110 protein-coding genes and 1 tRNA gene (2 of these 111 only partly in view) are annotated in these 111,787 nt (G+C 70.2%); 41 read left to right on the top strand and 70 right to left on the bottom strand.

Annotated features, from left to right (window positions below):
• Positions 1-1,762, bottom strand: the 5' portion of a protein-coding gene (gene ligA / locus E4P42_RS05330; RefSeq protein WP_371286986.1) for an NAD-dependent DNA ligase LigA. 362 nt of this gene lie to the left of the window's left edge; only the first 1,762 of its 2,124 coding nucleotides appear in the window; its start codon is at positions 1,760-1,762; its stop codon lies beyond the left edge, outside the window.
• Between the two features lie 84 nt (positions 1,763-1,846).
• Between ligA and E4P42_RS05325 the strand changes: the two genes are divergently transcribed.
• Entirely contained in the window at positions 1,847-2,242 is a 396-nt protein-coding gene (locus tag E4P42_RS05325) for an MmcQ/YjbR family DNA-binding protein (RefSeq protein WP_209305698.1), read from the top strand.
• Positions 2,243-2,280: 38 nt separating this feature from the next.
• Complete coding sequence (locus E4P42_RS05320; protein WP_135123774.1) at positions 2,281-3,885, top strand: 4-coumarate--CoA ligase family protein; 1,605 nt, start codon at positions 2,281-2,283, stop codon at positions 3,883-3,885.
• 132 nt (positions 3,886-4,017) lie between these two features.
• Here E4P42_RS05320 and E4P42_RS05315 read toward each other — a convergent pair whose 3' ends face one another.
• Both E4P42_RS05315 and E4P42_RS05310 read right to left on the bottom strand, forming a co-directional pair.
• Complete coding sequence (locus tag E4P42_RS05315) at positions 4,018-4,266, bottom strand: hypothetical protein (protein ID WP_135123772.1); 249 nt, start codon at positions 4,264-4,266, stop codon at positions 4,018-4,020.
• 159 nt (positions 4,267-4,425) lie between these two features.
• Positions 4,426-5,436 (bottom strand): methionine synthase, encoded by a 1,011-nt coding sequence (locus E4P42_RS05310; RefSeq protein WP_135123770.1) that lies wholly within the window; start codon positions 5,434-5,436, stop codon positions 4,426-4,428.
• A gap of 52 nt (positions 5,437-5,488) precedes the next feature.
• Between E4P42_RS05310 and E4P42_RS05305 the strand changes: the two genes are divergently transcribed.
• Positions 5,489-6,121 (top strand): sensor domain-containing protein, encoded by a 633-nt coding sequence (locus E4P42_RS05305; RefSeq protein WP_135123768.1) that lies wholly within the window; start codon positions 5,489-5,491, stop codon positions 6,119-6,121.
• A 12-nt stretch (positions 6,122-6,133) separates the two neighbouring features.
• Here the strand turns inward: E4P42_RS05305 and mnmA are convergent, their stop codons facing one another.
• The 11 genes from mnmA to E4P42_RS05250 all read right to left on the bottom strand — a co-directional run bounded on the left by mnmA (position 6,134) and on the right by E4P42_RS05250 (position 17,656).
• Positions 6,134-7,213 (bottom strand): tRNA 2-thiouridine(34) synthase MnmA, encoded by a 1,080-nt coding sequence (gene mnmA, locus E4P42_RS05300; protein ID WP_135123765.1) that lies wholly within the window; start codon positions 7,211-7,213, stop codon positions 6,134-6,136.
• Positions 7,214-8,410, bottom strand: coding sequence for a cysteine desulfurase family protein (locus tag E4P42_RS05295; protein ID WP_135123763.1), 1,197 nt, complete (start codon positions 8,408-8,410; stop codon positions 7,214-7,216).
• A gap of 47 nt (positions 8,411-8,457) precedes the next feature.
• Positions 8,458-9,294 carry a 1-acyl-sn-glycerol-3-phosphate acyltransferase gene (locus E4P42_RS05290; protein WP_135123761.1) on the bottom strand — a complete coding sequence of 279 codons (837 nt, stop codon included), beginning with the start codon at positions 9,292-9,294 and terminating at the stop codon, positions 8,458-8,460.
• Positions 9,291-10,124, bottom strand: coding sequence for a GNAT family N-acetyltransferase (locus tag E4P42_RS05285; protein ID WP_135123759.1), 834 nt, complete (start codon positions 10,122-10,124; stop codon positions 9,291-9,293). Before E4P42_RS05285 ends, E4P42_RS05290 begins: the two co-directional genes overlap by 4 nt.
• 92 nt (positions 10,125-10,216) lie before the next feature.
• Complete coding sequence (locus E4P42_RS05280; protein ID WP_135123757.1) at positions 10,217-10,876, bottom strand: nitroreductase; 660 nt, start codon at positions 10,874-10,876, stop codon at positions 10,217-10,219.
• Entirely contained in the window at positions 10,873-11,277 is a 405-nt protein-coding gene (locus tag E4P42_RS05275; protein ID WP_135123755.1) for a cupin domain-containing protein, read from the bottom strand. The genes E4P42_RS05280 and E4P42_RS05275 overlap by 4 nt, the downstream gene beginning before the upstream one ends.
• A complete protein-coding gene (locus E4P42_RS05270; RefSeq protein WP_135123753.1) occupies positions 11,274-12,029 on the bottom strand; it encodes an SDR family oxidoreductase in 756 nt (251 codons plus the stop codon). The genes E4P42_RS05275 and E4P42_RS05270 overlap by 4 nt, the downstream gene beginning before the upstream one ends.
• On the bottom strand, positions 12,022-12,972 hold the full coding sequence (locus E4P42_RS05265) for an alpha/beta hydrolase (RefSeq protein ID WP_135123751.1): 951 nt from the start codon (positions 12,970-12,972) through the stop codon (positions 12,022-12,024). Before E4P42_RS05265 ends, E4P42_RS05270 begins: the two co-directional genes overlap by 8 nt.
• A 57-nt stretch (positions 12,973-13,029) precedes the next feature.
• A complete protein-coding gene (locus E4P42_RS05260; protein ID WP_135123749.1) occupies positions 13,030-15,783 on the bottom strand; it encodes a LuxR family transcriptional regulator in 2,754 nt (917 codons plus the stop codon).
• Between the two features lie 82 nt (positions 15,784-15,865).
• Positions 15,866-16,822 carry an electron transfer flavoprotein subunit alpha/FixB family protein gene (locus E4P42_RS05255; protein WP_135123747.1) on the bottom strand — a complete coding sequence of 319 codons (957 nt, stop codon included), beginning with the start codon at positions 16,820-16,822 and terminating at the stop codon, positions 15,866-15,868.
• Between the two features lie 33 nt (positions 16,823-16,855).
• Positions 16,856-17,656: an electron transfer flavoprotein subunit beta/FixA family protein gene (locus tag E4P42_RS05250; protein ID WP_135123745.1), complete on the bottom strand. Its 801-nt coding sequence runs from the start codon at positions 17,654-17,656 to the stop codon at positions 16,856-16,858.
• A gap of 209 nt (positions 17,657-17,865) precedes the next feature.
• Here E4P42_RS05250 and E4P42_RS05245 point away from each other — a divergent pair, with 209 nt between their 5' ends.
• The 4 genes from E4P42_RS05245 (at position 17,866) to E4P42_RS05230 (ending at position 22,277) form a co-directional block, all read left to right on the top strand.
• Positions 17,866-18,645: a bifunctional 2-polyprenyl-6-hydroxyphenol methylase/3-demethylubiquinol 3-O-methyltransferase UbiG gene (locus tag E4P42_RS05245; protein ID WP_135123743.1), complete on the top strand. Its 780-nt coding sequence runs from the start codon at positions 17,866-17,868 to the stop codon at positions 18,643-18,645.
• Positions 18,642-20,219: a glycoside hydrolase family 57 protein gene (locus E4P42_RS05240; RefSeq protein WP_135123741.1), complete on the top strand. Its 1,578-nt coding sequence runs from the start codon at positions 18,642-18,644 to the stop codon at positions 20,217-20,219. Before E4P42_RS05245 ends, E4P42_RS05240 begins: the two co-directional genes overlap by 4 nt.
• Before the next feature lie 4 nt (positions 20,220-20,223).
• Positions 20,224-21,465 carry a glycosyltransferase family 4 protein gene (locus tag E4P42_RS05235; RefSeq protein WP_135123739.1) on the top strand — a complete coding sequence of 414 codons (1,242 nt, stop codon included), beginning with the start codon at positions 20,224-20,226 and terminating at the stop codon, positions 21,463-21,465.
• Positions 21,466-21,686: 221 nt separating this feature from the next.
• Positions 21,687-22,277: a DedA family protein gene (locus E4P42_RS05230; protein ID WP_135123933.1), complete on the top strand. Its 591-nt coding sequence runs from the start codon at positions 21,687-21,689 to the stop codon at positions 22,275-22,277.
• A gap of 12 nt (positions 22,278-22,289) precedes the next feature.
• On the opposite strand, the gene E4P42_RS05225 is transcribed toward E4P42_RS05230, so the two are convergent.
• The 3 genes from E4P42_RS05225 to E4P42_RS05215 are packed head-to-tail and all read right to left on the bottom strand — an operon-like array spanning position 22,290 to position 23,722.
• Positions 22,290-22,613: a DUF202 domain-containing protein gene (locus E4P42_RS05225; RefSeq protein ID WP_135123737.1), complete on the bottom strand. Its 324-nt coding sequence runs from the start codon at positions 22,611-22,613 to the stop codon at positions 22,290-22,292.
• Complete coding sequence (locus tag E4P42_RS05220) at positions 22,610-22,972, bottom strand: YidH family protein (RefSeq protein ID WP_135123735.1); 363 nt, start codon at positions 22,970-22,972, stop codon at positions 22,610-22,612. The genes E4P42_RS05225 and E4P42_RS05220 overlap by 4 nt, the downstream gene beginning before the upstream one ends.
• A gap of 12 nt (positions 22,973-22,984) precedes the next feature.
• Positions 22,985-23,722: an acyltransferase gene (locus E4P42_RS05215; RefSeq protein ID WP_135123733.1), complete on the bottom strand. Its 738-nt coding sequence runs from the start codon at positions 23,720-23,722 to the stop codon at positions 22,985-22,987.
• A 92-nt stretch (positions 23,723-23,814) separates the two neighbouring features.
• Here E4P42_RS05215 and E4P42_RS05210 point away from each other — a divergent pair, with 92 nt between their 5' ends.
• Both E4P42_RS05210 and E4P42_RS05205 read left to right on the top strand, forming a co-directional pair.
• Positions 23,815-25,110, top strand: a complete 1,296-nt coding sequence (locus tag E4P42_RS05210; RefSeq protein WP_135123731.1) for a PQQ-binding-like beta-propeller repeat protein — start codon at positions 23,815-23,817, stop codon at positions 25,108-25,110.
• Between the two features lie 126 nt (positions 25,111-25,236).
• On the top strand, positions 25,237-26,778 hold the full coding sequence (locus E4P42_RS05205) for a sodium:alanine symporter family protein (protein WP_135123729.1): 1,542 nt from the start codon (positions 25,237-25,239) through the stop codon (positions 26,776-26,778).
• On the opposite strand, the gene E4P42_RS05200 is transcribed toward E4P42_RS05205, so the two are convergent.
• The 8 genes from E4P42_RS05200 to E4P42_RS26920 all read right to left on the bottom strand — a co-directional run bounded on the left by E4P42_RS05200 (position 26,775) and on the right by E4P42_RS26920 (position 32,829).
• Positions 26,775-27,473, bottom strand: a complete 699-nt coding sequence (locus E4P42_RS05200) for an esterase (RefSeq protein ID WP_135123727.1) — start codon at positions 27,471-27,473, stop codon at positions 26,775-26,777. The genes E4P42_RS05205 and E4P42_RS05200 overlap by 4 nt on opposite strands.
• 22 nt (positions 27,474-27,495) lie before the next feature.
• Positions 27,496-28,668 (bottom strand): class I SAM-dependent methyltransferase, encoded by a 1,173-nt coding sequence (locus E4P42_RS05195; RefSeq protein ID WP_167759366.1) that lies wholly within the window; start codon positions 28,666-28,668, stop codon positions 27,496-27,498.
• Positions 28,669-28,678: 10 nt separating this feature from the next.
• Positions 28,679-29,659 carry a class I SAM-dependent methyltransferase gene (locus E4P42_RS05190; protein ID WP_135123724.1) on the bottom strand — a complete coding sequence of 327 codons (981 nt, stop codon included), beginning with the start codon at positions 29,657-29,659 and terminating at the stop codon, positions 28,679-28,681.
• 10 nt (positions 29,660-29,669) lie between these two features.
• The gene (locus E4P42_RS05185; protein ID WP_135123722.1) at positions 29,670-30,320 is read right to left on the bottom strand and encodes an enoyl-CoA hydratase; all 651 of its coding nucleotides are present in this window, start codon (positions 30,318-30,320) and stop codon (positions 29,670-29,672) included.
• 4 nt (positions 30,321-30,324) lie between these two features.
• The gene (locus E4P42_RS05180) at positions 30,325-31,158 is read right to left on the bottom strand and encodes an NUDIX domain-containing protein (RefSeq protein WP_135123720.1); all 834 of its coding nucleotides are present in this window, start codon (positions 31,156-31,158) and stop codon (positions 30,325-30,327) included.
• On the bottom strand, positions 31,155-32,018 hold the full coding sequence (locus E4P42_RS05175) for an ABC transporter ATP-binding protein (protein WP_135123718.1): 864 nt from the start codon (positions 32,016-32,018) through the stop codon (positions 31,155-31,157). The genes E4P42_RS05180 and E4P42_RS05175 overlap by 4 nt, the downstream gene beginning before the upstream one ends.
• Positions 31,973-32,590 (bottom strand): YitT family protein, encoded by a 618-nt coding sequence (locus E4P42_RS05170; RefSeq protein WP_371286985.1) that lies wholly within the window; start codon positions 32,588-32,590, stop codon positions 31,973-31,975. Before E4P42_RS05170 ends, E4P42_RS05175 begins: the two co-directional genes overlap by 46 nt.
• Positions 32,591-32,664: 74 nt before the next feature.
• Positions 32,665-32,829, bottom strand: a complete 165-nt coding sequence (locus tag E4P42_RS26920; protein WP_167759365.1) for a hypothetical protein — start codon at positions 32,827-32,829, stop codon at positions 32,665-32,667.
• A 61-nt stretch (positions 32,830-32,890) separates the two neighbouring features.
• On the opposite strand from E4P42_RS26920, the gene E4P42_RS05165 reads away from it, so the two are divergent.
• Positions 32,891-34,339, top strand: a complete 1,449-nt coding sequence (locus E4P42_RS05165) for a PLP-dependent aminotransferase family protein (protein WP_209305697.1) — start codon at positions 32,891-32,893, stop codon at positions 34,337-34,339.
• Between the two features lie 71 nt (positions 34,340-34,410).
• On the opposite strand, the gene serB is transcribed toward E4P42_RS05165, so the two are convergent.
• Positions 34,411-35,646, bottom strand: a complete 1,236-nt coding sequence (gene serB / locus E4P42_RS05160) for a phosphoserine phosphatase SerB (RefSeq protein ID WP_135123714.1) — start codon at positions 35,644-35,646, stop codon at positions 34,411-34,413.
• A gap of 22 nt (positions 35,647-35,668) precedes the next feature.
• A complete protein-coding gene (gene ctaD, locus E4P42_RS05155) occupies positions 35,669-37,399 on the bottom strand; it encodes a cytochrome c oxidase subunit I (RefSeq protein ID WP_135123712.1) in 1,731 nt (576 codons plus the stop codon).
• Positions 37,400-37,602: 203 nt separating this feature from the next.
• Here ctaD and E4P42_RS05150 point away from each other — a divergent pair, with 203 nt between their 5' ends.
• The 3 genes from E4P42_RS05150 to E4P42_RS05140 all read left to right on the top strand — a co-directional run bounded on the left by E4P42_RS05150 (position 37,603) and on the right by E4P42_RS05140 (position 40,128).
• On the top strand, positions 37,603-38,652 hold the full coding sequence (locus E4P42_RS05150; protein WP_245233895.1) for an iron-siderophore ABC transporter substrate-binding protein: 1,050 nt from the start codon (positions 37,603-37,605) through the stop codon (positions 38,650-38,652).
• Positions 38,653-38,663: 11 nt separating this feature from the next.
• Positions 38,664-38,948: a YciI family protein gene (locus tag E4P42_RS05145; RefSeq protein WP_135123707.1), complete on the top strand. Its 285-nt coding sequence runs from the start codon at positions 38,664-38,666 to the stop codon at positions 38,946-38,948.
• A 127-nt stretch (positions 38,949-39,075) separates the two neighbouring features.
• Positions 39,076-40,128 (top strand): NAD(P)-dependent alcohol dehydrogenase, encoded by a 1,053-nt coding sequence (locus tag E4P42_RS05140; RefSeq protein WP_135123705.1) that lies wholly within the window; start codon positions 39,076-39,078, stop codon positions 40,126-40,128.
• A gap of 54 nt (positions 40,129-40,182) precedes the next feature.
• Here the strand turns inward: E4P42_RS05140 and E4P42_RS05135 are convergent, their stop codons facing one another.
• Positions 40,183-41,145, bottom strand: coding sequence for an alpha/beta hydrolase family protein (locus E4P42_RS05135; RefSeq protein ID WP_135123703.1), 963 nt, complete (start codon positions 41,143-41,145; stop codon positions 40,183-40,185).
• 345 nt (positions 41,146-41,490) lie between these two features.
• Between E4P42_RS05135 and E4P42_RS05130 the strand changes: the two genes are divergently transcribed.
• Positions 41,491-43,095: an APC family permease gene (locus tag E4P42_RS05130; RefSeq protein ID WP_135123701.1), complete on the top strand. Its 1,605-nt coding sequence runs from the start codon at positions 41,491-41,493 to the stop codon at positions 43,093-43,095.
• Here the strand turns inward: E4P42_RS05130 and lnt are convergent.
• A complete protein-coding gene (gene lnt, locus E4P42_RS05125; protein WP_135123928.1) occupies positions 43,085-44,536 on the bottom strand; it encodes an apolipoprotein N-acyltransferase in 1,452 nt (483 codons plus the stop codon). The two genes, E4P42_RS05130 and lnt, sit on opposite strands and share 11 nt — an antisense overlap.
• 156 nt (positions 44,537-44,692) lie before the next feature.
• Between lnt and E4P42_RS05120 the strand changes: the two genes are divergently transcribed.
• On the top strand, positions 44,693-45,190 hold the full coding sequence (locus E4P42_RS05120; protein WP_135123698.1) for a hypothetical protein: 498 nt from the start codon (positions 44,693-44,695) through the stop codon (positions 45,188-45,190).
• Here E4P42_RS05120 and nrdF read toward each other — a convergent pair.
• From nrdF to E4P42_RS05100, 4 genes are all read right to left on the bottom strand, one after another.
• Complete coding sequence (gene nrdF, locus E4P42_RS05115; protein ID WP_135123696.1) at positions 45,187-46,149, bottom strand: class 1b ribonucleoside-diphosphate reductase subunit beta; 963 nt, start codon at positions 46,147-46,149, stop codon at positions 45,187-45,189. The genes E4P42_RS05120 and nrdF overlap by 4 nt on opposite strands.
• Before the next feature lie 145 nt (positions 46,150-46,294).
• Complete coding sequence (locus E4P42_RS05110; RefSeq protein ID WP_135123694.1) at positions 46,295-47,848, bottom strand: HD domain-containing phosphohydrolase; 1,554 nt, start codon at positions 47,846-47,848, stop codon at positions 46,295-46,297.
• 33 nt (positions 47,849-47,881) lie between these two features.
• A complete protein-coding gene (locus E4P42_RS05105) occupies positions 47,882-48,634 on the bottom strand; it encodes a hypothetical protein (RefSeq protein WP_135123692.1) in 753 nt (250 codons plus the stop codon).
• A 54-nt stretch (positions 48,635-48,688) separates the two neighbouring features.
• Positions 48,689-49,429 (bottom strand): TetR/AcrR family transcriptional regulator, encoded by a 741-nt coding sequence (locus tag E4P42_RS05100; protein WP_135123690.1) that lies wholly within the window; start codon positions 49,427-49,429, stop codon positions 48,689-48,691.
• Positions 49,430-49,581: 152 nt separating this feature from the next.
• Here E4P42_RS05100 and E4P42_RS05095 point away from each other — a divergent pair, with 152 nt between their 5' ends.
• The gene (locus E4P42_RS05095) at positions 49,582-50,760 is read left to right on the top strand and encodes an NAD(P)/FAD-dependent oxidoreductase (RefSeq protein ID WP_135123688.1); all 1,179 of its coding nucleotides are present in this window, start codon (positions 49,582-49,584) and stop codon (positions 50,758-50,760) included.
• A gap of 150 nt (positions 50,761-50,910) precedes the next feature.
• On the opposite strand, the gene E4P42_RS05090 is transcribed toward E4P42_RS05095, so the two are convergent.
• On the bottom strand, positions 50,911-51,621 hold the full coding sequence (locus E4P42_RS05090; protein ID WP_135123686.1) for a LysR family substrate-binding domain-containing protein: 711 nt from the start codon (positions 51,619-51,621) through the stop codon (positions 50,911-50,913).
• Positions 51,622-51,649: 28 nt separating this feature from the next.
• Here E4P42_RS05090 and E4P42_RS05085 point away from each other — a divergent pair, with 28 nt between their 5' ends.
• Complete coding sequence (locus E4P42_RS05085; RefSeq protein ID WP_135123684.1) at positions 51,650-52,036, top strand: DUF5997 family protein; 387 nt, start codon at positions 51,650-51,652, stop codon at positions 52,034-52,036.
• Between the two features lie 75 nt (positions 52,037-52,111).
• Here E4P42_RS05085 and nrdE read toward each other — a convergent pair whose 3' ends face one another.
• From nrdE to E4P42_RS05065, 4 genes are all read right to left on the bottom strand, one after another.
• Positions 52,112-54,280: a class 1b ribonucleoside-diphosphate reductase subunit alpha gene (gene nrdE, locus E4P42_RS05080; protein ID WP_135123682.1), complete on the bottom strand. Its 2,169-nt coding sequence runs from the start codon at positions 54,278-54,280 to the stop codon at positions 52,112-52,114.
• Complete coding sequence (nrdI, locus tag E4P42_RS05075) at positions 54,247-54,702, bottom strand: class Ib ribonucleoside-diphosphate reductase assembly flavoprotein NrdI (protein ID WP_135123680.1); 456 nt, start codon at positions 54,700-54,702, stop codon at positions 54,247-54,249. Before nrdI ends, nrdE begins: the two co-directional genes overlap by 34 nt.
• A gap of 65 nt (positions 54,703-54,767) precedes the next feature.
• Positions 54,768-55,010: a redoxin NrdH gene (locus tag E4P42_RS05070; protein WP_135123678.1), complete on the bottom strand. Its 243-nt coding sequence runs from the start codon at positions 55,008-55,010 to the stop codon at positions 54,768-54,770.
• A gap of 582 nt (positions 55,011-55,592) precedes the next feature.
• Positions 55,593-56,135, bottom strand: a complete 543-nt coding sequence (locus tag E4P42_RS05065) for an NAD(P)H-dependent oxidoreductase (RefSeq protein ID WP_135123676.1) — start codon at positions 56,133-56,135, stop codon at positions 55,593-55,595.
• Between the two features lie 83 nt (positions 56,136-56,218).
• On the opposite strand from E4P42_RS05065, the gene E4P42_RS05060 reads away from it, so the two are divergent.
• From E4P42_RS05060 to E4P42_RS05050, 3 genes are read left to right on the top strand one after another with little or no spacing between them, the layout of a single operon-like run.
• Positions 56,219-56,824 carry a TetR/AcrR family transcriptional regulator gene (locus tag E4P42_RS05060; protein WP_135123674.1) on the top strand — a complete coding sequence of 202 codons (606 nt, stop codon included), beginning with the start codon at positions 56,219-56,221 and terminating at the stop codon, positions 56,822-56,824.
• The gene (locus E4P42_RS05055) at positions 56,824-57,867 is read left to right on the top strand and encodes a DNA polymerase IV (protein ID WP_371286984.1); all 1,044 of its coding nucleotides are present in this window, start codon (positions 56,824-56,826) and stop codon (positions 57,865-57,867) included. The genes E4P42_RS05060 and E4P42_RS05055 overlap by 1 nt, the downstream gene beginning before the upstream one ends.
• A gap of 9 nt (positions 57,868-57,876) precedes the next feature.
• Positions 57,877-59,049, top strand: coding sequence for an AAA family ATPase (locus tag E4P42_RS05050; RefSeq protein WP_135123672.1), 1,173 nt, complete (start codon positions 57,877-57,879; stop codon positions 59,047-59,049).
• Here the strand turns inward: E4P42_RS05050 and E4P42_RS05045 are convergent.
• Both E4P42_RS05045 and E4P42_RS05040 read right to left on the bottom strand, forming a co-directional pair.
• Complete coding sequence (locus E4P42_RS05045; RefSeq protein ID WP_135123670.1) at positions 59,046-59,894, bottom strand: SDR family oxidoreductase; 849 nt, start codon at positions 59,892-59,894, stop codon at positions 59,046-59,048. The genes E4P42_RS05050 and E4P42_RS05045 overlap by 4 nt on opposite strands.
• 31 nt (positions 59,895-59,925) lie before the next feature.
• On the bottom strand, positions 59,926-60,561 hold the full coding sequence (locus E4P42_RS05040) for a TetR/AcrR family transcriptional regulator (protein WP_135123668.1): 636 nt from the start codon (positions 60,559-60,561) through the stop codon (positions 59,926-59,928).
• 118 nt (positions 60,562-60,679) lie between these two features.
• On the opposite strand from E4P42_RS05040, the gene E4P42_RS05035 reads away from it, so the two are divergent.
• Positions 60,680-62,161, top strand: coding sequence for a cytochrome P450 (locus E4P42_RS05035; RefSeq protein WP_135123666.1), 1,482 nt, complete (start codon positions 60,680-60,682; stop codon positions 62,159-62,161).
• 44 nt (positions 62,162-62,205) lie between these two features.
• On the opposite strand, the gene E4P42_RS05030 is transcribed toward E4P42_RS05035, so the two are convergent.
• Entirely contained in the window at positions 62,206-62,739 is a 534-nt protein-coding gene (locus tag E4P42_RS05030; protein ID WP_245233894.1) for a homocitrate synthase, read from the bottom strand.
• Positions 62,740-62,942: 203 nt separating this feature from the next.
• Between E4P42_RS05030 and E4P42_RS05025 the strand changes: the two genes are divergently transcribed.
• Positions 62,943-63,695 (top strand): sulfite exporter TauE/SafE family protein, encoded by a 753-nt coding sequence (locus E4P42_RS05025; RefSeq protein ID WP_135123664.1) that lies wholly within the window; start codon positions 62,943-62,945, stop codon positions 63,693-63,695.
• A 1-nt stretch (position 63,696) separates the two neighbouring features.
• On the opposite strand, the gene E4P42_RS05020 is transcribed toward E4P42_RS05025, so the two are convergent.
• Both E4P42_RS05020 and E4P42_RS05015 read right to left on the bottom strand, forming a co-directional pair.
• Positions 63,697-64,761, bottom strand: coding sequence for a phosphotransferase family protein (locus E4P42_RS05020; protein WP_135123662.1), 1,065 nt, complete (start codon positions 64,759-64,761; stop codon positions 63,697-63,699).
• 12 nt (positions 64,762-64,773) lie between these two features.
• Positions 64,774-65,595 (bottom strand): class I SAM-dependent methyltransferase, encoded by an 822-nt coding sequence (locus E4P42_RS05015; RefSeq protein WP_135123660.1) that lies wholly within the window; start codon positions 65,593-65,595, stop codon positions 64,774-64,776.
• Positions 65,596-65,719: 124 nt separating this feature from the next.
• Between E4P42_RS05015 and E4P42_RS05010 the strand changes: the two genes are divergently transcribed.
• On the top strand, positions 65,720-66,418 hold the full coding sequence (locus E4P42_RS05010; RefSeq protein ID WP_135123658.1) for a helix-turn-helix domain-containing protein: 699 nt from the start codon (positions 65,720-65,722) through the stop codon (positions 66,416-66,418).
• A 39-nt stretch (positions 66,419-66,457) separates the two neighbouring features.
• Here the strand turns inward: E4P42_RS05010 and E4P42_RS05005 are convergent, their stop codons facing one another.
• Entirely contained in the window at positions 66,458-67,216 is a 759-nt protein-coding gene (locus tag E4P42_RS05005) for an SDR family NAD(P)-dependent oxidoreductase (RefSeq protein ID WP_135123656.1), read from the bottom strand.
• A gap of 99 nt (positions 67,217-67,315) precedes the next feature.
• On the opposite strand from E4P42_RS05005, the gene E4P42_RS05000 reads away from it, so the two are divergent.
• From E4P42_RS05000 to E4P42_RS04980, 5 genes are all read left to right on the top strand, one after another.
• Positions 67,316-68,863: a molybdopterin-dependent oxidoreductase gene (locus tag E4P42_RS05000; RefSeq protein ID WP_135123654.1), complete on the top strand. Its 1,548-nt coding sequence runs from the start codon at positions 67,316-67,318 to the stop codon at positions 68,861-68,863.
• 54 nt (positions 68,864-68,917) lie between these two features.
• Positions 68,918-69,283: a glutamyl-tRNA amidotransferase gene (locus E4P42_RS04995; RefSeq protein ID WP_135123652.1), complete on the top strand. Its 366-nt coding sequence runs from the start codon at positions 68,918-68,920 to the stop codon at positions 69,281-69,283.
• Positions 69,284-69,311: 28 nt separating this feature from the next.
• Positions 69,312-70,844, top strand: coding sequence for an ATP-dependent DNA ligase (locus E4P42_RS04990; RefSeq protein ID WP_135123650.1), 1,533 nt, complete (start codon positions 69,312-69,314; stop codon positions 70,842-70,844).
• Between the two features lie 94 nt (positions 70,845-70,938).
• Positions 70,939-73,230 carry a carbon starvation CstA family protein gene (locus E4P42_RS04985; RefSeq protein WP_135123648.1) on the top strand — a complete coding sequence of 764 codons (2,292 nt, stop codon included), beginning with the start codon at positions 70,939-70,941 and terminating at the stop codon, positions 73,228-73,230.
• A complete protein-coding gene (locus E4P42_RS04980; protein WP_135123646.1) occupies positions 73,176-73,367 on the top strand; it encodes a YbdD/YjiX family protein in 192 nt (63 codons plus the stop codon). The genes E4P42_RS04985 and E4P42_RS04980 overlap by 55 nt, the downstream gene beginning before the upstream one ends.
• 60 nt (positions 73,368-73,427) lie before the next feature.
• Here the strand turns inward: E4P42_RS04980 and E4P42_RS04975 are convergent, their stop codons facing one another.
• From E4P42_RS04975 to fabG, 7 genes are all read right to left on the bottom strand, one after another.
• Positions 73,428-74,465 carry a TIGR03857 family LLM class F420-dependent oxidoreductase gene (locus E4P42_RS04975; protein WP_135123644.1) on the bottom strand — a complete coding sequence of 346 codons (1,038 nt, stop codon included), beginning with the start codon at positions 74,463-74,465 and terminating at the stop codon, positions 73,428-73,430.
• A gap of 48 nt (positions 74,466-74,513) precedes the next feature.
• The gene (locus E4P42_RS04970; protein WP_135123642.1) at positions 74,514-75,467 is read right to left on the bottom strand and encodes an NAD-dependent epimerase/dehydratase family protein; all 954 of its coding nucleotides are present in this window, start codon (positions 75,465-75,467) and stop codon (positions 74,514-74,516) included.
• Between the two features lie 7 nt (positions 75,468-75,474).
• Positions 75,475-76,650 (bottom strand): thiolase family protein, encoded by a 1,176-nt coding sequence (locus E4P42_RS04965; RefSeq protein ID WP_135123640.1) that lies wholly within the window; start codon positions 76,648-76,650, stop codon positions 75,475-75,477.
• Positions 76,651-76,728: 78 nt separating this feature from the next.
• Positions 76,729-77,406 (bottom strand): GntR family transcriptional regulator, encoded by a 678-nt coding sequence (locus tag E4P42_RS04960; RefSeq protein ID WP_135123638.1) that lies wholly within the window; start codon positions 77,404-77,406, stop codon positions 76,729-76,731.
• Between the two features lies 1 nt (position 77,407).
• Positions 77,408-78,598 (bottom strand): acyl-CoA dehydrogenase family protein, encoded by a 1,191-nt coding sequence (locus E4P42_RS04955; protein WP_135123636.1) that lies wholly within the window; start codon positions 78,596-78,598, stop codon positions 77,408-77,410.
• Positions 78,595-79,809, bottom strand: a complete 1,215-nt coding sequence (locus E4P42_RS04950; RefSeq protein WP_135123634.1) for an acetyl-CoA C-acetyltransferase — start codon at positions 79,807-79,809, stop codon at positions 78,595-78,597. Before E4P42_RS04950 ends, E4P42_RS04955 begins: the two co-directional genes overlap by 4 nt.
• Positions 79,809-80,543, bottom strand: a complete 735-nt coding sequence (gene fabG, locus E4P42_RS04945; RefSeq protein ID WP_135123922.1) for a 3-oxoacyl-ACP reductase FabG — start codon at positions 80,541-80,543, stop codon at positions 79,809-79,811. The genes E4P42_RS04950 and fabG overlap by 1 nt, the downstream gene beginning before the upstream one ends.
• Before the next feature lie 111 nt (positions 80,544-80,654).
• On the opposite strand from fabG, the gene E4P42_RS04940 reads away from it, so the two are divergent.
• Positions 80,655-81,836 carry an acyl-CoA dehydrogenase family protein gene (locus E4P42_RS04940; RefSeq protein WP_135123632.1) on the top strand — a complete coding sequence of 394 codons (1,182 nt, stop codon included), beginning with the start codon at positions 80,655-80,657 and terminating at the stop codon, positions 81,834-81,836.
• Positions 81,837-81,849: 13 nt separating this feature from the next.
• Here the strand turns inward: E4P42_RS04940 and E4P42_RS04935 are convergent, their stop codons facing one another.
• Entirely contained in the window at positions 81,850-82,302 is a 453-nt protein-coding gene (locus E4P42_RS04935) for a MaoC family dehydratase (protein WP_135123630.1), read from the bottom strand.
• 1,195 nt (positions 82,303-83,497) lie between these two features.
• Between E4P42_RS04935 and E4P42_RS27360 the strand changes: the two genes are divergently transcribed.
• From E4P42_RS27360 to E4P42_RS04925, 3 genes are read left to right on the top strand one after another with little or no spacing between them, the layout of a single operon-like run.
• Positions 83,498-84,244 (top strand): hypothetical protein, encoded by a 747-nt coding sequence (locus E4P42_RS27360; RefSeq protein WP_245233893.1) that lies wholly within the window; start codon positions 83,498-83,500, stop codon positions 84,242-84,244.
• Positions 84,241-86,379, top strand: coding sequence for an Rv1355c family protein (locus tag E4P42_RS04930; protein ID WP_245233892.1), 2,139 nt, complete (start codon positions 84,241-84,243; stop codon positions 86,377-86,379). Before E4P42_RS27360 ends, E4P42_RS04930 begins: the two co-directional genes overlap by 4 nt.
• A gap of 19 nt (positions 86,380-86,398) precedes the next feature.
• A complete protein-coding gene (locus E4P42_RS04925; protein ID WP_135123626.1) occupies positions 86,399-88,225 on the top strand; it encodes a bifunctional diguanylate cyclase/phosphodiesterase in 1,827 nt (608 codons plus the stop codon).
• On the opposite strand, the gene E4P42_RS04920 is transcribed toward E4P42_RS04925, so the two are convergent.
• Positions 88,172-89,056, bottom strand: coding sequence for an FAD-binding protein (locus E4P42_RS04920; protein WP_135123624.1), 885 nt, complete (start codon positions 89,054-89,056; stop codon positions 88,172-88,174). The genes E4P42_RS04925 and E4P42_RS04920 overlap by 54 nt on opposite strands.
• Before the next feature lie 473 nt (positions 89,057-89,529).
• Between E4P42_RS04920 and E4P42_RS04915 the strand changes: the two genes are divergently transcribed.
• Positions 89,530-90,207: a TetR/AcrR family transcriptional regulator gene (locus E4P42_RS04915; protein WP_135123622.1), complete on the top strand. Its 678-nt coding sequence runs from the start codon at positions 89,530-89,532 to the stop codon at positions 90,205-90,207.
• 40 nt (positions 90,208-90,247) lie between these two features.
• Entirely contained in the window at positions 90,248-90,898 is a 651-nt protein-coding gene (locus tag E4P42_RS04910) for a ScbR family autoregulator-binding transcription factor (RefSeq protein ID WP_135123620.1), read from the top strand.
• Between the two features lie 7 nt (positions 90,899-90,905).
• On the opposite strand, the gene E4P42_RS04905 is transcribed toward E4P42_RS04910, so the two are convergent.
• The gene (locus tag E4P42_RS04905; RefSeq protein WP_209305695.1) at positions 90,906-91,268 is read right to left on the bottom strand and encodes a PAS domain S-box protein; all 363 of its coding nucleotides are present in this window, start codon (positions 91,266-91,268) and stop codon (positions 90,906-90,908) included.
• Between the two features lie 150 nt (positions 91,269-91,418).
• Here E4P42_RS04905 and E4P42_RS04900 point away from each other — a divergent pair, with 150 nt between their 5' ends.
• Together E4P42_RS04900 and E4P42_RS04895 are read left to right on the top strand one after the other, a co-directional pair.
• Positions 91,419-92,651 carry an acyl-CoA dehydrogenase family protein gene (locus E4P42_RS04900; RefSeq protein ID WP_135123616.1) on the top strand — a complete coding sequence of 411 codons (1,233 nt, stop codon included), beginning with the start codon at positions 91,419-91,421 and terminating at the stop codon, positions 92,649-92,651.
• Positions 92,652-93,794: an acyl-CoA dehydrogenase family protein gene (locus E4P42_RS04895; RefSeq protein WP_135123614.1), complete on the top strand. Its 1,143-nt coding sequence runs from the start codon at positions 92,652-92,654 to the stop codon at positions 93,792-93,794.
• 1 nt (position 93,795) lies between these two features.
• Here the strand turns inward: E4P42_RS04895 and E4P42_RS04890 are convergent, their stop codons facing one another.
• Both E4P42_RS04890 and E4P42_RS04885 read right to left on the bottom strand, forming a co-directional pair.
• On the bottom strand, positions 93,796-94,455 hold the full coding sequence (locus E4P42_RS04890) for a nucleoside/nucleotide kinase family protein (RefSeq protein ID WP_245233891.1): 660 nt from the start codon (positions 94,453-94,455) through the stop codon (positions 93,796-93,798).
• Between the two features lie 30 nt (positions 94,456-94,485).
• Positions 94,486-95,520, bottom strand: coding sequence for a hypothetical protein (locus E4P42_RS04885; protein ID WP_135123611.1), 1,035 nt, complete (start codon positions 95,518-95,520; stop codon positions 94,486-94,488).
• A 165-nt stretch (positions 95,521-95,685) separates the two neighbouring features.
• Here E4P42_RS04885 and E4P42_RS04880 point away from each other — a divergent pair, with 165 nt between their 5' ends.
• Entirely contained in the window at positions 95,686-96,414 is a 729-nt protein-coding gene (locus E4P42_RS04880; protein ID WP_135123609.1) for a DUF2510 domain-containing protein, read from the top strand.
• Between the two features lie 125 nt (positions 96,415-96,539).
• On the opposite strand, the gene E4P42_RS04875 is transcribed toward E4P42_RS04880, so the two are convergent.
• The 10 genes from E4P42_RS04875 to E4P42_RS04830 all read right to left on the bottom strand — a co-directional run bounded on the left by E4P42_RS04875 (position 96,540) and on the right by E4P42_RS04830 (position 105,395).
• Entirely contained in the window at positions 96,540-98,921 is a 2,382-nt protein-coding gene (locus E4P42_RS04875; RefSeq protein ID WP_135123599.1) for an excinuclease ABC subunit UvrA, read from the bottom strand.
• 5 nt (positions 98,922-98,926) lie between these two features.
• Positions 98,927-99,337, bottom strand: coding sequence for a VOC family protein (locus E4P42_RS04870; RefSeq protein WP_135123594.1), 411 nt, complete (start codon positions 99,335-99,337; stop codon positions 98,927-98,929).
• 5 nt (positions 99,338-99,342) lie between these two features.
• On the bottom strand, positions 99,343-99,783 hold the full coding sequence (locus tag E4P42_RS04865; protein ID WP_135123592.1) for a helix-turn-helix transcriptional regulator: 441 nt from the start codon (positions 99,781-99,783) through the stop codon (positions 99,343-99,345).
• A 59-nt stretch (positions 99,784-99,842) separates the two neighbouring features.
• Positions 99,843-100,061: a hypothetical protein gene (locus E4P42_RS04860; protein ID WP_135123590.1), complete on the bottom strand. Its 219-nt coding sequence runs from the start codon at positions 100,059-100,061 to the stop codon at positions 99,843-99,845.
• Positions 100,062-100,142: 81 nt separating this feature from the next.
• On the bottom strand, positions 100,143-100,796 hold the full coding sequence (locus E4P42_RS04855) for an RraA family protein (protein WP_135123588.1): 654 nt from the start codon (positions 100,794-100,796) through the stop codon (positions 100,143-100,145).
• A gap of 38 nt (positions 100,797-100,834) precedes the next feature.
• The gene (locus E4P42_RS04850; RefSeq protein WP_135123586.1) at positions 100,835-102,217 is read right to left on the bottom strand and encodes a TRAP transporter large permease; all 1,383 of its coding nucleotides are present in this window, start codon (positions 102,215-102,217) and stop codon (positions 100,835-100,837) included.
• Entirely contained in the window at positions 102,214-102,732 is a 519-nt protein-coding gene (locus E4P42_RS04845; protein WP_135123584.1) for a TRAP transporter small permease subunit, read from the bottom strand. The genes E4P42_RS04850 and E4P42_RS04845 overlap by 4 nt, the downstream gene beginning before the upstream one ends.
• Positions 102,729-103,829, bottom strand: a complete 1,101-nt coding sequence (dctP, locus tag E4P42_RS04840) for a TRAP transporter substrate-binding protein DctP (RefSeq protein WP_135123582.1) — start codon at positions 103,827-103,829, stop codon at positions 102,729-102,731. The genes E4P42_RS04845 and dctP overlap by 4 nt, the downstream gene beginning before the upstream one ends.
• Position 103,830: 1 nt before the next feature.
• The gene (locus E4P42_RS04835) at positions 103,831-104,628 is read right to left on the bottom strand and encodes a carbon-nitrogen hydrolase family protein (RefSeq protein ID WP_135123580.1); all 798 of its coding nucleotides are present in this window, start codon (positions 104,626-104,628) and stop codon (positions 103,831-103,833) included.
• Positions 104,625-105,395: an HpcH/HpaI aldolase/citrate lyase family protein gene (locus tag E4P42_RS04830; protein WP_135123578.1), complete on the bottom strand. Its 771-nt coding sequence runs from the start codon at positions 105,393-105,395 to the stop codon at positions 104,625-104,627. Before E4P42_RS04830 ends, E4P42_RS04835 begins: the two co-directional genes overlap by 4 nt.
• A gap of 122 nt (positions 105,396-105,517) precedes the next feature.
• On the opposite strand from E4P42_RS04830, the gene E4P42_RS04825 reads away from it, so the two are divergent.
• Genes E4P42_RS04825 through E4P42_RS04815 form a run of 3 tightly spaced genes read left to right on the top strand, consistent with a single transcriptional unit; the run spans position 105,518 to position 107,647 of the window.
• Positions 105,518-106,210: a GntR family transcriptional regulator gene (locus E4P42_RS04825; protein ID WP_135123576.1), complete on the top strand. Its 693-nt coding sequence runs from the start codon at positions 105,518-105,520 to the stop codon at positions 106,208-106,210.
• 47 nt (positions 106,211-106,257) lie between these two features.
• Positions 106,258-106,644, top strand: coding sequence for a metalloregulator ArsR/SmtB family transcription factor (locus E4P42_RS04820; protein WP_135123574.1), 387 nt, complete (start codon positions 106,258-106,260; stop codon positions 106,642-106,644).
• A 4-nt stretch (positions 106,645-106,648) separates the two neighbouring features.
• Entirely contained in the window at positions 106,649-107,647 is a 999-nt protein-coding gene (locus E4P42_RS04815) for a cation diffusion facilitator family transporter (protein ID WP_135123572.1), read from the top strand.
• Between the two features lie 43 nt (positions 107,648-107,690).
• Here the strand turns inward: E4P42_RS04815 and E4P42_RS04810 are convergent, their stop codons facing one another.
• A complete protein-coding gene (locus E4P42_RS04810) occupies positions 107,691-108,956 on the bottom strand; it encodes an HNH endonuclease signature motif containing protein (protein ID WP_135123570.1) in 1,266 nt (421 codons plus the stop codon).
• Between the two features lie 146 nt (positions 108,957-109,102).
• Here E4P42_RS04810 and E4P42_RS04805 point away from each other — a divergent pair, with 146 nt between their 5' ends.
• Positions 109,103-109,609, top strand: coding sequence for a hypothetical protein (locus E4P42_RS04805; protein ID WP_245233890.1), 507 nt, complete (start codon positions 109,103-109,105; stop codon positions 109,607-109,609).
• A gap of 131 nt (positions 109,610-109,740) precedes the next feature.
• Here the strand turns inward: E4P42_RS04805 and E4P42_RS04800 are convergent.
• The 3 genes from E4P42_RS04800 to pgm all read right to left on the bottom strand — a co-directional run.
• Positions 109,741-109,813, bottom strand: a tRNA-Ala gene (locus E4P42_RS04800).
• A 56-nt stretch (positions 109,814-109,869) separates the two neighbouring features.
• On the bottom strand, positions 109,870-111,138 hold the full coding sequence (locus E4P42_RS04795) for an MFS transporter (protein WP_135123565.1): 1,269 nt from the start codon (positions 111,136-111,138) through the stop codon (positions 109,870-109,872).
• A 13-nt stretch (positions 111,139-111,151) separates the two neighbouring features.
• A protein-coding gene (gene pgm / locus E4P42_RS04790; protein WP_135123562.1) for a phosphoglucomutase (alpha-D-glucose-1,6-bisphosphate-dependent) crosses the window boundary here: on the bottom strand, positions 111,152-111,787 show its final stretch. It continues 999 nt past the right edge of the window; 636 of the gene's 1,635 nt are visible here — the last part of the coding sequence; its start codon lies off the right edge, out of view; its stop codon occupies positions 111,152-111,154.

Genomic DNA, 111,787 nt, shown 5'->3' with positions numbered 1-111,787 from the left:
AGTCGACGGTGAACCACTCCTTGACCGCGGCGGCGATCGTCGGTCCGACGCCCTCCACGGCGGCCAACTGTTCCTCCGACGCCTCGATGATCGCGTCGAGGCTGCCGAACTCGGTGGCCAGCGCCCGCGCCGCCGTCGGCCCGACGTGGCGGATGGACAACGCCACCAGGACCCGCCACAGCGGCTGCGCCTTGGCCCTGCCGAGGTTGGCCAGCAGCCGCCTGCCGTTGGCCGAGACCGCGCCCTTCTGGGTGGTGAACAGGTCGGTGCGCAGCAGATCGTCCTCGGTGAGCGTGAACAGGTCACCCTCGTCGGTGATCACCTTCGCCTTGAGCAGCGCGATTCCCGCCTCGTAGCCGAGCCCCTCGATGTCGAACGCGCCGCGGCCTGCGACGTGGAACACCCGCTCCCGCAACTGCGCCGGGCAGGTGCGCGAATTGGGGCAGCGGATGTCGGCGTCGCCCTCCTTGGCCGGGGCCAGTTCGGTGCCGCACTCCGGGCAGTGCGTCGGCATCACGAACTCCCGCTCGGAGCCGTCGCGCAGATCGACCACCGGGCCGAGCACCTCGGGGATCACGTCGCCGGCCTTGCGGATCACCACCGTGTCGCCGATCAGCACGCCCTTGCGTTTGACCTCCGAGGCGTTGTGCAGCGTGGCCAGGCCGACCGTCGAACCCGCCACCTTCACCGGCTCCATGTAGGCGAACGGGGTGACGCGGCCGGTGCGTCCGACGTTGACCCGGATGTCGAGCAGCTTGGTCTGGGCCTCCTCGGGCGGGTACTTGTACGCCACCGCCCAGCGCGGCGCCCGCGACGTGGAGCCCAGCCGGCGCTGCAGGGCGACCTCGTCGACCTTGACCACCAGCCCGTCGATCTCGTGTTCGACGTCGTGGCGGTGCTCGCCCCAGTAGGCGATCCGTTCCGTCACCGCGTCGAGGCCCTGCACCCGGGCGGTGTGCGCCGAGACCGGCAGCCCCCACGCCTGCAGCGCGCGGTACGCGTCGTGCAGGCTCGTGAAGGGGAACCCGCCGGGACTGTCGATGCGGCCCAACCCGTGGCAGATCATCCGCAGCCGACGCCGCGCGGTGACCGCCGGGTTCTTCTGCCGCAGCGACCCGGCCGCACTGTTGCGCGGGTTGGCGAACGGCGCCTTGCCCTCGGCGACCAGCCCGGCGTTGAGCTCCTCGAAGTCGGCGACGCGGAAGAACACCTCGCCGCGCACCTCGAGCACGGTGGGCACCGGGAACTCATCGGAGGCGGTGAGCCGCTCGGGGATGTCCTCGATGGTGCGGGCGTTGAGCGTGACGTCCTCCCCGGTGCGCCCGTCGCCGCGGGTGGCGGCGCGTTCCAGCCGGCCGTCGCGGTACACCAGGGCCAGCGCCACGCCGTCGATCTTGAGCTCGCACAGGTAGTGCGCGGCGTCCCCGATCTCCCCCTTGAGGCGGCCCGCCCAGGCGGCGAGTTCCTCGGGGTCGAACACGTTGTCCAGGCTGAGCATCCGCTCGAGGTGCTCGGCGGGGGTGAAGTCGGTGGCGAAGCCGGCGCCGCCGACCAGCTGGGTCGGCGAATCGGGGGTGCGCAGCTCGGGATGGGCGTCCTCGAGGGCCTGCAGCCGGCGCAGCAGCGCGTCGAACTCCGCATCGGTGATGATCGGCGCGTCCCGCACGTAGTAGCGGAACTGATGCTCGCGCACCTCGTCGGCCAGCTCCTGCCACGCGCGGCGGACATCGGGCGCCGTCGCCTCGTCAGCCTGCTGCGTCAGCGCCGCCTCGGCGTCTTTCGAGCTCACCTACGCAGGCTATCGAAGGGCACCGACAGCACGTCGGCATCGGTCTAGCCTGACCGTGTGCCGCATCCGATCATGTTCCGCGACGACGATCCGGGGCTGGCCCGGCTGCGCGAGATCGCGCTCGGCTTCCCCGAGGCATACGAGAAGGTCTCGCACGGCCGGCCCGGATTCTTCGTGTCGAAGATGTTCGCGATGTACGGCGGCAGCACCAAAGCGACCGGCACGATGGTGACCGTGCCGCACTGCGTGGTGGTGAAGGTCGACGAATCCGACCGCGCCGCATTGCAGCAGGACGGGCGCTTCTTCACTCCCGCCTACCTGGGCCCCTCGGGGTGGCTGGGCCTCGACTTCACCGTGGCCGACGTCGACTGGAGCGAGGTGCGGGAACTGCTCGACGCGTCGTACCGGTTGGTGGCGCCGGCCAGGTTCGTCGCGCGTCTCGACGAAGTCTGACCCACGCGGACCGTCGGCCATGGTTCGATTCAGGGACCATGAGTTTCGCCAGCCCGTACCCCGCCGTCCAGATCCCGACGACCAGCGTCTACGACTACCTGTTCGCCGGCCTCACCGAGGCCGACGCCCAGCGGGTGGCCCTCATCGACGCCAAGACCGGTGACCAGACCACCTACGGCGACATGCTCGCCCGCATCGACGCGTTCGCCGGCGCCCTCGCCGACCGCGGGATCGGTGTCGGTGACGTCGTGGGCCTGCTCGCGCCGAACAGCTCCGCATTCGCCATCGCGTTCCACGGCATCCTGCGCGCCGGTGCGACCGCCACCACGATCAACGCGCTGTTCACCGCGAAGGACGTCGCCAAGCAACTGACCGACTCGCAGGCCGCGATGCTGGTGACGGTGACGCCGTTGCTGCCGTCGGCTGCCGAGGCCGCCGCCGTCGGGCTGGCCGATGACCGGCTGGTGGTGCTCGACGGGCCCGGCGCCGCGGCCGACGGCCACCCCAACGCCGCCGACCTGCTCGGGCCCGCGCTGCCCGCGCCGGACGTCAGCTTCGACCCGGCGTCCCACCTCGCGGTGCTGCCCTACAGCTCCGGGACGACCGGAAACCCCAAGGGCGTCATGCTCACCCACCGCAACCTGACGGCCAACGTCGCGCAGATCCGGCCGGTGCAGGGTATGCAACCCGACGACCGGATCCTGGCGGTGCTGCCGTTCTTCCACATCTACGGGATGACGGTGCTGCTCAATGCGGCACTGCACGCGCGGGCGGCGCTGGTCATCATGCCGAGCTTCGACCTGACCGAGTTCCTGGCCAACCTCGCGAACTACCGCTGCACGTATGCGTTCATCGCGCCGCCGGTCGCCGTCGCGCTGGCCAAGCACCCGCTGGTCGACGAGTACGACCTGTCCTCGCTGACGGGCATCATGAGCGGCGCGGCGCCGCTGGACGAGGATCTGGGCCACGCGGTGGCCAAGCGGTTGGGCTGCGCGGTGGTGCAGGGTTACGGCATGAGTGAGCTCAGCCCGGTCAGCCATGTGACGCCGTTCGACGGCGGGCAGGAGCTGGTGGGCACGGTGGCTCCGCTGGCGTCGAGCGGCTGGACGGTGCCGAACTCGCAGAGCCGCCTCACCGACCCGGAGACCGGGGCCGAGATCGACCTGCCCGCAGAGGGTTTGAGCGATACCGGCGAGCTGTGGTTCCGCGGCCCCAACGTGATGGCGGGCTACCTCAACAACGACAAGGCCACGCGCGAGACCATCGACGACGACGGCTGGCTGCACACCGGCGACCTGGCCCGCGTGGACGCCAGCGGCTGCGTGTACATCGTCGACCGGCTCAAGGAGCTGATCAAGTACAAGGGCTACCAGGTGCCGCCCGCCGAGCTCGAGGCGGTGCTGCTGTCCCACGATGCGATCGCCGACGCGGCGGTGGTGGGCGTGGTGGACACCGAATCCGGCGAAGAGATCCCCAAGGCGTTCGTGGTGCGCCAGCCCGACGCCGCCCTGAGCGAGGCCGAGGTGATGGAGTTCGTCGCCGGGCAGGTGGCGCCGTACAAGAAGGTGCGCAAGGTCGAGTTCATCGACGCGATCCCGAAGTCGGCGTCGGGCAAGATCCTGCGAAAAGATCTGCGTCGCTGAGGTTTTGTTTCGACTTTGTCGCCGAGACCGCTGTGAAATCGCGAATCTCGCCGCTTTCGTGATCACAGCGCAGTCTCGGCGCGCAAGACGAAGGGCGCCCCATTCGTGGGGCGCCCTTCGGTATGTCGTGGGTCAGCGGGTGGTGACGTAGACGACGCGGTCGTCGTTGTCGTAGCGCACCGACACGATGCTGGACTCGTCGAGCGGCTTGGTCATGCCCTGCTGGGTGACGCGGACCTCGTAGCCGCGGTCGTCCAGCGAGCTGATGGTGTCGGCGGCGTTGCCGGGCCCGGCGGGGGCGGCCTGCGCGGGGGCGGCCAGGCCCAGGAAGGCTGCGGTGGCGGCGCCGGCGATGATGGTGGCGAATCCGAACTTGTTCATGTCACTGCCTCTTCGTATCCGTTCGGTCGGGAGGAGTTCCTGGCCGGTCTGACCTGCACAACCCGCAGGTCAGCGCGGTTCATCCCGCTGGCAGTGATTGACCGGCGCATGGCAGGAAGTGCTCGCTGAGACTGTGTGCAGCCTCAATGAGGCGGCGTGTCAGATCGCGTCGGGGTCGTCGGCGAACGCGTCGGCCGTCTTCTGCGCGAGTTCGATCGCGGTGCGCGCCCACTCCGGCGTCGCCGTGGCCAAACCGCAGGCGGGGGTCACGCCGATGCGCTCGCGCAGCACCGCCCGCGCGAAGCCGAGCCGGTCGGTCAGCGACACCGCGGCGCCCGCGACCTGCTCCACCGACGGCCGAGCCGCCGGCGGCGCGCCGGGCACCACCCCGAGCAGCACGGTGCGTCGGGAGTCGACGAACTCGCCGATGCCGTCGAGATCCTCGGCGGCCAGGGTCGTGACGTCCACGGCGACCGCGTGAACACTGCTGCGCTGCAGCACCTTCCACGGCACCCCGACCGCACAGCAGTGCAGCGCGACCTCACCGCCGACCCGGTCGACGCACTCGTCGAGCAGCTGCGTGGCGACCGCCTCGTCGACGGGGTGCACGGGCGTGAGGCTGGTGACGCCGGTGAGCCGGCCGGCCAGCGCCGCGGGCAGCAGCGGCTCGTCGAACTGCACGACCACCGGGGTCTCGAGCCGGCGGGACACCTCGGCACGGTGCACCGCCATGCCCTCGGCGAGTGAGGCCGCCAGATCGCGCAGCGCGCCGCGGTCGGTGATCGCGCGGTGTCCCCCGGACAGTTCGAGCTCGGCGGCCAGCGTGACGGGGCCGGGTGCCTGCACCTTGACCGTGCGGCCGGATCCGCGCAGACCGGCCTTCTCCCACGCCTCCTCGAGCGCGTCGACGTCCTCGTCGAGCAGGCTGACGGCTCTGCGTGCGGCGGCGCTGCGTCCGGCGGCGATGCGGTAGCCGCGGGGGACGGTGTCGATGCCGATGTCGACCAGCAGGGCGGCGGCGCGACCGATCATGTCGGCGCCCACGCCGCGCGACGGCAGCTCGACCAGGTGCGGCAGCGCGTGCAGTTCACCGACCACGATCTCGGCGGCCTGGCGCGGCGTCGCTCCCGGCCAAGACCCGATGCCGGTCGCGGCGGCGTAGACATTCACTCGTTTCACCCTATGCGACGCGGCTACTCTCGGCGTCGGGAAGGGGACGGCCATGACCGTGCGGGCGCTGCTGGCCTGTGGCGCGGCGGTGCTCGCGACCGGGTGCGTGTCGGTGGTCCATGGCACGGCGGTGCGGCCGGTGCCCGGTCTCGACGAGGACTCCCGCTCGCCCGTCGACGTCGACATGCTGATGCTCGACACCACGCAGATGCAGGCCATCACCGGCGCGGGTGAGGATCTCACGATCATCCCGACCATGGACGGCAAGATCCCGGTCGACATCGAACCGCTGATGGACAGCGTGCCCGATGAGTGTGGATGGCTGTTCGCCGAGACGCAGACCTTCGGCGACGAGGTCGAGGAGTTTCACAAGACGACCTTCCAGAACCCGCCTGACGGTGGCCTGATCTCGCAGGGCGCGGCCGGATACCGCGACGGGCCGACCGCTCAGCGGGCGTTCGACGCGCTGGTGGCACGGGTCGGCGGCTGCGACGCCACCGGTTACGGGCCGGCCTACGTCGGTGACTGGACCGCGACCCCCGACGCGCTCTCGACGCGGCCGGGCGCCTGCGGCCGCGACTACCGGCTCAAGTCGGCGGTGCTGGTCGAGGTGACGTTCTGCGCGTTCTCGGAATCGGTGCCGGGCATCGTGATGACGAACATCCTGGCCAAGGTGCCGGGCTGAGCCCGCACCTACCTAGCGTCCGTCCGCCCCGCTGATCGTCGCGCTGGCCAGCACCTCGTCCCCCTCGGGGGCGGGCCGGTAGATCACCATGGTCTGTCCCGACGCCACCCCGCGCAGCGGCCCGCGCAGGTCCACCGACAACACGCCGTCGTCGAACGAGGCGACGCCGTCGGCCAGCCCGCCGTGGGCGCGCACCTGCACCTGGCACTCCACCGGACCCGCGAACGGCGCACCGGCGGTGAACACCGGCCGCTCACCGCGCAACCGCCACACGTCGAGATCGTCGACGCCGCCGACGCGGACCGTGCCGGTCCCGGCGTCGATGCCGGTGACATACCGCGGCTGACCGTCCGGCCCCGGTCCGGCGATGCCGAGCCCCTTGCGCTGACCGATCGTGAAACCGTGCACGCCCTGGTGTTCGGCGAGTTTCGTCCCGCCCGCGTCGACCACCGCGCCGGGCCGCACGCCGATCCGCGCGCCCAGGAACGCCCGGGTGTCCCCCGACGGGATGAAGCAGATGTCGTGGCTGTCGGGCTTGTCCGCGACGGCCAGCCCGCGCCGGGCGGCCTCCTCGCGGATCTGCGCCTTAGGCGTGTCGCCGACCGGGAACACCGCATGCCGCAGCTGCTCGGCCGTCAGCACCCCGAGCACGTACGACTGGTCCTTGTCCGCATCGACCGCGCGGCGCAGCCGGCCGTCGGCCAGCCGCGCGTAGTGACCCGTCGCCAGCGCGTCGAAGCCCAGCGCCAGCGCCCGCCCGGCCAGCGCGGAGAACTTGATCTTTTCGTTGCACCGCACACACGGGTTCGGCGTCTCGCCACGCGCGTAGGACGCGACGAAGTCGTCGATCACATCCTCTTTGAACCGGTCGGCGAAATCCCAGACGTAGAACGGGATGTCGAGCACATCGGCGACGCGACGGGCATCGCCGGCGTCCTCCTTGGAGCAGCAGCCCCGTGACCCGGTCCGCAGCGTGCCCGGCGCCGCCGACAGCGCGAGATGCACGCCCACGACGTCGTGTCCGGCGTCGACCATGCGGGCGGCGGCGACCGAGGAGTCGACGCCGCCGCTCATCGCGACCAGGACGCGCATCTACTCCACCGCCCCCGAGGCGGCCAGTGCGGCCTGCCGGGCCCGGTCCACCGCGGCGGGCAACACCTCGAGCACCGCGTCGACGTCGGCGTCGGTGCTGGTGTGCCCCAGTGACAGTCGCAGCGATCCGCGCGCGCTCGCCGGATCGGCGCCCATCGCGATCAGCACGTGCGACGGCTGCGCGACCCCGGCCGTACACGCCGACCCGGTCGAGCACTCGATGCCCCTGGCGTCCAGCAGCATCAGTAGCGAATCGCCCTCACACCCGCGGAACGTGAAGTGCGCGTTGCCCGGAAGCCGCCCGGCCCCGGGCGCCCCGTTGAGGTAGGCGTCGTCGATCGTCGACAGCACCCCGTCGACCAGCCGGTCGCGCAGCGCCGACACCCGGACACTGTGGGCTTCCAGTCCGTCGACGGCGATCCGCGCCGCGGCGGCCATCGCCACCGCACCGGCGACATACGGTGTGCCCGAACGCACGTCGCGCTCCTGCCCGCCGCCGTGCAGCAGCGGCACACACGCCACATCGCGGCGCAGCAGCAGCGCGCCGACCCCGATGGGACCGCCGAACTTGTGCGCGGCCACACTCATCGCCGACAGCCCGCTGGCCGCGAAATCGACCGGGACCGCGCCGACGGCCTGCACCGCGTCGCTGTGCATCGGCACCGCGAACTCGGCGGCCACCGCGGCCAGTTCGGCGATCGGCGAGATGGTGCCGACCTCGTTGTTCGCCCACATCACCGACACCAGCGCGACATCGTCGTGGGAGCGCAGCACCTCGCGCAGCGCGGCGGGCGTCACCGATCCGTCCGGCTCGACCGGCAGCCACGTCACCTCCGCGCCTTCGTGCGCGACCAGCCATTCCACCGCGTCGAGCACGGCGTGGTGCTCGATGGGGGTGGTGACGATCCGGCGCCGCTGCGGTTCGGCGTCGCGCCGCGCCCAGAAGATGCCCTTGACGGCCAGGTTGTCGCTTTCGGTGCCGCCGGCGCAGAAGATCACCTCGGACGGCCGCGCACCGAGCAGCTGGGCCAGCGTCTCGCGCGCCTCCTCCATGCGGCGGCGCGCCACCCGGCCCGCGCCGTGCAGTGACGAGGCGTTGCCCACCGTCGCCAGCACAGCCGTCATCGCCTCGATGGCAGCGGGGTGCATCGGGGTCGTGGCGGCGTGATCCAGGTAGACCGACTTCGGCGAGGTCATGGCCCGTCCAGGATAGCCGTCGGAACAGCGGCCCCCGGATGGCCCGGTCAGGCGACCAGCGCGTGCGCGTCCGCGGGTGCCGGGGCGGCGCCACGCACCGCGGCCTCACAGCGTGCGGCCAGGTCACGACGGTCGTCGCCGGGCAGCTGCAGCGACTCCACGTTGATGTGGCAGACGGTGCGGCGGGCGGTGATCACGCGCTGCACCGAGGCCAGCAGCGAATCGTCGCCGACGAAGGCGGGCACCGTCGACTTCCGCCCGTCGCGGTGCCGGTAGTGCAGCCGCAGCGGCTGCACCGGCCGGCCCGCGTCGATCGCGGCCTGGAACATGGCCGGGCGGAACCGGCCGTAGCCGAGGCCGCACCAGGTGGTGCCCTCGGGGAACGCGACGACGGTGTGGCCGCCGCGCAGCCGGGTGGCCACCGCGTGCACCACCGCCGGCAGCCGGTGCAGGCTGGACCGGTCGATCGGGATGACCTTCATGAGGCGCACGATCGGTCCGAGCGCGGGCCAGTCGACGAGATCGGCCCGCGCGACGAACGACCCGGGCAGGACCGCGCCGATCGCGAAGATGTCCAGCCACGAGACGTGCCCGCTGACCACGAGCACCCCGCGCAGGTTGCGGATCGGCCCGCCCGAGATCGACATCCGCACGCCGAAGCAGCGCAGCATCAACCGGCAGTAGCCGCGCTGCAGGTGGGAGCGGCCGGGCATCGGCAGCGCAAGCAGCCACACGAACGCGAAGAGCAGTAGGGCGCAGGTCACGCGCACGGTGGTGCGCACCCTCACCCCCCACCGTCGGCCGGGCCGGTCGGCGCCGGCGTGCACGCAGCTTTCGTCGCAGGTGGCCCGTTGCAGCCAGGCGTGTTCGGTGGCGATGGTCACGATCCCAGCCCATTCGCCATGTCGCCGGCCGCCGACACCGACCGCAGCCGGCGTAGGTAGCGGACGTCGGCCCGGCGTTTGTCCAGCAGCGCCGGGAAGTCGCCGACGCCGAAGTCCGGGTCGTGCGCGGGCTCACCGCACACCTGGGCGCCGAGGCGCAGGTAGCCGCGCATCAGCGGAGGCACCGCCACCCGGGCCGGCGGTGCGATGTCGTCGAGTCCTCTGCCGTCCACGGTCACGGGCCGGTACGGGCGCACGGTGTAGCACGCCGGGGCGGCGTGGCGCCGGTTGACGAAGTCGCGCACACCGCGGATCTGGCTGCCCGGGGCCTCCCCCGGCGTGCCGTGCACCGGCACCGAGACGCAGCCGGTCACGTAGTCGTAGCCGCAGCGGTCCAGGTAGGCCAGGATGCCCGCCCACATCAGCAGCACCACGCCGCCGTTGCGGTGGTCCTCACGCACCACCGCCCGGCCCATCTCCACCAGCGACGGCCGCAGCGGGTCGAGCGCGCGGACGTCGAACTCGGTGGCCGTGTACAGGCCGCCCGCGGCGATCGCGCCCGGCGGCGGCAGCATCCGGTAGCAGCCGACCAGTTCGCCGGTCCGCTCCTCGCGGACCAGCAGGTGGTCGCAGTACTCGTCGAACCGGTCGGCGTCACGCCCGTCGAGCGCGCCGGCCAGTGCGAATCCCGGCTCGGAGGTGAACACGTCGTGACGGAGCCGCTGCGCGGCCTCGATGAGCCCGGGGTCGGTGGACAACAGCAGGCTGTAGCGGGGGATGTCCGCCGTTGCCGGTTGATCTGCGGCGATGAGTACAGAGGCAGTGCTCATAGCCAGCACGGTCGCTGAACCGTCCGGCGTGACGGCAATCACCACGTGACGTGTTCGTGCACGCTGGGTGACGAGTTGCCCGCCGGAGCGACTCAGGAGCCCACGAACTCGACGTTCTCGGCGACCGGGTTGCGCGGGGTGACCAGGCTGTTGGCCGCGAATCCCGGGTCGGCGTACCCGATCGACATCCCGCACAGCACGGTCAGTTCCTCGGGTATGTCCAACTGCGCGCGCAGCACCTGCGGGTACAGCGCGATCGCGACCTGCACGCAGCTGCCGATCCCGCGTTCGGTGAGGGCGAGCAGGAAGGTCTGCAGGAACATTCCGACGCCCATCGCGTCCACCGCCCCGAAGTCGCGGTGCATGCACACCACCCCGGCGACCGGGGCGCCGAAGAACGCCCAGTTGCGCCGCTGGGCCACCCAGCGTCCGGCGGCGTCGTCCCGCGCGATGCCCATCGCGCCGTAGAGCAGGGCGCCGCTCTCGGCCCGCCGCGCGGCGAATCTGGGTGGCAGACCGGCCGACGCCACCGTCGGGGGCGACGTGTCGACCGCGTCGAGCAGCGCGTCGGCCAGTCGCGCCCGCCGCTCACCGGTGACGAGGTAGACGTGCCAGGGTTGGGTGTTGGAGTTCGACGGCGCCCGCATCGCGATCGACAGGGCCTCGTCGAGCAGTTCCTGCGGCACCGGCTTGTCGGGGAGGAACATCCGCGACGACCGTCGCGCCAGCACCACCTCGTCGAATTCGCTCATGACCGCGGCACCCGGCGGTCCTTGCGCGCCTCGAGCTCCTCCTCGTCGACCGGCACCAGCATCGGCTGGCCCGGCCGGCACAGCATGGTGACCACGAACCGCAGCGCGACATCGTCGCGGTGGTTGGCGTCCGAGTAGTGGATGACGTCACCGCCCGGCTCCCAGAACGCCTCGCCTGCCGAGATCACCCGCGGCGCTTCGCCTTCGAGCTCGAAGAGCATCTCGCCCTCCAGGACGTAGCCGAACGCGGGCCCGCCGGGGTGGCGGTGCGGCGGCGCACCCGGGCTACCCGGAGGCCAGGTGATGACCGCGGTCATCACCTCGGCGTCGGTGGGGATGAACGGCGGCGTGACGCTCTGGATCACCGTCAGAGCGCTCATCAGGTCGGCGGGATCGTTCATCGGGTGGCCAGCCAATCGGTGAAGGTGGCGCCGACGATCGTGGCGCCGTCGCCGGTGACCAGGCTGTGGTCGTCGACCGGGGTGCCGAAGTAGGTGGCCGACGGATCGATCACGACGGCGGTGTCCGCACCCTGGGCGGCGAGCACCGCGCGCGCCATGTCGGCGAACGACATCTTCTCCGGCCCACCGATGTTCACCACACCATCGACGGGGGCCGCGGTCGCCGCACGGGCCATCTCGACCGCCACGGCGGCCGCGGCGATCGGCTGGATCCGCGCGTCGGGGGCGTGCACCTGCCCGTCGACGATCAGCGAGCCGGTGATCATCTCGGCGAATTCGTGGAACTGGGTGGCCCGCACGATCGTGTACGGCAACCCGGACTCGATCACCGTCTTCTCCTGCACCACCTTGGCCCGCATGTAGCCGCTCTCGGGCAGCGCGTCCGCACCGACGATCGACAGCACGACGAGGTGACCGACGCCGGCCTCGCGCGCCGCGGAGACCAGGTTCGCCGATGACCGGCTGAAGAAGTCCAGCACCGGACCGTCCTCGAACGACGGCGAATTCGTCACGTCCACGAGCACCTGGGCGCCGGCCAGCGCCTCCTGCAGTCCGTCGCCGGTCAACACGTCCGCACCCGAGGAGCGCGATACCGCGACGACCTCGTGGCCACCGCCGCGGAGCAGATCGACCACCTGGGTGCCGATCTGGCCGGTGGCACCGACGACCGCGATCTTGCGTGAATCAGTCATGTCCGAACACCTTTCGTAATGTGAGGTTGGCCAGGTCGATCGCCGCACTCGCCGCGGCGGTCTCGCGGACCGGGTTGAGCATCATGAAGTCGTGCAGGATGCCGTTGAATCGCACGCTGGTCGTGCGGACCCCGGCGGCGGTGAGCGCGCGGGCGTAGGCCTCGCCTTCGTCGCGCAGCACGTCGTTCTCGTCGACGATCACCAATGCCGGTGGCAGGCCAGCCAGTTCGTCGGCCGCGGCGCGCAACGGTGAGGCCGTGCTCTCCGCGCGCACCGCCACCTCGGGCAGGTAGCAGTCCCAGAACCACGCCATCGCCCTGGCCGTCAGGAACGGCCCGTCGGCGAATTCGCGGTAGCTGCCGGTGTCCTGGCCGGCGTCGGTGACCGGGTAGTACATCGACTGGTGGAGAAACGACACGTCACTGCGCCGCTTGGCCAGGATCGTCACCGCGGCGGTCATGTTGCCGCCCACCGAGTCGCCGGCCACGGCCAGGCGTGACGCGTCGAGGCCGTGGTCGGCGCCGTGGCGGGTGATCCACCGGGCGGCCGCATAGGCCTGCTCGATGGCCACCGGGTACTGCGCCTCCGGTGAGCGGTCGTACTCGACGAACGCCACCGCGGCGCCGGCTCCGACGGCCAGTTCGCGGACCAGCCGGTCATGGGTGGCGGCGTTGCCGAGCACCCATCCACCGCCGTGGATGTAGAGCACCACGGGCAGCGGCGCCTGCGCGCCGCGTGGGGTGACGATCCGCACCCGGACGTCGCCGTGATCGCAGGGGACCGTCACCCAGGTGTCGGTGACGTCGGGCATCGGCACCGGCTGCGCCTGGACGTCGTCGAGCACCTTGCGGGCGCCGGCCGGCCCGAGCTCGTCGAGGAACGGCGGCGTGGACCTCGAAGTGGCGAAGTCCCGGGCTGCCGGTTCGAGGATGTGGTCGGCCATGTCTCCCACTCTGGCCGTCACGGTCCGTGGCCGAACCCCGGAAAGTCCGTAGTCCGCCTACCGCCACGGGGCGTCGCGCAATTCGCGACGTGACCGGATGCCCAACTTGGCGAAAACCTTGCGCAGATGCCATTCGACGGTGTGCGCGCTGATGAACAGCTGCGCGCCGATCTCGGGATTGGTCAGCCCCGCGCCGGCCAGTTCGGCGATCTGCTGTTCCTGCGGGGTCAGCGCGTCGCCGGAGCGGGTCGGGCGTTTGGCGGCCTTCTCCCCGGTGGCCAGCAGCTCGCGTCGCGCCCGGTCGGCGAACGCCTTGGCCCCGATCACCACGAAATCCTCGTGTGCGGAGCGCAGTTCGGTTCGTGCGTCGCTGCGGCGGTTCTCCCGGCGCAGCCATTCGCCGTAGAGCAGCCGCGCCCGGGCGTGGTCGATGGCGATCGGGGTGCGCCCCAGCCGGTCGACCGCCTCCCGGTAGTACCGCTCGGCCGCCGCGCCCACGGTCACCATCGCCTGCACCCGCGCCAGCACGCCGAGTGCCCAGTCGGCGCCCGCAGGTCGCAGCCGCGCATTGACCTGCTCGAACGCGGCCGCGGCCGCATCCGGTTCGCCCGCCCGGACGGCGGCCTCCACCAATTCGATCAGCGTGCGGGTGTACAGGCTCAAATCCTCGAACTCGCACGCCGTGCGGGCGGCCGCCAGCGCGACCTGATACCGACCCAGCCCGTTGTGCAGGACGGCGGTGGCGTAGCCGGCGAGGCCCAGGATGCGCCCCTCGCCACGGTCGGCGCCGTCACGCAGCGCCGCCTCGATGACCGGCGTGGCCTGCGCCTCCTCGCCGATCCAGCCGGCCATGGTGAGCTGGTGGTAGCGCACCGGGCCGTGACCCGCGGCGACCGAGAGTTCGTCGGCCTTGGCGAGCAGCGAACGGGCCGCAGTCAGTTCACCGGCCAACACGTGGGCTCCCGCGCGGGACACCAGCGCCTTGGGCAGTACGGCCAGGGACCCCGATTCGGTGGCCAGCCGGACCGCGGTGTCGGCCAGCCGGCGTCCGGCCTCGGCGTCCCACAGCTCGTTGGCCAGCACCTCGTGCGCCAGGGGGTAGGCCTGCCACAGCCAGTTCTGCGGCCCCAGGGCGTCCACCGCGGCCCGCATCGCACCACTCGCGGCGGCGCAGCCGTCGAGAATGCGGGTGGCCAACGCGTCGACCACCAGATCGACCGGCCGCGGAACCCCCGTGCGCCGGGACGCCGCCCGGGCGGCTTCGGCGATGCGCCGCAACAGATCCGGGTCGCCCAGGCGGCCGACGTACATCGCCGCGCTGAGCGCGTCGAGGTGCGTCTCGGCGGCCAGTCCTGAGTCCAGGGCGTCGAGCCGGTGCGCGATGTCGGTCAGGCGGGTGACCGACGCGAGCAGCGTGGGCGCATGGTCGCCCGCGCGTCCGCGCGCGAACGTCACCTGCGCCCGCAGGCGTTCCAGGCGCGCTCGGCCGAGGTCGTCGAGCGGGGCCGCGTCGGCGACGGTGAGCATCTGCTCGGCGCCGTCGGGTCCGGCCGACGCGCACAGCGCCTCGGCGGCGGACAACGCGCGCTGACCGCGGGTCCGCGGATCCGGGGTGAGCTCCACGGCACGGGTGAGAAACGCTGCGGCAGCCGCGGATCCGCCGCGCTGGGCGGCCCGGTCCGCGGAGCGTTCCAGGTCTGCGGCGACCGACTCGTCGGGACCGAACGCCGCGTGGGCGCGGTGCCACGCCCGGCGATCGGGGTCCAACGTGGAATCGGTGACGTCGGCCAGCGCGCGGTGCGCGGCACGGCGCATGTCCGGATCGGCTGCCCGGTAGGCGGCCGACCGGACCAACGGGTGGCGGAAGCGAACCCGGCTGTCGATGTCGAGCAGCCCGTCGCGCTGCGCCGCGGTGGCCGCGCCGGGTGTCAGCCCCAGGTGCCCGGCGGCGCGGATCAGCAGCGTCGTATCGCCCAGGGGTTCGGCCGCAGCGAGCGTCAGCACCCGCCGGGCGTCGTCGGGCAGTGCCCGGATCCGGCCGGTGAAGTGGTTCTCGAGCTGCCCGGCCATCGGTGCGGCGTCGGGCCGGTAGTAGCCGCCGGCCAGTTGGGACGCGCTGAGGTCGCGGGGCAGCTCCAGCAGCGCGAGCGGGTTGCCGTGGGTTTCGGCGACGATCCGGTCACGGACCTGCGCGTCGAGCCGTCCGGGTGTCGCGGCGTCGAGCAGGCGGCGGGCGTCGGCATCGGCGAGCCCACGCACCGCCAGCTCGGGCAGTCCGGTCAGTTCGGCGGGGATCTCGCGCGTCGCGAACACCAGCGCGACCGGTTCGGCGAGCAGCCGCCGGGCGACGAAGCTGAGCGTCTGCACGGTCACCCGGTCCGCCCACTGCGCGTCGTCGACCAGGCACAGCAGCGGCCGTGCCGCCGCCGCGGCGGCCATCATTCCCAGCACCGCCAGTCCCACGAGGAACCGGTCGGGCGCCGGACCGGCCTTCAGCCCGAAGGCGATGGACAGCGCGTCGGCCTGCGGTGCGGGGACCGCGGTGAGGTGGCCGAGCAGCGGCGCGCACAGCTGCTGCAGCCCCGCGTAGGCGAGTTCCATGTCGGCTTCCACGCCGGCGGTGCGCAGCACGGTGACGTCTTGTGCGCACTGCTCGAGATGGCCCAGCAGCGCCGTCTTGCCGATGCCGGCCTCGCCGTGCAGCACCAGCACGCGGCTCTCACCGGCGCGCGCGGCCGCGACCACCTGTTCGAGGTGCGCGCATTCGCGGTCGCGGCCGGGTAGTGGAGGGTGCAGGGATGCGGTCGTCATGGCTACCGTGCAGTTTTCCGTACACAAAACCCCGGCGCCACAGGTGCGCCGGGGTTTCGCGTCAGTCGTCAGGCGGGGCGGGTCAGCCCTTGCGCGCCTTGACCTTCTCGGTGAGCTGCGGGGTGACCTTGAACAGGTCACCGACGATGCCGAGGTCGGAGATCTCGAAGATCGGCGCCTCTTCGTCCTTGTTCACCGCAATGATCGTCTTGGACGTCTGCATACCGGCCCGGTGCTGGATCGCGCCGGAGATCCCGAGCGCGATGTACAGCTGCGGCGACACCGTCTTACCGGTCTGGCCGACCTGGAACTGGCCCGGGTAGTAGCCCGAGTCCACCGCGGCACGCGAGGCGCCCACCGCGCCGCCGAGCGCGTCGGCGAGTTCCTCGACGATGCCGAAGTTGTCGGCGCTGCCGACGCCACGGCCGCCGGAGACGACGACGGTGGCCTCGGTGAGCTCCGGCCGGTCACCGGCCACCGCGGGCTCCCGCTTGGTGATCTTGGTGGCGTTCTCGGCCTGGGCGGGCACCTCGACGTTGACGACCTCACCGGCACCGTCGGCGGGCTCGGCCTCGACCGAACCGGCACGCAGTGTGATCACCGGGGTGTCGCCGGTGACCTCGGCCTCGACCGTGTAGGCGCCACCGAAGATCGAGTGGACGGCCTTACCGCCCTCCTTGACGTCGATGACGTCGGTCAGCACGCCGGAGCCGATCCGGGCGGCGAGGCGTCCGGCGATCTCCTTGCCGTCGGCGTTGGCCGACAGCAGCACACCGGCCGGGGAGTTCGACTCGGCCAGCGCGGCCAGCACGTCGACCTGCGGGGTGATCAGGAAGCTCTCCGCGTCGTCGGACTCGGCGACGTAGATCTTCGCCGCGCCCGCCGACTTGAGGCCGTCCACCAGCGGCTCGGCCGTGCCGGGCTTGCCCACCACGACGGCCGACGGCTCACCCAGCGCACGGGCGGCGGTGATCAGTTCGAGCGTGACCTTCTTCAGCGCACCTTCAGCGTGCTCGACGAGCACGAGTACTTCAGCCATGTTCTTCTCTGGTCCTTCGTGTCTCGATGAGTCTTAGATGATTTTCTGGGCCACCAGGTACTCGGCGACCTTGCTGCCGCCCTCACCCTCGTCGGTGACCTTCTCGCCCGCGGTCTTCGGCGGCTTCGGGGTCGAGGACAGCACCTTGGAGCCGGCGTTGGCGACGCCCACCTCATCGGACTCCACGCCGATGTCGGCCAGCGACAGCGTCGTGACCTCTTTCTTCTTGGCGGCCATGATGCCCTTGAAGGACGGGAAGCGCGGCTCGTTGATCTTCTCGTTCACGCTGACCACGGCGGGCAGCGGCGCCTCCAGGGTGAACACGCCGTCGTCGGTCTCGCGCTCACCGGTGACCTTGCCGTTCTCGACGGTGACCTTGCGCATGTGGGTCAGCTGCGGCAGGCCCAGGTACTCGGCGATGATGGCCGGCACCGCGCCGCCCGCACCGTCGGTGGCCTCGTTACCGGCGATGACCAGCTCGGTGCCCTCGATGGTGCCCAGCGCGCGGGCCAGCGCCCAGCCGGTCTGCACCATGTCCGACCCGTGCATGCCCTCGTCGACCAGGTGCACGGCCTTGTCGGCACCCATGGACAGCGCCTTGCGGATGGCCTCGGTGGCGCGCTCCGGGCCGGCGGTCAGCACGGTCACGGTGCCCTCGACGCCGTTGGCGGCTTCCTTCTCCTTGATCAGCAGCGCTTCTTCGACCGCGCGCTCGTTGATCTCATCCAGCACGGCGTCGGCGGCTTCCCGGTCCAGTGTCCAGTCGCCGTCGGACAGCTTGCGCTCCGACCAGGTGTCAGGGACCTGTTTGATCAGGACCACGATGTTCGTCATGAGATGGTTCGTCCTCCTCGATGAGGCCGGCCGTCGGTCGGCCCGTTACCACGTTTGTGGAACCTGGCATCATGTTACCCGTCGGTAACTAATGGCGGTTCGCAGGATCACCATAGCCGGTCAAAGTTTGTCGCCCGGCTTCACCTTCTGGACAGTGAACTGTTCGCGAATCGGCCACCGCGGCGTCGCCTGGGTTAGCCTGCGTTGCGATGAGCGCATTCGTTACCGGGCCCCGGGGGCAGAGCGACGACCACCTCCCCCTGACGGGTGAGCGGACCGTGCCCGGACTTGCGGAGGAGAACTACTGGTTCCGCCGCCACGAGGTGGTCTACGCCCGCCTCGCCGACCGCTGCACCGGCCGCGACGTGCTGGAAGCCGGCTGCGGCGAGGGGTACGGCGCAGACCTGATCGCCGATGTCGCCCATCGGGTGATCGCACTCGACTACGACGAGGCCACCGTCGCCCACGTCCGGGCCCGCTACCCGCGCATCGACGTGCGGCACGCCAATCTGGCGGCCCTGCCCCTGCCGGACGCGTCGGTCGACGTGGTCGTGAACTTCCAGGTCATCGAACATCTGTGGGATCAGCCACAATTCGTCGCCGAGTGCCTGCGGGTGCTGCGGCCCGGCGGGCTGCTGCTGATGTCGACGCCCAACCGCATCACGTTCTCCCCCGGCCTCGACACCCCGGTCAACCCGTTCCACACCCGCGAACTCAACGCCGCCGAGCTCACCGAACTGCTCATCGACGCCGGCTTCCGGCTCGAGGCGATGCTCGGGGTGTTCCACGGCCCCGGCCTGGCCGCGCGCGACGCCCGCCACGGCGGATCGCTCATCGATGCACAGATCGAGCGTGCCCTGGCCGACTCCCCTTGGCCGGCGGACCTGCTCGCCGACGTGGCGGCCGTGACCACCGACGACTTCGAGCTGACCGACACCCGGGACATCGACGACAGCCTCGACCTGGTCGCGATCGCGGTCCGGCCGTGACCGACCGGCCGTCCGGGGGCGACCCCGTCCCGGGTCTGTTCACGCTGGTCCTGCACACGCATCTGCCGTGGCTGGCCCACCATGGCCGCTGGCCGGTCGGTGAGGAATGGCTCTACCAGTCGTGGTCGGCGTCGTACCTACCGCTGATGCGGATGCTGCGCACACTGGCCGCCGAGGGCCGCGGGCACCTGCTGACGCTCGGGATGACGCCGGTGGTCACCGCCCAGCTCGACGATCCGTACTGCCTGGCCGGCATGCATCACTGGCTGGCCAACTGGCGGCTGCGCGCGCTCGAGGCGGCCACCCTGCGCGCCTCCACCGACACCACCCCGGCGTGCGCCCCGGCCGCGCTGCGGGTCTTCGGTCAGCGGGAGGAGGCCGAGGCCGACCGGGCGCTCGACGACTTCGCCACCCTGTGGCGCCACGGCGGCAGCCCGCTGCTGCGCGAGCTCGTCGACGCCGGCACCGTCGAGCTGCTCGGCGGCCCCCTGGCCCACCCGTTCCAGCCGCTGCTGCACCCGCGGCTGCGGGAGTTCGCGCTGCGCGAGGGCCTCGCCGACGCCCGGCAGCGCTACGGCGCCGCCCCGCGCGGCATCTGGGCACCCGAATGCGCGTACGCGCCCGGGCTGGAGACCGACTACGCCGCGGCCGGGGTCGGGCATTTCATGGTCGACGGCCCCTCGTTGCACGGCGACACCGCGCTCGGCCGCCCGGTCGGCGACTCCGACGTGGTGGCGTTCGGACGCGATCTGGCCGTCAGCTACCGGGTGTGGTCACCGAAGTCCGGCTACCCGGGTCACGCCGCCTACCGGGACTTCCACACCTACGACCACCTGACCGGGCTGAAGCCGGCGCGGGTCACCGGACGCAACGTGCCCTCCTCGGACAAGGCGCCCTACGACCCGCAACGCGCCGATGCCGCGGTCGACGCCCACGTCGCCGACTTCGTCGCGATGGTCCGCCGCCGGCTGCGCGACGAGAGCGCGCGCATCGGCCGACCCGCCCACGTGGTGGCCGCCTTCGACACCGAACTGTTCGGCCACTGGTGGTTCGAGGGGCCGACGTGGCTGGCGCGGGTGCTGCGCGCGCTGCCCGAAGCCGGCGTCCGCGTCGGCACGCTCACCGATGCGCTCACCGACGACTTCGTCGGCGCTCCGGTCCAATTGCCGCCCAGCTCTTGGGGTTCGGGCAAGGACTGGCAGGTGTGGGCCGGCGACCAGGTGGCCGACCTCGTCACCCTCAACAGCGAGGTCGTCGACACCGCGCTGAGCACCGTCGACAAGGCGCTCACCCAGCACGCCGCGCTCGGCGCCCCCACCCCGCGCGACGCGATCGCCGACCAGATCCTGCGCGAGACGCTGCTCACCGTCTCCAGCGATTGGCCGTTCATGGTGAGCAAGGACTCCGCGGCCGACTACGCCCGCTACCGCGCGCATCTGCACGCGCACGCCACCCGCGAGATCGCCGACGCGCTGGCCGCGGGCCGGCGCGCGCACGCGCAACGCCTGGCCGACGGCTGGAACCGCGCCGACGGCCTGTTCGGCGCGCTGGACGCCCGACGCCTGCCCCGATGACGCCGTGAAGGTCCTGCTCGTTTCGTGGGAGTACCCGCCGGTGGTGATCGGCGGCCTCGGCAGGCACGTCCACCACCTCGCGACCGCGCTGGCCGCCGCCGGCCACGACGTCGTGGTGCTCAGCCGGCGCCCCGCACGGACCGACCCCAGTACCCACCCGACCACCGACGAGGTCAGCGAGGGCGTGCGGGTGGTGGCCGCCGCGGAGGATCCGCACGAATTCGACTTCGGCGCCGACATGATGGCCTGGACTCTGGCCATGGGGCACGCGATGATCCGGGCCGGGCTGGCCCTGGCCGCCGGGGCCGGCCCGTGGCGACCCGACGTGGTGCACGCACACGACTGGCTGGTTGCGCACCCGGCCGTCGCGCTGGCCGGATTCTTCGACGTGCCACTGGTGTCCACGATCCATGCCACCGAGGCCGGCCGGCACGCCGGCTGGGTGGCCGGCGCGACCAGCCGGCAGGTGCACGCGGTGGAATCCTGGCTGGTGCGCGAATCCGATTCGCTCATCGCGTGTTCGGCGTCGATGAGCGAGGAGATCTCGACGCTGTTCGGCCCCGGCCTCGGCGAGATCCGGGTGATCCGCAACGGGATCGAGGCGCAGCGCTGGCCCTACGCCCGCAGGCACACCCGCTCGGGACCGGCCCGGTTGCTCTACCTGGGCAGGCTCGAATACGAGAAGGGCGTGCACGACGCGATCGCGGCGCTACCGCGGATCCGGCGCACCCATCCCGGCACCACGCTGACCGTGGCCGGCGACGGCACCCAGCTGCAGTGGCTCATCGAGCAGACGCGAAAACACAAGGTGCGCAGGGCCGTCACGTTCGTCGGACGGTTGGACCACGACGAACTGGTGGCCATGCTGCACACCGCGGACGCCGCCGTGCTGCCCAGCCACTACGAGCCGTTCGGCATCGTCGCCCTGGAGGCGGCGGCCACCGGCACACCGCTGGTCACCTCGACCGCAGGCGGCCTGGGCGAAGCGGTGATCGACGGTGAGACCGGGGTGTCGTTCCCGCCTCGCGACGTGCCCGCGCTCGCCGCCGCGGTACGCACCGTGCTCGACGACCCGCCCGCCGCCCAGCGCCGCGCACAGGCGGCGCGGGACCGGCTCACCGCGGATTTCGACTGGCGCACCGTGGCCGCCGAGACGGCCGAGGTGTACGCCGCCGCGAAACGCGGTGAGCGGCAATCGCACCGGCGGGTGCCGATCGTCGATCAGCCCCTGCCCGGACGCTCGTAGGCAACGGGCGCGATATTTGCTGAATCGGCGATTCCCGGCCGGTTGCTAGCATGGGTCCAGTGTCGGGCGCTCGCTGTCGAGGCGTGCTTCCGAGCTGGCGGTGACAGTCGTGACGAACGCGTCCGCATATCCCAGCCCCGAAAGTCCGCCCCCAGGAAGGTTGCTCGTTGCCAACAGACACCGCTGAACTCGGTGGCATCGCCGGCTGGGCCGTGACCCTGATGGAGCGGATCGGGGGCCCGGGTGCGGGCCTGGCGATCTTCCTCGAGAACCTCTTCCCGCCCGTGCCCAGTGAAGTGGTCCTGCCACTGGCGGGTTTCGCCGCGCGACTCGGCCGGCTGTCGCTGACCGAGGCCATCATCTGGACCACCGTCGGCTCGGTGCTGGGCGCGTGGTGCCTCTACGCCCTCGGCGCCTGGCTCGGACACGACCGCATGCGCGCGCTCGCCACGCGGATCCCGCTCATCGACGTCGAGGACATCGACAAGACGACCGCGTGGTTCGCCCGCCACGGCACCAAAGCGGTGTTCTTCGGCAGGATGGTCCCGCTGTTCCGCAGTTTCATCTCGATACCCGCAGGCACCGAGCGGATGAACTTCTTGCTCTTCACGATGCTCACGCTGTCGGGCAGTGCGATCTGGAACGCCGTGTTCATCGGCGCCGGATACCTGCTGGGCGCCAACTGGCACGCTGTCGAGCCGTACAGCGCCGCCCTGCAGTACGTGGTGCTCGTCGCCGTCGCGGGGTTCCTGGTGTGGTTCGTGTCCAAACGCGTCCGCCGGCGGCGGGCCGCCGCCGACAGCGCGTCCTGACCCCCGACGGCGTCAGAACGGCAGTGCGGCCACCGACACCGCGATCAGCACCAGCACCGCGCCCGCCAGCACGTACACCTCGCGGCGCGGCGTGATCCGGCGCGGCAGCGGGCGGGTCAGCAGGGTGCGCTGACGGCGCATCCCCATGACGTAGATCAGCGCCGCGATCACGACCGCGAACATCCCCGCGACCAGCCCGAGGCCCGCGCTGTGGTGCTTGAGGTCGCGCAACATCAGCAGCGCTCCGTTGGCGAGCACCGCGAACGACGTCCTGGTCCACGCCAGCGCGGTCCGCTCGGCCTGAAGACCGCGGTCGGCCGGCGCGGCACCGGTCATCCGCCCACCGCGCGGATCCCCAGGAACACCACGATCAGCGCCCCGATGACGACCAGTCCGATGCCGAGATAGGCCGGGGAGGGATGACGCGGGAACGGTGCGCCCGCCCGCATCGCCCGATCCACCTGGACCCAGCGGCGCAGCCCGACCCCCGCGGTCACCGTGGCCAGGACCGCGAGCAGGATCCCGAGCGTCCGCCGCGCACCGGGCACTCCCAGCTCCGGGACGAACTGCACGACCGCGACCGCCCCCGCCAGCAGGCCCAGCGCGGTGCGCTGCCAGGCCAGGAAGGTCCGCTCGTTGGCCAGCGTGAAGCGGTAGTCCGGTTCGGACCGGTGCGCGGACTCGTCGTCAGCCATCGTCGCGGGTCGCTAGCGCGCGGCCTTCTTACGCTCGATGTCGGCCAGCGCGGCGGCGAGCTCCGCGCGCTGCGCGGCCGACGTCTCCCACGCGAGCTTGCGGTTCTTCACCACCTTTGCCGGCGCGCCGACGGCGATCGAGAAGTCCGGGATGTCGCCCTTGACCACCGCGTGGGCCGCCAGCACGCAGCCCCGGCCGACCGTGGTGCCACGCAGCACGGTCACCTTCGTCGCGACCCAGGTGTCCGGGCCGATCCGCACCGGGCTCTTGACGATGCCCTGGTCCTTGATCGGCATCTCGATGTTGTCCATCTTGTGGTCGAAATCGCAGATGTAGCACCAGTCGGCCATCAGCACCGAATCGCCGAGTTCGATGTCGAGGTAGGTGTTGATGACGTTGTCGCGGCCCAGCACCACCTTGTCACCGATGCGCAACGACCCCTCGTGGGCGCGGATCGTGTTCTTGTCGCCGATGTGCACCCAGCGGCCGATCTCCAGCTGCGCCAGCTCGGGTGTGGCCTGGATCTCGACGTCTCTGCCGAGGAACACCATGCCCCGAGTGATCACGTGCGGGTTGGCCAGCTTGAACTTCAGCAGACGCCAGTACCGCACCAGGTACCAGGGGGTGAAAGCGCGGTTGGCCAGCACCCATTTCAGCGAAGCGGACGTCAGGAAGCGGGCCTGGCGCGGATCACGCAACCGCGAACCCCGCCACCGCTTGTGCAGCGGCGCACCCCACATCGTCGTCATGGCCGCAAAGCCTACGCGAGCGGCGACCGGCGGCCGGGTTACCCTCACGTGGGCCGCCAGGCTCGAAGGACGCGAACCCGAGGAGAGACACCGTGTTCCGGCGATTCATGGCGCTGGCGGTATCAGCGCTGGTGGGTGGTGTGCTGACCGGATGCTCGGACGACAACTCCTGGGTCGAGTCCCGCGCGGCGGCGGGCTGGCCCGCGCAGTACGGCGACGCCGCCAACAGCAGCTACACCCCCGCCGACGGCGCCGACGCGCTACGGCTGGAGTGGAGCCGGTCGGTCAAGGGGGACCTGGCCGCGGCGGTGGCGCTCGACGGCGACGGTTTCCTCGCCGCCAACGGCCAGACGCCGGCCGGCTGCTCGCTGATGGTGTGGGAGGCCGACAACAACGCCCGGCAACGCTGGTGCACCAGGGTGATCCAGCGCGGCGGTAACGCCAGCCCCCTGTTCGACGGCTTCGGCAACCTCTACGTCGGCCAGCCCGGCACGATGCTGGCCTTCCCCACCACGCAGTGGGCGCGCTGGCGCAAACCGGTCATCGGTGCGCCGACCACCCCCCGATTCCTCACCTCCGGCCAGTTGCTCGTCGTCACCCACCTCGGACAGGTGCTGGTGTTCGACGCCCACCGCGGCACCGTCGAGGCGACGCCGCTGGACCTCGTGGCCGGGATCGACCCGACCGACTCCGCCCGCGGCCTCGCCGACTGCCGGTCCGCCCGGCCGCAGTGCCCGGTCGCCGCCGCTCCGGCGTTCTCCGCCGCGGGCAACATCGTGGTGCTGACGCTCTGGGAACCCGGCGCCCCCGCGCCGGTGGTCGTCGGGTTGCGCTACCGCCCGGGTCAGTCGCCGCTGCTGGCGCAGGAGTGGAGCAGCGATGCGGTCGGCCGCGGTCCGCTGGCCAGCCCGGTGCTCTCCGCGGACGGGGCGACGGTGTACGTCAACGGCCGTGACCAGAAGCTGTGGGCACTCGACACCGCCGACGGCAGCGCGAAGTGGTCTCTTCACCTCGGCTACCTGGCGCAGACGCCGCCCTCGGTGTCCCCCGACGGGCTGATCGTCGCAGGTGGCGGCCCGGGGTCGGCGCTGACCGCGGTGCGCGACGCCGGCGACCGGGGCGAGGTGGTGTGGACCCGCGACGACGTCGGCCCGTTGACCACCGCGAGCCGCGCCGGCGACGTCGGCTACACCGTCACCGCCGCCGGCGAGGATGGTCAGGCGCTGCTGGCGTTCGATACCGGCGACGGCCGCACGGTGAACAGCTACCCGCTGCCCGAGGCGACGGGCTGGCCGGTCGGGGTGTCGATCGGCGCCGACGGCAGGGTGGTCGCGGCAACCAGCGACGGGCAGGTCTACGGCTTCGCACCGGAAGAATTGCGGCCGTGAGCATCTGCTCATCACATTTCTAACGCCGAGGTGACGCCGACTTAACAAAAAACCGCCGGTTCCGTGACATCATGCCGGAGGCGCCCGCCGCCCGGCGGGCCGGAATCGACGTACCGGGAGAGCGAGTTGTCGGAATTCCTGAGCGCGGTGAACGGCTACATCTGGAGCAACGCGCTGGTCTATCTGTGCCTGGCCGCGGGCCTGTACTTCTCCATCCGGTCACGCTTCGTCCAGGTTCGGCAGATCCCGGAGATGATCCGGGTGATGATTCACGGCGAGAAGTCGCCCGACGGCGTGTCCTCGTTCCAGGCCCTGATGATGTCGCTGGCCGGGCGCGTCGGCACCGGCAACATCGCCGGCGTCGCCACCGCGATCGCATTCGGCGGCCCGGGCGCGCTGTTCTGGATGTGGGCCATGGCGTTCCTGGGGGCGTCGACGTCGTTCGTCGAGTGCACACTCGGCCAGATCTACAAAGTGCGTGACAGCCTCACCGGCGAGTACCGCGGCGGACCCGCCTACTACCTGAGCCGGGCGATGTCACATACCGCGGCGGCACCCCTGTTCAAGATCTACGGCCTGATCTTCGCCGCCGTCACCATCCTGGCGTGCGGCCTGCTGCTGCCCAGCGTGCAGTCCAACTCAATGGCGGTCGCGATGAACAACGCCTGGGGCTGGTCGGAATGGGCCGTGGCCGTCGGCATCGTCATCGTGCTGGCGTTCGTGATCATCGGCGGCGTCAAGCGGATCGCCACGTTCGCCTCGATCGTCGTGCCGTTCATGGCGGTTGCCTACATCCTGTTCGCGCTCATCATCGTCGCGGCCAACGCCTCAGCGGTGCCGGAGATGATTCGGCTGATCTTCTCCAGCGCCTTCGGCATCGATGCGGCGTTCGGCGCCATCATCGGCGCGGCGATCATGTGGGGCGTCAAGCGCGGCATCTACTCGAACGAGGCCGGCCAGGGCACCGGCCCGCACGCAGCCGCCGCGGCCGAGGTCTCCCACCCCGCCAAACAGGGTCTGGTGCAGGCGTTCGCGGTGTACGTCGACACGCTGTTCGTCTGCTCGGCCACCGGCTTCCTGATCCTGTCCACCGGTGCCTACCGCGTCTACGAGGGGGAGAGCGCCGACGGCGCCGTGCTGGCCGACGGCGGTCTGCTGCCGGCGGACGTCGCCGTGGGCCCGACATACGCGCAGGTGGGTTTCGACACCCTGTGGAGCGGCGCGGGCGCCAGCTTCGTGGCCATCTCGCTGTTCTTCTTCTGCCTCACGACGATCATCGCCTACTACTACATGGCCGAGACCAACCTGCGCTTCCTGCTCGGGAAGGCCTCCCCCATGCGCCTGCCGTTCATCCGCGGCACGGTCGGCGGCACGGCCACCATGGCACTGCAGGCGCTGATCCTGGTGTCGGTGACCATCGGCGCCGTGTCCACGGCCACCGAGGCATGGACCCTCGGTGACATCGGCGTCGGACTGATGGCCTGGCTCAACGTGATCGGCATCCTGATCCTGCAGCAGCCCGCGTACAAGGCGTTACGGGATTACGAGCGGCAGAAGAAAGCCGGCCTCGATCCGGTCTTCGATCCGGTCACCCTCGGGATCCCGAACGCCACCTTCTGGGAGACCTACGAGCCGAAGTCCGGCCGGCGGGAACCGTCGAAGGTCTAGACCGCGAGGACCGGGGCCAGCACGGCGCGGGGAACCGACGCCTGCATGGCCCCGGCCGCCTCGGGCAGCAGTTCGCCCTGCCCGAAGAAGAAGATCACCGCGTCGTCGGTGATCGCGAAATTCTGGTAGTGCTTCGGGTCCATCCCGATATCGGGCAGCACCGGCTGGTCGATGCCCGTGCGGGCCTGCAGTTCACGCTGCACGGCGGGGAACACCAGGTCCAGCGGGCGTGAATCGGGTCGGAACAGGGTCTCGAACGTGATGGGCGCCTGCTTGCCGAGGTCGTAGGCGAACGCCTTGTACCAGGTCTGCGGGTGGGCTCCGCCGACGTTCTGGTAGATCTCCAGCACCAGGCTCTGGGTGCCCTGCGGGGCCAGCCCGGAGTGGTAGGCGGTGCCCTTGGCATCGAGCACGTAGGGCAGCCCCCGGGATCCGGGCATCTGCGAGACGTTGACGAAGCCGTCGCGGGTCTGCGTCAGGTACGCCGACACCGCCTGCTCGTCGGGGTATCCGGCCGGGAACGTGAAGTCCAGCGTGTAGTCGGCGGTCGCGTCGTGCACCTGGCAGGACTGTTCGGCGTTCAGGGCGCCGCCGAGGTCGGCACATGCGGTCTGGGCCGACGCCACGGCGGTACCGGCGAAGCCGGTCAGCACGGTGGCGGCCAGCAGCGCCGCGATCGAAGAGGCTCGTTTCATCACCGCAAGGGTACGTGGCCGGTCAACGTGACGGCCGACATATGAAGGCCGTTGCCCTACTTGCCGACCCGGTGCCCAGCCGGGTGATCACCACCGACAGTGCCGCGCCGCCGCGCGGTTTGAGCCGGTGCCGCAGCGCATCGGGGTCGACGTCGACACCGCGCACCAGGATTTCGACCGCCCCCGCGTCGTGGGCCGTCAGCGCCTGACGCAGCCGCCGTTCATGGAAGGCGACCTCCTCGAGCACCTCGAAGCCGCGCACACCGGGCGGTATCCGCTCCCCCGACAGATAGGCGATGGCGGGGTCGAGCTGCCACAGCCCGTGCCGCGCGGCGTAGTGGCGGACCAGCCCGGCCCGCACCACCGCACCGTCGGGATCGACGAGGAAACGCCCAGCGGGTGCGATCGGACAATCGTCGGGGTCGGCGTCGGTGACCTCTTCGCCGCGGTCGAGGAGGCTGGCCCGCCGCGTCACCCCGGCGGTGGTCAGCCCGGGCGACCACAGACACGCCTCGCGCACGCTGCCCGCCAGCGAGGTCACCTCCACCTCCCCGCGCAAGCCCAGCCGGCGCACGGCGTCGAAATCGATTCCGGGCGCACACTTCACGACCAGATCGCGGCCGGCATAGGTGTCGAACACCGCGTCCAGCGGCGGGGTGTAGTCCCTCGGGTCGAAGGTGCGCCGCCCGGCGCGTCGGCGCGCGGGATCGACGAGCACGACGGTGTCGCGAGTCACCGGGTACAGCGCGTCGGCGCGCAGCAGCGGCACACCGTCGCCGCCGGAATCGAGGTTGTGCCGCGCCATCGCCAGGCGCACCGGATCGAGGTCGCTGCCCACCACCTGGGCAGCCCGAATCCGAAGCGCGGCAAGCTCGGTGCCGATCGAGCAGGTGGCGTCGTGCACGCGCCGTCCGGTCAGCCGGTGCGCCCGGTGCGCGGCCACCGGCGCCGCCGTCGCCTGCTGCAACGCCTCGTCGGTGAACAGCCAGTCCCTCGCATCGGGCAGCTTGTCGGCGGCCTTGCGCCGCAGTCGCACCGTCTCCACGAGAACGGCGGCACGGTCCCCGAAAGACGTTCGCAGCGCGGCGATGTCACGGATCAGCGAGTCCGCGGTCAGCGGTCGACCGGCGGCGTCGCGAAGGGCTCGCTCGCCGTCGTCGCTGCGCAGATAGGCGACCGCGTCGAGATCGAACACCGCGCGGGAATCAGGCCGGTTTCACTCCGGTCACCATCACGTTGTAGAACCAGCCTTTCGGCACCACCCGCCGCCACACGTTGGCGTCGACCCAGCTCAGCGTGGTCCAGCTGTTGAACGCGAATTTCGCCCAGCCCCAGCCCAATCGGCCCGGCGGCACGGCAGCCTCGAAGGTCCGCACCGGCCAGCCCAGCATCGCCGCGGTGAATTCCTCACTGGCGGTGGCCACCTCGACCGCCCCGGCCGAGCGGGCCATACGCTCCAGATCGGCGGGGTCGAAGGTGTGCAGGTCCACCACGGCCTCCAGCGCCGCGGCGCGGGATGACTCGTCGAGCTCGGTCTGCGGCCGGCGCCAGTCCGACAGCACGGGCAGCTTGGTGACGTTGGTGGCGATGCGCCACGTCAGCGTCGACAGCTCACGGGCGTACCGGTTGCCGACCGTGGTCGGCTCCCCGGCGAACACGAACCGGCCGCCGGGTTTGAGCACCCGGATGACCTCGCGCAGGGATAGTTCGACGTCGGGGATGTGGTGGAGCACCGCATGGCCGACCACCAGGTCGAATGTGTCGTCCTCGTACGGGATGCCTTCGGCGTCGGCGACGCGACCGTCGACGTCGAGCCCCAGCGACTGACCGTTGCGGGTGGCCACCTTGACCATGCCCGGGGACAGGTCGGTGACCGATCCGCGCCGCGCCACCCCCGCCTGGATCAGGTTGAGCAGGAAGAACCCGGTGCCGCAGCCCAGTTCCAGGGCCCGGTCGTAGGGCAGTTCGCGCTGTACCTCCTCGGGCACCGCCGCGTCGAACCGGCCGCGTGCGTAGTCGACGCAGCGCTGGTCGTAGGAGATCGACCACTTCTCGTCGTAGGTCTCGGCTTCCCAGTCGTGGTAGAGCACCTGGGCCAGCTTCGAGTCCTTCATCGCGGCCTCGACCTGCTCGGCCGTCGCATGCGGGTTCGATGCGGGCAGCTCGGTGGAGTCGATACTCGTCATGACCGGCAGCCTAACCGGCGAAGGAGGCCTTGGCGGCGGCCAGCACCTGCGGCGGGTGGTCCCCGAGCCGGTCCAGCCAGGCCAGCGCGGCGTCGTACACGCCGTCGGGGGTGGCCAGCGTATCGACCAGCCCGAGGGCGAGCGCCTCCTGCGCGCCGACGAAACGGCCGGAGAACACCAGGTCTTTGGCCCGGCTCAGCCCGGCCGCGCGGGCCAGCCGCGCGGTGGCGTCCGCGCGGGGCGCCAGGCCGGCGAGCACCTCTGTCGACCCGACCTTGACGTTGTCGCCGGCCACCCGCCAGTCGGCGGCCAGCGCGAGGGTCAGCCCGCTGCCCAGTGCGTAGCCGGTCACCGCCGCCACCGTGGGCTTGGGAATCGCGGCGACGGCGGCGACCGCGGCGCGGGCCACCTCGTCGGCGGCCGCGCGTTCCGCGGGCGACAGCGCGCGCAGCGCCGGCACGTCGTCGCCGGCGCAGAAGATCTCGTGCCCGCCGAACAGCACGACCGCGTCGACGTCTTCGCGGCCGGACACCTCCGCGGCGGCCGAGGCCAGTTCGCGGTAGATCTGCCGGGTCAGCGCGTTGGTCGGCGGTCGCGACAGCAGCAGTGTCGCGACACCGGGCTGCTCCGGGTGGGTGTGGACGCCGACGAACTCCCGCACGCGGTCAGGCTCCCGGCGCCCGGTGGTTGCGGGCGGCGTTGTAGCGGTCGCTATCGAAGAACTCGATCTCCCAGTTGCCGTCCCGCACGGCCAGCGTGGGCTGCACGGCCTGGATGCGCCGCTCGACGGCGAGGACCTCCTCGACGGTGCGCCCGGCCAGCGCGTCGAGCTGGGTCCAGGTCGGCGGCAGCAGGAAGGACCGGCCCGCCGCGAAGTCCTCGAGCGCCTCCTCGGGGGTGATCCAGCCCGCCCGGTCGGTCTCGGTGTTCTCGCCGTCGGCGCGCTGACCGTCGGGCAGCGCCCCCACGAAGAAGTAGGTGTCGTAGCGGCGGGTGCGCTCCTCCTCCGGCGTCACCCAGTTCGCCCATGGCCGCAGCAGATCCGCTCGCAGCACCAGCTTCTCGGCGCGCAGGAAGTCGGCGAACGACAGGGACCGGTCGGTCAGCGCGCGGCGCGCGTCGCGGTACACCGACGCGTCGTCGACCAGCACATCGGGATCGTCGGCCGCGCCCGCAAACAGCACGCCGCACTCCTCGAACGTCTCCCGCGCGGCCGCGCAGACCAGTGCCTCGGCCGAGGCGGCGTCCACCCCGAGCCGGTCGGCCCACCACTGCGGCCCCGGCCCGGCCCAGGCGATGTCGGCGTTGCGGTCGCGCTCGTCGACCCCACCGCCGGGGAACACCATCACCCCCGCCACGAAATCCATCCCGGCGTGGCGGCGCATCAGGAATACCTCGTTGCCGCCCGGGTTGCCGCGGGCGGGGCGGATCAGCATCACCGTCGCCGCCGGGCGCGGCACCAACGGCTCGGGTGTGGACGTCGGTGCCGATTCGGTCATGACCGCCTCCTGTGGGCCGCGCGGGAACGGGTGCGCCGGGCGAAGAAGCGCCCGTCGATCACCTCGAGGGCGATCGACTGCCCGAACGCCTTGGACAGGTTCTCGGCCGTGAGCACGTCGGTCAGCAGACCGGCCGCGACGACCTTGCCCTCCGACAGGATCAGCCCGTGCGAGAAGCCCGGCGGGATCTCCTCGACGTGGTGTGTGACCAGCACCATCGCCGGCGCGTCCGGGTCGGCGGCCAGGTCGGCGAGCCGGGCCACCAGCTCCTCGCGTCCACCGAGATCCAGACCCGCGGCGGGTTCGTCGAGCAGCAGCAGTTCCGGGTCGGTCATCAGCGAGCGTGCGATCAGCACGCGCTTGCGCTCACCCTCGGACAGCGTGTCGTAGGTGCGGTCGGCCAGGTGTTCGGCGCCGACGCTCTCGAGCATGTCGACCGCCTGCTCGTAGTCGACGTCGTCGTAACGCTCGCGCCATCGGCCCAGCACCGCGTAGCCCGCGGACACCACCAGGTCGCGCACCACCTCGCCGTCGGGAACCCGTTGCGACAGAGCCGAACTCGACAGGCCGACCCGCGAGCGCAGTTCGGCCATGTCGGTGCGCCCGAGTCGCTCCCCCAGCACGTAGGCCGTGCCCGACGACGGATGCTCCATGGCGGCGGCGATCCGCAGCAGGGAGGTCTTGCCCGCGCCGTTGGGGCCGATCACCACCCACCGCTCGTCGAGTTCGACCGCCCAGGTGATGGGGCCGACCAGCGTCTGTCCGCCGCGCCGCAGGGTGACCTTGGCGAAGTCGATCAGCAGGTCCTCGTCGGTCAGGTCGGCTGCGTCTTCTTCCGGCACTCGACCATCGTGCCGCATTCGACGGGTGTCGCGCCCCGCGGGTCGACCTCCGCCCAGCCGCTGACCGCCAGCACCCGGACCGGGGTGAGCCGCAGGATCAGCTGCACCAGTGGACCGATCGCGAGCGCGTAGACGACGGTGCCGACACCGACGGCGCCGCCCAGGACCCATCCGGCGGCCAGCACCGCGGCCTCGATCGACGTGCGGACCAGACGCACGGACAACCCGCTGCGCCGCACGATGCCCGTCATCAGACCGTCGCGGGGGCCGGGGCCCAGTCCGGCGCCCACGTAGAGGACCGTCGCCAGTGCGTTGAGCACCACCGCACCGACCAGCCAGCCCACCCGCACCGGCAGTGCGGTGGGCGCGGGCAGCACCGCCAGCGCGGCGTCGACCGTCACCGCGATCACCACGACGTTGGCCACGGTCCCGACGCCGGGCCGGTTGCGTAACGGGATCCAGGCCAGCAGCACCGCGCCACCGACGACGGCCGAGGCCGTCCCGATCGTCATCCCGGTGTGGCGCGCCAGGCCCTGGTGCAGCACATCCCACGGGTCCAGGCCCAGCCCCGCGCGGACCATCAGCGCCATCGACACGCCGTAGGCGGCGAGGCCGACGAGCAGCACCGCACCCCGCACGGCCGCGGGCAGAAGCCGGGCCGGCACTACGCGTGGTCGGGGAAGCGCATGCGGATGGCGTCCAATTCGGCATGCATCCGCCGGGCGTCGGCGTCCCACTCGTCGAGGTCGCCGTGGTGGCCGGCGATGGCGGTCACGTCGTACAGATCGGCCAACGCCTGTGCCAGTCGAGATATCCAGTTCGAAGCCATAGTGCCATCGTGCGCAGAAGTGGCTTGCCATCCAATAGCCAGTTGGCGAATACTGGCTGCAATGACGCTCGACATTCCGCCCCGCGCCCTCGATCTGGCCCGCTTGATCCGGGAACTGGGTAACTGGCGCACGGCCAGTGCCACCGGCCCCGTCTACCAGGGCCTGGCCGACGGCGTCCGGATGCTCATCATCGACGGACGGCTCCCGGTCGGAGCCCGGATGCCCAGCGAGCGAGCGCTGGCCGACGGGCTGCGGGTGTCGCGCACCACCGTCACCGCCGCCTTCGCGCAGCTGCGCGACGACGGCTACCTGGTCGCCCGCCGCGGTGCCCGCAGCATCACCGCGCTGCCGTCCGCGCCCGCCGCGCCGGCCCCGGTGCCCGCTGCCCGCGGCGCGGTCAACCTCGCCAACGCCGCGCTGGCCGCACCGGCGCCCGCCGTCCTGGACGCCTTCGCCTCGGCCACCCAGCGGGTCACCCCGTACCTGCACGACATCGGCATCGAACTCACCGGGGTGCCGCCGCTGCGCGAGGCCATCGCCGCCCGGTACTGCGCGCGCGGGCTACCCACCGAACCCGACGAGATCATGGTGACCACCGGCGCGTTGCATGCGATCGGGCTCATCCTGGCCACCTACACCCAGCCGGGTGACCGGGTGCTGGTCGAACAGCCGACATACCACGGCGCGATCGCCGCCGTCACGACCGCCGGCGCCCGCCCGGTCCCCGTGGCGCTGACCGAGGACGGGTGGGATCTCGGGGCGGTGCACGCCGCGGTGCGCCAGCTGGCGCCCAGCCTGGCCTACTTCGTGCCCGACAGCCACAACCCGACCGGGCTGTCCATGCCGCAGCCGCAGCGCGAGGAGCTCGCCGCGCTCATCGCCGACACCCGCACCCGCACGATCATCGACGACACCATGACCGAGGTGTGGCTCGACGAGCCGGCCCCGCCGCCGGTCGCCGCCGCGCTCACCCGTCGCCGCGACCTGGTGCTGACCACCGGGTCGATGTCGAAGTCGTTCTGGGGTGGCCTGCGCATCGGCTGGATCCGGGCCGAACGCAGCACGCTGGCGACCATCGCGGCGCTGCGGCCGTCGATCGACATGGGCACTGCGATCCTCGAGCAGCTTGCGGCCGCCGAACTGCTGGGCGCCGCCGACGAGCTGCTGCCGGAGCGCCGCGAGATCCTGCGCAGCCGGCGCGCGTTGATGCTGGCGCTGCTCGACGAGCACCTGCCGGACTGGCAGCCGTGCCCGGGCCGCGGCGGGCTGGCGCTGTGGGTGCGGTTGCCCGCGCCGATGAGCTCGGCGCTGTCGGCCGCGGCGTCGCGGATGGGGCTCGACGTGCCACCCGGCCCGCGCTTCGGCGTCGACGGGTCACTCGAGCGCTTCCTCCGGGTGCCCTACACGCTGCCGCCCGACCAGATGCGTGAGGCCGTCGAGCTGCTGGCGCGCGCATGGCGCAGCATCACCGGCGCCGCCGGGCCGGAACCCAGCGCCCTGGTGGTCTAATTTCTTCGCGAGCAGACGCAGAAGCGCACGAAAGTCCGCTCAGAGGGCCACTTTGCGTCTGCTCGGCAGGCTCAGTCGGGGATGTCGACGCGCCGCACCACACCGTCCACGGCGTCGGCGGCCTCGATCTCCCCGCGGGTGATCCCGAGGATGAACAGCACGGTGTCGAGGTAGGGGTGGCTCAGCGAGGCGTCCGCCACCTCGCGCAGCGCCGGTTTGGCGTTGAACGCGACGCCAAGGCCGGCCGCGGCGAGCATGTCGATGTCGTTGGCGCCGTCGCCGACGGCCACCGTCTGCTCCATCGGCACGCCGGCCTGCTGGGCGAAGTTGCGCAGCGCCTTGGCCTTCCCGGGCCGGTCGATCACCTCACCGATCACCCGGCCGGTCAGCGTGCCGTCGACGACCTCGAGTTCGTTGGCCGCGACGAAGTCCATCATCAGCTCGTGCGCCAGCGGTTCGATCACCTGCCGGAAGCCGCCGGAGACGATGCCGCAGTGGAAGCCCAGCCGGCGCAGGGTGCGCAAGGTGGTGCGGGCGCCTGCGGTGAGCTCGATCTGTTCGGCGACGTCGTCGAGCACCGAGGCCGGCAGACCGGCCAGCGTGGCGACGCGACGGTGCAGCGATTCGGCGAAGTCGAGTTCGCCGCGCATCGCGGCCTCGGTGACCTCGGCGACCGCCGCCTCCGCGCCCGCGCGGGCCGCCAGCATCTCGATCACCTCGCCCTGAATCAGCGTCGAATCGACGTCGAAAACGATGAGCCGTTTCGCGCGGCGCTCCAGGCTGTAGTCCTCGAGCGCGATGTCGACGCGCTCCTCGACCCCGACGCGCGCCAACGCGCTCTGCAGTTTCTCGACCGCGGCGCCGGCCGGAACCGACACACGCAGTTCCAGACCGGTCACGGGGTAGTCCGACACCCCGCGGATGGTGTCGATGTTCACCCCGAGCGCGGCCAGTTCGCGGGCGACCGCGCTGAACGCCTCGGCGCTGATCGGCCGGCCCAGCACGACGATCGTGTGGGTGGACGGTTGGCGCATCACCGGCGTGCCTGCGCTGCGCTCGATCGTCACCTCCAGGCCGACGCCGTGGATCGCGTCGGTGACGTCCACGCACAGCGCTTCGCTCTCGGCGTCGCCCTCCGGCGACACCACGAGCACACCGAGCGTGAGCCGGCCCCGGATCACGACCTGTTCGACGTTGAGCAGTTCGACGTCGTGGCGGGACAGCACCTCGAACAGCGCCGACGTCACGCCCGGCTGATCGACCCCGGTGACGGTGAACAGCACCGACACCCTTCCTGCTGCGTTCATCGCGTGATGGCGCAGCAGTCCATCAACTGGACGCGTCGATCGGCTTGGGCTCGTCCGGATGGTGGTCGCGGCCGACGTGCGCCTCGGCCCGCATCCGCTCCACCATGTGCGGGTAGTGCAGCTCGAACGCTGGGCGCTCCGACCGGATGCGCGGCAGCTCGGTGAAGTTGTGCCGCGGCGGCGGGCAGGAGGTCGCCCACTCCAGCGAGTTGCCGTAACCCCACGGGTCGTCGACCGTGACGGGTTCGCCGTAGCGCCAGCTCTTGAACACGTTCCACACGAACGGCAGCATCGAGGCGCCGAGGATGAACGCGCCGATGGTCGACACGATGTTCAGCGTGGTGAACCCGTCGGTGGGCAGGTAGTCCGCGTAGCGGCGCGGCATGCCCTCGTCACCGACCCAGTGCTGCACCAGGAACGTGGTGTGGAAGCCGATGAACGTCAGCCAGAAGTGCAGCTTGCCCAGCCGCTCGTCGAGCAGACGGCCCGTCATCTTGGGGAACCAGAAGTAGATGCCGGCGTAGGTCGCGAACACGATCGTCCCGAACAGCACGTAGTGGAAGTGCGCGATGACGAAGTAGCTGTCGGTGACGTGGAAGTCCAGCGGCGGGCTGGCCAGCAGCACGCCGGACAGGCCACCGAGCAGGAAGGTCAGCAGGAAGCCGACCGAGAACAGCATCGGTGACTCGAATGTGAGCTGGCCTTTCCACATCGTGCCGATCCAGTTGAAGAACTTGATCCCGGTCGGCACCGCGATGAGGAACGTCATGAACGAGAAGAACGGCAGCAGCACCGCGCCGGTGGCGTACATGTGGTGCGCCCAGACGGCGACCGACAGCGCCGCGATGGCCAGCGTCGCGTAGATCAGCGTGGTGTACCCGAAGATCGGTTTGCGGGAGAACACCGGGAAGATCTCGCTGACGATGCCGAAGAACGGCAGCGCGATGATGTACACCTCGGGGTGACCGAAGAACCAGAACAGGTGCTGCCACAGCAGGACGCCCCCGTTGGCGGGGTCGTAGATGTGGGCGCCGAGGTGGCGGTCGGCGGCCAGGCCGAACAGCGCGGCGGTCAGCAGCGGGAACGCCAGCAGCACCAGGATCGACGTCACCAGGATGTTCCAGGTGAAGATCGGCATCCGGAACATCGTCATGCCCGGGGCGCGCATGCAGACCACGGTGGTGATCATGTTGACGCCACCGAGGATGGTGCCCAGACCGCCGACGGCCAGACCCATGATCCACAGGTCACCACCCGCGCCGGGCGAGTGGATGGCGTCGGTCAGCGGCGAGTAGGCGGTCCAGCCGAAGTCGGCGGCGCCACCGGGGGTGATGAACCCGGCGATCGCGATCAGCGCACCGAACAGGAACAGCCAGAACGAGAAGGCGTTCAGGCGCGGGAACGCCACGTCGGGCGCGCCGATCTGCAGCGGCAACACCAGGTTGGCGAACCCGAAGACGATCGGGGTGGCGTAGAACAGCAGCATCACCGTGCCGTGCATGGTGAACAGCTGGTTGTACTGCTCGTTGCTCAGGAACTGCAGCCCGGGGACCGCGAGCTCGGTGCGCATGAACAGCGCCATCAACCCGCCGATGAGGAAGAACGCGAAGCAGGCGACGCAGTACATGATGCCGATCAGCTTGTGATCGGTGGTGGTGATCAGCTTGTAGATCAGGTTGCCCTTGGGGCCGAGCCGCTCCGGGAACGGACGCCGTGCCTCGAGTTCACCGATTGGGGGCGCTTCGGCTACCAACAGGTCCTCCAAACGTTCGAACGGGACATGCCCGCGCTTGTTCGACTTGAATCCTATCCCTCGGCGGGCGCGGGGTCAGCCTGGGTCCTACATAACGTCGTAATTGGTCATCATCCGCCGCGCACAACGGCTCCGGCGAGGTCCGCGAGCAGGATGTTACCGTCGGCGCCGTGCCGATCAGCCGACCCCGGACGCAGTCGTGTGTGGCGTTGCTGACAGCGCTCGTGGCGGCGGTGACGGCCGGCTGTGGTCAGCTCGGCGACGCGCCGGCGGCCCCCGGCCCGATGACGTCGGTGATCACCAGCACCACGAGCATCGCCGGCGCCGGCGTCCTGGGCAATGACCGCAGACCCGACGAGTCCTGCGCCCCGGAACCGGCCGCCGTCGACCCCGGACCGGCCGAGCGCGAGGTGCGCCACGCCGCCGGGCAGACCCAGGTGCGGGCCGATCCGCAGCGCATCGTGGTGCTCTCCGGCGACCAGCTCGACGCGATGTGCGCGCTGGGCCTGCAGTCGCGGGTGGTGGCAGCCGCGGTGCCCGACGGCGATCCGGGCGTCCAGCCGTCCTATCTGGGCGCGGTCATCCACGATGTCCCGCCGGCCGGGACGCGCACCGCACCCGATCTGGACGCGATCCGGGCCGCCGCCCCCGACCTCATCCTCGGTTCGCAGGCGCTGACCCCCGACCTGTTCGCCGAGCTCGGCACCATCGCGCCGACGGTGTTCACCGGCCCGCCGGGACCCGACTGGCAGGCCAACCTGCGGGTCGCGGGGGCGGCCACCGGCCGGTTCGGCGCCGCCGAGCGGCTGCTCGGCGGGTTCGCCGACGCGGCACGCCGCACCGGCGCCGACAACGACGCCGCCCACTACCAGGCCTCGGTGGTGCAGCTCACCGACGACGCACTGCGCGTCTACGGGGTCGACAGCTTCGCCGGCAGCGTGCTGGCCCAGGTCGGCCTCGACCGCCCGGCCACCCAGCGCTTCACCGAGGAACCGTTCGTCGAGGTCGCCACGGGCGACTCGGCCGACTACGGGATCGCCGAAGGCGACATCGTCTACGTCTCGTTCGCCTCCGACGCCGCCCGCGAGCGGGCACCCGAGGTGCTCGACAGTGACGCCTGGCGGAAGCTCTCCGCGGCCCAGGACGGCCGCGTGTTCACCGTCAACGACGAGGTGTGGCAGACCGGGGAGGGCATCGTGGCCGCCCGCGGCATCCTGGCCGACGTGCGCTGGGCCAACGCGCCGATCAACTAGTCTTTCGCCCCGTGTTCCACATCCTCACGTTGACCTATCTCGAACCGCTCGAGGTCATCGACCGAACCCGCCCCGCTCATCTGGACTGGCTCACCGCCGAGGTGGCCGCCGGGCGCGTGGTGCTGGCCGGCCGCCAGGAGTCCCAGACCGGCGGCGTGCTGGTCACCGGCGACATCAGCGTCGAGGAGGCGCAGGACGTCATCGACCGGGATCCCTACCAGCAGGCTGGGCTGGTGCGCTATGACCGGCTGTCGTTCACCGCGGGCTTCCGCGCCCCCGGACTGTCAGATCGCTGACATATTCACGTATCGGGATTAGTCACCGCCACCGGGCGGTTACAGCTGTCCGGGCGCCTCATCGACGTGCGCCCGTTTTCCGCTCCATTCTCGCGAGCGAGCTGTACCAGACGATGAAGAGGACGAGATGACGACGACTGTTTCCGCGTATGCCGCCACGTCGGCGACCGAACCGCTGACCAAGACCACGATCACCCGCCGCGACGTCGGACCGCACGATGTGGCGTTCGACATCCATTTCGCCGGGATCTGCCATTCCGACATCCACACCGTCAAGGCGGAGTGGGGTCAGCCCAACTACCCGGTGGTGCCCGGCCACGAGATCGCCGGCATCGTCACCGAGGTCGGCGCCGAGGTGACCAAGTACAAGGTCGGCGACCGCGTGGGGGTCGGCTGTTTCGTCGACTCCTGCCGGGAGTGTGACAACTGCCGCGCCGGCCTGCAGCAGTACTGCAGCACGACCGGCATGGTGGGCACCTACAACGCCGTCGGCCGCGACGGCGAACCCACCCAGGGCGGCTACAGCGGCGCGATCGTCGTCGACGAGGAGTACGTGCTGCGCATCCCCGACAGCATCCCGCTGGACGCGGCCGCTCCCCTGCTGTGCGCGGGCATCACCACCTACTCCCCGCTGCGCCACTGGAACGCCGGCCCCGGCAAGAAGGTCGCGGTCATCGGCCTGGGTGGCCTGGGCCATCTCGCGGTGAAGATCGCCGTCGCGATGGGCGCCGAGGTGACCGTGCTGAGTCAGTCGCTGAAGAAGATGGAGGACGGGCTGCGTCTCGGCGCGAAGGATTACCGCGCCACCAGCGACCGCGCCACCTTCAAGCAGCTGCGCGGGTCCTTCGACCTGATCCTCAATACCGTGTCGGCCAACCTGAACCTCGCCGACTACCTCGGCCTGCTCAAGGTGGACGGCACGCTGGTCGAACTCGGGATGCCCGAGGAGGCGATGAGCGTTCCGGCGGGGGCGCTGGTGTTCGGCCGCCGCAGCATCGCGGGGTCGCTGATCGGCGGCATTCCCGAGACCCAGGAGATGCTCGACTTCTGCGCCGAGCACGACGTGCTCCCCGAGATCGAGGTCGTCGCACCGGATTACGTCAACGAGGCCTACGAGCGCGTCCTCGCCAGCGACGTGCGCTACCGCTTCGTCATCGACACCGCCTCGCTGCGGAGCTGATCGACGCGAAAACGGCCGGAGTGCGAATCGCACTCCGGCCGTTCAGCTTTCGGATCAGACGCCCAGCGTGCGCTGGATGTCGCCCTTCATCGCATTGAGCTGCGAACCCCAGTAGCCCCAGCCGTGGGTGCCGCTGGACGGGAAGTTGAACGTGGCGTTGCTGCCACCGGCGGACTGGTAGGCGTCCCGGAAGGCCCGGTTGCTGTCCTGGGTGATGTTCTCGAGCAGCTGGCCGGGGATGTCCCCGCCGCCACCGAGGTCGCCCGGGCGGCCGTTGCCGGTGTACACCCAGATGCGGGTGCCATTGCTGACCAGCCGACCCGCCTGCAGCGTCGGGTCGTTGCGCTGCCAGGCCGGGCCACCGCCCGGTCCCCACATCGCGGTGGCGTCGAAGCCGCCGGAGTCGCGCATCGCGAACCCGACCAGCGTCGGCCAGATGCCCTGCGACAGGTTGAGGAAGCCCGACAGCGAGCCGGCGTAGCTGAACTGACCCGGGTGGTACGCGGCCAGGATCAGCGCCGAGCTGCCCGACATCGACAGGCCGACGACGGCGTTACCGCTGGGCGAGATGCCCTTGTTGGCGGCCAGGTACGCCGGCAGCTCCGAGGTCAGGAACGTCTCCCACTGGTAGTTGTAGGTGCGGCCGCCGTTGCCGACGGCGGGCGACTGCCAGTTGGTGTAGAAGCTCGACGTGCCGCCGACGGGCATGACGACCGACAGACCCGACTCGAAGTAGTTCTCGAACGCGGCCGTCTCGATGTCCCACCCGCTGTTGTCCTCGCGGGCGCGCAGCCCATCGAGCAGGTAGACGGCCCTGGAGCCGCCGCCCTGGAACTTCACCGGGACGGTGGTGCCCATCGCGGCCGAGGGCACCATCAGTGTCTCGACCGGCAGGCCCGGGCGCGAGTACGCCCCGGCCGTCGCGGAGCCGCCGGCGACGGCGATCAGGCCCGGCAGCAGGAGCGCCGCCAGGGCGCCGGCGGTGAGCCGACGCCGCAGCATGTGCGTGAATCTCATATTCGTTTGCCATCCTCTTCAGCTCGCCGCACGGGCGCGCGTGTCGCAGAGATATGTAGTGAACCGGCGTGACGGCGCCGGCCTCGGATGCCGCTGCTTGGCATCCGCGCATTCGCAGGCAGGGCACCGCCGAGGCGGCGCCACTGATCGATATGTCGCCGCAGAGATGCCCGGCGTTACGCCGGCGAAACACCCGGTTCGGCCAGCGTTCCCCAAGAAGGCGTTGCACCTGTGTTAACAGTGTGTTCCCCCGGTTGTCGGGGTGCGCGAGGGGTGCGACGCTTCGTGCGGACTGCCACGGTGCAGACCGCCTCTCACCCCTCGATCCGAACCAGGAGGCCGCGGTTGAGCACTGAATCCGCAGCTGTCGACACCACCGCGCCGGCACCGGCGACCCTGAAGAAGGGCGCGATCGGCATGGTCGCGGTGATCTTCATGGCCGTCGCCAACGCCGCGCCCATCACCGCGATGACCGGCAACACCCCCATCGCGGTCGGCTTCGGCAACGGACTCGGCGCGCCCGCCGGGTTCCTGTTCGCCACGATCATCCTCACGCTGTTCGCGCTGGGCTACGTGGCGATGGCCAAGCACATCACCACCACGGGCGCGTTCTACGGCTTCATCTCCCACGGCCTGGGCCAGGTGTGGGGCATGGCCAGCGGCATGCTGGCGACCTTCGCCTACGTCGTGTTCGAGGGCTCGCTGATCGGTGGGTGTGCCTACTTCGCCAACGATGCGGTCAACACGATCCTCGGGGTGGACATCCCGTGGCTGGTGTTCGCGGTGGGTGCGGTGCTGGTGATCGGCGTGCTCTCGCACTTCCACATCAGCCTGGCGGCCGCGATCCTGGGCGTCACGCTGGTCGCCGAGGTGCTGATCCTGTTCGCGCTGGCCTTCTCGGTGATCTTCTCCGGCGGCGGGCCCGACGGCTTCATGCTCAACCAGACCGTGCTGCTCAACAATGCGTTCGAGAGCCTGCCCGCCGAGGCCTTCGGCACCGCGGCGGCCGCGGGGTCGATGGCGATCGGCCTGTTCTTCGCCTTCTGGTCGTGGGTGGGCTTCGAGACCACCGCGGTATACGGCGAGGAGTCGAAGAACCCGAAGAAGATCATCCCGCGGGCGACACTGATCGCGGTGATCGGACTGGGCCTGTTCTACACGTTCATCTCGGCGATGGTGCTGGCCGGCAACGGCGCCAAGGCGTCGGTCGAGGCATCGATCAGCGCGTCCCCGCTGGACCTGTACTTCGGGTTGGTGCAGGCCAACCTCGGCACCTTCCTGCTCGACGTGTACAAGATCCTGCTGGTCATCGGGTCGTTTGCGTGCGCGCTGGCGTTCCACAACGCCGCGTCGCGATACCTGTTCGCGCTCGGTCGCGAGATCCCGTCCGACGGTGTCCGCAAGACGGTCGGCGCGGCGCACGCCAAGCACGGTTCGCCGTACGTGGCCTCGGCGATCCAGAGCACGATCACGCTGGTGGTGGTGCTGCTGTTCGCGTTCTTCACCGCCGTGCAGGTGCCCGACGCCGACGGCGTGCCCGTCGACACCCCGTCGCTGGTGCCCTACACCAACATCTACGGGCTGCTGGCGCTGATCGGCACCGCGGCGATCATGCTGGTGCAGGCCATCTGCTCGGCGGCGGTGATCTCGTACTTCTGGGTGCGAAAAACCCACCGCGGCAACGTGATCACCACGCTGGTGTGCCCGTCGATCGGCGGGCTGGCGATGCTGTACGTGGTCTGGCTGCTGTGGGACAACCGGGCGTTCGCCGCGGGGTATGCATCCAACTCGCTGGTCTTCAAGGCGGGGCCGTACATGATCCTGGCGGTGTTCCTGATCGGCCTGGGCTACGCGCTGTGGCTGCGCTTCGCCCGGCCCACGGTCTACGCCGAGATCGGCCGCACGGTGATCGAGGACGCCCACGAGCGCACCGAGGAGGTCACCCCCTAGCGCGAGCAGACGCACAAGTGCCCGGAAACCGCGGTTTCCGGGCACTTGTGCGTCTGCTCGCGGCCAGCACCAGGGCGCCGGCGAGGGTCGCCGACGCCGGCCACAGCACCCAATTGCCGTACCGCGCGAACACGGTGTCGCTCGCGCCGAGCGGGACGTCCACCACGACCACGCCGCGTTCGGTCGCGGGATACCAGGCGAGCCGGCGGCCCCGTGCGTCGAACGCGGAGCTGACGCCCGACAGACCGGTGTGCACCGCCGCATGACCGACCTCGGCCGCGTGCACGGCGGCCTGGCTCGCCAACTGCGGTTGCGCCCAACTCCCCTGGTACGACGACGTGGAACTCTGATACGCCAGCAGCTGCGCGCCGTCGCGCACCAGCCGGCGCGGCAGGTCGGAGAACGTCGTCTCGAAACTGATCAGCGGCCCGATGGCGAGTCCCCCCTGGCCTTCGGTGTGCAGCACCACCTGCCCGGTGCCGCGCCGTCGGTCCTCGTCCGCCGCCTGGGTATGGCGGGTCGCCCAGCCGAGCAGCGGCCGCAGCGGCACGTACTCCCCGAACGGCACCAGCCGCGTCTTGACGTACTCGCCGCGCAATCCGTCCGGTCCGATGAGGACCGACGATTTGGAGATTCGGCCGCTGCGGTCCCGGGCGTCGACGTTGACGAGCAGGTCCGCGCCGACCCGGCGGGACAGGTCCGTCAACCTCCTCATCGCCGCCGGATCCGCGGACAGATCGACCCCGAGACTGCTCTCCCCCCAGACCACCAGCTCGACCGGCCGCCCGACCAGGCCCGCGGTGAGCGCTTCGCCTGCCGCCTGACGGGCCGTCGACTCCTCGACGTTGCCCGGTTGCACCAGCGCCACCCGCACCGTCTCGCCCGCCGCCGGCGCAGGCCCCGACCAGAACCAGGCCGGACCGAGCGCGGCGCAACTCACCGCCACCGCCACGGCCGTGGCGCGCGCCGGTACGCGCCGATCCAGCACCGCGCAGGCGATCGCGGTGTTGGCGGCCACGACCAGGAAACTCGTGAGCCACACGCCGCCCAGTGATGCGGAGGCCAAGGTGGCGGGCTGATTCCACTGCGACGCGCCGAGCAGTGCCCCTGGCCCGCCCAGACCCGGCACGGAGCGCACCGCTTCGGCCAGCACCCAGGCGCTCGGCACCACCGCGGTGGCCGCGAGGACTCCGCGGGTCGTCAGCGGTGCCCGCAGACACCGGTGCACCGCGACGCCCCACGGCGCCCACAGTGCGCCGAGTCCGACGGCCAGGACGAGAAGCAGCGGACCGGAACTCGGCAGCAGCCAGTACTGGGTGGCCAGGACGTACCCGGCCATGCCGGCACATCCCCGCAGCGCGGCCGCGCGGGCGCTCGGCGCGGCACGCACCACCAGCATCAGCGGAACCAGGCCGATCCACGCGAGCCACCACCACGACATCGCGGGGGACGCCAGCGCCGGCACGGCACCGAGGATCAGCGCCGCCGCGAGGCCCCACCATCCACGCGGCCCGGCGGTCACCGGCCGTGTTCCGTCACGTGGGCTTGCCCGCACGACGCCCAGTGTGCACCGGTGCCGCGTTACGGTGGAGCGCCCATGCAGGTCTCCACACTCGCGAGTGTCGGCTCCTCGGATTGCGAGCGCATCGCCGACGCCGCCCTGGCCCAGCCCGTCCTGGCGCTGACCAGCCTGGCCTACGTCATGGCCAGCGCGGTCGTACTGGTCTGGTCGGTGCGGTGGCGTGAGCCGTTCGCGGCGCTCGCCGGTGGGGCGCTGGCGGCGGTCGGGTTCGGCAGCGTCGCGTTTCACGGGCCGCAGCCATGGTGGGCGGGGCCCGCGCACGACTGGCCGATCATCGCCGTCGCCGTGGTGTACGCCGGGATGCTCGTCAGGAGCCGGCGATCACGGTCACCCTGGCTGGCGGCCGCCGGAGTCTTCGCGCTCGCGCTGGCCGCCTACGCCGTCGGCCGGACGGGATCGCCGCTGTGCCGGCCGGACAGCCTCTGGCAGTACCACGGCGCCTGGCACGTGCTGTCGGCGCTCGCCGCCGCGTTGGCCGCGCGTGCCCTGGCGCCGCAGCGCTCCGGGCTCTAGAAGTCCCAGTCCTCGTCTTCGGTGACCACGGCCTTACCGATCACATAGCTCGACCCCGACCCGGAGAAGAAGTCGTGGTTCTCGTCGGCGTTGGGGCTCAGCGCGGACAGGATCGCCGGGTTGACGTCGGTCTCGTCACGCGGGAACAGCGCCTCGTAGCCGAGGTTCATCAGCGCCTTGTTGGCGTTGTAGCGCAGGAACTTCTTGACGTCCTCGGTGAGCCCGACGCTGTCGTAGAGGTCCTGGGTGTACTCGACCTCGTTGTCGTAGAGCTCGAACAGCAGCTCGTAGGTGTAGTCCTTCAGTTCCTGCTGCGTGGCCGGATCCTGCATGGCCAGACCACGCTGGAACTTGTAGCCGATGTAGTAGCCGTGCACGGCCTCGTCGCGGATGATCAGCCGGATCATGTCGGCGGTGTTGGTGAGCTTGGCGCGGCTGGACCAGTACATCGGCAGGTAGAAGCCCGAGTAGAACAGGAAGCTCTCCAGCAGCGTGGAGGCGACCTTGCGCTTGAGCGGCTCGTCGCCCTTGTAGTACTGCATGACGATCTCGGCCTTGCGCTGCAGGTTCGGGTTCTCCTCCGACCAGCGGAACGCGTCGTCGATCTCGTTGGTCGAGCACAGGGTGGAGAAGATGTTGGAGTAGCTGCGCGCGTGCACCGACTCCATGAACGCGATGTTGGTGTAGACGGCCTCTTCGTGCGGGGTGAGCGCATCGGGGATCAGGCTGACCGCGCCGACCGTGCCCTGGATGGTGTCCAGCAGCGTCAGGCCGGTGAACACCCGCATCGTGAGTTCCTTCTCGTGGGCGGTGAGCGTGTTCCACGAGGGGATGTCGTTGGACACCGGCACCTTCTCCGGCAGCCAGAAGTTGCCGGTCAGTCGCTCCCAGACCTCGGCGTCCTTGTCGTCCTGCAGGCGGTTCCAGTTGATCGCCGAGACGCGGTCAATCAGCTTCATGCCTTCGCTCACCAGAACCCCACTTCACCAGGCTTTATCGGACGTCGCTGCGGATGCTCGGCAGCTACCGCCGACACTACTCGTAGTGGCCGACACCTCCGGGCAACCCAACATATTGGGTTGGCGGCGTGTCGCGCCAGCCTTGTCAACGGCCGCTTCCCAGCCCGTGTTCCACCGCATACATGCTCGCCCCGATCCGGTTCGACGCGCCGATCTTGGCGTAGATCCGCTCGACGTGGTTGCGTGCGGTCTTCTCCGAGATCACCAGGGCCGACGCGATCTGGCGGTTCGACGCGCCGCGGGCCAGCAGGCCGAGCACCTCCACCTCGCGCGGCGTCAGCCCGCCCGGCCGCAGCCCCGCCCTCGCGGACGGATGTCCCGCCGTCTGCAGCACGGCTTCGGCGGCGGCCGCGTCGACCCGGCCGGCACGCACGCGTTCGGTGAGCCGGCGCGCCGCGGCGTCCGGTGACATCTGCTCGCGGTAGGGCCTCGGCTCGCAGCCGGACCGGTAGGCGACCGCCGCGGCCAGGATCCGGTCGGGCACGGTCAGCGATCCGGCGCTCAGCCCGCGCGGGTACCCCGACCCGTCCAGCGCCTCGTGGTGGTTGCCGGCCAGTTCGGCGGTCGGCCGGAGACCGGGGACGCGGTCGAGGATTCGCACCGTGAGATAGGGGTGCAGGCGCATGCGCTCGTACTCGGCCGCGCCGAGCGGGCCGGGGCGCGACCAGATCTGGTTGGAGATCCCGATGCGGCCCAGATCGTGCAGATGCCCGGCGCGCCGCAGCAGCGCGACGGTGTCGGCGCCGAGCCCCGCGGCGGCACCGGCGCGGGCGGCCAGATCGGCGACCGCCCGCGAATGCCCGAAGGTGAAGGGGCATTTGAGGTCGACGAAGTCGCCGAGCGCCACCAGCAGGGCGTCGAGTTCGTCGGTGGCGAGCCGCCGGTGCGGGTCGGGCGCCTCGCGGAGCGCCGCCTCCCACACGTCGCCGGCGCCCGGCCCGGCGAGGATGGCCTCGGCGTCGGCGACGAACACGTCGGCCACGTGCGGATCGAACTGGCCGCCGCGGCGGCTGCGTGCCATCGCCACCGCGCCGCCGACCCCGTAGGTGCGGTGGTGCACCTCGACCAGGTCGGCGAGCTGCGCGACGCGGATGGCGATCGGCAGCTCCTCGCCGGCTGCGCCCGCCGGCAGCCCGCCACCGTCGAACCGCTCGAAGGTGTACGCCAGCGCGGCCCGCACGTCGGGACCGAGCCCGATGCGCTCGGCGAGCGTCGCGGCCGAGATGCAGTGGGAGTGCACCAGGCGCGCGATGTGTCCGCGTGCGTTGGCGAACAGGGTCGCCGCCACGGACAGCCGGTGCAGCAGCGGTTCACCGCGGCCGACGTTGCCGAGCAGGAACCGTAGATACGGCAGGCCGGACCAGTCGACCAGGTAGGAGTTCTGCCGGACGGCGATGTCGTCGCCGAACCAGCGCGCGTACTCGTGCGAATCGGCGTGGCAGCCGATCCACATGACCAGGCCCGTGTAGTAGACGCAGTCACGCTGCTCGCGGCTCAGGCCCAGGCGGTCGGCGATCCGGGTGCCGATCAGCGCCGAGCGCAGCATGTGTTCGGCGGGTTGGCCGAGGCCGAGGTCGATCGCCACCGACAGCGCGGCCAGTACCTCGGCTCGGCTGGGACTGCGCCCGCCCGGCGTCATCGGTCGATTGTCCCCTGGCGCGGCGTCTCGCGATCAGAGATACGCCGTACGGGTGACGGCCGTGTGACGGTCGGCGTCGAAGGTCTCGAAATGGCCGGTGCCCGCGACGCAGACGCCACGTTGGGGCAGCCGGAAGTCGCCCAGCCGGGCCTGCCGGGGCAGCGGTCCGGTGGGGCCCAGGTCGCTGCCGCGCAGCGTCGCCGACGACGCCTCGACCGCCCAGACCCGGCGCGGCGCCACCATGTAGGTCTGGCCGTTGGCGGCCTTGCCGCTCAACCGGATCGGCCCGGTGCGCAGTGCGGTCCCCGCGACGCGGCTGATCGCGTTGAGCGCGGTGCGATTCGTCCACGCCGGCTCGGGCAGCCGGCGGCCGATGGCGCTCATCGCCCGGGTGGCTGCGGTGGGCGCGATGTCGACGGTCCACTCGAGCAGGCCGGGAACGACGATGCGCAACGACCACGGACCCGTCCAGGTCACGTCGATGTCGCAGCGGACGGCGTCGTTGTCCGTCGCTGAACTGAAGTAGCGGGCACAGCTCTGCGGGCCGGGCGTGGTCGCATAGAAGGTCCAGCCACCTGCGGGGTCGCGGTGCCACACGGACAGATAGCCGGGCGCGAACGTGGTGGCCGGGAACTGCCGATAAGCCAGGTAGTGGCCGCTGCGGAACGGCAGGCCCATGATGCCGAAGCCCACGAACCGTTCGTCGTCACCGTCCGGAAGGACGGGATGATCGGTGACGGCGGCGACGATGTCGCGGGGTGATGAGGTGGTGCTGGTGATGGTCATGCACCGATCGTGCGGTCCATCGCGGGTCTGGCGCATGAGGCGACTGCCTCATCTTCAGGCGACGTGCTCCTGTTTGCGCACGCCCTCGTGCAGCGGCAGATCGGGGTCGATCCTGATGCCGAGCAGCTCACAGGTGCCGTTGATGGAACCGATCATGATCGTGGTGAGGTGTGCGACGAAAGCCTCGGACGGCATCCGGCGCGGGCTGTCCTGCTCGGTGCCCAGCCACCAGTCGGTGGCCGACGCGATCGACCCGAACGCGGCGTAGGCGGCGAGCTCGAGGGCGGCGGCGTCGAGCTCGATCTCACCGAGTTCGTTGTCGAACAACTCCGCCATGCCGAGCGTGATCTCGCGGCTCTCGTTGAGCGCGCGCATCGCCGACTCGCTCTGTTCGGCGAAGCGGCCCTGGATCAGGAACCGGATGACGTTGGGATGCTCGTCAACCAGCCGCACGTACTGTTCGACGGCCCGGCGGATCACCGCGCGGCCGGAGTCGACGGACAGGTCGATCGACGGGAAGATCGCGGTGCCCAGCATGTCGCGCAGCCGCTGGCCGATGGCCTGGAACAGGTCGGACTTGTCGGTGAAGTGCCGGTAGATCTTGGGCTTGGCGGTGCCGGCCTCCTCGGCGATCTCCCGGAGGCTGACCTCGGGGCCCTGCCGGTCGATGGCCCGGAACGCGGCGTCGACGATTTCGGCACGCACCTTCTTACGGTGCTCGCGCCAGCGTTCGCTGCGCGCGTCCACTTTGCCGCCCGGTTCGTCACCGGTGCGGGACCTCGGCCCTCGTCGCACCCGCCCACTGTACTCGCTCGGGGTGTGCTGACCTGCTCAGAACCGCCGTGAGCACGCCTTTCACCGGCACTGGCAGGAGCTTTGCCCGCAGCGCCGGTCGGCGACGACTTGGGTACTATCGCCACGACAGCCCGACAGACGAGACGAGATTCATGACTCAGCGATACGACCTGGTCATCGCCGGCGGGGGCCCTTCGGGCTCGGCCGCGGCGTGGCAGGCCGCACAGACCGGCGCGAAGGTGGTGGTGCTGGACAAGGCCGAGTTCCCGCGAGCCAAGCCGTGCGGCGACGGCCTCACCGCCCGAGCCGTGAGCTACCTGCAGAAGATGGGCCTGGCCGACGAGGTGGCCACGTACCACCGGGTCAACCGGGTGACGGTGTTCAGCCCCAGCGAATGGGAACTGTCGTTCCCCAAGCGCCCGGGCATGCCCGATCACGGGCACACCGTGAGCCGCGAGCACCTCGACACCGTGCTGCTCAAGCACGCCGAGTCGGCCGGCGCCGAGGTGCGCCAGGGTGCCGAGGTCACCGGCCCGATCGTGGAGAACGGCCGCGTGGTCGGCGTGACGCTCAAGAACGGTGAGAAGGTCTTCGGCGACGCGGTGATCGCCGCCGACGGCGCCTACTCCCCCATCAAGCGGGCGCTCAAGATCGATTCGCAGTACAACGGCTACCAGGCGATCGCGATCCGTTCGGAGATGCACGCCAACCGGCCGGACTCCGACAGCCTCGACATCTATCTCAAGCTGGCCTTCCAGGGCGATCAGCTGCCCGGCTACGGCTGGGTGTTCCCGATGGGCAACGGCCTGTTCAACATCGGCCTCGGCTACGTCAACAGCTACAAGAACTGGCAGTCGATCAACGCCACGCAGTTCCTCGGCGAGTTCCTGCGCACCCTGCCGCGGGACTGGGAGCTGCCGCCGATCGAAGAGCTCAAGAAGAACAAGAGCGTGCGGGCGTGGCGACTGCCGATGGGCTTCACCGCCTGGCCGCCGTGGCGTCCGGGTGTGCTGTTCACCGGCGACTCGCTGGGTGCGGGTAAGCCGGCGTCGGGCGCCGGGATCTCCAAGGCGCTCGAATCGGGGCTGGCCGCGGGCGAGTGCGCGATCGCCGCGCTCACCAACGGCGGACCCGACGACTTCACCAACTACGCGCAGAAGATGGAAGCGGCTTGGGGCCGGGAGTACAAGCGGGGCCGGTACTTCCACAAGCTCGCCGGTATCCCCGCGGTGGCGAACAACGGCATCAAGTTGATCGACAACGCGTTCTTCCGCGACCGGATGCTCAAGGCGCTGTACAAGAAGGAACAGGGCCCGCAGCACAAATACTGAGATTTCCGCCCCGCCGAATCATCGGCGCACCGCCGGGTGTGGACCTTCGGGCTCACACCCGGCGTTTGCTTTCCCCGGCGGTCGAGTGGCCAGTCATCGCGCGCTTCGCGGCGGTTCACGCGCGATACGTGGCCACTCGGCGTTGCTGAGTCAGCGCCGGCCGCGCGTGGACCGCCCCGGCTTGCGGGCGACCTTCCCCGCCGCAGCGCGGGCGGCCTGCTTGGCGAGGGTCTTCTCCCGTGCGGTCCGCTTGGGCGCCGGCTCGGCCTGCCCCCGCGACGACCCGGGTCTGCGGCCCCGCACGATGCCGATGAACTCCTCGATCAGCGCCGGCTGCGGTCCTTCCGGGACGGCGAGCGCCACTGGGCAGGCGGGTGCGTCGGTGATCGGCCGGTAGGTGAGGTCCTTGCGGTGGTGCAGCCGTGCCAGCGATTGCGGAACGATGAGGGTTCCCATACCGGCCGCGACGAGTTCAATTGCCGCGCCGGTCGTTTCGGGGCGGTGATCGACCGGGGCGCCCGGCGCCTGCGGCCAGGCGATGACGTCGTCGAGCGGCACCAGCACCGGTTCGTCAGCGAGGTCGGCTGCGGTGATCTCGTCGAGTGCGGTGAGGAGGTGATCGGCAGGCATCACCGCCACCGTCGTCTCCTCGTAGAGCGGGATGACGGCCAGCCCCGACGTGTCGGACGGCAGCCGCAGCAGTGCCGCATCGACGGTGCCGGCCCGCACCGCGGCGGCGGCGTCCACGGCGGCGACGGGGCACAACTCGAGGGGGACGTCGGGGTGGCGCTGCGCCCAGTTCCTGGCCCACTTCGCGGGCGTCCCGCCGGGGACGTAGCCGAGGGTGAGCGAGGGGTCCACGGCCTCAGGCTACCGATAGGCTGGGGCCATGAGCAGGCCGAACGCGCAGCAGATGAAGCCCGCTACGGCGGCGAAGAAGCTCGACGTGTACCTGCCCGCGACGCCGGCGGAGTTCCAGGAGAACGCGATCACCCGCGACGAACTCGCCGCCCTGCAGGCCGACCCGCCGCAATGGCTCACCGATCTGCGCAGGAACGGGCCGCATCCGAAGAACCTGGTGGCCGCCAAGCTCGGCGTGTCGATCGCCGGTCTCGCGCGCGGCGGCGTCACCGAGGCGCTCACCACCGAGCAGATCGATGCGCTGCTCGCCGACAAACCCGACTGGCTGGTCGCCGAACGCGAGAGCTACCAGAACGTGCTGCGCGAGGAGCGCCGCCTCAAGGCGCTGCGGGCTGACCAGGCTCGCGAGGGCTGAGGCCCGAACGCCGAGACTACGGAAGTTGACGGAGATTCCTCGTATTCCGTCATCTTCCGTAGTCTCGGCGCGGCCTCACAGCATGCAGCTGACGCAGCCCTCGACTTCGGTGCCCTCCAAAGCCATCTGGCGCAGCCGGATGTAGTACAGCGTCTTGATGCCCTTGCGCCAGGCGTAGATCTGCGCCTTGTTCACATCACGCGTGGTGGCGGTGTCCTTGAAGAAGAGCGTCAGGCTCAGCCCCTGGTCCACGTGCTGGGTGGCCGCGGCGTAGGTGTCGATGATCTTCTCGTACCCGATCTCGTACGCGTCCTGGTAGTACTCCAGGTTGTCGTTGGTCATGTACGGCGCCGGGTAGTAGACGCGGCCGATCTTGCCTTCCTTGCGGATCTCGATCTTCGACGCGACCGGGTGGATCGAACTGGTCGAGTGGTTGATGTAGGAGATCGACCCCGTCGGCGGCACGGCCTGCAGGTTCTGGTTGTAGATGCCGTGCTGCTGCACCGACTCCTTGAGCCGCCGCCAGTCGTCCTGGGTCGGGATGCGGATGCCGGCATCGGCGAACAGCTGGCGCACCTTGTCGGTCTTGGGCTCCCACACCTGCTCGGTGTACTTGTCGAAGAACTCCCCCGACGCGTACTTCGAGCGCTCGAAGCCCTTGAACGACGTACCGCGTTCGATCGCAATGCGATTCGACGCACGCAGCGCGTGGTAGAGCACGGTGTAGAAGTAGATGTTCGTGAAGTCGATGCCCTCTTCGGAGCCGTAGAAGATCCGCTCGCGCGCCAGGTACCCGTGCAGGTTCATCTGCCCGAGGCCGATGGCGTGGGAGTCGTTGTTGCCCTGCTCGATCGACGGCACCGACGTGATCGACGTCTGGTCACTGACCGCGGTCAGGCCGCGGATCGCCACCTCGATGGTCTGGGCGAAGTCGGGCGAGTCCATCGCCTTGGCGATGTTGAGCGACCCGAGGTTGCACGAGATGTCCTTGCCGACCTTGGAGTACGACAGGTCCTCGTTGAACTCCGACGGCGTGGAGACCTGCAGGATCTCCGAGCACAGGTTCGAGTGCGTGATCTTGCCCTCGATCGGATTCGACCGGTTCACCGTGTCCTCGAACATGATGTACGGGTAGCCCGACTCGAACTGCAGCTCGGCCAGTGTCTGGAAGAACTCGCGCGCCTTGATCTTCGTCTTGCGGATCCGCGCGTCGTCGACCATCTCGTAGTACTTCTCGGTCACCGAGATGTCGGCGAACGGCAGCCCGTACACGCGCTCGACGTCGTACGGCGAGAACAGGTACATGTCCTCGTTCTTCTTCGCCAGCTCGAACGTGATGTCGGGGATCACCACACCCAGCGAGAGGGTCTTGATGCGGATCTTCTCGTCGGCGTTCTCGCGCTTGGTGTCGAGGAACCGGTAGATGTCGGGATGGTGGGCGTGCAGGTACACCGCGCCGGCGCCCTGCCGCGCCCCCAGCTGATTGGCGTAGGAGAACGAGTCCTCGAGCAGCTTCATGATCGGGATGACACCCGAGCTCTGGTTCTCGATGTTCTTGATCGGTGCCCCGTGCTCGCGAATGTTGCTCAGCAGCAACGCGACCCCGCCGCCGCGCTTGGACAGCTGCAGTGCGGAGTTGATGGAGCGCCCGATGGACTCCATGTTGTCCTCGATGCGGAGCAGGAAGCAGCTCACCGGCTCGCCGCGCTGCTTCTTGCCCGAGTTGAGAAACGTCGGGGTGGCCGGCTGGAAGCGGCCGTCGATGATCTCGTCGACGAGCTTCTCGGCCAGTACGGTGTCGCCGGCGGCCAGCGTGAGCGCCACCATCACGACGCGGTCCTCGAAGCGCTCGAGGTAGCGCTTCCCGTCGAACGTCTTGAGCGTGTAGGAGGTGTAGTACTTGAACGCGCCGAGGAACGTCGGGAAGCGGAACTTCTTGGCGTAGGCGCGATCGAGCAGCGTCTTGACGAAGTTGCGGGAGTACTGGTCGAGCACCTCGCGCTCGTAGTACTCCTTCTGGATCAGGTAGTCGAGCTTCTCGTCCTGATTGTGGAAGAAGACCGTGTTCTGGTTGACGTGCTGCAGGAAGTACTCCCGCGCCGCCTGAGCGTCCTTCTCGAACTGGATCCTGCCCTCGGCGTCGTACAGGTTCAGCATCGCGTTGAGGGCGTGGTAATCCGTTTCGCCCGGAAGCGCGTGTGCGCCGGTGGTTACAGGCTCTGCAGCTGTGACGGTGGGTGCCACGTCGGTTGGTCCTTCCAGAAGTCCGCGAGTCCCGCCCGAACCGCCTGGACATCCTCCTGGGTGCCCATCAGCTCGAAGCGGTAGAGATAGGGGACGCCGCACTTGCGGGACACCACGTTGCCCGCGTAGCCGTACTCGGCGCCGAAGTTGGTGTTGCCCGCGGCGATGACGCCGCGGATCAACGACCGGTTGTGCTCGTTGTTCAAGAATGCGATGACCTGCTTGGGGACGTAGCCCCCGTCATTGACGTCCGGCGTGGCGCGCCCACCGCCGTAGGTGGGCAGCACCAGCACGTAGGGCTCGTCGACCTCGATCCGGCCGTGCAGCGGTATCCGGGTGACCTGGTCCGCGGGGAACCCCAGCTTCTCGACGAAGCGGTGCGTGTTCTCCGAGACACTGGAGAAGTACACGAGGGCACCCATCACTTATCCCTTCCAGGTCCTGTCCGCCGGAACCGGCCGCACACCCTGTGCCGGACGGATACCCGTCAGGCGGTGGCCGCCACCGCGCCCGACAGGGCCTTGATCCGGTCCGGGCGGAAGCCCGACCAGTGGTCGCTGCCGGCCACCACGACCGGCGCCTGCAGGTAACCGAGCGCCATCACGTAGTCGCGAGCCTCGCTGTCGAGGGAGATGTCGACGACCTCGTACTCGACGCCTTGCTTGTCGAGGGCCTTGTAGGTGGCGTTGCACTGGACGCAGGCGGGCTTGGTGTAGACGGTGACGGTCATCGGCGGCACGGCTCCTATCGCGGACGGCGGTGGTGACTGGTGACGGGCTGGCAACTGACTCGGGTACTTCATGTCGCTATCTGTTTCAGCGACGCGCAGGCCTCCGAAATTCCCGGCGGCCCGGGTGCGTCCGCGGTGGTCAGACCCCCGGACGACGCCCGTTCTGCGTCCCGATCGGCCTCCGGAACTCTGGTGGCTCTTCGGTGAGCAAGACACTACACCTAGTGGCCGACAAGACCTACGGATACAAGATGTTCTGAATGACATTTTTGGAATTCCCAGGTCGTAAGCACTTCGCCGGTGTGTGGACCGGCGTGTCGCCACACCCGCCGGTGGGTGTGTCGCTATATATGGGTCAGGTCTACCACCGGGCACCGACACGTCGCCCGGGGTCGCCGGCGCCCAGCGGCGCTCAGCAAACTCCCTCGAGGCGCTGGGCCGGCCCCGCATTCTCCCGACCGGCCCGGACTTCACGCGGCTCAGCGCATCGAACGCCGCGGTCGGTCACGGCACCATGGGCGTCAGACGCCGACGGCGGCACACCCCCGGTCGGGGTGTGCCGCCGTTGCGGCGCATTCTGGGTCAGCCCACCTCGGCGACCAGCTTGCCCACGATGTCGCGCACCTCGCCGGCGACCTCGGCTTTCTCCCGCGGGTGCTTACCGTCCAGCGACGCGCTGGGCAGCGAGAGCTTGAGGTCCTCGACCACCCGCGGCCCGGCGATGCCGAACGACTTGCGCGTCTCGTCATGGGCCCACGCCCCGCCGTAGCGGCCGAGCGCCGCACCGATCACCGCGAGCGGCTTGTCCTTGAGCGCGCTGTCGCCGTACGGCCGGGACAGCCAGTCGATCGCGTTCTTGAGCACCGCAGGGATGCTGCCGTTGTACTCCGGCGTGATCACCAGCGCCGCGTCCGCCTCGGCCGCCACCCGCCGCAGCTCGGCCACCGAGTCGGGCAGCGGATCGACGTCGAGGTCCTCGTTGTAGAACGGCAGCTCGCCCAGCCCGTCGAACGGCCGCAGCGTCACGCCGTCCGGAGCCGATTCCACCGCAAGCTCGGCGAGCTGGCGGTTCACCGACGCCGCCCGCAGGCTGCCCACCAACACCAGCACGTTCAGATCCGACACGTCATGTCCTTCCCTCGATGTCCACGTCCCCCGATTAAACCGGACTGCGGTCCGAATAATTCCGGCTGGGTTAGTGTGGTGTGGTGAGCGCCACCGACCGGTCCCTCGGCCTGCCGGTGGTCGACAGCGCGCCGCAAGAGCGCGGGGACGCCGCCCGCAACCGGATCCTGTTGATCGACGCGGCCCGCCGATTGATCGCCGAACGCGGCGCCGATGCCGTGAGCACCGACGATATCGCCGCGGCCGCCGGCGTCGGGAAAGGCACACTCTTCCGCCGCTTCGGCAGCCGCGCCGGACTGATGGTGGTGCTGCTCGACGAGAACGAGAAGCAACACCAACAGGCGTTCATGTTCGGGCCGCCGCCGCTGGGACCGGGGGCACCACCGCTCGACCGGTTACTCGCCTACGGGCGGGAGCGCCTCGAGTTCGTCCACCGCCACCACGCGCTGCTCTCCGACGCCGCGCGCGACCGGCAGACCCGGTTCAACGCGCCGATGGTCCTGCATCACGTGCACGTGCGCATGCTGCTGGCCTCGGCCGGCACCTCGGGCGACCTCGACGCCCAGGCCACCGCGCTGACCGCCCTGCTCGACGCCGACTACGTCGAGCATCGACTGGCCGAGGGCGCCACCCTCGACCAACTCGGTGACGCCTGGGAGGCCGTGGCGCGCAAGCTGTGCGGCACCTGATGCGCTGGATCCTGCACGTCGACCTCGACCAGTTCCTGGCCTCGGTGGAACTGCGCCGCCACCCCGAACTCGATGGGCTGCCGGTGATCGTCGGCGGCAGCGGCGACCCGACCGAGGCGCGCAAGGTGGTCACCTGCGCGTCGTATCCGGCCCGGGAGTTCGGCGTGCACGCCGGGATGCCCCTGCGCACCGCCGCCCGCAAGTGCCCGGACGCGGTGTTCCTGCCGTCGGATCCCGCCGCCTACGACGAGGCCTCCGAGGAGGTGATGACGCTGTTGCGCGACCTCGGACATCCGGTCGAGGTGTGGGGCTGGGACGAGGCCTACGTCGGCGCGCAGGTCGAGGACCCCGTGGCACTCGCCGAGGGCATCCGCGCCGTCGTCGCCGCCGGGACCGGTCTGTCGTGTTCGGTGGGCATCAGCGACAACAAACAGCGCGCGAAGGTGGCGACCGGGTTCGGCAAGCCGGGCGGGGTCTTCGTGCTCACCGAGGACAACTGGATGGCGGTGATGGGTGACCGCCCCGTCGACGCCCTGTGGGGTATCGGGCCCAAGACGCAGAAGAAGCTTGCGACGATGGGCATCACCACGGTCGCCGATCTGGCCGCCACCGACGCCACCGTGCTGACCCAGGCGTTCGGCCCGACCACCGGATTGTGGATCCTGTTGCTGGCCAAGGGCGGCGGCGACGACACCGTCAGCGCCGAACCGTGGGTGGCGCGCTCCCGCAGCCACGTGACCACGTTCCCGCACGACCTCACCGACCGTACCGAGATCGAGGCGGCCGTCGCGGATCTGGCCCGGCAGACCCTGGCCGAGGTCGTGGAGCAGGGCCGCGTGGTGACGCGCGTGGCGGTCACGGTGCGCACCAGCACCTTCTACACGCGCACCAAGATCCGTAAGCTGGCCGCGCCCACCACCGATGCGACGACGGTGACCGCCACCGCGCTCGACGTGCTCGGCCAGTTCCCCCTCGACCGCCCGGTCCGGCTGCTGGGCGTGCGCCTGGAGCTGGCCATGCCGGCTGTCACCGGCCACCGATAACCTCGCCCCATGCTGCAGACCGTCGCGATCCGCGGTTACCGCTCGCTGCGGGACGTCGTGCTGCCGCTGCGCCGGCTCACCGTGGTGACTGGCGCGAACGGCAGCGGCAAATCGTCGCTGTACCGGGCGCTGCGCCTGCTCGCCGACTGCGGCCGCGGTGAGGTGATCGGTTCGCTCGCCCGCGAAGGCGGGTTGCAGTCGGCGCTGTGGGCCGGTCCCGAGCAGACCGCGGGCGCCCGGCGCACCGGACGCGCCGAGGGCACTGTCCGCACCCGTCCGGTGTCGCTCGAACTCGGGTTCAGCGCAGACGATTTCGGCTACCTCGTCGACCTCGGCCTGCCCCAGCACGCCGGCCCCGGCTCGCTGTTCGCCCGAGACCCGCAGATCAAGCGCGAGGCCGTGTTCGCCGGTCCGGTGCTGCGTCCCGGGTCCACGCTGGTGCGGCGCGGCAATGAACACGTCGAGGCCAGTTCGGAGTTCGGACGCGGCTTCGACGATCTGACCCGCGCGCTGCCGTCGCACCGCAGCGTGCTGGCCGAGTTCCCCGGCGCGCTGCCCGAACTCGCCGCCGTACGGAATCGGTTGCGCGCCTGGCGGTTCTACGACGGTTTCCGGGTCGACACCGCCGCACCGGCCCGTCGGCCCCAGGTCGGCACTCGCACTCCCGTCCTCTCCGACGACGGCAGCGATCTGGCGGCGGCCACCCAGACCATCATCGAGGCCGGCTTCGACGATCTGGCCCGCGCGGTGGCCGACGCGTTCGACGGCGCCACCGTGCAGATCGCGGTGCACGACGGGCTCTTCGACCTCCAACTGCGTCAGCCCGGCATGCTGCGTCCCCTGCGTTGTGCCGAATTGTCGGACGGCACACTGCGTTTCCTGCTGTGGGCGGCCGCGCTGCTCAGCCCAGACCCGCCGTCGCTGATGGTGCTCAACGAACCGGAGACATCGCTGCACCCGGACCTGGTCCGCCCGCTGGCCTCGCTCGTCGCGACCGCCGCCGCCCAGACGCAGGTGGTGGTGGTGACGCACTCGGCCGCGATGGTGGAGTTGCTCGGCGCGGTCCCGCTCGACGAGGACGGCGATGCCGTCCAGCTGACCCTGTACAAGGACGTCGGCGAAACCCGCCTCGAGGGGCAGGGTCTGCTGAGCACCCCGCCGTGGGACTGGGGCCGCCGCTAGCGCCGCAGCGCCCGGCTGAACAGTACGTTGACCTGCCGCATCGCCACGCTGTAGGGCCACCACATGGTGCGCTTGAACAGGTACAGCGCCCGGATGTCGGGTGAGGTGTAGATGAGGTAGCGGTTGCGCCGCACGCCGGTGAGGATCCGCTCGGCCACGTGTTCGGGTGAGACGGCGTGACCGGCGAAGCGGTTGGTCCACTTCTGCACGTTCGGCGCCTCACGGTCGACACCGGCGATCTGCACGGTCTGCACCAGCGGGGTCTTCACCGCGCCGGGCACCACGACCGAGACCCCGATGCGGTGCCGGGCCAGGTCGAAGCGCAACACCTCCGACAGCCCGCGCAGCCCGTACTTGCTGGCGCTGTACGCGGCGTGCCAGGGCAGCGCCACCAAGCCGGCGGCCGAGGAGACGTTGACCAGGTGCCCGCCCCGGCGCGCCGCGACCATCGGCGGTACGAACGTCTCGATGACGTGGATGGGCCCCATCAGGTTGATGTCGACCATCGAGCGCCAGTGCTCGTGGGTGAGGGTGGACACGGTGCCCCACGCCGAGACACCGGCGATGTTCATGACGACGTCCATGGCGTCGTGGCTGCGGTGCACCTCGTCGGCGAACGCGACGACCGCGTCGTGGTCGGAGATGTCGAACGCCCGGTACGCGCCGACGGTGCCGCCCAGCGCGCGGACGTCGTCGACGGTGGTCTGCAGGCCGTCGGCGTCGCGGTCGGTGAGGAACAGTACGGCGCCCTCGCGGGCCAGACGCAGCGCGGTGGCGCGTCCGATACCGCTGGCGGCGCCGGTGAGAAGGCACCGCTTACCGGCGAACCCGCTGCGCTGCGTCATGGCGGTGACCCTACCGTTCGGCGGCGGACGGTCAGCCCTCGCGCAGGTCGGACCCACCCCACAGGCCGTACAGCCACAGCCGTTCGACCACCTCGACCGCGCGGGCCGGATCGTCGCGGCGCCCGACGAACGCGCTGTCCTGGGTCAGCGTCATCGAAGTCGTCGCGGTCAGCATCCGCACCAGCGCGGGCAGGTCGTCGGTGATCGGCCGGGCGCCGTCGTCCTGGCGGATCAGGCCGACGATCTTGTCGATGACCATGTCCTCGAAGTCGTTCATGATCTCGCGGATCTGCGCGTCGGTGCTCTGCGCGACCTTGCACGCCCGCATGATCGGATCGTTGCTCGCGAAGACCGCCGCGGCGTAACCGACCATCCGCCGCGCGAACTCCGACGGCGACTCGTCGGCCTCCCGGGGAGCGTAGTCGTGGCTCAGCTTGGCCAGTTCGGCCATCGCGTCGGCGACGATCACCGCCAGGACCGCGTACTTGGAGTCGAAGTAGAAGTAGAAGCCGGACCGGGCGACGCCGGCGTGTTCGCTGATCGTGCTCACCGACAGTTCGGAGAACGGCCGTTCCTCGAGCAGTGCCCGGACCGCGGCGACGATCGCGTCACGTTGCCGGTCGCCGCGACTGCGGCGGATCTCGGGCGATACGGAATCTGCGGTCATCGCTTCCCACCTTCGCACCGCGGCACGCCAGGAACAAACTTGACATGCGTCAAGTACGCCGGTCAGGATGAACGGAGGTGATGTCCACCACAGCGTTGTGATGATCAGGAGCGTTCAGATGGCGACCATCAGCACCCCGGACTATCTACTCGACCAGGCCAAGCGGCGCCTCACACCGTCGTTCAACAACTTCCCCGGCATGGGTCTGATCGAGCGCAAGCTGCGCAACACCGACTTCCCGCAGAAGCCGATGGCGACCCCGCCCCCGGGCACCGACCTCAAGGCGGTGATGGGCGACTCCGGCCTGCCCGTCATCGGCCACATGATCGAGATGTTCCGCGGCGGACCGGACTACCTGCTGCACGTCTACCGCAAGTTCGGCCCGCTCTACTACGCCGACTCCCCCGCCCTGGCGGCGGTGGCCGCGCTGGGCCCCGACGCGGCGCAGGCCGTGTACTCCAATCGCAACAAGGACTTCTCCCAGCAGGGCTGGGTTCCGGTGATCGGCCCGTTCTTCCACCGCGGTCTGATGCTGCTCGACTTCGAGGAGCACATGTTCCACCGCCGGATCATGCAGGAGGCGTTCGTGCGCACCCGCCTGGTCGGCTACACCGAACAGGTCGACAAGGTGGTCTCGCAGGTCATCGCGAACGACTGGGCGGTCAACGATTCGCGGTTCCTCATGTACCCGGCGATGAAGGAGCTGACCCTCGACATCGCCTCGATGGTGTTCATGGGCCACGAACCCGGCTCCGACAAGGAGCTGGTGACCAAGGTCAATAACGCGTTCACCACCACCACCCGCGCCGGCAACGCGATCATCCGCACGCCCGTGCCGCCGTTCACCTGGTGGCGCGGCATGCAGGCCCGCAAGCTGCTCGAGAACTACTTCGAGGAGCGGGTCAGGGAGCGTCGCGGCAAGGACGGTTCCGACCTGCTCACGGTGCTGTGTCACACCGAGGACGAGGACGGCAACAGGTTCTCCGACGAAGACATCGTCAACCACATGATCTTCCTGATGATGGCCGCGCACGACACCTCGACATCGACCGCGACCACGATGATCTACCAGCTGGCCAAGCATCCGGAGTGGCAGGAACGCTGCCGCGACGAATCCGACCGCCTCGGTGACGGACCGGTGGACATCGAGTCGCTGGAGAAGCTGGAGTCGCTCGATCTGGTGATGAACGAGTCGATCCGCCTGGTCACCCCCGTGCAGTGGGCGATGCGCCAGACCGTGCGCGATACCGAGCTGCTCGGCTACTACCTGCCCAAGGGCACCAACGTGATCGCCTACCCCGGCATGAACCACCGGCTCGAGGAGCTCTACCCGGAGCCGATGAAGTTCGACCCGCTGCGCTTCACCGAGCCGCGCAACGAGCACAAGAAGCACCGGTATGCGTTCAGCCCGTTCGGCGGCGGCGCGCACAAGTGCATCGGGATGACGTTCGGTCAGCTCGAGGTCAAGACGATCCTGCACCGGCTGCTGCGCAAGTACCGGCTGGAACTGCCGCACGCGGGTTACACCACCGAGTGGGATTACGGCGGCATGCCGGTGCCCAAGGACGGTATGCGCATCGTGCTGCGGCCGCTGCACTGACGCGGACCGCCGGGTTCGGCGAAGGGGCGCTGCGCCGCACCGACTCAGGCCGCGGCGAGCAGCCGGTTGGCGCATGTGATGACGGCGCGCAGCGCGGACTGCGTGGAATCCTTCGCCCAGCCCATCGCCCATTCGGCGTGGGCGCCGTCGGACCCGCGCAGGAACGTCGCGGTGTGCGCACCGGCCGAGACCTGGTGGAATGCGACCAACTCCACCGCGATGCCCTGGTCGTGGAGCATGGCGGTCAGGGCCGCGATGGGGCCGCTCGCCGCGGCGGTCGACGTGCTGATCCGGTCCCCCACCGCCAGCGTGGCCTGGTAATTGCGGGCCTGTGGCCCCAGGCGGCCGGCCGGCCGTTCGGCGTCGGTGCAGGACCACTGGCCCAGCCGCAGCGGACCGGTCGCGGTGGCGTACTCGGCGAGGAACGCACCCCAGGTCATGTCGTCGGCCTCCGTGCGCAGACCGCGGGGCAGCGGGGCCGGCAGGACGGACGCGATCGTCGAATGCGCAGATCCGTGCTGCGGCGCGGTCTCGATCTCGGTGGACGCCCACGCGGGTGATGCCGATGCGGTGATCATGTGCCGGTCTTCTCGTTCTCAGGAGGGTGACCGACGGTGTAGCAACGACCCACAGCGAGGGGTCGGTCGAGATCAGACCCCGCTGCGGGTTGCTACTACGAGTCGCCTTGGCACGTGGGTGAGCCTAGCCGTGCTGCACATGCGAGTGCAATCACATTCCGCGGTGGATTTCGGCGCCCCGCGGGCCGACTACTGTCCTCGCAATGGGTTGGCACGACATCGGCCTGCTGCTCGCCGCCGGGATCCTGGGCGGACTGACCGGCAGCATCGCCGGGTTGGCGTCGGTGGCGACCTATCCCGCGCTGCTGGCCGTCGGCCTGCCGCCGGTCGCGGCCAACGTGACGAACACCGTGGCGCTGGTGTTCAACGGCGTCGGCGCGGTGCTCGGGTCGCGGCCCGAATTGCGCGGGCAGGGCGCGTGGATCCGGCGGATCGCGCCGGCGGCGGCGCTCGGTGGCGCCGCGGGGGCGGTCCTGCTGCTGTCCACGCCGGCCGAGGGCTTCGAGAAGGCGGTGCCGTTCCTGCTCGGCGGTTCGGCGCTGTTCATCCTGCTGCCCCGCCGCTCCGCCCCGGCGCACCCGGAGGCCCGTCCGCACGCCGGCCCGGGAGAACTGGCCGCGATTCTGCTGATCTGCGTCTACGGCGGGTACTTCGGCGCTGCGGCCGGCGTGGTGCTGCTCGCGCTGATGCTGGCCAAGGGCAGCGACACGCTGGCCCACGCCAACGCGGGCAAGAACGTGGTCTCCGGGGTGGCGAACGCCGTCGCCGCACTGATCTTCGCAGTGTTCGCCCCGGTCAACTGGCTGGCCGTGCTGCCGCTGGGCCTGGGCTGCCTGCTGGGCTCGCGGTTGGGGCCGGTGCTGGTCCGCCGCCTGCCTGCGACACCGCTGCGGCGGTTGATCGGCGCGGCCGGGCTGGCCCTGGCGGTCCAGCTCGGCATCGACGCCTACCGCTGACTCACCGGAACGGATCGTCACCCTTGGCGACGCGGACGCCCAGCCCGATCAGGTTGGCGGCCGAATCATGCAGGCGCTCACCGGCTTCGCGCGTCGCCCGGCCGGCCAGATAGCGCGACCAGGTGCCCTCGATGACGATGGCGAGCTTGAAGCAGGCCACCGCGAGGTACCAGTCGAGGCGGTCGGTGCGCCGTCCGCCCGCGTCCCGGTAGGCGTCGAGCAACTCGCCTCGATCGGCCAGTCCACCCAGTGCGGACAGTTCCGCACCGGCGTTGATCGGGTTCGGGTCGTCCGGCCAGCAGATCAGCATCCACGCGAGGTCCAGCAGCGGGTCGCCGACGGTGCTCATCTCCCAGTCGATGAACGCCGCCAACTCGGGCGTGTCCCGGCGCAGCAGCACATTGTTGAGATGCGCGTCGCCGTGCATGATTCCCGGTTCGGTGTCGTCGGGCCGGTGGCTGTCCAACCAGTCGGCGAGCAGCCCCGCACCGGGTAGCGAGTCGGGGGCGTAGCGGTCGTGCCGGTAGCTGTCGAGAAGCCGGAGGAACTGCGGCACCTGCCGGGCCAGGAACGATCCGGGCCGTTTGATCGCGGCGAGTTCACTGCCCTCCCACGCCACGTTGCCCAGATGCGCCAGGCTCGCCGCGTAGGACAACCCGACCCGGTGGCGCATCGTGGCGTCGTCCCGGTACGCCGCGGTGACCTCGGTGCCGGGGTTGAACCCGTCGACCTCCTCCATCAGATAGAACACCACGCCCAGAACGTCGAGATCCTCGCAGCCGGCGATGAATCCGGGATGCGGCACCGGCGTTCCGGCGAGCGTGCGCAGCACCGCGATCTCCCGCTGCATCGTCTTGTCGCTCGTCGGCCGGGGATGTACCGGCGGGCGGCGCAGCACCATCGGCCGCCCGTCGAGACGAAGACGCACGACGACGTTCTGCGTACCGCCGGTCAACGGTGCGACGTCGGTGACCGTCGCGCCCAGCCCTTCCCGGTCGGCCCACCGCGTCAGCGCCGCCACATCGTCATCGGACAGGGTCGGCAGTTGCTGCTCGTCGTCGGGCATGCCGACATGGTGTCAGGCTTTGCGGCCCGTCAGCAGCAGATACTCCCATTCCATGCCCGCATCGCCCATCAGCTCGTCACCGAGCGCAGCGATCTCGCGATCGAGGTTCGCGGCCCGCTCAGCGTCGTCCCCGATGTTGCGATACGCGGCGATGGTGGGGCCGTAGACCGCCTTGAAGTAGTCGCGGAACTCTGCGCCGTCGGCGAAGTGGGTCACCGCCAGCATGCGCCGTTCGGCGGTGATGTCGGTGACGCGGTCACCGAACAGCTCGCGGACATGGCTTTCGCTCCCCCACAGCGGCGGCGGCTGCGCACCCGGCGGGGGCGGCGGCATGTAGGGCTTCATCGTGGCGAACAGCCTGCCGATGTGGCCTTCGGGCGTCCAATTGATCAGCGCGATGCGCCCGCCGGGCCGGCACACCCGCACCAGTTCCGCGGCCGAGCGGTCGTGGAACGGCGCGAACATCACCCCGATGCACGACATGACGACATCGAAGTCGTTGTCGCCGAACGGAAGAGCGTGTGCATCCCCCACCTGCCAGTCGAGGTCGAGGCCGGCCTGCGCGGCGAGCGCCCGTCCTGCCTCGAGCAACTCGGGGGTGAGGTCGCTGGCGACCACCGAGGCGCCGGCCCGGGCGGCCGGGATCGCGGCGTTGCCGGTCCCCGCCGCGACGTCGAGGACCCGGTCGCCGGGTCCGATGCCGGCCGCCTCCACCAGGACGGGCCCCAACGGGGCGACCAGGTCGGCCGCCAGTTTCGGATAATCGCCGGACGCCCACATGGCCCGGTGTTTGACCGCCACCTGCTGTTCGACGGTGATGGTGTCTTCGGTCATGACGTGCCTCCCTCGGTCGGTGCAGTCATCGTCGCGCCGTGCCGCACCCGAATCCAGTACTCGATCTGTACTGGTCGGCCCGGTTGGGGGACGATGAGACGGCGGGCGCTGAGGAGGTGGGCCGATGTCGGGTTACGGTCAGTTCTGTCCGGTGGCCAAGGCCATGGAGGTGCTCGACGAGCGGTGGACCCTGCTCGTGGTCCGCGAACTCCTGCTCGGTGGTTCACATTTCAACGAACTGCGGCGCGGGGTCCCGAAGATGTCCCCGGCGCTGCTGTCCAAACGGCTCAAGACCCTGGCCCGGGCCGGGATCGTCGACCGGGTCGAGATCGGCGGTCGCACAACCTATGTGCTGACCCCGCGCGGCCAGGAGCTGGCCCCGGTGGTCGACGCGCTGGGCACCTGGGGCGTGCGCTGGATCGCCGAACTCGGTGACGCCGATCTGGATCCGCACCTGTTGATGTGGGACATCCGCCGGTCGGTCCCCCTCGAGGCGTGGCCGCCCGGGCGGACGACGGTGGCGTTCCGGCTGTCGGGTGTCGACTTGCGGACGTCTCGGTGGTGGCTGGTGGTCACCGACGGGCAGGCCGACGTCTGCGACGTCGACCCGGGTCACGACGTGACGGCCACCGTCGAGGCGGGGCTGCGCACGCTGACCGAGCTGTGGCGCGGCGACTTCACCTGGGAGCAGGCGCTTCTCGATGGCCGGGTGACCGTGTCGGGTCCGGCCGCGGTGCGCCGCGCGGTGCCCGGGTGGATCGGCCGGGGAGCGCTGGCGGCGGTGCCGCGGGCGCCACTGGCCGAGGCCCCTTCGGCGCGGTGACCGACGCTGGGCCTCGGCTACCGCGCCGAAGTCACGCGACTACTTGGGGGCGAAGCGCTGACCGGCGTCGAGGCGGATGCACTGGCCGTTGAGCATCGCGTTGTCGACGATCGCGAGCGCCAGCTTGGCGTACTCGTCGGGGCGGCCCAGCCGCTTGGGGAATGCGGCGTCCTTGGTGAGCTGGGCGGCGAATTCGTCCGGGATGCCCTCGGTGAGCCCGGTGGCGAACAGGCTCGGCGCGATGGCCAGCACCCGGATGCCCAGGCTGCCCAGGTCGCGCGCCATGGTCAGGCACATCCCGGCGATCGCGGCCTTCGACGCGGTGTAGGCGACCTGGCCGATCTGCCCCTCGAACGCGGCGATCGACGAGGTGTTGATGATGACGCCCCGCTCATCGTCTTCGGGCTCGTTGCGGCTCATGTGCGCCGCGGCCAGCCGGCTGATGTTGAAGGTGCCGACCGTGTTGAGGTCCTGCACCTGGCGGAAGACGTCGAGATCGTGGGGGCCGTTCTTGGTCATGGTGCGCATCGCCGAGCCGCCGCCGGCCGTGGTCACCGCGATGTGCAGGCCGCCGAGCGCCTCGACGGCCGCGTTGAGCACGTCTTCCGTGCCGGCGAAGTCCATGACGTCGACCTCGTGGAAGGTGCCGCCGATCTGTTCGGCGACCTCTCTGCCCTTGGACTGCGGTCGGTCCAGCACCGCGACGGCGGCGCCGCGCTTGGCCAGCGCCTCGGCGGTCGCGCGCCCGAAGCCGGACGCCCCACCCACGATGACGGCCTTCTTGCCCTCGATCTCCATCTAGCTCCCTTTCCACATTGCGGTCGGACTGTAAAGGAACCTAGCCGACGTCACGGTCCTGTAAGGCTTTCGGGTGTCCCAGGCGCTACCTTGGCCGTCATGGCCGCACCCGAGCGCTCGACCCGCGCCTGGTGCGGGATCGCCGCCGCCGCGGTGGCACTGGGCGTCACCGAACTCGTCGCGGTGCCGTTCGGCCCGCGCGCCGACGCCAGGACCGCGGTCGGGTCCGCGGTCATCGACGTCACCCCCGGCGCGGTCAAGGAATGGGCCATCGACACGTTCGGGATGGCCGACAAGCTGGTGCTGTCGATCCTGGTGCTGATCGTGATCGCGGTGATCGCCGCGGTCGGCGGCGCCCTGGAGTCGCGGCGGGTTCCGGTGGGCAGCACGCTGATCGTCGCGGGCGGCGTCCTCGGATGCGCGGCCGTGCTGTCGCGTGCCGGGGCAGAGGTCGCGGACATCGTGCCGACGGTGATCGGCACGGTGTGCGGGGTGGCGGTGCTGCGGTTGCTGGTCTGCGGGCGGTTCGAGAACGCACCGGACCCGGCGCCCGGCAGCGGCGTGGACCGCGGCCGCCGGCTGTCGCTGATCACCCTCGGCTTCGTTGCGCTGGGCGCCGCCGCGGGGGCGGCCGGAGCCGCGCTGTCGCGGCGCGCCGCCTCGGTCGCCGGTGACCGCGCCGCGTACGCGCTGCCGCGCGTCGACGTTCCCGCCCCGGCGGTTCCGCCGGCCGTGCAGCCGCCGGGGGTGGCGCTGCCGTCGTTCATCACCCCCAACGCCGACTTCTACCGGATCGACACCGCGCTCAGCGTGCCGCAGCTCGGCCGTGAGCAGTGGCGGCTGCGGATCCACGGTCTGGTGGACCGCGAGCTCACCCTGAGCTTCGCCGATCTGGACCGGTTCGAGACCGTCGAGAAGGTGGTGACGCTGACCTGCGTGTCGAACCCGGTGGGCGGTGACCTGATCTCGAACGCGACCTGGGTCGGCTACCGGGTGCGAGACCTGCTGGCCGAGGTCGGCATTCGCCCGGAGGCCGACATGGTGCTGTCCACGTCGCACGACGGCTTCACCGCGGGCACCCCGGTCGAGGCGCTCACCGATGCGCGCGACGCGCTGCTCGCGGTCGGGATGAACGGCGAACCGCTGCCCACCGAGCACGGCTACCCGGCCCGGTTGGTGGTGCCCGGCCTCTACGGGTACGTCTCCGCGACGAAATGGGTGGTGGATCTGGAGCTCACCCGGTTCGACCGGGCCCAGGCGTACTGGACGAAACTCGGCTGGGGCGAACGCGGTCCGATCAAAACGCAGTCCCGCATCGACGTGCCGCGCGGTGGCGCCGACGTCGCGGCCGGCCCGGTCACGTTCGGCGGCGTCGCGTGGGCCCAGGACCGCGGCGTACGCGCCGTCGAGATTCGCGTCGATTCGCCCGGCGGACAGGGTGACTGGCAACCCGCGCGGCTGGGCGCCGGCTACGCCGACGACACCTGGCGGCTGTGGAGCCTCGACTGGGAGGCCACCGAGACCGGCCCGCACACGATCACCGTGCGCGCCACGGACAACACCGGCGCCGTGCAGACCGCCGACCGGGCGAACCCGGTGCCCGACGGCGCGACCGGCTGGCACAGCGTCACCTTCACCGTCACCTGAGCCGAGGAAAAGCCGGTGGCCGCCGACTCGGTGCCCCCGCTACGGTGACCCACCATGATCACTGCAGCCGACCGGTGGCGCGATGCGCTGCGCGCCGAACTGCTCACCGCCCGTAAGCGGCGGGACGCCGTGCGCGTCTCGGCACTGCGGTGCGCCCTGGCCGCGGTCGACAACGCCGAGACGCCCGATGTCGCCGCCGTGCACATTCCGACGGACGGTCCCGTCGCGGGCAGCGTCGCCGGCCTGGGCGCCACCGAGGCCGCCCGCCGGGTGCTCGGCGAGGAGGAGATCCGCGCGCTCCTGCGGGCCGAGGTCGAGGAGCGCCACACCGCGGCCGCCCAGGCCGAGGCCGGCGGCTTCCCCGACCGTGCCGACGCCCTGCGCGCCGAAGCGGCGGTGCTGACCGGCCTGCTCGGGTGATGTCACACCCCCGTGCCATGCTCGGGGAGTGCTGCTTGTCGACGTGGCGTCGGTGTCGGCCGAGGTCGGCGCCACCTCCGCCCGGCTCGCCAAGACCGCGCTGATCGCCGGTCTGCTGAGGCGGGCGGGTGCGGATGAGGGCGGCCGAATCGCCGCGGTGGTCGTGTCGTGGTTGTCCGGCGAACTGCCGCAGCGCCAGATCGGGGTCGGCTGGGCTGCACTGCGTTCGCTTCCGCCGCCCGCGGAGGACGCCTCGCTCACCGTGGCCGACGTCGACGCGCGGTTCACCGAGATCGGCGCCGTCGCGGGCAAGGGCTCGCAGGCCCGGCGGGCCGCGCTGCTGGCCGACCTGTTCGCCACCGCCACCCCGGCCGAGCAGACGTTCCTGCGCCGGCTGCTGACCGGGGAGTTGCGCCAGGGTGCGCTGATCGGGGTGATGGCCGACGCCGTCGCCAAGGCCACCGGGCTCCCGGCCGCCGGGGTGCGCCGCGCCGCCATGCTCGCCGGTGACCTGCCCGCGGTCGCCGCCGCCGCGCTGACCGGCGGCGATGCCGCACTGGCCGAGTTCACGCTGCAGGCGGGCCGGCCGGTCGGTCCGATGCTCGCCCAGACCGCGACCGGGGTGGCCGATGCGCTGCAGCGGTTGGGCGGCAGCGCGGTGTTCGAGGCCAAGCTCGACGGCGCCCGCGTGCAGATTCACCGCCGCGGCGGTGAGGTGTCGGTGTACACCCGCTCGCTCGACGACGTCACCGCACGGCTGCCCGAAGTGGTCGAGGCGGCCCTGGCGTTGCCGGTCACCGACCTGATCGCCGACGCCGAGGCGATCGCGCTGCGCCCCGACGGCCGTCCGCACCGGTTCCAGGTCACCGCGTCGCGGTTCGGCCGCGCCGCGGCCCGCGCCGAACATCCGCTGTCGGTGTTCGTGTTCGATCTGCTGCATGTCGACGGCGACGACCTCCTCGACCTCCCCACCGTCGACCGGGTGCGGGTGCTCGACGAGCTGGTGCCGGCCGCGCACCGGGTCGACCGGCTGATCACCGACGACGCCGAGGCCGCGCAGCGGTTCCTCGACGCCACGCTGGCCGCCGGCCATGAAGGGGTGATGGCCAAGGCGCCCGGCGCGCCGTACGAGGCCGGCCGCCGCGGCGCCGGCTGGCTGAAGGTCAAACCGGTGCACACCCTCGACCTGGTGGTGCTGGCGGTCGAATGGGGCAGCGGCCGGCGCAGCGGCATGCTGTCCAACATCCACCTCGGCGCCCGCGACCCGGCGGGCGGCGGTTTCGTCATGCTGGGCAAGACGTTCAAGGGCATGACCGACGCGATGCTGCAGTGGCAGACCGAGCGCTTCCTCGGCCTGGCCGAAGGACCCACCGATCAGTACGTGGTCCGGGTGCGGCCCGAGCAGGTGGTGGAGATCGCGTTCGACGGGGTGCAGACCTCGACCCGCTACCCGGGCGGGATGGCGCTGCGGTTCGCGCGGGTGCTGCGCTACCGCGACGACAAGTCCGCGGCCGAGGCCGATACCGTCGACACGGTCAGGGCGTTCCACGAGCGCGGTTGACGCGCACGAAAGCACCGGATTCGGCCCAACGCCGTTTTGGTCGGTGCAAGGATCGACTCACGTCCGACACTGTCGTCGCACCGAGGGAGGGACCGTGGCCACGCCCACCGCCGCATCCGAACGCTTCGAGGAGACCGACGGCGACGTCACCTATATCCGCACCGACCGGGACCTGCCGCCGGTCGCGATCATCGACCGGTCCCCGATCAGCACCAGGCACAAGATCGTGTTCGCGCTCATCGCCGTCGTGGGCGCCGTCGCCTGGGCGGTGATCGCGTTCTTCCGCGGTGAGACCGTCAACGCGGTGTGGTTCGTGATCGCCGCGATCTGCACCTATGTCGTCGCATTCCGCTTCTACGCCCGGCTGATCGAGATGAAGATCGTCAAACCGCGCGACGACAACGCCACGCCTGCCGAGCTGTTCGAGAACGCCACGGACTACGTGCCGACCGACCGGCGCGTGCTGTTCGGGCATCACTTCGCCGCGATCGCCGGCGCAGGCCCGCTGGTCGGCCCGGTGCTGGCGATGCAGATGGGCTTCCTGCCCGGGACCATCTGGATCATCGTCGGCGCGGTGTTCGCGGGGTGTGTCCAGGACTTCCTGGTGTTGTCGATCTCGACGCGCAGGCGCGGCCGGTCACTGGGGCAGATGGCCCGCGACGAACTCGGCGCGGTCGGTGGCGTCGCCGCGATCGTCGGCGTCCTGGTCATCATGGTGATCCTGCTGGCGGTGCTGGCGCTCGTGGTGGTGCAGGCGCTGGCCCAGAGCCCGTGGGGCGTCTTCTCGATCGCGATGACCATCCCGATCGCGATCTTCATGGGCATCTATCTGCGGTTCCTGCGGCCGGGTCGGGTCTCGGAAGTATCGGTCATCGGTGTGGTGCTGCTGCTGCTCGCGGTCATCTCCGGCAGTTGGGTGGCTGAGACCTCCTGGGGCGCTTCGTGGTTCGACCTGTCCCCGGTCGCGCTGAGCTGGTGCATCATCATCTACGGCTTCGCCGCGTCCGTGCTGCCGGTGTGGTTCCTGCTGGCCCCGCGCGATTACCTGTCGACGTTCATGAAGGTCGGCACGATCGCGCTGCTGGCCGTCGGCATCCTCATCGCCCGCCCCGTGATGGAGGCGCCGGCGATCTCGTCGTTCGCCGGGAGCGGGACCGGTCCGGTGTTCGCCGGGTCGCTGTTCCCGTTCCTGTTCATCACGATCGCCTGCGGCGCGCTGTCGGGCTTCCACTCGCTGATCTCGTCGGGCACCACGCCCAAACTGCTCGAAAAGGAAGGGCAGATGCGGCTGATCGGATACGGCGGCATGCTGACCGAGTCCTTCGTCGCGATCATGGCGCTGATCACCGCCGCGATCATCAACCAGCACCTGTACTTCACGCTCAACGCGCCGACCGCCCAGACCGGCGGCACCGCCGAGACCGCCGCGGAGTACGTCAACGGCCTCGGGTTGTCCGGGGCGCCGATCACCCCCGAGGAGATCAATCAGGCCGCCGAGAGCGTCGAGGAGTCCTCGATCGTGTCGCGCACCGGTGGCGCGCCGACGTTGGCGTTCGGCATGTCCGAGGTACTGAGCGACGTCTTCGGCGGCGCTGCGCTCAAGGCGTTCTGGTACCACTTCGCGATCATGTTCGAGGCACTGTTCATTCTCACCACCGTCGACGCCGGCACCCGCGTCGCCCGCTTCATGCTGTCGGACGGCCTGTCGAATCTCGGTGGCCCGCTGCGCAAGCTCAAGGACCCGAGCTGGCGGATCGGCGCCTGGATCTGCAGCGTGATCGTGGTCGCGGCGTGGGGCAGCATCCTACTGATGGGCGTGACCGACCCGCTGGGCGGGATCAACACGCTCTTCCCGCTGTTCGGCATCGCCAACCAGTTGCTGGCCGCGATCGCGCTGACGGTGGTGACGGTCGTGGTCATCAAGAAGGGCCACGTGAAGTGGGCGTGGATCCCCGGCATTCCGCTGGTGTGGGATCTGATCGTGACGCTCACGGCGTCGTGGCAGAAGATCTTCTCCGGTGATCCGAAAGTCGGGTACTGGACGCAGCACTTCCAGTACAAGAACGCGCTGGCCCAAGGCCAGGAGTCGTTCGGGGCGGCGAAGAACGTCGACCAGATGAACGATGTCATCCGCAACACGTTCATCCAGGGCACCCTGTCGGTGGTGTTCGCCCTGCTGGTGGTGATCGTCTGCGCCGCCGGTCTGGTGATGGCGATCCGTGCGGTGCGCGGTACCGCGCCGCCGTCCACGGAGGAGCCCGAGGTGCCGTCGCGGATCTTCGGCCCGTCCGGTCTGGTCACCACGGCGCATGAACGGGAGGTGCAGAAGCAATGGGACGCGCTACCGACCTCGTCGGCCAGATCCGTTGGTACGTCGGCTCACTGATGGGCGACAACCACTATCAGCGCTACCTCGAGCACCGGCGGCGCACCCATCCCGGCGAACCGGTGCTCAGCGAGCGCGAGTACTGGCGGATGCGGCACGCGGCCGCCGACGCCAACCCGGGCGCGCGCTGCTGCTGACCGCGCGATTTCGATGTGCTCGGTCGCGCTTCCCGCGACCGAGCACACCGAATCGCTGAGTCATCCGCGGTAGGCCCGCACGATCGGCTCCAGCTCGTCCGGAGTCGCGCCGTGCATGATCAGCGCGTCGGCGCCGTAGTCGAATTCGCGGCGGATCCGCGCGACGCACTGTTCGGGTGAACCGGTGGCCGCCGGCTGCAGCCACTCGTCGGGGATCAGCGTCGCGATGTGCTCGATCTGGTCGGGGGTGGCCTTGTGGTCGATGCCGCCGGCGATCGACGTCACGACCGGATCCTCCCGGAACCGTTGCAGCACCGCCGGATCCCAGTTGTTCGTCGACACGAGCAGATCGCCGTAGCCCTGCAGATAGGTTGCCAGCCGCGCCACCGTCTTCTTCAGCCGCAGCGCCTCGGGCAGGTGGTCGCCCACAGTGGCGAAACACGACCACACCCGCACCGTGGCGGGGTCCCGGCCGGCCTGTTCGGCCGCGGCCTTCACGGTGCGCACCGCCCGCTGCAGGGTCTCGGGAGTGAAGTAGGTGTGCAGGATGACGTCGTCGAATGCCCGCCCGCCCAGGGCCAGGGTCTGCGGCCCGAACGCGACGAGCGCCAGGCGGATGTCCTCACGGAAATCGGGATCCAGGAACAGCACCGGGTACGTGCCGAGCGGACCGTCGTGGTCGAAGATGACCTCACCGCGCCACAGCCGACGCATCACGTGCGCGAAGTCCTCCATCTGCGCGGTCGTGACGGCCGGTACGCCGAACGCGCTGTAGAGCGCGGCGATGCCGCGGCCGATGCCGAGGGTGAACCGGCCGCCCGAGAGCCGGTGCATGGTGGTTGCCCACGATCCGGTGATCAGCGGGTGGCGCGTGTTGTGATTCGTTGCCGCCGTGGCGATCTGCATCCGGCCGGTGACGGCGCACGCCGCGCCGACCAGCGACGACGCCTCCTTGACATTCCACCGTTCGCTGATGAACGCGGTCCCGAAACCGAGGTCCTCACCCCGGCGCGCCTCGTCCATCAGCGTGGCCGGGCCGTCTCCGCCGGCGCCCGCCAGCAGGTAGTAGCCGAGTTCGTCGAGCACGCCCTCGCTCACACCCACACCCTCTCGTCGTCACCGCAGGCCCCGTTCCGACCTCCATGCTCACAGGTCGATCACCTTTTCACCACGGGCGCGGCGTTCGACGTAGCACCGTGCCGCCCGGCGGATCGCCTCGGGCGCCGGTCCGGGGTGCCACCCGAGGTCACGGACGGCCTTGCCGTGGTCGGCGGGCGACGTCATGGCCAGCAGCCGGGCGGCGGCCGTATTCAACGGGAAGTCGGTGCCCAGCAGCCGGTTCGCGGTCCCGGTCAGCGCGGCGACCACGTACACCAGCGCCATCGGCACCCCGAACCTCGGCGGCCGGGCACCGACGGCTTGCGCGGCGACGGTGAACATCTCGCGGTGGGTCATGTACCGCTCGGAGACGATGTAGCGCTCCCCTACCCGGCCCCGCTCGGCGGCCAGCACCAGCGCCTCGGCGGCGTCGTCGATTCCCACCACCTCGGCGCCGACACCCCGCAGATAGACCGGTGCCCGCCCGAACGCCGCGGGCAGGCCGTGGTCGCGGGCATAGCGCAGCACCAGATCCTCGGCCCGGCTGCAGGAGTCGATGTAGGGCCCACCGGCCCCGGGCCAGTCGACCGGCGTGTCCTCGGTGACCGTCTGACCGTCCGCGCCGACGGCGATGGTGCCGATCGTGCTCAGGAACACGAACCGCTGCAGGTCCGCGGTGACGGCGATGTCGAGCACCCCGCGCAGCCCCTCGACGTTGGTGCGGAACAGCGGCCCCGGATCCGCCAGATGCGCGCGGGTGTCGACGACGCAGTAGAACACTACGTCGCGGTCGGCCATCGCGGCCACCACGGCCGCGGTGTCGAAGATGTCGCCGTAGCATCGCTGGACGTCGAGCCCGTCGATTCCTCTGGTGGAACTGGTGTGGCGCACCAAGACCCGCACCTCGTCGCCGCGGTCGACGAGCCGCCGGGTGACGGCGGCGCCCACGTTGCCGCTGGCGCCCAGCACCAGCGCCCGCCGCCGGGCGGGGGTGTCGCCCATGGTTGGGTTAGACCTCGATGACGACCGCGCCGCCCTGACCGCCGCCGGCGCACATCGCGGCGACGCCGATGCCCCCGCCGCGCCGCCGCAGATCGTGGATCAGCGTGGTGACCATCCGGGCGCCGGACGCGGCGATGGGATGGCCCAGGCTGCAGCCGCTTCCGGAGACGTTCACCGCGTCCTCGTCGAGCCCGTGGGCGCGGCATGCGGCGATCGGCACCGACGCGAAGGCCTCGTTGATCTCCCACAGCGCGACGTCCGACGCGCTGAGCCCCGCCCGGTCCAGGACCTTGCCGATCACCGTGACCGCGCCCAGGCCGGTGTCGCGCGGCGCGACGCCGGCCGCCGCCCAGGCGCGGACCGTGGCCAGCGCTGTCAATCCCTCGGATGCGGCGTAGTCGCGGTCGACGAGCACGGTCGCCGCGGCGGCGTCGTTGGTGCCGCTGCTGTTGCCCGCGGTGATCGAGAAGCCCTCGATCTCGGGATGCAGCACTTTGAGCCCGGCCAGCTTCTCGACCGTGGTGTCGCGCCGCGGGTGTTCGTCGACGGTGAACTCGGTGACGGTGCCGTCGGGCAGTTCCACCTTGAGCGGGACGATCTCCTCGACGAACCGGCCGGCGTCGATCGCGGCGACCGCGCGCTGATGCGACCGCGCCGCCCAGGCGTCCATCTCCTCGCGCGTGATGCCGGCGGCCTGTGCGGTGTTCCATCCGACGGTGATGGACATGTCCCGGGTGGGGGCGTCCGGCGTCTCGACGTGCGTGGGCGGCATCCACCGCTCCTCGAACTTCAGCTCCGGGCCGGGGATACGCCAGTTCACCAGCGGGGTCATCGACAGGGACTGCACACCGCCGGCGACCAGCACCCGCTCCATCCCCGAGCCGATCTGTGCCGCGGCGTTGCCGATGGCGGTGAGGCTGCCGGCGCAGTGCCGGTTCACCGACTGGCCGGGCACGTGCTGCAGGCCGGTGGCGTCGGCCGCGTAGCGGGCCAGATCGCCGCCGCCGTAATGGGATTCGGCGAAGACGATGTCGTCGATGTGCTGGGGGTCGACGCCGGAGCGGCGGATGACCTCGGGCAGCACCGTGGTGATGAGGGTCTCCGGCGGGGTGTTGACCAGCGCGCCCTTGAAGGACCGGCCGATGGCGGTGCGCGCGGCGCCGACGATGACGGGTGTGGACATGTGTACCGACTCCGGGGGTCAGGCCGCGTCCGCGGCGCCTTGCATGTTTACAGGCACCGTAGCATTTGTAAGGTCTGGTCAGTCTTGCGGATCGACGACACCGCGGGCGACCAGATGGGCGATCAGCGGCTCGGCGCCCGCCGCGAGGTGCTCGGACATCGCCGCGCGGGCCGCGTCACCGTCCCGCTCCCCCAGCGCCGCCAGCAGCCTGCGGTGGTGCCGCGTCGAGCGGTCCGGCCAGCCCTCGATGGTCGGGAACACCGACTCGGGCGCATAGCGGGTGATCTGCGACATCAGCTGGGCGAGCTTCGGCGAATCGGCGGCGACGTTGATCGCCCGGTGGAATTCGTGGTTGAGCCGGACCGCGTCCTCGCCGTCGCCACGGGCGTAGGCGTCTTCCAGCGCCTCCTGCAGCGCGGTGAGTTCGCGCAACTGGGCGTCGGTGACGTTTCCGGCGGCGCGCGCGGCGAGCTCACCGCCGACGTAGGCCTGCACGTTCGACACGTCGGCGAGGTCGCGCCGGGTCACCGGCAGCACCATGAACCCGCGCCGGGGCTGCTGCGCCAGCAGCCCCTCGGCGCGCAGTTCGAACAGCGCTTCCCGCACCGGTGTGACGCTGATGCCGAGTTCCGATGCCAGCTGTTCGAGCCGGATGTAGCGGCCGGCCGGGTAGGCGCCGTCGAAGATCCGGCGGCGCACGAAACGTGCGACGTCCTCGGCCAGCTGGGGTCGCGCGGCGAAACCCGGTGCGGACATGTCAGATCCGGTACTCGTCGAGCAGCCGCTTGCTGATGATGTTCTTCTGTATCTCGCTGGTGCCCTCGCCGATGAGCAGGAACGGCGCGTCGCGCATCAGCCGTTCGATCTCGTACTCCTTGGAGTAGCCGTACCCGCCGTGGATGCGGAAACTCTGCTGGGTCACCTCGGCGCAGATCTCGCTGGTGAGGTACTTCGCCATGCCCGCGGCCACGTCGTTGCGCTCCCCGGAGTCCTTCAGCCGAGCGGCGTTGACCATCATCAGGTGCGCGGCCTCGACCTTGGTCGCCATCTCCGCGAGCTGGAACGCGATCGCCTGGTGTTCGGCGATCGGCCTGCCGAACGTCTGCCGCTGCTGGGCGTAGCGCACGGCGAGCTCGAACGCGCGCAACGCCACCCCGCAGGCACGCGCGGAGACGTTGACCCGGCCCACCTCGACGCCGTCCATCATCTGGAAGAAGCCCTGCCCGGGCCGCTCACCGAGGACGTCGGCCGCATCGGCCCGGTAGCCGTCGAAGATCAGCTCGGTGGTGTCGATGCCCTTGTACCCGAGTTTGTCGAGCTTGCCGGGAATCGTCAGCCCGGGCGTGACCTCGCCGAACCCCTCGGGCTTCTCGATCAGGAACGCGGTGAGGTTGCGGTGCGGCTTGTCGGCGCCTTCGTCGGTGCGTACCAGTGCGGCCACCAGCGTGGAGCTGGCGCCGTTGGTCAGCCACATCTTCTGACCGTCGATCACGTAGCCGTCGCCGTCGCGGCGCGCCCTGGTCCGGATCGCCGCGACGTCGGAGCCGAGTTCGGGCTCGGACATCGAGAAGGCGCCGCGGGTTTCGCCGGTGGCCATCCGCGGCAGGAAGCGCTGCTTCTGGGCGTCGGTGCCGTGCTGGCGGATCATGTAGGCGACGATGAAGTGGGTGTTGATCACCCCGGACACGCTCATCCAGCCGCGGGCCAACTCCTCGACGCACAACGCGTAGGTCAGCAGCGACTCACCCAACCCGCCGTACTCCGGCGGGATCATCAACCCGAACAGGCCCATGTCGCGCATCGCGTCGACGATCGCCTGCGGGTAGGCGTCGGCGTGCTCGAGTTCCTGGGCGTTCGGGATGATCTCCCGGTCGACGAATTGCCGTACGGTCGCCAGGATCTCGGTCTGGAACTCGGTCAGCCCCAGCGTCTGCGCCAGTTTGGTCACGCGGCCACCCGCTCGAACACCGCGGCCAGCCCCTGCCCGCCGCCGATGCACATCGTCTCCAGCCCGTAGCGGGCGTGCCTGCGGGTGAGCTCCCGGGCCAGGGTGGCGAGCATCCGCCCGCCGGTGGCGCCCACCGGGTGCCCGAGCGAGATGCCCGACCCGTGGACGTTGGTCCGCTCCCGGTCGGCCGCGGTGAAACCCCACTCGCGCATCACGGCCAGCGCCTGGGCCGCGAACGCCTCGTTCAGCTCGATCAGGTCGATGTCGGCCCACCGCAACCCGGCCCGCGCGAGCGCGACCTCGGTGGCCGGGACCGGACCGATCCCCATCACCCCAGGCGCGACGCCCGCGACTCCCCACGACACCAGCCGCACCAGCGGCGTCAGTCCCAGCGCGGCGGCGTTCTCGGGAGTGGTGACCAGGCACATCGACGCGGCGTCGTTCTGCCCGCTGGCATTGCCCGCCGTTACGGTCGCGTCGGGATCCTGTTCCGACAGAACCGGTTTCAGCCGGCTCAGGGAATCCATCGAGGTGTCGGCGCGGGGGTGTTCATCGGTGTCGACGACCTCCTCCCCGCGGCGGGTACGCACCGTCACGGGGACGATCTCCTCGGCGAGGATGCCGTCCTTCTGCGCGTTCACCGCGCGCTGATGGGACGTCACGGCGAGCTCGTCCTGTTCGGCGCGCGAGATAGCGTACCGGCGGCGCAGGTTCTCGGCGGTCTCGAGCATGCCGCCCGGCACCGGATGGTCGCGACCGCCGGCGGTGGTGCGCCCGCGGGCCAGCGCGTCGTGGACGGTCACCCCGTGCCGCCCAGCGCCCCACCGCATATCGGTCGAGTAGAACACCACGTTGCTCATGCTCTCGGCGCCGCCGGCGACCACGACGTCACTGGCGCCCGAGCCCACCTGCAGGCAGGCCTGGATCACCGCCTGCAGCCCGGAGCCACACCGGCGGTCGATCTGCATCCCCGGCACGGTGACGGGCAGGCCCGCATCCAGGGCAATGACCCGTCCGATAGCGGGCGCCTCACTACTCGGGTAGCAGTGCCCCAGGATGACGTCGTCGACCGCGTCGGGCGCCAGTTCCGTCCGGTCCAGCAGCCCGCGCAGCGCGGCCACGCCGAGGTCGACCGCGGTCAGCGTGCGGAACATGCCGCCGTACCGCCCGATCGGCGTGCGCACCGGTTCGCAGATGACGGCATCGCGCATCAGAGGTGCCTACCGCCGGTGACCTCGAGCACCGTGCCGGTCATGTACGACGACAGATCGCTGGCCAGAAACAGCGCCACCTTGGCGACCTCCTCGGGCTCGCCGGCGCGACCCATCGGCACCTCGGCCAGCTTCTGGTCCCAGATGTGTTGCGGCATGGCTTCGGTCATCGCCGACCGGATGAGACCGGGCTGGATGGCGTTGACCCGCACGCCCAGGTGGGCGAGCTCCTTGGCCGCGGCCTTGGTCATCCCGACGATGCCCGCCTTGGCCGCGGAGTAGTTGGTCTGCCCGACCAGCCCGACCTTGCCGGAGATCGACGACATGTTCACGATCGCGCCGCGCTTGTTCTCCCGCATGACCGCCGCGGCCGACTTCAGCCCGTTCCAGGTGCCCTTCAGGTGCACGGCGATCACCTGGTCGAACTGCTCCTCGGTCATCTTGCGCAGCGTGGCGTCGCGGGTGATCCCGGCGTTGTTGACCATGACGTCGAGTCCGCCGAAGCGCTCGACCGCCGCGGCCACCAGGGCCTCGACCTCATCGGCCCGGGTGACGTCGCAGCGGACGGCGGCAGCGACGTCCGCACCGCCGAGTCGGGTGGCCGCGGCCTCGGTGGCGGCCTGGTCGAGGTCGCCGAGCACCACGCGGGCCCCCTCGGCGACGAAGCGCTGCGCGATCGCGTACCCGAGTCCCTGGGCGCCACCCGTGACGACCGCGGTCTGGCCGGTCAGCATCGACACCTGATCACCTGCCTGCTCGTCCGGGGCCCACACCGGGCCCGTTCGGCGCCGATCTTATTTCATATACGATATTTGTGGCCAGCCGATCCGACAGGAGGTCACCCGATGAGCGAGGTCAGTGACGAGGACTTCGGTGAGATCCTCGCCCAGACAAGGCATTTCATCCGCACCGCGGTGTTACCGCGGGAGTCGGAGATCGCCGACGGCGACCGGGTGCCCGACGACCTGCGCGAGCAGGCCAAGAAGATGGGGTTGTTCGGCTACGCGATCCCGCAGGAATGGGGCGGCCTGGGCCTCGACCTGCGCCAGGACGTGGAGCTGGCGATGGAGTTCGGCTATACGTCGCTGGCGCTGCGATCGATGTTCGGCACCAACAACGGCATCGCCGGTCAGGTCCTCGTCGGCTTCGGCACCGACGAGCAGAAGCAGCGGTGGCTGGCCGGGATCGCCTCGGGCGAGGTCGTCGCCTCGTTCGCGCTCACCGAACCCGGCGCGGGTTCCAATCCCGCCGGGCTGCGCACGCGGGCGGTGCGTGACGGCGTCGGCGAGGGTGCGGACTGGGTGATCAGCGGCAGCAAGCAGTACATCACCAACGCCCCGACGGCCGACCTGTTCGTGACGTTCGCGCGCACCCGGCCGGCCGACGCCGACGGCCCGGGCATCGCGGTGTTCCTCATCCCGGCCGATGCCGCCGGGGTCCGCGTTGGCGCCAAGGACGCGAAGATGGGCCAGGAGGGCGCGTGGACCGCGGACGTCTCCTTCGACGACGTTCGGGTGGGCGCTCACGCGCTGATCGGCGGCGCCGAGGACATCGGGTACCGCGCGGCGCTGACGTCGCTGGCGCGGGGCCGGGTGCACATCGCCGCACTCGCGGTCGGCGCTGCGCAGCGCGCGCTGGACGAGTCGGTGTCCTACGCGGCCACCGCCACCCAGGGTGGCCAACCGATCGGCGAGTTCCAACTGGTTCAAGCGATGCTGGCCGATCAGCAGACCGAGGTGATGGCCGGCCGCGCGCTGGTGCGCGACGCGGCGCGGCAATGGGTCAGCGGGGAGGACCGGCGGATCGCCCCGTCGGCGGCCAAGGTGTTCTGCACCGAGATGGCCGGCCGCGTGGCCGATCTGGCCGTGCAGGTGCACGGCGGCGCCGGATACATGCGCGACGTCCCGGTGGAACGGATCTACCGTGACGTGCGCCTGCTGCGCCTCTACGAGGGCACCAGCGAGATCCAGCGGCTCATCATCGGCGGCGGGCTGGTCAAGGCGGCGCGCAAACGCCAGGGCTCCTGACCGGCCGACCCACTCAACCGATGAAGCGCACGATCGCTTCGGCCACCGCCGCCGGCTTCTCGGCTCCCTCGATCTCCACGGTGATCGTCGTGGTGGCCTGAACGGCGCCGTCGAGGCGGTCCACCTTGGTGATCTCCCCGCGTGCGCGCACCCGCGCGCCGACCTTGACCGGGTTGATGAACCGAACCTTGTTGTAGCCGTAGTTGATCGCCATCGCGATGTTGTCGACCCGGTACAGGTCGTGGCTGAAGCGCGGCAGCAGGGACAGCGTCAGCAGACCGTGCGCGATCGCACCGCCGAACGGTCCGTCCGCCGCCCGCTCCGGATCGACGTGGATCCACTGGTGGTCATCGGTGGCGTCGGCGAACAGGTTCACCCGCTCCTGCGTGATCTCGAGCCATTCGGTCGGGCCGAGGGCACTGCCCTCCGCCGCCGCGAACTCATCCAGTCCACTGAAGGTCTGCACGGACGTCTCCTCTCCTTCCGCGGGTGGCGCCTCCCCCGCTGGGGAGCAATCTACGGTTCGCGGCCCCTCCCAGGCTGCGCGGGGCGGCCCCCGGGAGGGTCGCGACCGAGCGCAGCGGCCGACGGCTGAATTTGCTGAATTCGCACCACTTGGTTTAATCCACCGCTTCGCGGAGTGTATTTACCGCGACCACGACGGCCCCCTCTCCGCCATCCGGTCGCGCGCACTCACACCCGATTCTCGCCTAAAGGCTTTCCCACCGCATTCGGAACGGCAGCCGCTGTGAGCAATTCCGCCATCGGCGGCCGGGTCGGGCGTCGAATGCCACGGAAATGGTCGCGAGCAATCCTGCGATTCTGCATTACGCAACGACGCAGCGATTACTGACGGGACCGAAAATGACCGGTACCGGACAGCGCGTGAGATTCCCGGCGCATGGCGATTCGTCGATCCCCTGTCCGCCACAGCCGCACCGGCGCACGGAAGTCGGCGTGCCGCTCACCGCACACCCGTTTCACGACGACCCTCTGCGCGCATAGGCCGTCCCGCCGTTCCGCGCAACCGGCCGCCGGACTCCCTCCCCAGCTTCCAGCACAACGCCGTTTCGTGTGGCGAGCGGGCCTTGCTGGCAAAGCGCCGCGGCGCCGCGCGCGCCGGCAACGCCCGGCTCGGCCGGGGCACGCCGACGCGCCGCCCGCCCCAGACCGCCCGAGCCCTGTGGCCACCTCGCGCCCCGGCATCCGGTGACGCGTCGGCACCTCGGGCGCCCACGCCCGGCCGCATACTCCCGGCCCGTGGCGGACGGCGTCCCGGGCGGTCGGTGCCCCCCTTCGCGGAGCCCCGCACCACGCCCCGACACCGCGCTCATTCGGCAAACACGAGGGAAACCCGGCGCGAGGGCCGGCCGAGCCTTAAATCGGCCCGTCTGGATTTGACGAGTTCGCCAGATGGGTACTTTGCACAAACAACCAGCGGGGACCAACTCCGAGGCGATTGCCAACTTTGGCGACAGCTGCATAAACGCGCCTCTGCGGGGTATCCGGATCGCGCAACACTGGACAAGATTTTCTCGCTAGCTGGAATGCAACCCACTGTGAGCGGGATACTCAAGATCGCGGAATCGCAACACCGCGTGACGCGCACCCCGCTCAGCCGCGCCCTCCCCCGTGTGCGGCTGCCCGAAGGACGGACACTCATGACTGCTGCCCAGCTAGACACCTCGAGCCACGGCCTGCCGGTATTCGACCAGACCACCACCTGGTGGGATCCGGGAAGCGACTGCTCCATCGTGCTGGCGTCTCCCGCGTCCGAGCCCGAACTGTGGGCCGACTATGTTCGCGGAGCGCAGCTCAGCTATCAGAAGCACGGCGTGGAGCGCGCACTCGACATCACCGCGCGCCGCACCGACTCCACCGCGCTGTTCTGCGTCGGCCTCAACGATGCGGGCGCAGTCGTCGGCGGAGTGCGCGCCAAGGGGCCGTACACCGCTGTCGACGAGTGCCATGCGGTCGAGGAGTGGAACGGGCAGACCGGGTTGGACGCGGTCCGCAAAATGGTGGGCGACCGCCTCCCGTTCGGTGTGGTGGAAATCAAATCCGCATGGGTCACCGACCATCCCGAACAGAGCCGCGCACTCACCGACGTGTTGGCGCGATTCCCGCTCCATTCATTAGCTCTACTCGATTCTCAATTCGCGGTCGCCACCGCCGCGGCATATGTGCTGAACCGGTGGCTATCCTCGGGCGGCGTGCTGGCCGCCAAGATTCCCGCGACGCCTTATCCGGACGCGCGGTATCAGACCAAGATGATGTGGTGGGACCGGCGGACGTTCGCCAACCATGCCGACCCCAAGCAGCTTTCGACGATCTTCGCGGAGGCCCGCGTCATCGCCGCCCGGCAGGACGGGATGAGCGAACTCGCGTCCGCCGGTGCGACTCCGTGACGGCCCCCGACGGCACCGACCCGACCGCCCACCGGGCCATCGTCCTCGCCGAGGACGACGACCGCGACCGGGCGGAGCTGGCGCGGTTACGGGCCGACCCGCGGATCGACTTCGTCGACACCGCGCACCGGTTGCGTGCCGCACTATCAGGACTGTGCCCGCCCGCCGAGGCCGACGTGGTCGACGAAGAACCGCGGTGGGTGTACTTCCCGTGGCGCCGGACCGCGATCTCGGTGCTGGGACCGCGCGGGCACCGCCGGCTGCGGCTGGACCGTAACCGCAACCTGATCACGGCCCGGGAACAGGACCAACTCGGCCGGCTGCGGGTCGGGGTGATCGGGCTCAGCGTCGGGCACGCGGTCGCGCACACCCTGGCGGCGCAGGGGGTGTGCGGTGAACTGCGGCTGGCCGACTACGACGAACTCGAGTTGACCAATCTGAACCGGGTGCCGGCGAGCCTGCTCGACATCGGCGTCAACAAGGCCGTCGTGGCGGCCCGGCGGATCGCCGAGTTGGACCCGTACCTGCCGGTGCACGTGGTGCCCGACGGGGTGACCGCGGACGGCGTCGACGCCTTCCTCGACGGTCTGGACGTCGTCGTGGAGGAATGCGACTCGCTCGACGCGAAGGTGCTGGTGCGCGAACGTGCCCGCGCCCTTGGGCTTCCGGTGCTGATGGCCACGAGCGACCGCGGCCTGCTCGACGTCGAACGCTTCGACCTCGACCCCGCCCGTCCCCTGCTGCACGGCCTCCTCGGCGACATCGACGCCGCGACGCTGGCCGGTCTGAGCAGCCGGGACAAGGTCCCGTATGTGCTGCGGATCCTTGACGCCGGCGCACTGTCGCCACGGATGGCGGCCTCCCTGGTGGAGGTGGGCACCAGCCTGACGACGTGGCCGCAGCTCGCAGGTGAGGTCGCGCTCGGGGCGACCGCGGTGACCGAAGCGGTGCGCAGGATCGGCCTGGGCGAAGCGTTGCCGTCGGGGCGGGTGCGCATCGACACCGCCGCCGCACTGGACCGCGTGGATGATCCGCTGGCTTGGCCCGAACCGACCGACGACGGCGAGGCGCCGCCCACGGAGGCCGACGCCGGCGACGTCGTCGAACTCGTTGCGGCGGCGGCCGAGCGCGCGCCGTCCGGCGGCAACGCGCAACCCTGGCGCATCGACGTGCGCGACGGCGTCGTGCACGTGCGGCTGGCTCCGGAGGCGACCACCACGATGGACGTCGGCTTCCGCGGCAGCGCGGTGGCGTTGGGCGCGGCCGTCTACAACGCCCGTGTGGCCGCTGCGGCGCGACACCGCGCCGCCGAGGTGGTCATCGAGCGCGCCGACGAGGGCACACCGTTGCACGCGGCCATCCGGTTGGGACACGGCGGCGATCCGGCGCTGGCCCGGCACTATGGCGCGATGCTGCGCCGGGAGACCAACCGGCGGCACGGTTCGTCGACACCTCTGGGCGCGGACGCGGTGCAGGCGTTGCACGAGGCGGCTCGCACCGAGGGCGCCCGGCTGGCCCTGCTCACCGAGTCGTCTGACGTCGCCCGGGCCGCGGAGATCCTGGCGGCGGCCGACCGGATCCGCTATCTCACCCCACGGTTGCACGCCGAGATGTTCTCGGAACTGCGGTGGCCGGGCGATCCGGCGCCGGATTCCGGGATCGACGTGCGCAGCCTCGAACTGAGCCGGACCGATCTGGTGAAGCTCGACATCCTGCGCCGCCCGGAGGTGATGGCCAACCTGGCGCGCTGGGACGCCGGCACGGCGCTCGGCGAGGACACCTACGACCGCGTCACGGCCAGCGCCGCACTCGGCGTGGTGGTGATCGACGGCCAGACGCTGGCCGACTACGCCCGCGGCGGTTCGGCGATGGAGGCGGTGTGGATCGCAGCCGAGGAACACGGCGTGGCGGTGCAACCGGTCTCGCCGCCGTTTCTCTACGCCCATGACGACCGTGACCGGGTGGAGTTGTCGGGTTCGTACGCCTTGGAGCTCGAGCGGCTGCAATACACTTTCCGGACATTGACCGGCACCGCGTCACACGAGGGCCAGGCTCTGGTGTTGCGCTTCTCGATCGCACCGCGGCCATCGCTGCGGAGCAGGCGTCGGGTGCGCACCAACCCGGCGGCGGGCTGACGGAGGAACCGGAGGACGGGTGGCACCCAATCTCGAGCTCGTCGTCACGAACGTGGCGACGCAGCTGATGGCGGTCACCGCGGCCACCTCGGCCGAGGTGAGCCGGCGCGTACTCGCCGATCTGGCCACCTACTTCGGTGTGGACCTGGCATTCCTGCGCCATCACGATCAACGGCTGCGCTCTTCCGAGGTGGTCGCCGAGTGGCCCCCGCGGCCGCAGCACTCCCCGGAGGACCCGTTCCGGGTCGTGTACTTCGCCGACGCCGAGCCGCTGTTCGCGCAGACCGAGCACCTGGCCGAACCGCTGATCCTGCGCCCGCAGGCGCCGCAAGTGCCCGCGGGGCAGGCCGGCCCCACCACGCTCGCGGAGGTGCCGCTGCGTTCCGGAGACACCACCACCGGCATCCTCGGCCTCGTCGCCTACCGGCACCGCGAGTGGCCGCAGGCCGAAGTCAACGCCCTGCAGGCGATCGCATCGCTGTTCGCGCAGGTATTCGCCCGCATCGGCGCCGAGGAGCGGCTGCGCTTCCTGGCCGACCACGACGACCTCACCGGTCTGCACAACCGCCGCGCGCTGCTGTCGCACCTCGGCAACCGGCTGGCCGCGGGACGGCCGGGCCCGGTCGCGGTGCTGTTCTTCGACCTCGACCGGATCAAGGCGATCAACGACTACCTGGGCCACACCGCCGGGGACTGGTTCATCCGCATCCAGGCCGAACGGCTCGCGCAGGCACACGACGGCGAGATGTTCATCGCCCGGCTCGGTGGCGACGAGTTCGTCGTCGTGCCCTCGGCCCCGATGGCCGTGTCCGCCGCCGAGGCGCTGGCCTACCGGCTGCAGTCGATGCTGCACGAGCGCGTCTCGATCGACGGCGAGATGCTCACCCGCACGGTCAGCGTCGGCGTGGCGGTCGGCAGCCCGGGGATCGATGACACGTCGGATCTGCTCAGCCGGGCCGACCAGGCGGTGATGAGCGCCAAGAACGGCGGCGGCAACCACATCGCGGTGTTCTCCCACCGGATGTCGCTGGAAAGCCAGCTGCGCAACGACATCGAACTGCACCTGCAGAACGTCGTGGACAGCGGCGCCCTGCTGCTGCATTACCTGCCCGAAGTCGACATGCGCACGGGGGCGATCCTGGCGACCGAGGCGCTCGTGCGCTGGCAGCACCCGACGCGCGGCCTGCTGGCTCCCGACTCGTTCATCGGGGTGGCCGAATCCATCAATCTGGCAGGCGAATTGGGTCGCTGGGTGATGCGCACCGCGTGCGCGCAGTTCGCACGGTGGCGGGCGGCGGGGCTGGCCCGCGATGTCGTGATGCGAATCAACGTCTCGCCGGTGCAGCTGGTGACCGAGGGCTTCGTCGAGTCGGTCGAGGCGGTGATGCGCGACTTCGCGCTCGAGCGCGGCTCCATCTGTCTGGAGATCACCGAGAGTGTCGTCGTCCAGGACATCGAGACCACCCGGGTGACGCTCGCCGGGCTGAAGAACGCCGGTGTGAAAGTGGCGATCGACGACTTCGGCACCGGCTACAGCGTCCTGTCGCTGCTCAAGTCGCTGCCGGTGGACACATTGAAGATCGACCGGAGCTTCGTGCGAGACCTCGGGTGCAACCCCGGCGACCTCGCGATCATCCGCGCAATCGTCGCGCTGGCCGAGGCATTCGGCCTGGAGTTGGTGGCCGAAGGGGTGGAGACGGAGGTCGGCGCGATGACGCTGCTGCGCCACGGGTGTCACCGAGCCCAGGGCTTCCTGCTGTCGCGGCCCATTGCAGGTGAGGAGATGGAGCGGCTACTGGTTGCGCGGCGGGTGCCCGTTCACTTCTCGATAACGCCGGGTCTCTGACCGGCCCCGCCGCGCATCACGCAGCTGATGTGTCAGCACCCGCGTGGTGCCGGCGCAGGTGGCGCTGCGGGACGGCCCCGGCGGCGTGTTCGACAGCACCTCGACCCGGGCGAAGCGGCTGGCCGTCTGACGCACGAGCGCGACCTCGACCTCGTCGCCCGCGCGGAAGTCGCCACAGCCGTCGGTGATCGGCATGACGCCGGGGGCCAGCGTGACGCCGTGCCGGGCGCGGACCAGGCAGGGACCGGTCGAGGTGGCGAGCACCGCGCCGGCCACGACGCCGTCCTCGAATACGAGGCGTTGCAGTCGGGCGTCTGCGCGGACATCGATCCCCCGGCCGTGCGCCTCGTCGAACAGCCAGCCGACCAGGGGGTTCGTCCCGCCGGCCGGCGGGACCGCCATGGTGCCGATGAGTTTCGCCTCGACAGGTTCGTCATCGGCGGTGCGCATGGTCGTCGTCGCCCACCCGGCCACCCTGGTGTGCATCAGCCCGTAGGGCGACGTGAGGCACTGCACCACCCAGTTTCTCAGCCGGCCGCCGCGGAACGGCGGCACGGTACGGCTGCGCTGCTCGTCCGCCGACAGGTCACGTACCACTCGCACCGGCAGCTCGGCTTCCGGCAGGGGGTCGATGGACGCGAGCCCCTCACACAGTGAGGCGAAGTAGGCGTGGGTGTCGGTGTCGACCACCTCGTCGGCGAGCCAGCCGCCGTGGTGCGCGGGTGAGGAAGCCACCAGCACCTCGGCGTCGGCGTCGGCGGAGATCACCGCACTGGCCAGCGCCCCGATGACCCCGCCCACACTCAGGACGTCGACTTCCAGATCCCACATTGCGTTAAGTACCTCGCGATTGCTCAACGGCGACACGCCCGGCCGCCCGACGGAAAAGCGGGACGCTGCGGCGGCGTGACCGACAGCGCGGGGGAACTTCGTGGTGAAAGGTGACCGCGTGCTGCGAACCGACGAGGTGGGTGCCCTGGACCGAGACGATGTCGCGATCGCGAGGGGCTGCCGCGTGGATCCGGGTCGCCACGGCCTGTTCAGGGATTCGAGGGGGTTTGCCAGTACAGGCCGTGGCAACCGAATGAAGGTACCATCGGTCCGGGCGCGGGGAAAGCGCCGGCCGCCGTACCCACCGGGTGGGGACTTCCGCGCAGACGCCGGACGAGGCGCCGACGGTGGTAAGACCGGAAGTCATCACGCGCCGTACTTTACATACCTTTCGGATGTTACGCATCCCGATAGATGACCTAAGGTATTGACGATCGTGAAGTAATCGCGATCCACACCCCCGGGAGCGCGCAGTGGCCGAACAGGTCGATCGGAAAGCGGACGCCACACGGCGTCAGATCATCGAATCCGCCGCGGTGCAGTTCGCCGTGAAGCCGTACAGCCTGGTCAACCTCGATGACATCCTCGCCGACGCTGCGGTCACGAAGGGGGCGATGTACCACCACTTCCGGTCGAAGTACGCGTTGGCTTCCGAGATCGTCGACCAGTGGGTGGACCGCAGCGGCCGGGCGATCGCGGAGGTGGTCGCCCGTCGACACTCCGGGCTGGAGACGCTGGTCGACATCACATTCCTGGTGGCACTCGACGACATCGGCAATGCGACCGCGCGGGCCGGATTGAACCTCCTGGAATCGGTGGGCCGGACCGACGGCCTGCACAGCCGGGCGGTGGAGACCTGGGTGGCAGCGCTGTCGGTGATCACCCGCCAGGCCGTCGACGAAGGCGACCTCACCGGCGACGTGACGCCGGAGCAGACCGCCCGCACCCTGGTCGCCATCTACCTCGGCACCCGCCAGACCAGCTCGGTCGACGAGTGCACGAGCTACCTCGAGGGGTTACGCCAGGCCTGGACGCTGGTGCTGCCCGGCCTGGTCGACGCGGACCGGGTCGCGTATCTGTCCCGGTTCGTCAGCCGCCGCGCCGCCTTGGCCATCAAGAAAGCCAGCCCCCTACGCGCCGATACGCTGTGAGCATGCGCTGAAGAAAGCGGCGTGTTCTGGAGGTGGTCACGTGATTCGCCAGGCTCGCTCCGAGGCGACCCGACGCCGGATCATCGATGCCGCCGTCGACCTGTTCAGTGAAAAGGGTTATCCCGCCACCAGTTTGGGCGACATCATCGATCGCGCCGAGATGACCAAGGGCGCGCTCTACTACCACTTCGACTCCAAGGAGGCCCTCGCCGCGGTGATCATCGCCGAAGGCGGGGCCCGCCTGCGGGGCACCTTCGACACCATCGGCGATACGTCCTCCCCCGCGCTCGAGAGTGTCATCCACGGCACGTTCATGGTCGTGGACCAGATCGCCGCCGACCGGTTGGCCCGGGTGGGGATCTCCCTTCTGCGGGTGTTCGCCGGCTACAGCGAGGCGGCGCAGCGTACCTACCATGGCTGGCTCACCGCGATGGCCGACGATCTCGCCCGGGGTCAGTCCGAGGGCGACGTCCGCGACGACGTCGACATCGTCGCGGTCTCGGAGACTCTCGTCGGCGCCTTCATCGGCAGCGGCCTGCTCTCGGACGCCACCAGTGGCGGCACGGATCTGCGCGACCGGGTGGCCCGGCTGTTCCGGCTGGTGCTGCCCGCGATCGTGACCGACGAGTCGAAGGAGTACTTCGCGGAGTTCTTGGCCCGCGAGACCCGCCCGCGGCCACCGCAGGCCTGACGGCAGATCAGACCTCTTCGGACCAGAGCCGCTCGGTGAGGTCGAGGAACGTCGCCACCGCGACGGGGTCGTCGTCGCGCAGCAGCGCCGACTTGCTCATTCGCGCCCGCACGATGGAGCCGTCGCGGTGGGCGAGTTCGACGACGAGGTCGGCGTGTGCGTGCACCACTGACAGCGCCGACTCATCGGCGGGCACGGTGTGGAAGAGCTGGCGAAAGCGCATGGTCGCGACGTCTGCCTGGCGGTGTCCGACCATGTCGGCGAACGCCTCGTTGGCGAACAGGATCGCGCCGTCGTCGGCGATCGCCAGCACCGGAACCGGAAAACGCTCCAGCAGCACCAGGGCCGGCATCTGCCGCAGAAGTGTCATCGGCGATCGATCGCCCTGGCCCTCGCGTCGCCGCTCCACGGGTTCATTATCGCGGCCGGGAACGGTCCGTTACAGACAACGGCCCCCGCGGCATCACTTGACTAACTAGGTTTACTCTGTGTGCACACAGACCGTAGACGGGAGTGACCCATGGATCTGACGTGGTCGGATCGCGATCTCGCGTTCCGCGACGAGGTGCGCGGCTTCCTCGCCGAGAAGCTGACGCCCGACATCCAGCGCGCCGGGCGCCTGATGACCAGCGTGTACGCCGATCACGAGGCGAGCATGGCCTGGCAGGCGATCCTGCACGAGCGCGGCTGGGCGGCGCCCGCATGGCCGGTGGAGTACGGCGGGTGCGACTGGAGCCTCACCCAGCACTACATCTTCAGCCGCGAGTCCACGCTGGCGGGTGCACCGTCGTTGTCCCCCATGGGCATCCGGATGGTGGCGCACGCGATCATCAAGTTCGGCACACCGGAGCAGAAGGACTTCTTCCTGCCGCGCATCCTCACCGGCGAGGTGTTCTTCTGCCAGGGCTACTCCGAGCCGGAAGCCGGCTCCGACCTGGCGGCCCTGACCATGGCGGCGGTCGACGACGGCGACGACCTCGTCTGCACGGGCAGCAAGATCTGGACCACCCATGCCACCGAGGCGAATTGGATGTTCGCACTGGTGCGCACCTCCCGCACCGGAAAGAAGCAGCAGGGCATCACGTTCCTGCTGATCGACATGGCGAGTGCGGGCATCGAGATCCGGCCCCTGGTCATGACGTCCGGCGAGGAGGTGCAGAACCAGGTCTTCTTCGACGAGGTGCGGGTGCCGAAGGCCAACGTCATCGGCGAGATCGACGACGGCTGGACGGTGGCGAAGTACCTGCTGGAGTTCGAACGAGGGGGCGGCGCCGCGGCACCTGCCCTGCAGGTGCTCGCCGAGGAGATCGCCACCGTCGCCACCGAACAGCCGGGCCCCGACGGCGGCCGCCTGATCGACGACGCCGCGTTCGCACACCGGCTGGCCGATGCGCGGATCCGCACGGATGTGCTGGAGATCCTCGAGTACCGCGTGCTGGCCGCGGTGGCGGCGGGCAGAAATCCCGGGTCGGCGTCGTCGATGCTCAAGGTGCTCGGCACCGAACTCAGCCAGACCCTGACCGAGCTCGCCATGGCCGCCGCGGGCCCGCGCGGCCGGGTGTACCAACCACACGCCACCTGTCCGGGCGGCCCGGTCGCCGAATTCGAGCCTCCGGCCGACGGTTACGTCAGCGGACAACCATGGCAGGCGGTGGCTCCCCTGCGTTACTTCAACGATCGCGCCGGATCGATCTACGCCGGCAGCAACGAGATCCAGCGCAACATTCTGGCCAAAGCGGCATTGGGGCTGTAGATGGACTTTTCACTCACCAAGGAACAGGAACTCCTGCGCGACGGGCTGACGAGGTTCCTGTCGACCCGATACGACCTGGAGAAGAGCCGCTCGGCGGCCAAGACGGGTGCGGGTTGGCAGCCCGACATCTGGCGGGGCTTCGCCGACGAGCTCGGCATCCTCGGCGCGACGCTGCCCGAAGAGGCCGGCGGTATGGGCGGCGGTCCGGTGGAGGCCATGGTGATCGCCGAGACGCTCGGTCACGCACTGGTCGTGGAGCCGTTCGTCGACACCGTGGTGGTGGCGGGCGGGCTGCTGCACCGGGCCGGCGGCGCCGCGGCCGCGACGGTGCTGGAGAAGATCACCGAGGGGACCGCGCTCGCCGCGCTCGCCGCCACCGAGACCGACGCCGGGGACAGCTGGCGCCACGTATCCACCACCGCCGAACGCGACGGCGACGGCTGGGTGCTACGCGGGGAGAAGATCGTGGTCGCTTCCGCGCCGCTGGCCGGCTACCTCGTGGTGAGCGCGCGCACATCCGGCGACCGGGCCGACGCCGAGGGCATCTCGCTCTTCCTCGTCGACGCCGGTTCGGAGGCAACGGAACTGGTGATACACCCGTACCGCACCGTCGACGACCGCCGCGCCGCCGACATCACCTTCGACGGGCTCCGGGTGCCCGGGGACGCCCTGCTCGGCGCCGAGGGGCAGGCGTGGCCGTCGCTCGCTCGCGCCCGCGACGAGGGTGCGGCCGCGGTGTGCGCCGAGGCGGTCGGCGCCATGCGCCGGGTCCTCACCGACACCGTCGAGTACTGCAAGCAACGTCACCAGTTCGGCACTCCGATCGGCAGCTTCCAGGCGCTGCAGCACCGCATGGTCGACATGCACATGGAGCTCGAACAGTCGGTCGCCGCAACGTATCTGGCTGTGCTGCACCTCGACGACGGCGACGACGAGCGGGCCCGGGCGGTGTCCGCGGCCAAGGCCACGATCGGCCGCGCCGCGCGCTTCATCGGCCAGAACGCGGTTCAACTGCACGGCGGCATGGGCATGACCGAAGAGCTGGCGATCGGCCACTACTTCAAACGGCTCACCGCGCTGCAGTACGAGTTCGGGGCGACCGACCACCACGTCGCCCGCTACGCGCGCCTCACCCGGCCCTGAGTCAGCCCGGCGACGCGATCATCAGCACGCGGTCGCAGCGGTCGCGGGTCGCGGCGATCCGCTCGGCGTTCGCCTCGTCGACCGCTCCGACCCAGTGACGCGCCTGCGCTTCGTCCCGCCCTCCGGCGGTGTGCCGCGCCACCAGGCGCGCGTGGCGGACCGACCGGTCGGAGTCGAGGTAGTACAGCCGGTCCAGCAGGGGACGCACGTCGTCCCACAGCGCCAGGTAATTGCCCTCGGTGATCACCACGTCGGCCACCGCGGGCACCACCCGGCCGGCGGCCACCGGCTCCTCGATGCTGCGGTCGAAATCCGGCACGTACACGTCCCGCCGGCGGTGGGCGGGCGCCAGCCGGGACAGCGTCGCGACGTACCCGTCAACGTCGAAGGTGTCGGGCGCACCCTTGCGGTCGCGGCGGCCGAGGCGTTCCAACTGGACTGTCGCCAGGTGAAATCCGTCCATCGGCACGTAGCTCGCGGCGACGTCCCCCAGGGCGTCCACCAGATGCTCGGCGAAGGTCGACTTACCCGTGCCCGGCGGTCCGGTCAACCCGACGAGCACGCGACCCGACCGGCCCGCGCGCAACCGCCGCGTCTCCGCGGCCACCGCGGCGAGCGCGTCCTCGAAGGTCAGCGGTAGCGCATCGCCGGTGGGGCCCACACCCCGCGACTATAGGCCGCACCCGCTGGGTCAGCGCCGGCCCTCGTAGCCGCCGCCGTACGGATACTGTTGCCCGCCGGACGGTCCCGGCTGCTGTCCGCCGTACGGATCGGAGTATCCGGGGCTGGTCCCCGGCGGGGAGTACGGCGCGGTGGGCGGGCCGGACTGCGGATAGCCACCGCCCTGGGGGTAGCCGCCCTGCTGGCCACCGCCCTGCGTATAGCCACCCTGCTGACCGCCCTGGCCGTAGCCACCCTGCTGACCACCGCCCTGGCCGTAACCGCCCTGGGGGTAGCCGCCCTGCTGGGTACCGCCCTGGCCGTAGCCGCTCGAGGTGGCGGCGGCCGGGATCGCGGTGGTGGCGTCGGCGGTGCGGGCACGTTCGCTGTCGCGGTCGGCGAGCTTGGCCCGGATGGTGCGGCCCTCGTCCTCGGCCCTGGTGAGGTAGTCCTCCCAGCGCTGCTGCATCGGCTTGATCAGGCCGCCGCCGACACCCACCACCAGGATGCCGCCGATGGTGCCGAGAATGGCGACCAGTACCGGCAGCGTCACGGTCAGGGCGATGCCGACCTGGTTGAGCGCGGCGATGATGCCGAGGCCGAGGATGAAGACACTGGCGATGTTGGCCAGCAACCTGCCGTAGGACAGCCCGCTCAGCGCGTTCGACACGATGTCGCGCACCGCGGCCGCGATCGCGGCCGCCACGACGACGATGATCACCGCGACGAACAGTCTGGGCAGGAAGCCGATCACCCCGGAGAGCAACGCGCTGATCGGGTTGGGACCGAACACCCCGAACGCCATCTGCAGGACGAACAGCAGCAGCGCGTAGTAGACGATCTTGCTGACGATCGTCGAGGCGTCATAGTTGCTTCTGGCCAGCGCCTTGCGCACACCGCCCCGCTCCACGGCGCGGTCGAACCCGACCCTCTCCAGGATTTTGTCGACGGCCTTGGCGATCAATTTCGCGACGATCCAGCCGATGATCAGGATGACGAGGAACGCGACGAACTTCGGGGCGAAGTTGGCCACCGATCTCCACATGTCTCTGAGGGCGTCTTCCATGGTGTCCACTCCCGTTGGGTCGGGGCTCCCCGCAGCCGGTACTCGTTGTGGTGTTTGCGCGGTACCCAGCCACCCACCCAATAAACAACATCGTCAATTGCCGAAGCCCCCGCCGACCTGCCCGGTCCTCCCGGATCGTTGCGTTCGCCACTACGCTCGGTGCCCATGGGCGCACCATCGCCGTCTCCCGGGTGGTATCCCGACCCGACCGGCGCACCGGGACGCCGCTTCTTCGACGGCCAGACGTGGACCGACCACCGCAGCGCGCAACCCGAGCCGTCGCCCCCGCCGCCTGCAGCGCACGAATCGCACGGGTATGGGAAACCGCTCGCCATCGCGGCCGCCGTCGCTCTCTTGGGCGTGGTGCTGGTCGCATTGGTCGTCGGCAGGGGCGGCGACGACGGACCGGACCGGCTCGCGGCGCCGACGCGCGAGTCGGTGGCCTCCACGCCGACGGTGCTCCAGGAGGGCTGGGGCGCCCGGCCACCGACACGGGCCGCGATCGAGGCGATGCGGGAGTGGGCGGTGGCGTCGTCAGGCACCCTCGACACGGTCACCGAGGTGACCTTCCAGGTGCGTCCCCGGGTGGAGGAGGCGATGGCCGCCGCCGACGTCGCCGACATCACGTTCTACTGCCGCCAGATGGTCGCGCCCATCACCGTCGAGATGTCGGCGATCGTGAACACGCCCGATCCCGATCTGACCCGCGCGCTGCAATCGGTCGTCGCCAGCGCCCGAGACGTGGAGCAGCAGTGTGCGGCGCTACCGGACCCGCCGGATGAGGCATCCCTGGAAGCGCTGCACGCGGCGTTCGGCAGCGTCGCGTCGAGCCTCGAAGAGATGTCCGGCATCGTCGATCGCGACGCCGCCATCCTCGAGCGCGCCGGCCGGTAGGCGCCGCACCTCCAGCGAGCCGTTGCCAGGATCGCAGGATCCGACAGAATTCGCGTCTATGAGGTTCTGCGTCAGCTTCGGCGCGTAAGCCTCGAACGTTGCTGGGAGCCTGGAGCCGACTGTATTCAGTCGTCGAGGTAAACGGCGAGGTGGCGGGCCGTCAGCGTGGATCCCCGTGCCACCAGGTCGGCGGGCGTGCCCTCGAAGACGACGCGGCCACCGTCGTGGCCTGCGCCGGGGCCCAGATCGATGATCCAGTCGGCGTGTGCCATCACCGCTTGATGGTGTTCGATGACGACAACCGACTTCCCGGCATCCACCAGCCGGTCGAGCATTGCGAGCAGCTGCGCCACGTCGGCCAGGTGCAGACCTGAGGTCGGCTCGTCCAGGACGTAGATGTCCTTTCTGTCGGCACCGGTCTCGCTGAGCCGCGTCGCCAGCTTGAGCCGCTGACGCTCACCGCCCGACAGCGTGGTGAGCGGCTGACCGAGGGTCAGGTACCCCAGGCCGACGTCGGCCAGGCGGTCGAGGATCTTGTGCGCCGCCGGGGTGCGGGCGTCGCCGTCACCGAAGAACGTCAGCGCCTCTGACACCGGCATCGCGAGAACGTCGGCAATGTGCCTGCCGCCGAGCGTGTATTCGAGAACCGACGCCTGGAATCGACGGCCCTCGCACTCCTCGCACGGAGATTCGACGGTCGCCATCACGCCCAGCTCGGTGTAGATGACGCCGGCGCCCTTGCAGGCCGGGCAGGCGCCCTCGGAGTTCGCACTGAACAGGGCCGGTTTGACCCCGTTGGCCTTGGCGAACGCCTTGCGGATCGGGTCGAGCAGCCCGGTGTAGGTGGCCGGATTACTGCGCCGGGACCCGCGGATGGGTGCCTGGTCGATCGCCGCCACCTCGTCGCGCCCGGCCACCGAGCCGTCGATCAGCGAACTCTTACCCGACCCGGCGACACCGGTCAGCACCACGAGCACACCGAGCGGGATGTCGACGTCGACGTCGCGCAGGTTGTTGGTGGCGGCGCCACGGATCGGGAGTGTGCCGGTGGGTGTGCGAACAGTCCGCTTGAGCGCGGCGCGGTCGTCGAGGTGACGTCCGGTGAGCGTGCCGCTGGACCGCAGCGCGTCCACGCTGCCCTCGAACACCACCTCGCCGCCCGCGCTGCCGGCGCCGGGCCCGAGGTCGACGACGTGGTCGGCGATCGCGATGGTCTCGGGTTTGTGCTCGACCACGAGCACGGTGTTGCCCTTGTCGCGCAGCCGCAGCAGCAGGCCGTTCATCCGTTCGATGTCGTGCGGGTGCAGCCCGATGGTGGGTTCGTCGAAGACGTAGGTGACATCGGTCAGCGAGGATCCGAGGTGGCGGATCATCTTCGTCCGCTGCGCTTCTCCGCCGGACAGCGTCCCGGCGGGCCGGTCCAGCGAGAGGTAGCCGAGCCCGATCGCGACGAACGAGTCGAGCAGGTGCCCCAGCCCTGACAGCAGCGGGCCGACGCCGGGCTCGTCGAGCCCGCGGATCCAGTCCGCGAGGTCGCTGATCTGCATTGCGCAGACGTCGGCGATGCTCGCGCCCTTGATCTTCGACGACCGGGCCAGCGCGGTGAGCCGGGTGCCGTCGCACTCGGGGCAGACGGTGAAGGTCACTGCCCGCTCGACGAACGCGCGGAGGTGGGGCTGCATGGCGTCGACGTCCTTGGACAGGTACGACTTCTGGATCGTCGGGATCAGCCCGGCGTAGGTGAGGTTGACCCCGTCGACCTTGATCTTCGTCGGCTCCTTGTGGAGCAGGTCGTCGAGCTCCCTGTCGGTGTACTCGCGGATCGGCTTGTCGGGGTCGAAATAGCCGCAGCCGCGGTAGATCCGGCCGTACCAGCCGTCCATGCTGTAGCCGGGGATGGTGAGCGCGTTCTCGTTCAACGACTTCGACGCGTCGTAGAGCGCGGTCAGGTCGATGTCGGACACCGAGCCGCGGCCCTCGCAGCGCGGGCACATGCCGCCGGTGATGCAGAAGTCCCGGCGCTCCTTGACGGTCTTGCCGCCCTTCTCGAAGGTGACCGCCCCGGCGCCGCTGATCGAGGCGACGTTGAACGAGAACGCCTGAGGCGACCCGATGTGCGGGGTCCCGATGCGGCTGAACAGGATTCGCAACATCGCGTTGGCGTCGGTGGCCGTACCCACCGTGGAGCGCGGGTTGGCACCCATGCGTTCCTGGTCGACGATGATCGCGGTGGTCAAGCCCTCGAGCAGGTCCACGTCCGGCCGCGACATGCTCGGCATGAAACCCTGCACGAACGCGCTGTAGGTCTCGTTGATCAGCCGCTGCGATTCGGCGGCGATGGTGCCGAACACCAGCGAGCTCTTGCCCGACCCGGAGACGCCGGTGAACACCGTCAGCCGGCGTTTGGGCAGTTCGACGCTGACGCCTGTGAGGTTGTTCTCGCGGGCGCCGACCACCCGGATCACGTCATGGCTGTCGGCTACGTGGGAGGTGGCGGTCGTCGTCATCGTCGTCAGCGTCGCTCCTGGATACGGATCATGGTGCCGGCGGGATCACGCACGGCGCAGTCGCGCACACCGTACGGCTGATCGGTGGGTTCCTGGACGATCTCGGCGTCGCGGGCCTGCAGCCGCTCGAAGGTGGCGTCGAGGTCCCTGGTGGCCAGGACCACCATGGCGTAGGTGCCCTTGGCCATCATCTCGGCGATGGTGCGGCGCTCGTCGTCGGTGGTGCCGGGGTCGACCGCGGGAGGATGCAGAACGATGGCGGTATCGGGCTGGTTGGGCGGCCCCACGGTGATCCACCGCATCGTGCCGCCGCCCACGTCGAGGCGGACCTCGAAGCCGAGGACGTCGCGGTAGAAGGCCAGCGACTGCTCCGGGTCGTCGTGCGGCAGGAACGTGTTGTGAATGGTGATGTCCATGGCGCTCACCGTAAGTGGTGCGTGAGTGCCGCCGCTTCTCGATTCCTGACCGGTCTGGTGACCACCTTGGTGACGCACGACGGCGGCTCGCCGTCGGCGCCGAACGGCCTGCGCCGGTAGGCGCTGGGTGACATGCCGACCAGTTCGGTGAAGCGGGTGCTGAACGTGCCCAGAGACGAACAGCCCACGGTGAAGCAGACTTCGGTGACGGTGAGGTCGCCCCGGCGCAGCAACGCCATGGCCCGTTCGATGCGTCGCGTCATCAGGTAGCTGTACGGCGATTCGCCGTAGGCGAGTTTGAACTGGCGGCTCAGGTGACCGGCCGACATCCCGACCGCGCGGGCCAGCGCCTCGACGTTCAGCGGCTGGGCGTGGTCGCGGTCGATGCGGTCGCGCACCCGGCGCAGCCGCCTCAGGTCGTCGAGTCGCCGCTCATCGGGAGCCACCCGCGCAGCCTACGTCGGGTGCTCGTGGAAGTGCGCGAACCTCTCGTGTCCGCGGCGTGCTACCGCGGCGGCCAGTGCTCGATGATGCGTCCCTCGCAGCGCAATTGCACGGCGGTGTGGGGACGGTTCTCGGTCGCCCGCAGCCGGTCGGCGTAGATCTGGCGGGCGTCGGCCTCGTCGGCGCCGTCGATGGTGGTGGCCTGCAGTTCCTCGTCCGACGGTTTCGTGATGCCCGGATCGGTCGGCTCGATCACCACGACGTCCCACTTCGTTGTCATGTGGTCCAGTGTCCGTGACACGGTGGGCCGGCCTGTCATCGGGCCGGCCCACCGCTTGTCGTTCGGAGTTTCGGTCGCCGATCAGCGCTTCGGTGCGTGGGCGATGGCGCCGGAGAACTCCGCGATCGATCCGCCCGCCGCGATCTTCTCGCGCGCCGGCGCCTCGGCCTCTTCCTTCCCGCGGAGCAGGGCGCCGAGGCCGACGGCCTCCTCGGGCGTGAGGAATGCGACGCCGTCGGAGTCGCCGAACACCACATCGCCGGGCCGCACGACGGCGCCGCCGATGGTGACCGGCACGTTGATCGCCCCCTCGATGCCGCCGATCCGGGTGGTCAGCGGGCTGTAACCGCGGGAGAACACCGGGAAGTCGTAGGCCTGGGTCTCGTCGTGGTCGTTGATGGCGCCGTCGATCACCGCACCGGCAGCGCCGCGCGCCTTGGCGGAGAACGACACCAGGCCCCCGAAGCAGGACCGGCTGTGGTCACCGGACTGATCGACCACCAGCACGTCGCCTGGACGAAGGTGGTCGACCGCCAGGTGCACCGCGGTCGAATCCAGGTGCGGGATGCGGACGGTCACCGCCGTGCCGAGCACCCGGATCGGGCGCCGGTTGGGCACCAGCCCGAGCGCGAACCCGTGGTCCCGCAGATGGCCGAGGGTCGACACGCACACGTCCTGCAGCTCCGCCAGGAGCGCCGGGTCGACCTGGGTGGGCATGTCGTTCATCTGGAACATTCGCTCAAAGCCTCTCTGTCAAAGGGAGATTCGGTCGGTCACTGCGTGCCCGACATGGAGGGGAGGAAGGTGACGATCGCGGGGAAGGCGATGAGCAGCGCCACCACCACGAGGTCGGCCACGATGAACGGGACGATGCCGCGGAACACCCGGTCCAATCCGGCCTCCCGCACCGCACCCGAGTAGACGAACGCGTTCATCCCGACGGGTGGGGTGATCAGTGCCATCTCGGCGACCTTCACGATCAGCACACCCAGCCAGATTCCGTCGAAGCCGTAGCTGGACAGGATCGGGTGCAGCAGCGGCGCGGCGATCAGGATCATCGAGATGCCGTCGAGGAACATGCCCATCGGCAGCAGGATGGCCAGGCACAGCACCAGCACCAGGTACGGCGGCAGATCGGCTCCGGTCACCGCGCTCACCAGCGATGTGCTCGCCCCGCTGAGCGCCAGCACGTAGGTGAACACCCCGGCGCCGGCCATCAGCAGGAAGGTCATCGCGGTCAGACCGATCGTCTCCCGGAGCGATTCGCCGATCTCGCGGAGCCAGGCCGGCGGCCGGGTGCGGACCATCAGGATGACCAGTGCGGCAAGCGCACCGAACGACGCCGCCTCGGTCGGGGTCGCCACCCCGAGGTAGATCGTGCCGATGGACACGGCGAAGATCACCGCCAGGTAGAGGAAGCCGGTGATGTCCAGGCGGGTCGGTGCCTCGGGTTCCCCGTCGACGGTCGCGACGCCGCCCGAGCCGCCCACCTCTCGATCGGTGCCCGACGCCCCGGCACCGACGAGCGCGGGTTCGCGTCGCCGCTGGCGGGCGACCAGCGCCACGATGGTGACCGCGTACACCGCGATGGTGAGCAGCCCCGGCCCGATCCCGGCGATCAGGAGCTGGCCGATGCTCTCCTCGGTGACCACGCCGTAGAGGACCAGGACGATCGAGGGTGGGATGAGCACGCCGAGCGTGCCACCGGCGCAGACCACACCGGCGGCGAGCCGGATGTTGTAGCCGGCGCGCAGGATCGCGTCGGTCGAGACCCGCGCCATCGTGGCCACCGTCGCCACGCTCGACCCGGTGACCGCGGCGAACAGCCCCGACCCGGCCAGCGATGCCAGGGCGGCGCCGCCGGGAAGCCGCCGCAACGCCGCCGAGGCCAGGTCGAAGCCGGCCTGGGCGAGGCCCGCCCGGACCGCGAAGATCCCCATCGCGATGAACAGCGGGATGATCGTCAACGAGTAGTCGGCGGCGGTGGAGAAGGGCTGATTGGCCACGGTGCTGGTCGCCGCGCCGGTTCCGCGCAGCAGCAGGACGCCGGCGAACGCCGAGATCATCAACGCGAACGCCACGTGGAGCCGGATCGCCAGCAGGGCGAAGAACAGCACGAGGACGACGATCAGGACGATGCCGGTGGTGGCGGTCATCGGTGGGCTCCGTTCTGCTCGGCGCGCAGAGCAGCCACGGTCAGCAGCTCCTTCCAGATGGCCACCACGAAGAAGGCGACGAAGGACACCAGCAGCACCAGCTTCGCCGGCCACGTGGGCAGTCGGAGAATGGTGTTGGTGGTCTCGCCGCGGGTGGCCGCGCTGGCGAGGACTTCGGTCAGGCCCCACACCAGCAGCACACCGAGACCGAGCAGCAGAAGCGCGCGGATGGCGGAGAACACCGCCCGGGTCCGCACACCGAACCGGCTCTCGAACAGCTCGACCGCCACATGCCGGCCCTCGACCTCCGCGGACGCGAGGCCGAGGAAGGCGATCGCCACCAGCAGCATGGTGGCGATGTCGACGGTGCCCAGGATCGACCGGTCGCGGGCGGTGCGGCTGACCACGTCGGCGACGGTCAACAGGATGACCCCAAGCAGCAGGACCCCCGCCACGATGCTCAGCACCCGTAGGGTGAGCGTCACCGGCCGGGGGAACGTGATGTTCTCGGTCACAGCTCCTCCCCCTTCAAGCAGTCGTAGAACGGATCGGCGTAACTCGAGCCGGCGGTTTCCTCGCGGATGATCCGGCGGTAGTCCGCCAGCACGCTCGCGGCGTCGTATCCGCGCTCGGCGTACCGGTCGACCCACTGTTCGGCGATTCCGGCCCGCTCCTTCCACGCCTCGACGTCCCCGGCCGGCATCGTCGACATCTGCGTGCCGCTCGCGCGCAGGTCGCTGCATGCCTGCGCGCCCAGCCTGTCCATCTCCTCCAGGCCGTTGGAGATGGCGTTGCCGGACGCCGCCGCGATCGCGTCCTGGAACTCCTGCGGCATCGACTCCAACAGCTCGGCGTTGATCACCACGATCGAGGACGAGTAGGCGCCGATGCCGGGGTCGACCAGGTACGGCGTGGTCGTCGACAGCCCGAAGGTGGGCAGGTTCGCGATGGCCAGCGCGGTGTACCCGGCGATGACACCCCGCTCCATCGATTCGTAGATGTCGGTGGCCGTCATCGCGACGGGGTTCGCATCCACCGCCACCAGTGCTTCGGAGGTGAGGCCGCCGGACCGGATGCTGCGGCCGGCGAGGTCACGCGGCGTGGCGGCGGGCTGCTCGAGCCCCACCAGGTTGATCCCGAGCGGCAAGGGGAACAGCAGGTGCACGCCCTGACGCTCGAAGTCGTCGCGGTAGGTCGTGTTCTCCTCGTAGAGCCGTTCAATGGCCGTCATCTGCACTTCGGGATTGTTGGTCTCGAAGGGCAGTTCGATGACGGTGAACATCGACAGGTCCGATGCGGCGTAGATCGAGCCGACCTGCGCGAGGTCCGCCCGGCCGTCCAGCGTCGCCTGCACGGACTCGCCGGCGTCGACGAGGCTCTGAGAGTAGTGGAACTGCACCCGCACTCCCCCTTCGGTGCGATCCTCGACCTCCTCCGCCCACCGCTGCATGGTGCGCGACTGGTCCGAGGTGGGCGACGAGTAGGTCGTGTAGTGCAGCACGTACTCGCCGTCGCGCACGGCGCAGGACGACAGGGCGATGGCGCTCACCGCGACCGCGGCGACCGCGGCGGCGCGGCGCAGCCGCCTCCGCAGCTGGGCACCCGACCTCATGTCATGCCTCCGGCTGGACGCGGTAGCGCCGGAGTGTGAGGGCCGGATTGACCGTGCGCACGCTGTCGAGCCGGCTGCGCTCCAGGCGGGCCACCCCGATCCCGGCGGCTTCACCCAGGGCGGCCAGCGGGATGCCCATCGGGTCGAGGATCACGCTGTTGCCCGACCCGGCGGGGGCGATCTGGTCGGCGGCGAGCACGAACACGGTGTTCTCGATGGCCCGCGCCCGCAGCAGGGTGTTCCAGTGGTACTCCTTGAGCGGTCCGGGAACCCATTCGGCGGGCAGCGCGATCACGTCGGCACCCGCGTCGACCAAGGCGCGCGAGGTCTCCGGGAAGCGCAGGTCGTAACACGTCTGCATGCCGACGGTGAAACCGTTGACCTTCAGCAGCTGCGGCGTCGACGGGTCGGCGGCGATGACGCGGTCGGATTCCTTGTATCCGAACGCGTCGTAGAGGTGGACCTTGCGGTACACCGCGGCGACCTTGCCGTCCTGGATTCCGACCAGGCAGTTGTGGATCTTGCCGTTCTCGGCGGTCTCGTTCACGCCGGCGATGACGGTCAGGTTCAGCTCGGCGGCGGCCTGCGCGAGGCGGGTCACCGAGGGCCCGTCCAGCGACTCGGCGGTCTCGACGAAGCGGTCGTCCATCGTGGGGACGGTGAACACCGCGTACTCGGGGAGCACCACCAGCTCGGCTCCGCGCTCGGCCGCCTGCCCCAGCAGGTCGATCATCGCCTCGACGTTCGCCGCCTTGTCTTCGGACGGGGCGAACTGCGCAATGGCGGCGGTCAAACTCATCGGGTGCTCCTCACGTCGTCCTGGATCTTCTGAAGGCTCTGCCGGATGGCGGTGAACCCGGTCAGCATGGCCCCGTACTGCATGGCGGCCACAATCGTGTGTGCCCCCTCCTCCACGGCCAGCTGCTGCTCGGCGGCACTCCAGGCCGGAAGCAGCCACGGCTTCCCGGCGGCGTTGGCCGCGCGTGCGAGGTGGCGCAGGTCGGTGAGGTCGGCGTCGGTGACGCTGTAGGCGCCGCGGTCCCGGCGCAACGACAGGTCCGACGGTCCCACGAAGATCCCGTCGACCATCGGCAGGTCGAGGATCTTCTTGATGTCGTCGAACGCGGACGCATCCTCGATCATCGGGTAGCAGTGCGTCTGGCGGTCCTGAATCGCGACCCAGTCGTCGGTGAACCCCTTGTAGCCGGTGGTCCGTCCGCCGGCGAAGGACCGGTCGCCCAGCGGCGGAAACTTGGCGAACCCGCAGATCTCCGCGGCGTGTTCGGCGGAGGTGATGTGCGGGATCGCCACCGCGTCGGCGCCGAAGTCGAGCGCCTGCTGGATCGGGCCGCGCTCGGGGCCGAGCACCTTGGCGATCACGCGCATGCCCTTGGCGCGGATGAACGGGATGATCCAGTCGAGTTCACGCAGGTCGAACAGGCCGTGCTCGATGTCGAGGACCACGGTGTCGTAGCCGGCGAGGAAGCCCATCTCCACGGCCGCCGCAGAAGGTTCGGTGAGCCAGATGGACACCGGCGGGTGCTGGTTCTCGGGCGGGGATGTCATCGGTGATTCCTCTTCTCGGGTGACTGGACTCTCAATGAGTCGAGTGGACGACCTGGGACACAATATGTCGACAGCTTGTATACACGCGGAGTACAAGCCGTGTAAATGGTTGAATACTAAGCATGTCCCGCGAGGGCCGCACGGTGGCGGCCGAGATCAAGACGTCCGCCGGCCAACGTGCCTACACGTGGATCCGCGACGCAATCCTCAAGGGCGAGTTCGCGGAGGGCGAGTTCATCGACGAGGTCGCGCTGGCCGCGCGGGTGGGCACGTCACGCACCCCGGTCCGCGAGGCGCTGCAGCGGCTGCAGGTGGAGCGCTACGTCGACCTGGTGCCGCGCCGCGGCGCGCAGGTCCGCGTGGTGACCGCGGTGGAGATGCGGGAGATCTACCAGGCGCGGTTCGTGCTCGAATCCGACGCGCTGCGGACGATCTGCCAGCGTCAGGCCGGCGTGCCGGAGAGTGCCCGCGCACTCGTCGCCGACATGGAGGACGCGGGCCGCGCCCACGACTGGAACCGGTTCTCGCAATTGGACCAGCTGTTCCACTCCGAGCTCGTCCGCCATCAGCGCAATGCGGTCATCGCCGAGCTCTACGACTCCCTGCAGCCCCGTCAGGTCCGGCTGGGCACGCGCACGCTCACCGAGGCGCCGTCACGCCTGGCCATCATCGAGCACGAGCACCGGGACCTGATCGAGGCGATCGACCGGCACGATGTCGAGGCCAGCGTCGAGGTGCTGCGGCGGCATCTGCGAGAGATCCCCGAGCTGGTGGACGCGTTCTCCGGCCGCCGCGGGGCCGCAGGAAGCCCGTAGTCGCGCGGTCCTCGTTTCCGGGTCGCCTGCTGGCCTATTATCTGCGTATGAATGCAGATAAGCATCGACCCATCGCCGAGGACCAGGTCCGGCTGGTGGTGGAGGTGCTGCGCATGCTGGCCGACCCCACCCGCATCCAGCTGTTGTGGGCGTTGACCGACGATGAGATGTCGGTCAACGAGCTCGCCGAGGCCATCGGCAAACCCGCGCCGTCGGTCTCGCAGCACCTGGCGAAACTGCGGATGGCGCGGCTGGTCCGCACGCGCCGGGCGGGAACTACCATCTTCTACAGCCTGGAGAACGAGCACGTCCGCCAGCTGGTCACCGACGCGGTGTACAACGCCGAGCACGCCGGCCCCGGCGTACCGCCGCACCACCGCGGAGACGCTGCGCTGCGGCCACTTCCGAGCCATCGATCCGCGCGAAAGGCCTAGCGGGATGACGCATTCCTCGCACCACGCGCACCCACATCGCCGGGGATTCCGGGGCGCGGTCGCCGAGGTGTTCGCGCCGCACTCGCACGACACCGCCGACAGCGTGGACGGTGCGCTGGAGTCGTCGGCGGCCGGCATCCGCGCCGTGAAAATCAGCCTGCTGGTGCTGGGCGCCACCGCGGTGGCGCAGGCGGCGATCGTCGCCGCGTCGGGGTCGGTCGCGCTGGCCGCGGACACCATTCACAATTTCTCCGATGCGTTGACCGCGGTGCCGTTGTGGATCGCGTTCGCAGTGGGCGGCCGGGCCGCGACGCGCCGCTACACCTACGGATTCGGCCGGGTCGAGGACCTCGCCGGGCTGTTCGTGGTCGCGATGATCACGCTGTCGGCGGTCGTTGCCGGGTACGAGGCCGTGCGACGGCTCGTCGACCCGCAGCCCATCGAGCATCTCGGCTGGGTGGCGCTCGCGGGGCTGGTCGGCTTCGTCGGCAACGAGTGGGTTGCGCTGTACCGCATCAAGATCGGCCGACGGATCGGCTCAGCCGCGCTGGTCGCGGACGGTCTGCACGCGCGCACAGACGGGTTCACGTCGCTCGCCGTACTGCTCAGTGCGGGCGGGGTCGCGCTGGGCTTCCCGCTGGCCGATCCGATCGTCGGTCTGGTGATCACGGTGGCGATCCTGGCGGTGTTGCGCACCGCCGCACGCGATGTGTTCCGCCGCCTGCTCGACGGTGTCGATCCGCAGCTGGTCGCCACCGCCGAACGCACGCTCGCCGACCAACCGGGCGTGCGGTCGGTGCGCAGCGTGCGGATGCGCTGGATCGGTCACCGTCTGCACGCCGACGCCGAACTCGACGTCGACCCCGGCCTCACGCTGAGCGAGGCGCACCGCGTCGCGCACCGCGCCGAACACGAGCTGAGCCATGCGGTTCCAAAGCTGGAGACCGCGCTGATCCACGCCTATCCGGCGGGCGACCACGCGCATTCAGCCGGGCATTCCTAGCCGCTGCCGTCCGCCGACGGGAAGGGCCCGCCAGGTCGTCGACCTAGTTGGTCGATGGTGGTGGGTGTGGTTCGAAGGGGCGGTACCACCACCAACCCATGCGTTCCCCGGTGGGGCCGGCATACGGCGGGACCGCCGGGGCTGGTGTGGTGGGTGGACGGGCCAGCGACCCCGCGCGTAGTGGTCGGCCGTCGTCGTCGGTGACGGTCAGGCGGCCGGCGGTGCCGCTGATGGTGATGACGCCGCGGTGATGCAGCCGGTGGTGGTACGGGCACACCAGCACCAAATTGTCGACGTCGGTGGGGCCGCCGTCCTGCCAATGCCGAATGTGATGGGCATGCAAACCCCGCGTCGCACCACACCCGGGGACCACGCAGCAGCGGTCCCGATGCTCCAACGCGCGGCGCAGCCGACGGTTGATGCCGCGCGTGGACCGTCCGGCGCCGAGGGGTTGGCCGTCGCGTTCGAACCACGCCTGGAATGTGGCGTCACACAACAGGAAGGCGCGGTCCTCATCGGACAGCATCGGCCCCAGGTGCACTCCCGCGGCTGGCTTGTCCACATCGAGGTGCACGAGCACGGTGGTGCGCTGCCCATGCGGGCGCCGAGCGACGTCGGTGTCCCAGCCGGCCTCGATGAGGCTCATGAACGCGTCCACCGTGGTCGGGAACGAGGGTGCCTGCTCGGGCGGCCGGCCGCGCGCATCCACGCCGTGCGCGTCGTACTCGGCGTCGTGGTCGCGCTTCCAGTCAGCGATCAACCCGTCCCGATGCGACTGCAACGCGGCGTCGAATTTGGCCGCCTCCAGTGTGGTGAGCCGGATCCGCCACGTCGTGTAATCCCCGTCCTCATGCTTGGCGATCCAGGACTCGGGTTCGGGTTTCGGCTTCGGTTGCGGGCGGGGTTCGAGTTTGACCATGGTGCGCAGCTGGGTGACCGTCGCGTGCTGCGCCAACTCCACATAGTGCTCATCGGATCCCTCGGCGGCGCCTTTGGCAATCACGCCGACCTGATCCAGCGACAGCCGACCCTCCCGCAGCGCCTCAGCGCAGCGCGGGAACTGCTCGAGCCGATGCGCCACCGCCACCATGGTCTCGGCGTTACTCGGCGAGGTGCCCGTCTTCCACGCCACCAGTGACGCGATGGATCGGCACCCGGTGGCACCCCACAACCCGGCACCGTCGATCTCGGCCACGATCTCCGCCAGCCGGCCATCGATCGCATTGCGCTGACCGCACAGTTCCGACATCTCCTCGAACAACAGCCCAAGGCGTTCCTGCGGAAGCAAAACCGTTGCGGTCGAGGACATGAACCCATCAAAACAGAGGGGTACGACATCGAGTCCGTGTCATCGATCGCGGCGACCAACTGCCTCGATGAACGCTCACGGTCTCGCTTAGTGGACACCGCTTCGGGTATGACACGAGCATGCTCCGACACTCGCTGTACGAAGGATTGATCGCCGGGACGGCGGGCGTAGTCGTGATGACGGTGGGCGAGAAATTGGAACAACGATTGACCGGCCGACCTGACTCCTACGTACCCGCTCGGGTTTTCGAGCGACTCACGGGAAGGGCCGAGTCACCGCGCGAACAGCCCCGCTCGTTCAACTGGCTGATGCACTTCGGGCAGGGTGCGCTGCTGGGCGTGCTGCGATCGGTGATGGCCGAGGTCGGTCTCCGCGGACCGCTGTCCTCGGCGAAATTCACTGTTGTGCGGTTGACCAATGATCAGATCCTCGAAAACGCCACCGGAGTGGGGGCACCACCGCAGACCTGGCCGCGCGGCGAGCTGGTCCTCGACGTCTTTCACAAAGCGGTGTACGGCTTCACCACGGGCGCCGTCGCCGATGCCCTCGCCGCGCGACGCGGCCCTGGCCCCGGACAGCGCCACGCCGAGCAGCGAACCGGCCGGCGTAGCGATGTCGGCCCGTTGGCGCGCGAACGCTCGATGAGCCGCTGAGATCGGTCGCCAGGTAATCATCCTTATCCCTGACCGCCGGCTCGGCCTCACCACCTGACCTACAGCTCCGTGGCGGACCCAGAACGACAAGAAACCCCATTCCAACGTGGTCGGAATGGGGTTCTCAGAAGTGGAGCTAAGGGGATTCGAACCCCTGACCCCCACACTGCCAGTGTGGTGCGCTACCAACTGCGCCATAGCCCCGTGATGTCGTGCTCATCGAAGTTACACCACGACCGGTGGCCGCTCAAAATCGCTGCTCACGGCACTTCACCGCCGGCTTCGGGCCCGAGCGGACGCGCCGGCGTGTGCCCGGTGGACGGCCGCGGCCGGGTCTCCGGCGCGAACACCCAGAACACCGCCGCGATCGCGAGGATCAGCCCGCTGATCAGAAACGCCCACCCGAACGAGGTGTACTGCGCGATCAGGCCGACCAGCAGCGATCCACCGATCGAGCCGAAATCGGCCATCATCTGGAACGTCGCGACCGCGGTGCCGCCGCGCGACTTGTTGCCCACCACGTCGGCGACCGCGGCCTGCTGCGGTGAGACGAAGATCCCGGTGGCCGCACCCGCGACGTAGGCCGCGGCGAAGAACACCGGCAGCGATGTGGTGAACCCCACCAACGCGGTCGACACCGCCGCCAGCGCCAGCCCGAAGATCAGCAGCTTGCGCCGCCCCAGCCGGTCCGACAGATAGCCGCTCGGGATGACCACCGAGATGTTGCCCACCGCGAACGCGGTCAGTGCCAGCCCGGCCGCCGCGGGCCCCCGGCCCAGCACCTCGACGATGAACAGCGGCACCAGAGCGATGCGCAACCCGAACGACGCCCACCCGGTCGCGAAGTTCGAGAACAGCGCCGCCTGGTACGCCCGGTGCCGGAACACCGTGCGGAACGGCACGGGCGTCCCGGTGTCCTCATCGGATTGCGCCACCACCGCGGAGTTGCGCAGGCTGACGAACACCACGGTGGCGGCCACCAGCAGCGCGGCGCCGTAGATCACGAACGGCGCCGCCAGACCGAAGCCCGCCGTGAGGCTGCCCAGGATGGGTCCGCCCACCGAACCGACCATGAATCCCGACGAGAACAGCCCGGCCGCGCGCCCGCGGGCGTCCGGCGGCGAGATCCGGATCATCAACCCCAGCGACGACACCGTGAACATCGCCGACCCGACCCCACCCAGCGAGCGGAACAGCAACAGCTGCCAGTACGTGTCCGCGAACGCGCACGCCGCGGTGGACAGCGCCACGATGATCAGGCCACTGATGTAGACCCGCCGCTCCCCCAGCCGCTGCACCAGCAGGCCCGCGCCGGGCGCGCCGATCAGGCGCATCACCGCGAACGCGGTGACGACGAACGTCGCTGCCGCGATGCTGACGCCGAAGTGCCGCGCGTACTGCGGCAGCACCGGGGCCACCACCCCGTATCCCAGCGCCACCACGACGTTGGCGACGACGAGCACCCAGACTTCGCGGGGCAGGCGTTGCTTCGGCGGCGCCGAACAGTCCCCCTCGGAGACCGAACTCAACAGATGACCGAACTCAAGAGATGACCTTGTTCACCACTTCGCGCGCCGCCTCCTGCACCTCCGTGAGGTGTTCGGCACCTCGGAAGGACTCCGCGTAGATCTTGTAGACGTCTTCGGTTCCCGAGGGTCGCGCGGCGAACCAGGCGTTCTCGGTCGTCACCTTCAACCCGCCCAGCGGGGCGTTATTCCCCGGGGCGGCGGTCAGCTTGGCGGTGATGGGCTCACCGGCCAGTTCGGTGGCGGTCACCTGATCGGGCGACAGCTTGCCCAGCCGGGCCTTCTGCTCGCGGTCGGCGGGCGCGTCGATCCGCGCGTACGTCGGCGCCCCGTACTTCTCGGCCAGCTCGGCGTAGCGCTGCGACGGCGTCTGTCCGGTCACCGCCACGATCTCCGAGGCCAGCAGCGCGAGGATGATGCCGTCCTTGTCGGTGGTCCACACCGACCCGTCGGTGCGCAGGAACGACGCCCCCGCGCTCTCCTCGCCACCGAAACCGATGCTGCCGCTGATCAATCCGTCGACGAACCACTTGAAACCGACCGGCACCTCGATCAGCGTGCGGCCCAGCCCGGCCACCACCCGGTCGATGATCGACGAGCTCACCGCGGTCTTGCCGACGGCGGTGCTGCCCGGCCAGTCCGGCCGGTGGGT

Origin of the sequence: Mycobacterium sp. PS03-16, assembly GCF_004570325.1 — a bacterium.
GTDB lineage: Bacteria > Actinomycetota > Actinomycetes > Mycobacteriales > Mycobacteriaceae > Mycobacterium.
The sequence above is the reverse complement of the archived record's forward strand: the minus strand, read 5'-3'. Positions and strand labels throughout refer to the sequence as shown.

Excerpts from the sequence above, each read along its gene's own strand:
- E4P42_RS05135 (WP_135123703.1), bottom strand. The coding sequence starts at position 41,145 with ATGAGATTCACGCACATGCTGCGGCGTCGGCTCACCGCCGGCGCCCTG.
- E4P42_RS05165 (WP_209305697.1), top strand. The coding sequence starts at position 32,891 with ATGACGCTCGACATTCCGCCCCGCGCCCTCGATCTGGCCCGCTTGATC.
- E4P42_RS05085 (WP_135123684.1), top strand. The coding sequence starts at position 51,650 with ATGAGCAGGCCGAACGCGCAGCAGATGAAGCCCGCTACGGCGGCGAAG.
- dctP (WP_135123582.1), bottom strand. The coding sequence starts at position 103,829 with ATGAGGTCGGGTGCCCAGCTGCGGAGGCGGCTGCGCCGCGCCGCCGCG.
- E4P42_RS05305 (WP_135123768.1), top strand. The coding sequence starts at position 5,489 with ATGACCGTGCGGGCGCTGCTGGCCTGTGGCGCGGCGGTGCTCGCGACC.
- E4P42_RS04820 (WP_135123574.1), top strand. The coding sequence starts at position 106,258 with ATGAATGCAGATAAGCATCGACCCATCGCCGAGGACCAGGTCCGGCTG.
- E4P42_RS05215 (WP_135123733.1), bottom strand. The coding sequence starts at position 23,722 with ATGACGACGATGTGGGGTGCGCCGCTGCACAAGCGGTGGCGGGGTTCG.
- E4P42_RS05265 (WP_135123751.1), bottom strand. The coding sequence starts at position 12,972 with ATGGCCGACCACATCCTCGAACCGGCAGCCCGGGACTTCGCCACTTCG.
- E4P42_RS05000 (WP_135123654.1), top strand. The coding sequence starts at position 67,316 with ATGGCCGCACCCGAGCGCTCGACCCGCGCCTGGTGCGGGATCGCCGCC.
- E4P42_RS04950 (WP_135123634.1), bottom strand. The coding sequence starts at position 79,809 with ATGCGCGATGCCGTCATCTGCGAACCGGTGCGCACGCCGATCGGGCGG.
- E4P42_RS05040 (WP_135123668.1), bottom strand. The coding sequence starts at position 60,561 with ATGACCGCAGATTCCGTATCGCCCGAGATCCGCCGCAGTCGCGGCGAC.
- E4P42_RS04940 (WP_135123632.1), top strand. The coding sequence starts at position 80,655 with ATGAGCGAGGTCAGTGACGAGGACTTCGGTGAGATCCTCGCCCAGACA.
- E4P42_RS05095 (WP_135123688.1), top strand. The coding sequence starts at position 49,582 with ATGACTCAGCGATACGACCTGGTCATCGCCGGCGGGGGCCCTTCGGGC.
- E4P42_RS05140 (WP_135123705.1), top strand. The coding sequence starts at position 39,076 with ATGACGACGACTGTTTCCGCGTATGCCGCCACGTCGGCGACCGAACCG.
- E4P42_RS04825 (WP_135123576.1), top strand. The coding sequence starts at position 105,518 with ATGTCCCGCGAGGGCCGCACGGTGGCGGCCGAGATCAAGACGTCCGCC.
- E4P42_RS04850 (WP_135123586.1), bottom strand. The coding sequence starts at position 102,217 with ATGACCGCCACCACCGGCATCGTCCTGATCGTCGTCCTCGTGCTGTTC.
- E4P42_RS04815 (WP_135123572.1), top strand. The coding sequence starts at position 106,649 with ATGACGCATTCCTCGCACCACGCGCACCCACATCGCCGGGGATTCCGG.
- E4P42_RS05055 (WP_371286984.1), top strand. The coding sequence starts at position 56,824 with ATGCGCTGGATCCTGCACGTCGACCTCGACCAGTTCCTGGCCTCGGTG.
- E4P42_RS05250 (WP_135123745.1), bottom strand. The coding sequence starts at position 17,656 with ATGACGAACATCGTGGTCCTGATCAAACAGGTCCCTGACACCTGGTCG.
- E4P42_RS05035 (WP_135123666.1), top strand. The coding sequence starts at position 60,680 with ATGGCGACCATCAGCACCCCGGACTATCTACTCGACCAGGCCAAGCGG.
- E4P42_RS05245 (WP_135123743.1), top strand. The coding sequence starts at position 17,866 with ATGAGCGCATTCGTTACCGGGCCCCGGGGGCAGAGCGACGACCACCTC.
- E4P42_RS04835 (WP_135123580.1), bottom strand. The coding sequence starts at position 104,628 with ATGAGTTTGACCGCCGCCATTGCGCAGTTCGCCCCGTCCGAAGACAAG.
- E4P42_RS05275 (WP_135123755.1), bottom strand. The coding sequence starts at position 11,277 with ATGAACGATCCCGCCGACCTGATGAGCGCTCTGACGGTGATCCAGAGC.
- E4P42_RS04905 (WP_209305695.1), bottom strand. The coding sequence starts at position 91,268 with ATGACACTTCTGCGGCAGATGCCGGCCCTGGTGCTGCTGGAGCGTTTT.
- E4P42_RS05320 (WP_135123774.1), top strand. The coding sequence starts at position 2,281 with ATGAGTTTCGCCAGCCCGTACCCCGCCGTCCAGATCCCGACGACCAGC.
- E4P42_RS04810 (WP_135123570.1), bottom strand. The coding sequence starts at position 108,956 with ATGTCCTCGACCGCAACGGTTTTGCTTCCGCAGGAACGCCTTGGGCTG.
- E4P42_RS05220 (WP_135123735.1), bottom strand. The coding sequence starts at position 22,972 with ATGGCTGACGACGAGTCCGCGCACCGGTCCGAACCGGACTACCGCTTC.
- E4P42_RS04860 (WP_135123590.1), bottom strand. The coding sequence starts at position 100,061 with ATGACAACGAAGTGGGACGTCGTGGTGATCGAGCCGACCGATCCGGGC.
- serB (WP_135123714.1), bottom strand. The coding sequence starts at position 35,646 with ATGAACGCAGCAGGAAGGGTGTCGGTGCTGTTCACCGTCACCGGGGTC.
- E4P42_RS05025 (WP_135123664.1), top strand. The coding sequence starts at position 62,943 with ATGGGTTGGCACGACATCGGCCTGCTGCTCGCCGCCGGGATCCTGGGC.
- E4P42_RS04880 (WP_135123609.1), top strand. The coding sequence starts at position 95,686 with ATGGGCGCACCATCGCCGTCTCCCGGGTGGTATCCCGACCCGACCGGC.
- E4P42_RS05010 (WP_135123658.1), top strand. The coding sequence starts at position 65,720 with ATGTCGGGTTACGGTCAGTTCTGTCCGGTGGCCAAGGCCATGGAGGTG.
- E4P42_RS04875 (WP_135123599.1), bottom strand. The coding sequence starts at position 98,921 with ATGACGACGACCGCCACCTCCCACGTAGCCGACAGCCATGACGTGATC.
- E4P42_RS05255 (WP_135123747.1), bottom strand. The coding sequence starts at position 16,822 with ATGGCTGAAGTACTCGTGCTCGTCGAGCACGCTGAAGGTGCGCTGAAG.
- E4P42_RS05260 (WP_135123749.1), bottom strand. The coding sequence starts at position 15,783 with ATGACGACCGCATCCCTGCACCCTCCACTACCCGGCCGCGACCGCGAA.
- E4P42_RS04900 (WP_135123616.1), top strand. The coding sequence starts at position 91,419 with ATGGATCTGACGTGGTCGGATCGCGATCTCGCGTTCCGCGACGAGGTG.
- E4P42_RS05280 (WP_135123757.1), bottom strand. The coding sequence starts at position 10,876 with ATGAGCGAATTCGACGAGGTGGTGCTGGCGCGACGGTCGTCGCGGATG.
- E4P42_RS04830 (WP_135123578.1), bottom strand. The coding sequence starts at position 105,395 with ATGACATCCCCGCCCGAGAACCAGCACCCGCCGGTGTCCATCTGGCTC.
- E4P42_RS04960 (WP_135123638.1), bottom strand. The coding sequence starts at position 77,406 with ATGTCCGCACCGGGTTTCGCCGCGCGACCCCAGCTGGCCGAGGACGTC.
- nrdF (WP_135123696.1), bottom strand. The coding sequence starts at position 46,149 with ATGAAGCTGATTGACCGCGTCTCGGCGATCAACTGGAACCGCCTGCAG.
- E4P42_RS05005 (WP_135123656.1), bottom strand. The coding sequence starts at position 67,216 with ATGGAGATCGAGGGCAAGAAGGCCGTCATCGTGGGTGGGGCGTCCGGC.
- E4P42_RS05200 (WP_135123727.1), bottom strand. The coding sequence starts at position 27,473 with ATGAAACGAGCCTCTTCGATCGCGGCGCTGCTGGCCGCCACCGTGCTG.
- E4P42_RS05190 (WP_135123724.1), bottom strand. The coding sequence starts at position 29,659 with ATGACGAGTATCGACTCCACCGAGCTGCCCGCATCGAACCCGCATGCG.
- E4P42_RS05045 (WP_135123670.1), bottom strand. The coding sequence starts at position 59,894 with ATGACGCAGCGCAGCGGGTTCGCCGGTAAGCGGTGCCTTCTCACCGGC.
- nrdI (WP_135123680.1), bottom strand. The coding sequence starts at position 54,702 with ATGGGTGCCCTCGTGTACTTCTCCAGTGTCTCGGAGAACACGCACCGC.
- E4P42_RS05020 (WP_135123662.1), bottom strand. The coding sequence starts at position 64,761 with ATGCCCGACGACGAGCAGCAACTGCCGACCCTGTCCGATGACGATGTG.
- E4P42_RS04970 (WP_135123642.1), bottom strand. The coding sequence starts at position 75,467 with ATGGGCGACACCCCCGCCCGGCGGCGGGCGCTGGTGCTGGGCGCCAGC.
- E4P42_RS05270 (WP_135123753.1), bottom strand. The coding sequence starts at position 12,029 with ATGACTGATTCACGCAAGATCGCGGTCGTCGGTGCCACCGGCCAGATC.
- E4P42_RS05110 (WP_135123694.1), bottom strand. The coding sequence starts at position 47,848 with ATGACGCCGGGCGGGCGCAGTCCCAGCCGAGCCGAGGTACTGGCCGCG.
- E4P42_RS05015 (WP_135123660.1), bottom strand. The coding sequence starts at position 65,595 with ATGACCGAAGACACCATCACCGTCGAACAGCAGGTGGCGGTCAAACAC.
- E4P42_RS05070 (WP_135123678.1), bottom strand. The coding sequence starts at position 55,010 with ATGACCGTCACCGTCTACACCAAGCCCGCCTGCGTCCAGTGCAACGCC.
- E4P42_RS04870 (WP_135123594.1), bottom strand. The coding sequence starts at position 99,337 with ATGGACATCACCATTCACAACACGTTCCTGCCGCACGACGACCCGGAG.
- E4P42_RS04855 (WP_135123588.1), bottom strand. The coding sequence starts at position 100,796 with ATGTTCCAGATGAACGACATGCCCACCCAGGTCGACCCGGCGCTCCTG.
- lnt (WP_135123928.1), bottom strand. The coding sequence starts at position 44,536 with ATGTCGTGGTGGTGGCTCGCGTGGATCGGCCTGGTTCCGCTGATGCTG.
- E4P42_RS05175 (WP_135123718.1), bottom strand. The coding sequence starts at position 32,018 with ATGCGGCACGATGGTCGAGTGCCGGAAGAAGACGCAGCCGACCTGACC.
- mnmA (WP_135123765.1), bottom strand. The coding sequence starts at position 7,213 with ATGCGCGTCCTGGTCGCGATGAGCGGCGGCGTCGACTCCTCGGTCGCC.
- E4P42_RS05225 (WP_135123737.1), bottom strand. The coding sequence starts at position 22,613 with ATGACCGGTGCCGCGCCGGCCGACCGCGGTCTTCAGGCCGAGCGGACC.
- E4P42_RS05105 (WP_135123692.1), bottom strand. The coding sequence starts at position 48,634 with ATGACCATCACCAGCACCACCTCATCACCCCGCGACATCGTCGCCGCC.
- E4P42_RS04895 (WP_135123614.1), top strand. The coding sequence starts at position 92,652 with ATGGACTTTTCACTCACCAAGGAACAGGAACTCCTGCGCGACGGGCTG.
- E4P42_RS04965 (WP_135123640.1), bottom strand. The coding sequence starts at position 76,650 with ATGTCCACACCCGTCATCGTCGGCGCCGCGCGCACCGCCATCGGCCGG.
- E4P42_RS27360 (WP_245233893.1), top strand. The coding sequence starts at position 83,498 with ATGACTGCTGCCCAGCTAGACACCTCGAGCCACGGCCTGCCGGTATTC.
- E4P42_RS04995 (WP_135123652.1), top strand. The coding sequence starts at position 68,918 with ATGATCACTGCAGCCGACCGGTGGCGCGATGCGCTGCGCGCCGAACTG.
- E4P42_RS05230 (WP_135123933.1), top strand. The coding sequence starts at position 21,687 with ATGGAGCGGATCGGGGGCCCGGGTGCGGGCCTGGCGATCTTCCTCGAG.
- E4P42_RS05030 (WP_245233894.1), bottom strand. The coding sequence starts at position 62,739 with ATGATCACCGCATCGGCATCACCCGCGTGGGCGTCCACCGAGATCGAG.
- fabG (WP_135123922.1), bottom strand. The coding sequence starts at position 80,543 with ATGCTGACCGGCCAGACCGCGGTCGTCACGGGTGGCGCCCAGGGACTC.
- E4P42_RS04920 (WP_135123624.1), bottom strand. The coding sequence starts at position 89,056 with ATGTGGGATCTGGAAGTCGACGTCCTGAGTGTGGGCGGGGTCATCGGG.
- E4P42_RS05285 (WP_135123759.1), bottom strand. The coding sequence starts at position 10,124 with ATGAGCACTGCCTCTGTACTCATCGCCGCAGATCAACCGGCAACGGCG.
- E4P42_RS05120 (WP_135123698.1), top strand. The coding sequence starts at position 44,693 with ATGCAGGTCTCCACACTCGCGAGTGTCGGCTCCTCGGATTGCGAGCGC.
- E4P42_RS04885 (WP_135123611.1), bottom strand. The coding sequence starts at position 95,520 with ATGGAAGACGCCCTCAGAGACATGTGGAGATCGGTGGCCAACTTCGCC.
- E4P42_RS05170 (WP_371286985.1), bottom strand. The coding sequence starts at position 32,590 with ATGGCGCTGATGGTCCGCGCGGGGCTGGGCCTGGACCCGTGGGATGTG.
- E4P42_RS26920 (WP_167759365.1), bottom strand. The coding sequence starts at position 32,829 with ATGGCTTCGAACTGGATATCTCGACTGGCACAGGCGTTGGCCGATCTG.
- E4P42_RS05180 (WP_135123720.1), bottom strand. The coding sequence starts at position 31,158 with ATGACCGAATCGGCACCGACGTCCACACCCGAGCCGTTGGTGCCGCGC.
- E4P42_RS05050 (WP_135123672.1), top strand. The coding sequence starts at position 57,877 with ATGCTGCAGACCGTCGCGATCCGCGGTTACCGCTCGCTGCGGGACGTC.
- E4P42_RS05295 (WP_135123763.1), bottom strand. The coding sequence starts at position 8,410 with ATGACCTCGCCGAAGTCGGTCTACCTGGATCACGCCGCCACGACCCCG.
- E4P42_RS04980 (WP_135123646.1), top strand. The coding sequence starts at position 73,176 with ATGGGACGCGCTACCGACCTCGTCGGCCAGATCCGTTGGTACGTCGGC.
- E4P42_RS05315 (WP_135123772.1), bottom strand. The coding sequence starts at position 4,266 with ATGAACAAGTTCGGATTCGCCACCATCATCGCCGGCGCCGCCACCGCA.